The sequence below is a fragment of the Halomonas sp. DQ26W genome, assembly GCF_003339685.1.
GTDB lineage: Bacteria > Pseudomonadota > Gammaproteobacteria > Pseudomonadales > Halomonadaceae > Halomonas.
In genome coordinates this window covers 1-92,241 of record NZ_QPKI01000014.1, presented here as the reverse complement: position 1 = coordinate 92,241, position 92,241 = coordinate 1, and the positions used below count along the sequence as shown (strand labels likewise).

Below are 92,241 nucleotides of genomic sequence, written 5' to 3'. Positions count from 1 at the left end.
TCTCCTACAGGGTGGTAGTCGCCTGTTATGGCAGGAAAAGGCAGCTGTTGGAGCGCTGGTTTCCATCGCGACTGGCGCCGGTAGGCGCCTTGGTGGAGGCCGCCGGCGTTGGCGGTGGTCGTTTGCTGGCGTTATTCCTTTTCCCTTTCCGGTTTTTTCTCCATCACCTTCTCGATTAAAGTAGCCGTCCGGAAGTCTCTCCTGCAGCCGGTTGTCAAAGGCAGGTCTTCACTGCCTGAACTCCCAGAACCTGGCACTAACGGACGAGTTCTGCAGTGCGCCGTGTAGTCGATCCGAACCACATGGGTTTATCGACGACGAACTTCATCGAACGCTTCACCAGACCTCTTCCGGGGAAGAAGCCGAGGTCGAGCCACAACCGGATAACCGCCTGAGCCTCAAGATCGATGGTTTGCTCGATCGGCACCAGGAAGCCTTCATAATCACCAGCCTGGGTCGTGTACCGCTCTCGAGTGATGGGCATGACTCGGTGCTGGTACTCACCCTTGTGTACAACCTCTTGCGTCTCTCTGTTAATGACCGTAGCACTGCCAGAGGCACTCCATGTCCGGTCTGGTACAATTTTGTTGGGTAGCAGTACTACGGGCGGCTCGTACAGCACGGCCTGGCCTTCCGTCAGTACGTCTAAACCGGTGATCAGCACGCTGCCATCTAGATGCTCGGAAAGATGGAGGATGTTGTAGTCTCCAAATCGAACTTCCCAACGGCCTTCACCGTCTGCGGAACTCACTTCCATCACGACTTGCCGTCCCTCTCCGTCTCCGTCCACCACTTCAAACGTGCTTTCACCGGGGGTCAGAGGGAAAAGCTCCCTAGCCTCAACTTCTTGAACCGTAGACGCCGGAGGCGTCGACGTCTCTGCGAGGGTGGCCCCGGCGGTGCAAAAGGCTACGCCGATCAGTATCGCTCGCACGTAAGACAGGTACATTGCATCTCTCCAAGGGTCCGGGGGCAAGGTGCGGTGCAGCACGCTTGCCAATGAAGCGGTGTCAACGAGAAAAAACGGGAGAAACGGAGCCACTGGCTGGAAAATCGTGGAGACCGCCCCCTGTAGTGCTTCCTGGCAAAAATTTGCGACCCGACCTTCTCTACCGGAGTATAGGCAAGTCCCAGCCAGCTGACTTCGCATCGGCAACACCGCCGGGAGTCCTTCGGCTTCCAGTCGTGATCTAAAAATTCTCCTACAACAGTTTGGTTAGCGGTGGTGGAGAGTGTCGCTGTTGGAGCGCTCGGTTCGGCGCTCCGACTTCGCATCGCGACTGGCGCCGGTAGGCGCCTTGGCGGAGGTTGTTAGTATTGTACTCATCGTGGTCGGCCGAAGACTTGCGTCCAGAAGGGGGAGTAGTCCGATCCATCCACTTCGACGACGGCCGCTCCCATCTCGGTGAATTCATCGCTCATCATATTGGCGCAGTGGCCAGGGCTTGAGAGCCAGCCTTCGATGACCGAGTCGACATCGGCTTGGCCAGCGGCGATATTCTCTCCGACCGCCATCCAGTCGTAGCCGGTTTCGTTCACTCGCTCGTTCACGCCCACATCGTCTTCATCGGTATGGGCGAAGAATTCGTTTTCCGCCATGTCTCGCGAATGTGTCTCGGCGGCCTCTGCCAGGCGACAGCTCCAGGCCAGGGGCTCTGCCGCCTCGAGTGTTTCGTCGCCGCATTGGCGTGCTTCGCTACGTATTTCGTTCACGCGGTCCAGCATTGCCTGTTGTTGGTCATTCGGTTTGCAGTCGCCGGCGTGCAGGGGGCCGGTACCGACGAAGCTCAATAGCACTAGTGTGCCCGGGAGTTTGGGGTTATGCATGGTGCCTTCCTCTGGCATTGGTATCGCAGGTGTTATCAGTGGCTGGGTGTCGGCCAGATGCCACGTAGACTGGGAGCCTGTTGGACTTAATGCTGATCTGCTGTGAGATCCGGTCTTTGGGCCAATTTCATTTGATCTGATTCGTTAAATAATAGCGGACTAATCGCCTCGTCAGATCGATAAATGTGTCTCGAAATCCCAATTCTTCGTGAAAATTGGTCAAATTCGACAGACTACTAGGGCATGTCGGTGGTGGCCGTTGGGTGGCGTCGATTGTCGCCTGGTGGGTGGTTGCGGTTTGCCCGATAGCAGGACCAGGCGTGTTGCTGCGGCTGTTGGGTTTCGTGGCTCTCCATGGCACGTAATAGCCAGGCTGCTGCATGCTCGAGAATCCTCTTCATGCTGACCTCCATGTATTTGGCTGGTGTGCGCTTCCCGCTGTTTGCACTCACTTTCTGTATGGATAGTAGTGGCGTTTGGCAGCAGACGCGTGATGCTGAAACTCGCTATCAGCGGGTTCCTGTCAGTAAGGGTAGCCAAGATTGCGCCGTGGGTGCGGTGTCATCATGAAGATGCAGGGCAAGGAAGGGGTTTGTTGTAGGAAATTGCCGTCACCTGGGGTGAGGCAGGACGTGTTCACTGGCCGTGTGTCGTGGGCGAGCCGGTGAGCAGTTCGGGGCTGTGGGTCGCCAGTCGTGCCAGGTCTTCTGGCCGGTCAATATCCCAGACCGTATCCAGGCAGCGTAATCGCAACCCCAGGGCGGCAGCAGCATGGGCGGTCTGGGACATCACTCGATCGGTACCCCAGTCGATGCCTGTGAAAAGCCGGGCTTCGGCGCGGCGCATGGCGATCAGGCCATAGCCGCCATCCTCTGCCGGCAGGCAGACCACGTCAGATTCGCTGAGTGCGGCGTGGCAGCGGTGCAGTAGTTCCGGTGTCAGGACCGGACAGTCGGTGCCGATGACTAGTCCGGGTCCTGTCACGGTGGCCAGGGCGTGGTGCATCCGCTGGCCCAGGTCACCATCCGGCTGGGGCTGCATATCTATCTGATGGTCTTCGCTTAGTGCAAGAAACAGCGGGTGATGATGCTCGAGTGCGGTCCATAGGGTGACTCGCGAGGTGGTGGCAAGGGCAGTGGCCAGGGTATGACGTACCAGCCTGGCATGCAGCTGTGCGGCGCCTTCGGCTCCCAGTGCCGGTATCAAGCGGGTCTTTGCCTTGCCGGGCAGTGGCGCCTTGGCCAGCACCGCGAGCGTAACGTCAGCGCACATCGCGGTAGACCCTGGCCAACTGCTCGGGCGCCTCGCCGCGCCAGTAGCGATAGCGCAGCCACCACATCAGCAGGATGGTTGGCCAGGCGCCGTGGTGCTCCCAGCGCCGCCCCGAGCTGCTTGCCCGCTGGCGCAGGCAGGCTGGGGGTGAAAGTCGCTTGAGACGTTGTGTAAGCGCGATGTCTTCCATCAGGGGTTGGTCGGGAAACCCGCCGACCTCTTCGAAAGCGCTGCGAGTCATGAAGAGCGCCTGGTCGCCGGTGGCGATGCCGGTAAGGCGCGAGCGCCAGTTCATGGCAGTGGCGATCACCGGCAGCATGGGGTGGCGACCTTCAAGGCGGATGTCGAAGCGTCCCCAGTGATGGCGCCCGGCCAGGGCCGCGTCGATCAGGCGGTCGGCCCGCCGCGGCAGCTGGGTGTCGGCATGCAGGAACAGCAGATGGCTGGCAGTGGCGGCGCGGGCTCCCGCATTCATCTGCACGGCGCGCCCCGGTGGGCTCTCTATGACGCGAGTGGCTACGCGGTTGGCCATGACCACCGTTTCATCCTGGCTGCCGCCATCGACAATGATGATTTCGACACCGCACACCCACAGGCCGAGCAGGCGTTCGAGCCGTGCAACAAGCGTCGCGGCTTCGTTGAGGGTTGGGATGATCACGCTCAGAGCGGGCTGGGGCATGGCGTCTCTACTCTAGGTCGTCACTGCGCTGGGTTGCCGTGCCGGAACCGTCGGCGAAGGCCGCGACGAGAGACTGGAATTCCTCGCCCATGCGCCTGACCACCGGTGGAGAGAGGTAGTGTGCCACGCGGTCCTGAACGTGGGCATTGAGCGCTTCACTATTATGCTGTCGCGACCACTCCTGCCCACGGGCTTCGCTCAAGGGTGGCGCCCCGGAGGTCACCTGCCACTTTGCACACCAGGTGACCGACCACAGCCACATGGCGCGGCGCAGCGGCAGGTGCCAGTGGCGCTGGTCGCGGCCCGTGCAGCCCATTTCCCGTTCCCAGGCGGCGTAGGCGGCAACAATGGCATCGCTATCGAGCACGGCGTGGCTGTTGATGTCCCAGGTGGTCGATGTATAGAGGGTGGCATGCGCCAGGTCGAAGCCGGGGTAGCTGTAGCGGGCTTTCTCCAGGTCGACCATCCAGGCCTTACCGTCGACATCGATCAGGAAATTGCCGGGGTGGGCATCGAAGGTGATCAATCGTTTTGCAGGGCGCTGAGGCGTCTCGATGGAGGCGGAAAATTGTGCCAGTTCGTGACGAATCCCCTGTTCGGCTTCGGGCTCCAGGTCGGCATCGGCCAAGTATTGTGCCTGGTCCAGCACCTCTCGATACATCGACACCAGTGGATCGCGGGGGGCCAGGAGGGGGACGCACTCGGCCGAGGCGGGAAGCGGCAGGCGATGGATCGCCGCCAGGCTGCGCATCAGCGCGGGTAGGTCTCCGGGAAGCGATGCGCTACGCCCTTCGATGGCCTTGACCACCAGGGCGCCACGGGGCAGTGCGGGGCAGAGCGGCAGGCTCTCGGCCATTGTGGGCGTCACGCCACTGGGCGCGGCGCGGGCAAAGCAGGTGGACTCATAGGTCAGGTGAGCCTTGGGCTCGAGGCCCATCTGGCTCTGCTTGGGAATGCGCAGCAGCCAGCCACTTTCGCCCAGGCGTAAATGCGCGTGGGCAAGGCCGCTGTCTTCCATGGGTAGCAGCGGCTCGTCGGCCCAGGATGTGTCGGCGAGACTCGCCTGGATGGCTAGGAGGGCGTCAGGCTGGGTCAGGGGCATGTGGAGTCCTTGTGCTCGTTTCGGTGGAGCGACGAGGTGACGCCAGACAGCCCATGCTACTACAGAATCCGCATCCCAACTGGGTCAGAACCTTCGAAGCGGCAGGACGGCACCTGGGTTTTTCGAAGGCGGCGCAAGAGCTGAGCATGGGCCAGCCGCGGTCAATCAGCAGATCAAGTGGCTCGAGCTTCAGCTTTTCACGCGTGTCATGCCGGGATCATGGAACGCACGCAGGCTGGCTTCGACCTTGTGGCGTCGCATGGCGATTTCGATCTCGTAATCGCCCTCCTTGATCCATTCCGGTGTCACGCCGTCTGCGTGCTCGACATAGCCCATGGCAACGTTGCCGCCGACGTAATGGCCATACATGCCCGAAGTGGTACGACCGACAATCACGCCGTCACGATAGATGGGTTCTTCGTGGTAGCTGGTCGCCTCGGGATCCAGGAACCGGAACAGCACCATTCGCTTTTTGACCCCCTCTGCCTGTTGTTGTTGGAGGGCCTCCCTGCCGATGAAGCCTCCGGGCTTGTTGAAGGCCACTGCAAAGGAGAGCCCGGCTTCCAGTGGCGAATCCTCCTCGGCGATGTCGTGTCCGAAGTGGCGATAGCCCTTCTCGATGCGTAACGAGTTGAGGGCGTGATAGCCGCAGAGCTTGAGGTCGAAGGTCTTGCCGGCAGCCACGATACGATCGAAGACATCGGGAGCGAACTCGGTGGGTATGTAGAGCTCCCAGCCCAGTTCCCCGACATAGGTGATGCGGGAGGCGCGCACACGAGCGTAACCCAGCTCGATTTCCTTGGAGGTGCCGAAGGGGAACGCGTGGTTTGTGAGGTCTTCACCGGTGAGTTGCTGGAGCAGGCTGCGTGCCTCGGGGCCCATGACGGCGAGCACGGCCATCGAGGAGGTCACGTCGGCTATGACCATGTTCGCTTCTTCGGGCGTATGGCGCCGCAGCCAGTCCAGGTCACGGGTCTGGGTCGGTGCTCCGGAGACGATGAGGAAGTTGTTCGTTTCGAGACGGGTTACGGTGAGGTCAGCTTCGATACCGCCTCGTTCGTTCAACCACTGGGTATAGACGATTCGTCCCGGCTCGACATCGATGTCATTGCTGCAGATACGGTTCAGCACCGTCATGGCGTCACGCCCCTGCACCATCAGCTTGGTGAAGGAGCTCTGGTCGAAGAGGCCGACGCGTTCGCGAACGGCCATATGTTCCGCCGCCGACCATTCGAACCAGTTCTGCTTGCCCCAGCTGTAGCGGTATTCTGCCTTTTCGCTATTCGGGGCGAAGAAATTTGCCCGCTCCCATCCGGCGACCTCGCCGAAGCAGGCATTGGCTCCCGCTAGGCGCTCATGCAGGATGCTTCTGCGGACGTTGCGCGCCGTCTCGAACTGCCGATAGGGCCAATGCATGGCGTAGAGCAAGCCGAGTCCTTCCCGTGTGCGGTCATAGAGGTACTCGGCATTTCCCTGAAATGGCTGGTTGCGGCGTATATCCACCTCCCACAGGTCCATGGGGGCGTGTCCCCTGGCAATCCATTCGGCGAGCACCTTGCCGGCGCCCCCGGCAGACTGAATGCCCACCGAGTTGAAGCCGGCTGCAACAAAGTAGTTGCGCAGTTCAGGCGCTTCACCGAGATGGTAGCGATCGTCGGGCGTGAAGCTCTCGGGACCATTGAACACAACCTGTAGCCCGAGGTTTGCCAGGGCGGGAACGCGGCGCATGGCCGCTTCCAGGTAAGGTTCCAGGTGGTCGAGGTCCGGCGGAAGCTCATCGAAGCTGAAACTGTCCGGGATCCCCTGGTGCCCCCAGGGCTGGGCATTCGGTTCGAAGGTGCCGATCAACAGCTTGCCGGCTTCGGTCTTGAAGTAGTTGCAGCCATCGAGGTCCCGCAGGGTTGGCAGCTGTGCTGCCAGGTCCGGCATACTTTCGGTAACGACATAGTAGTGTTCAGCGGCGTGGAGCGGCACGTTGACTCCGGCTTTCTTCCCGAACCCACGGGCCCACATACCGGAACAATTGACCACGAATTCGGCGTCGATCTCGCCCGATTCAGTGATCACCCCGGCGGCTTTGCCGTGCGCCGCCTTGATGTCGACGACAGGGGTGTTCTCGAAGATGCGTGCTCCGCCCAGGCGCGCGCCCCTGGCCAGGGCCTGAGTCACGTCGACGGGATTGACGATGCCATCGAGCGGCAGGTGGATGCCACCGACGATGTCGTCGATATCCATCAGGGGCCAGAGCGCCTTTGCCTCATCGGGGCTTACCACCTCGCAGGGAAACCCGCAGAGCTTGGCCATGGAAGCGCCACGCTTGAGTTCGGTGAAGCGCTCCTGGTGGGTCGCGATGCTCAGCGAACCGTTGCGAACGAATCCAGTGGCCTGGCCGGTTTCGGCGCTCAAGCGTTCGTAAAGGTCCGCGCTGTAGCTGGCCAACATGCTCATCCGGTAGGTGGCGCGCAAGGTCGGCACCAGGCCGGCCGCATGCCAGGTAGTGCCGCAGGTGAGCGACTTGCGCTCCAGCAGCACGATATCGCGAATGCCCAGTTTGGTGAGGTGGTAGGCAACGCTGCAGCCAATGACGCCACCCCCCACGATCACTACGCGTGCCGAGCTCGGCAAGCTATTGCTCATGTCGGTTCCCCCGAATGCTTGTTATTGGATACGAGACGTTACCTGATGTTAGGAAGCTAAACGGCTTGATGCTAACCTATTATTGGCTATCGTTTAATAAGCAGTGCTTATTCGGCCGGGGGATTGTGTACCGCAGGCATGGGGGCTGGCGGTCGATAGTGCCGTTGCCGCCGAGTCATCATGTCATGGAGGAGAAAGTCCTTGGTACAACGAAAAACCGCCACTCGGAATGATCCGTAAGTGGCGGTTTTTCTTGTATCTAATGGTCGGAGCGACAGGATTCGAACCTGCGACCTCTGCAACCCCATTGCAGCGCGCTACCAAGCTGCGCCACGCTCCGACTTTGGTTCTACTGGCTCTAGTACTACAGAACCCGGTTTTCAGGTTGCCTGGCTGTGGCCAGCGCCCCGAGAACGAGGCGTATACTAGCGCGTTCCTGTTTAAATGGAAAGCCTCTTTTGTACTTTCCTTTCAGAAGCTTGCCTTTACAAGGGGTTGGTCGGGGCGGGATACGGGGTCGCTCGTGAAGGGTGGCGTTCGTTGCTTTATGATACGCAGCGGCTACGGATCAACATCGCAAAAGGACAAGGCCATGTACCAACAGGCGCAACGCGGCCCTCTCAAGGGCATGAACCCGAGGGTCACCCTGGTAACGTTCGTGGTCGTGGCCGTGTCGATGATCTACGGTGCCTTCTATACCGAGCGGCTGGGACAAGAGTTGGCATTGCTACGCACGGTGCTTGATCCCTTCCTGGAGTGGTATTACGTGCTGCTGGTTGCCTTTTTACTGCTGTTCATGGTGTGGCTGGGCACGGGTCGCTTCAAGAACGTTCGCCTGGGTAGTGATTTCGAACAGCCGGAGTTCACGTTCTTTTCCTGGGTGGCGATGCTGTTCGCCGCAGGTACCGGGGTCGGTATCCTGTTCTGGTCGGTAGCCCAGCCGATACTACAGTTTCAGGGAAATCCCTTCATTGCCGACGGCATGAGCCCGGACGCCGCGCGGGTGGCCATGCGCTTGACCTATTTCCACTGGGGGTTGAACGGCTGGGCGATCTTCTCTTTCGTGGCGCTGGTGCTGGCCTATTTTTCCTATCGCTGGAAGATGCCGCTGACCATCCGTTCCAGCCTCAAGCCGTTGTTCGGCAAGCGTACCGATGGCCTGCTGGGGGATGCCGTCGATGTGTTGGCGGTTTTCGGTACGGTGTTCGGGATCGCTACCACCCTGGGTCTGGGCGTACAGCAGATGAATGCGGGGCTCGACGCGGTTTTCGGCCTGCCATCTTCGTTGGCCCTGCAGTTGATCGTCACTGCCGTTATCATGAGCGTGGCGACATTCTCCGTCGTCTCCGGTGTCAAGCGCGGTGTGCGGCTGCTCTCGGAAGCCAATTTCTGGCTCAGCATCGCGGTGGTGGTGTTCATGCTGCTGTTCGGGCCGACCCAGTATCTGATCGCGATCACCGTTGAGTCGACGGGGGATTACATCCAGAATCTGATGGGCATGTCGTTCCACACCAATGCGACCCGGGACGATGGCTGGCAGGCAGAGTGGACGGTTTTTTTCTGGGGCTGGTGGCTGGCTTGGTCGCCGTTTGTCGGCATGTTCATTGCCAGGGTCTCCCGGGGGCGAACCTTTCGTGAATTCGTCATGGGCGTGCTGCTGGTGCCGACGCTCATCACCGTGGTGTGGATTGGATTGTTCGGCGGCACCGCGCTCTATCATGAGCTGTTCGGCGCGGGCGGCATCGTTGCCGCCGTGGAGGCCGACGTGGCCACGGCACTTTTTGTCACCATCGACGCCATGGGGCTCGGGCTGCTGGGGCAGGGCGTGTCTGCCGTACTGGTACTGCTGATTGCTACCTACCTGATCACCTCCGCCAATGCCGGCACCTTGGTGATCAATACCATCCTGGCCGGAGGCGACCTCGAGCCCCCCACTGCCCATCGCATCTTATGGGGCGGGGTGTTGGGGCTGTTGACCGGAGTACTGCTGATGGCTGGAGGGCTCGAGACGCTGCAGGCGGCCGTGATCATGGCGGCGCTGCCATTCTCGGTAGTGATCATCCTCATGGTCTTCGGCTTGCTCAAGGCACTGCATCGCGAGCGCTATGCCGCACGTACCGGCGAGCGCGCCGAGGCGCCACGGGAGCCTTGGGCGGATCTCGACGATGCGGGCTCTCAGCCGGTGCCGGTTTCCGATGACGAGACGCACAAGGCGCACTGATCCGAACGCTGCATCGATCCATAAGGAGGAGGCGCTTCCATGTCGTTGATCATGGGGATGAGCGTGTTGTTGGCCTGCCAGTTTGCTGGAGAGTTGCTGGCCCGTGGGCTAGGGCTGCCGGTGCCCGGGCCAGTTGTGGGCATGGTAATTCTGCTGGTGGGTCTGGTGTTGCTAGGCCGGGTGCCGCCCAGTCTGCGAATGATGGGGGAGGGCTTGTTGCGTTACCTGACGCTGTTGTTCGTCCCCGCCGGGGTTGGCCTGATGGTCCATGCTCGGCTGATCGGGATGGATTTATTGCCCATCGTGTTGACGCTGGTGGTCTCGACGGCGTTGACGCTGACGGTGACTGCGTGGGTGTTGGATCGCTTGCAGCGTCACTATTGTCGCGGTAAGTCGGAATGAACGTCGTCCCGCTGGATCAGCTATGGGTCTACCTGTCTGGTAATCCGCTGCTGTCGCTGCTGGTGACTCTGCTGGCATTCATGGTATCGGTGCGAATCAATCAGGCTCTGGGCGGTACGCCCCTGGTTCATCCGGTGACCCTGTCGATCGCCATGCTGATCGGCTTCTTGCTGCTGGTGGATATGGAATATGCCACTTACTTCGAGGGGGCGCAGTTCATCCATTTTCTGCTGGGGCCAGCCACAGTGTCGCTGGCTATTCCGTTATATGACCATCGCGAGCGAATTCGCCGCCTGCTTTGGCCACTGTTGCTGGCGTGTTTGGTGGGGATAGTGACCGCGGTGGGTTCGACAATAGCTATCGCCATGGTGTCGGGGGCACAGATCGAAACTATTCTGAGCTTGGCACCTCGCTCGGTGACGTCGCCGATAGCCATGGGAATCGCCGAGCAGGTTGGGGGTATTCCCTCGCTTGCGGCGGGGCTGGTCTTGCTGACCGGCTCGATCGGTTGTGCGCTGGGGCCGCTGCTGTTCCGGGTGATGGGGGTTAGCGACCCCGGCGTACAGGGTTTCACGTTAGGGTTGGCAGCCCATGGCTTCGGTACCGCCCACGCATTTGCCAGGATCGGGGCAGTGGCGGGGGCCTTCTCGGGGCTCGCCATGGCACTGACGGGCTTGTTGACGGCTTTCCTACTGCCACTGCTGGCCAGGGCGTTCGGGCTCGGCTAAGCGCTTCCGACCGTTAGATTTCTTCCCATATCCGAGTGCGGAAGTCTTGCGAGAGCGTGGCGACGTTTTTCATTCGCTCCATGTGATGATCCGCCACTTCCCTGGCCAGCGACTGGTAGCACTCGTTCATCTTCTTCGGGTCGCTCTGATGGGTGTCATAGCACTTGGCGATGCGCTGGCTCGACTCGGCGAGGGCCGAAAGGAAGCGGGCTTCCTGCTGCATGATCTCCGACAGATTTTCCATCCAGACCAGTTGCATGCGAGTCATGGGTGTGGCGCCCTGCATCCACTGCTGGGTCCACCACTCCATGATTGGCCGGCTAACTTCGAGCGGGTTGATGGTGCTGGGACCTGGCTTCTTGCTGCTCATATCGATCTCCTGTAGCGAATGGCTAAGCGTTACGCGTCGATTTACCTCGAAGTGTAGCTTAGGGCGTGGCAATCCGTGGATTATTTGCTGCGTTGCAGTATGCTACTTTGCGATCGATTCAAGGATGTTGTTTTCCGATGTCGGGCCAGTTGTTGCATGCTATGGTCATCTAGAATGGTTGTGAGGGTCAGGCATGTGGGGAGTGATCAAATCGGTGCTGGCAGCTTTTTTGGGAGTACAGAAGGAGGCGCAGCGGCGTGAGGATTTCGAGAAGGGTAATCCAATGGCCTTTATCCTCGTCGGCATCGTCATGGCCCTGCTGTTTGTGGGCCTGATTGCTCTGGTGGCAATCTGGGCGGCAGGTTGAGCCGACCACAGTCATGGCGCGCTGCGTTGACTGGCGCGTTAGTCAGAACGAGCAATGAGAAGCAGTGACTTTCGTTCTGTCACCATATAATCTTTGCAGAAGCGGCTAATGTTCTTGCGTTCGCGTGAGGACCCCCGTCCCTGACCTTCGGGGTTGCCACTGCTACGATAACTACAAACATCGGGAGGCGTCGATGCGCACTCTGCTCGTATGGTTGGCAGGGGGCCTGTCCCTTGTCGGCTCGAGCCAGGCAGCCCTGGCCAGTGGCTGGAATATGCCGGTGGGGGTTACAGACCTCAGTAGAGAAATCTACAATTTGCACATGGCCATATTCTGGATATGCGTGGTCATCGGCGTGGTCGTATTTGGGGTGATGTTCTACTCCCTGATCCGCTATCGCCACTCCAAGGGCGCCAAGGCGGCCAACTTTCACGAGAACACAACCGTGGAATTGATCTGGACGGCGGTCCCTCTGCTGATCCTGGTCGGCATGGCCATTCCCGCCACCGCGACGCTACAGAAGATCTACGACCCCTCTGATGCCGAACTGGATGTCATGGTCACTGGCCAGCAGTGGCGGTGGCGCTATGATTATCTCGGTGAAGACGTCGCCTTCAACTCGAACCTGGCGACGTCGCGCAGTCAGATACGCGGTGACGAGGAGCGCGGCGAAAACTATCTATTGGAAGTTGACGAGCCTCTGGTCCTGCCGATCAACCGCAAGGTTCGCTTCCTGTTTACCTCCGATGACGTCATTCACGCCTGGTGGGTGCCCGACCTGGCCGTCAAGCAGGACACCATTCCCGGCTTCATCAGCGAGAACTGGGTCAGGATCAACGAGCCGGGCATCTATCGCGGGCAGTGTGCCGAGCTGTGTGGCGTGGATCATGCCTTCATGCCCATCGTGGTTCACGCCATGGAAGAGGATGACTTCGAGATATGGCTGGCCGAGCGCAAGGAACTGGCTGCCGAGGAGGCGCTAGGGGTAGACCGTGAGTGGGAGATGGACGAGCTCATGGAGCGAGGCGAAGGCGTCTACGCCACCATCTGCGCCTCCTGCCACCAGCCGGAAGGCCAGGGCACTCCACCAGCGTTCCCGGCTCTTGCAGGCAACGAGCAGATGCTGGCCGATATCGACTGGCACACGGATATCATCATCAATGGCGTTTCCGGCACTGCCATGCCGTCGTTCCGTACTACGCTCAACCCTGTCGAGCTCGCCGCGGTGATCACCTATACCCGCAACGCCTGGGGCAACGACACCGGCGATGCGGTGCAACCTGCAGACATTGCCAAGCGGCTGGAACGCTGATCAAGGCCACGGGCTATCGCCGTGGCTACCCTACGCGCCGACATAACAAGACAATAATTCTGGAGATTTCCGATGGCCCCTAAGGTACCTCCTCAGCCTACCCTCGAGCAGAGCAGCAACGCCGCGGAAGCTGGGCATGGACACGCCCATGAAGCGCCCCCCAAGGGGCTCATGCGCTGGCTGTTGACCACCAACCACAAGGAGATCGGCTCTCTCTACCTGATCTTTTCGCTGGTCATGTTCTTCATCGGGGGTATCTTCGCCCTGGTGGTGCGCCTGGAGCTCTTCCAGCCCGGCCTTCAGTTCGTCAATCCGGAATTTTTCAACCAGATGACGACCATGCATGGCCTGATCATGGTCTTCGCCGCGGTCATGCCGGCCTTTACCGGCCTGGCCAACTGGATGATTCCGCTGCAGATCGGGGCGCCCGACATGGCGCTGCCGCGGCTCAATAACTTCAGCTTCTGGCTGTTGCCGGTTTCCTTCGGACTGCTGCTGTCGACGCTGTTCATGCCGGGAGGCGGGCCCAACTTCGGCTGGACCTTCTATGCACCGCTCTCCACCACCTTTGCACCGCCTTCGACGACGTTCTTCATCCTGGCGCTGCACATTGCCGGAATCAGTTCGATCCTGGGCGCCATCAATATCGTTGCCACCATCCTCAACATGCGTGCGCCGGGCATGCGCATGATGGATATGCCGCTGTTTGTGTGGACCTGGCTGATCACCGGCTTCCTGCTGATCGCGGTGATGCCGGTGCTCGCCGGTGTGATCACCATGATGCTGATGGACATCAATTTCGGTACCAGCTTCTTCAATGCCGCGGGTGGGGGCGACCCGGTGCTGTTCCAGCACCTGTTCTGGTTCTTCGGCCATCCCGAGGTATACATCATGATCCTGCCGGCCTTCGGGATCGTGTCGGCGATCATTCCCGCCTTCGCTCGCAAGCGCCTGTTCGGCTATGCCTCGATGGTCTACGCCACCGCTGCCATCGCCTTGCTTTCGTTCATGGTCTGGGGGCACCACATGTTCGTGGTTGGGATGCCGCTGGTAGGGCAGTTGTTCTTCATGTACGCCACCATGCTTATTGCGGTACCCACCGGGGTTAAGGTGTTCAACTGGATCGCCACCTTGTTCCATGGCTCGATCAGCTTCGAGCCGCCGATGCTATTTGCCCTGGCCTTCGTGGTGCTGTTCACCATCGGTGGCTTCTCGGGGTTGATGCTTGCCATCGCGCCGGCGGACTTCCAGTATCACGACACCTACTTCGTGGTGGCGCATTTCCATTATGTGCTGGTACCCGGGGCGATCTTCGCGATCATGGCGGGGGTCTACTTCTGGCTGCCCAAATGGACAGGCCACTATCCTCACGAGCGCCTGTCCCAGTGGCACTTCTGGCTGTCGGTGATCGGCGTCAACCTGACCTTCTTTCCGATGCATTTCTCGGGGCTTGCCGGCATGCCGCGACGGATACCCGACTATGCCCTGCAGTTCGCCGACTTCAACATGGTGTCGAGTATCGGTGCCTTCATGTTCGGCTTCTCCCAGTTGTTGTTCGTCGCCGTGGTGATCATCTGCGTGCGGGGCGGCAAGAAGGCACCGGCGGCAGCCTGGGGCGATTACGCCGATGACCTTGAGTGGAGCGTACCCAGCCCGGCGCCGCTGCATACCTTCGAGACACCGCCGAACTACCAGCGCCCGGCTCACTGAGCCGAACGCCGGCATGTGACAGGAGGAGCGAAGCATGAGTGACATCAAGACGGACACTCAGGATGCACGGGTAAGACGCACGGTGTGGCGAAGTGTGGCGGCGCTGGTGGGTATGTTCGCTTTTGCCTTTGCCCTGGTGCCCCTGTATGACGTGTTCTGCCGCGTCACCGGTATCAATGGCAAGGTGGATACCAATGCCCAGGCATTGGTCCATGACGACGTGGATGAGTCGCGAATTGTGACCGTGCAATTCATCACCCGCAATGGTTCCGGCTTGCCCTGGCGCATGGACGTGGAGACGCGGCAGGTGCGAATCCACCCGGGCCAGACATCCGAGGTAAACTTCACCTTCAACAATCAAAGCAGTGCCGAAAGCTGGGGGCGTGCTGTGCCCAGCGTCTCTCCATCGACCGCCACGCGGCATGTGCGCAAGGCCAGCTGTTTCTGTTTCGAGGAGCAGCGACTGGAGGCTGGTGAGCGACTCGAACTGCCGTTGGTCTTCCAGTTGGATCGCGATCTACCCCCCGAGGTCAATACCGTCACCCTGGTCTATACGCTCTACCCCATTGAAGGCAAACAAGCGCCGCTTCAGGCCGCTGCAAAGACCATTGAAGGAGATGAGGCATGAGTGGCAGCTATTACGTACCTGCAACCAGCAAGTGGCCAGTGCTTGGCTCCCTGGCTCTTGGCACGATGATGATCGGTACCGGCATGGTGTTGGTCCATGGCCGTGGCACCATTATCATGCTGCTGGGGCTGGCGGGCGTGGTGACCGTCATGGCCCTCTGGTTCCGCGATGTCGTGGTGGAGTCCCGCAGCGGGCTTTATGATGCCCAGATGGACCGCTCCTTCCGTTGGGGCATGGGCTGGTTCATCTTTTCCGAAGTGATGTTCTTCGCGGCCTTCTTTGGCGCGCTGTTCTATGTGCGTATGTTTGCCATACCCTGGCTGGGCGGCGAGGGCACCAAGGGGCCGACAGCGCTATTGTGGCCCGAGTTCACGGCCCATTGGCCACTGCTTAGCCCGCCCGATACGTCGATTTCCGGCCCCCAACAGGTCTTCAGCCCCTGGCACCTGCCATTGGTCAATACGCTGATTCTCATTTCTTCCAGCATTACCCTGACGGTGGCGCACGAGGCGCTCAAGGAAGGGAATCGCAAGATTTGTCGCAACTGGCTGGCCGGCACGGTATTGCTGGGCCTGTGCTTCATCGTGATTCAGGGCGTCGAGTACTATGAGGCCTATGCGCATTACGGCATTACCCTGGAGGCAGGCATCTATGGTGCTACCTTCTTCATCCTGACCGGCTTCCATGGGGTGCACGTCATCGTCGGCACCCTGATTCTCATCGTGATGCTGGTGAGGATAATGCGTCGGCACTTTTCGCCCGAGGAGCACTTCGGCTTCGAGGCGTCCTGCTGGTACTGGCACTTCGTGGATGTTGTCTGGGTGGGGTTGTTCCTGTTTGTCTACGTCTTTTAAGTCTCAAGCGGATCGCAGCGGCGACGGTCTCGGTGGTGCGATATCTCCCGCTCAGCCTTGGGTGGCTGGGCGGGAGTTCAAATTGACGGGCCTGGTGATCAGGCGGCGGCCAGGTTGCCGAAATAGAAGCCGTAGAACAGCAGCACGATTAGTGCCGCGGCCAAGGCCACGCGAATTTTCAGTGACACCAGCAGGCGACGGGACTGGCTGTCATCGCGCAGCAGAAAGCCGACACCGGCTGCCAGGCTGGTCACCATGGCCAGGAATACAACGGCGATCAGGGTCTTCAGCAGCATGAGTTACTCCATCAGAGGTCAGGGGGCAGGGGGGTGAGGGTGTCCACGGCGCGCCTTCCTGGCTGGCGACTGGGCCTTTGGTGCATGCTATGGTCGCTGCTGGTGGCACTTGGCTTGGCTCTTGGACTATGGCAGTGGGAGAGGGCAGACGACAAGCGCGACTATCTCGCCCGGCTCGACGCAGCACCCACGCTGGAAGCGCCTGTAGAGGCTCCCCCGGAGGGAACGCGGTTGACACTGCGCGGCGAATATCTGTCAGACGACACCCTGTTTCTTGATAATCGTACACTCAATGGCCAGCTCGGTGTGGCAGGCTTGACGCCAATGCGTACCGAGGATGGCCGGTTGTGGCTGGTGCAGCGAGGTTTCATGGCCACCGGTCCGATACGTGAGACACCCGAGGTGGCTACGCCCCAGGGCGAGGTGACACTGAAGGGTCGTTGGCAGAAAGCCGGAAAGTCGGGGCCGTTGTATGGCCCCAATCGCGAAGGACAGCGGCTGCAGCAGATCGATCTTGCAGCCTGGAGCTTGTCGCCAGGGTTTGCCCACAACGGCTGGCTGCACCTGGAGGAAGGGGGCGGACTTCTCGAGCCCTGGTGGGAGCCCAGCGTAATGCCGCCCGAGCGTCATATGGGTTACGCAGTGCAGTGGTGGGGGCTGGCACTTGCAGCACTGATCATGATGATCGTAGGTGGACGACGGCTGGCCAGGGATCGTCGCGTCCGCGTCACTCCACATTAGCCTCCAATCGGCACACTTGGGCTCCTGGAGAGCTGTCAGTAAAAGGTAGAGACGTGCAAGAAAAGCCAGGCGAACAACACAATGATGAGCAGGAGCCAGTGAGGGCGCGTCGCCAGCGCTTCAAGCTGCTGGCATTGATCGCTATCTTTGCCATACCGGTGATAACTGCCTGGGTCATGGTGGAGTGGCGTATCGGCATTCCCGATCAACGTACCGCGCATGGTGAGTTGGCACCGCAGGTGCCGCCCCTTGCTCACTGGCCGCTTGCCGAGCCCCGTCAGGCGCTGGAGGCGGGTGACTGGATTCTCGCGTTCGACTGCAGCATCGACTGTGACGTGCATGCCGATCAGTGGTGGCGACTGCATCGCGCCATGGGTCGCGAAGCGCCCAGGATCAGTCGCTTGCGTATCGGCGGCCATGGGCCGGCATTGCCGGGTGAGTCGTTGGCGCAGTGGGCTAAGGTGCCCGAGTGGCAGTCACCGGGCCGTGTATGGTTGCTCGACCCCAGGGGTGACGCTGTGCTGACCTATACCAGTGGAGTGGAACCCCGTGACGTGCTGGATGACGTCAATCATCTGTTACGCATGAATCCTGATACACGTGCGGCACCGGAGTTCGAGGTCAGCAATCGCTGAATGTTCAGCAGCTACCGCTTATCACGCCCGTCGTCAGCATGAGCAAGGGGCAAGCAAGGTCGATGAGGAATTAATCAATGCATGGCGTTTCGCTGCGGGGCCGTGAACAAGTGTCTCGGGTGGGGCTTCTGCTCACCCTGAGCCTGGCAGGTATTCTCCTCACTAGCGCTGTGATTCTAGTGGGGGTCTGGACGCGCCTGGTGGATGCGGGTCTGGGTTGCCCCGATTGGCCTGGCTGTTATGGGCGTCTGGTGGTGCCCGATGCCGAGCGTGCCATGGCCCATTCGCCCGATGCACCGCTTGAAACTTTCAAGGCGTGGGTCGAGATGATTCATCGCTATGTTGCCTCGGCGCTGGGGTTGTTGGTGATCGCCCTGCTGGTAGCGGGCTTTCGCTTGCGTAAATACCAGGGCTATCCCTGGGGTGTCAGCGTTGCTCTGCTGATAGTGATTCTGCTGCAGGGAGCTTTCGGTGCGTTTACCGTCACACTGAAGCTCTGGCCTCAGGTGGTGACGATGCACCTGCTGGGTGGGCTGGCCGTACTCTTGCTGTTTCTATGGCTGCATCTGCGCCTGCGCCGATTTGCGGCTGGTGACATGTCAGAGCGTCCACGCCGCCGGCTCACGCCGCTTTGGAGCCTGGCCATGTTGCTGTTGTTGCTTCAGCTGGCCCTGGGCGGCTGGGTTTCCAGCAACTATGCCGGTATTGCCTGTCAGGGGTTTCCGACTTGCAATGGCCAATGGTGGCCGGAGATGGACTGGAGCGAAGGCTTTCATCTCACTCAGACGGTAGGGCCTAACTATCTACACGGGCAGTTACACGCCGACGCCCGTGTCGCCATTCAACAGGGCCATCGTATTGGCGCGCTGCTGCTTGGCCTAGTCCTGCTCACTTTGACGGTTCGCTATTGGGGTGAAGCGCGCCTCAGGCCGTGGCTGGGCGGCCTGGTAGGGATATATGCTGTACAGCTGGGACTGGGGGTTGCCAATGTGCTTTTGTGGCTGCCGCTCTGGCTGGCCCTTCTGCACACCGCCGGGGCCGTGGCGTTGGTGCTGTGTCTGACGATGGCGGTGTGGTATTGGCGACAGGGCGCAGGGGAAGAACATAAAACACGACAGGACAAGGAGTGGGTGCATGTCTAATGCGGTAATCAAGCGAGCGGGATGGAAGCGCGCTCTGATGGCGCCCTTCAATGCCGAGGGTGCTACCGACTGGACCTGGCAAGATCTGCTCACACTATGCAAGCCGCGTGTGGTGGTCGTCATGCTGGCCTGTACCTTGGTGGGCATGGCGCTGGCGACACCGGCATTACCCCCACTGGCTACGGTAGTATTCGGTCTGTCCGGGATCGGTCTGGCGGCCGGTGGGGCCGCTGCGTTCAATCATGTGGTGGATCGACGGCTGGATGCCATGATGCTGCGGACCTCGCATCGTCCGCTGGCAAGTCAGCGTATGCCCACGACACTAGCGCTGGGCTGGGCTGCGTTACTTTCTGTGGCAGGCATTCTGTTGCTGCTGTGGCAGGTCAATGCCTTGACGGCCTGGCTGACCCTCGGTTCGCTGATCGGCTATGCGCTGATCTATACCGCCTTTCTGAAGCGGGCTACGCCGCAGAATATCGTCATCGGTGGGGTTGCCGGAGCGGCGCCCCCGCTGCTGGGATGGACGGCGGTCACCGGTCAACTCGGCCCGGAGCCGCTATTGCTGATGCTGATCGTGTTTGCCTGGACGCCACCCCATTTCTGGGCCCTGGCCATCCACAAGTGCGATGAGTACGCCCGTGCCGGGGTTCCCATGTTACCGGTCACCCACGGTGAAGCATTCACTCGGTTACAGGTATGGCTTTACGGCTGGCTAACCGTTGCCGTGACGATGTTGCCATTCGTCATCGGCATGAGCGGTGCGGTCTATCTGGTTGGGGTGATGGCGCTGAATATTCGCTTCATGTACTGGAACTGGAAGGTTTGGCGAGGCCACGATGTGCAGGCACCCCTGGCCGCATTCTGGTTTTCTATCCGCTATATCCTCGGCATATTCGGAGTGCTGCTCTTCGACCACTATGCCAGATTCTGGATGATGTAATACGGCACCCCCACTTAGCCTATTATACTTTGGTTGATGACATCGTTTGGCAGGCGAGCGCGAGGGAGGGGGGCATGACTACCGGAAAGACAGTGGTTGATTTGCCGAATCTGGAAGCGCTTCGCGGACTTTGCGAAGCGGCGGGACGCGATATTCTTGCCATACGCAACGCGAGACGGGATGTACAGTTCAAGAACGACGGGAGCCCTGTCACCGAGGCAGATCACGCCGCTCAGCGGCGCCTGTCGGCGGGTTTGCCCCGGCTGATAGATCTGCCATTGCTCTCAGAGGAGCAGGTAGCACCCCCTTGGTCGGATCGCCGCCTGTGGCAGTGCTACTGGCTGGTCGACCCCCTCGATGGCACACGTGAATATGTCGATGGCTACGACGACTTCACCGTCAACGTGGCGCTCGTTCATGATGGTGCAGTGTTACTCGGCATGGTGCACGCACCTGCTGCTGGCGTTACCTGGGCAGGCGGGTCGGCTCTGGGCGCCTGGCGGTGGAGGGAGGGCTCTCGCGAGCCCTTGACGGTTCGCACAGGCAAACCGCTACGTATCTTGACCAGCCGCGCCCATTTACACGACGAAACCCAGCGTATCGTGGCGACATTTCCCGGTGCACGGTTGCAGCGATGCGGCAGTTCAGTGAAGTTCTGTCGGATAGCCGAAGCCAGCGCTGACCTCTACCCGCGGGTTGGCCCGACCTGTGAGTGGGACACCGCTGCGGGTCAGGGTGTTCTGGAGGGGGCAGGTGGCGCTGTATTGAGCCTCGAATCGGGACTGACTCTGCGTTACAACACCGCTGAAAGCCTGATAAACAGACCCTTCGTGGCTTGCAGTGATGTTTCGCTGGTTGCCCATCTCCTGCCCTGAGTGTATCGCTTGGCCCTGCCTGCGGTACAATTCGAGCCGATCCCCAACGACAGCTGGAAGACGCCATGACGACAACGACTGCCCTGGCTCTGCTCGCACTGGGCGCGGCCATCATTGCCGGGTTGGGTGCATATGCCTTCACGCTTTGGCGTGAGCTCAATCGCCGTAAGGCGCGGCAACAAGATGAGTTGCAGCGCGCGCACAACAATTGTCTCGAAAACCTCGAAATAGTCGCCTCGTCACTGCTGCAGGAGCAAGTCGACGTCACCGAGGGTGCCTGGCGGTGCAAGGTGCTGCTGGAGATACTCGATCCCCAGTTGATGGAGCGTCCGGCCTTCCAACCCTTTGGCGAGGTCTATGCACGCACCCAGCACCTGCACACTCACTCGGCACGCAAGGCGCTTGCCCCACGTGACAGGATGCGTGAAGACCGCGAACGCTTGCAGGTGGAGGCGGAGCTGCGCCAGCCGGTGCTGAAGGCAGCGGCTGAGGTGCTGGAGTTTCGTCGTGCCTGGCCAGGTAGTCTTCACTGACGGCGAAAAACTCTTTGGCATGAAGCGTCTATACAATAATTTTACAAAAAATCCCCATTGAAATGAGTTGCTTGTTTCGACAGGCTTTTACGGTCTCCTCGCGCGTTTGATGCCGAGTCTGCCTAATTATTGGACAGTTGAATTAGGTTATGCTTTGAGAGAGGCTGAATTGAGCCTACACTGTGAAGAACCGGGTCCCAGGATTCCCGGATATTTGGGGTCCTCGACAATGGACTGCCGGAAGATGATTCAAGAAGGAGTCTTGTAATGAAAAAATCTACAACTGGCTTGATGTTAGGTTCTGCTCTCGTCATCGGCCTTTCTGGCTGTGCCAACATTCAGGGAGGGGCCACTGCCGGTGCAGCCGCTTCACCGGAACGTCCCTGGTATCAGCAACCTGTGGTCTGTGGTGTTGCCGGCGGCCTGATTGGCGGCAGCATCGGATATGCCGTCAGCGGCAGCTCCGATGAGGATCAGGGTATTGGTGTCGGTGGTGCTACCGGTGCTGCCATCGGTGCGCTGCTGTGCGCGGATCGTACGCCGGCACCGGTTGTTGCTCCTGAACCCGAGCCGATGCCCGCGCCTGCCCCGGCGCCTGCTCCCGAGTTCGAGCCGGTAGTGTTGGATAGCGAAGTGACCTTCGCCTTCGACTCTTCCGAAATTCGCCCGGAGGCACACCGCGAACTCGACCAGGTGGCGAATACCCTGCGCGAGAATCCCAGGATGCGTGTGCGCATCGAAGGTCATACCGACCACATTGGGTCTGCCCAATACAATCAGGGCCTTTCCCAGCGACGTGCCGATTCTGTCAGGGACTTCCTGGTCTCTCGCGGGATTGCTGATAACCGCATGAACACCGTTGGTTATGGTGAAGAGCGTCCGGTCGCGACCAACGAGACTGACGAAGGTCGCGCGCAGAACCGCCGCGTGGAAATCGTCAACTGGGACTGATCTTTCGATCAGGCCCGGGGCCTTGAATCAAGGCTGCGAGCAGAACACAGGGGCACCTTCGGGTGCCCTTGTCGCGTTCTACCTCATGTCTGCCTCTTGTTCGGTCCTGGGCGGGCTGCGAGGCGTGGCGTGAGAAGGGGGGCATCTGGTAGTCTTGTCGGTTGTCGTGACCTGTCATGAATTTTCATGAACTATTTTGAGCTTTTTAGAACTATTTGAACTACGCCACTCACTGCGGCACGTGATCCCTGGTATGGATCACCACTGCGCACAAGGACGCTTCAATGCCCATCGTGACCCTGCCGGATGGCAGCCAGAGAACCTTCGACGAACCCCTTTCCGTGATGCAGTTGGCCGAATCGATCGGGCCGGGCCTGGCCAAGGCCTGTGTTGCCGGCAAGATCGACGGCGAGCTGGTGGATGCTGCCGATATCATCACCCATGATGCCGACGTGGCCATCATTACCGGTCGAGATTCGGAAGGTCTTGAGATCATTCGACACTCCTGCGCCCATCTTATCGGTCACGCGGTCAAGCAGCTCTACCCCGAGGCGAATATGGCGATCGGGCCGGTGATCGACGACGGCTTCTACTACGATATTGACTTTGGGGCTTCCATCACGCCGGACGACCTGGCGGCCATCGAGACGCGCATGAAGGCGCTGATCGACGAGGAGTATGACGTGGTTCGCGAGTATGTGGACCGCGACCGCGCGATGCTGACCTTCCTGCATCGCGAGGAGCCCTACAAGCAGGAGATCATCCGTGATATTCCCGAGGGCGAGACGATTCGGCTCTACCGGCACAAGGAATATATCGACATGTGCCGGGGTCCTCATGTCCCCAATACCCGGCACCTGAAGGCGTTCAAGCTGACCAAGCTGGCTGGCGCTTACTGGCGTGGCGATGCCAGCAAGCCGATGCTGACGCGGATCTACGGTACGGCCTGGGGTGACAAGAAGCAGCTCAAGGCCTATCTCAAGCGCCTGGAGGAGGCCGAGAAGCGCGACCATCGGAAGCTGGCCAAGCGCATGAACCTTTTTCACCTTCAGGAGGAGGCGCCAGGCATGGTGTTCTGGCACCCCAATGGCTGGACCATCTATCAGGCGCTCGAGCAATACATGCGCCGGATTCAGGTCGAGCACGGCTACCAGGAAATTCGCACTCCCCAGGTGGTGGACCTGTCACTGTGGAAGAAATCCGGCCACTGGGGACACTACAGCGACTTGATGTTCACTACCGAGTCCGAGAAGCGCGAATACGCGGTCAAACCGATGAACTGTCCCTGCCACGTTCAGGTGTTCAACCAGGGGCTCAAAAGTTACCGCGATCTTCCCCTGCGGCTGGCGGAATTCGGTAGCTGCCATCGTAACGAGCCGTCAGGTTCGCTGCACGGTCTGATGCGGGTGCGCGGCTTTACCCAAGACGATGCGCATATCTTCTGTACCGAGAAGCAGATTCAGGCTGAAGCGGAAGACTTCATCGCCCTGACGCTCAAGGTCTACAAGGAGCTGGGTTTCGACGCCGTGGAACTCAAGCTGTCGACCCGTCCTGAGGGCTTCATGGGCGAGGCGGGGCTGTGGGACCGGGCCGAGCAAGGGCTGGAGGCGGCACTCGATGCAACGGGGCTTGAGTGGGAGTTGCAGCCGGGTGAAGGTGCGTTCTATGGCCCCAAGATTGAATTTGCCCTGCGCGATTGCCTGAATCGCGTCTGGCAATGCGGTACACTGCAGCTGGATTTCAATTTGCCCGGACGTTTGAGCGCCCAGTTCGTCGACGAAGATGGCGAGCGCAAGACGCCGGTCATGCTGCATCGGGCCATTCTCGGCTCCTTCGAGCGTTTCATCGGTATCCTGATCGAGCACTACGCTGGGGCCATGCCGCTCTGGTTGGCGCCGGAACAGGTGGTGGTGATGACAATTACCGATGCACAGCGCGACTATGCGGTACAATTGGAGCGTCGCTTGCAGAAAATCGGTCTTCGCGTCAAGGCGGACTTGAGGAACGAGAAGATCGGCTTTAAAATCCGCGAGCATACGTTGCAGAAAGTTCCCTATCTCCTTGTGGTAGGGGATAAGGAAGTCGAAGCCGACTCGGTTGCCGTGCGCACCCGCACCGGCGAAAACCTAGGTGTCCAGACCGTCGATGAGTTCATCGAGTGCGTTCGGACCGAAGGTTGGTAACGACACTGTCAATTACCGGAACGGAGACGGAACGATCAAGCGAAGCAGCCAGCGCGGACGTCCTCAGGACAAGCGCCCCCCAATGAACGAGCGTATTACCGAGGATCAGGTGCGCCTGATCGACAGCGACGGCGAGCAGCTGGGCGTCGTGCCCACCAGTGAAGCACTGGAGCGAGCCGAAGCGGCCGGTTTGGACCTCGTCCAGATTTCCAATGCCGATCCCATCGTCTGCAAGATTATGGATTACGGCAAATTCGTCTTTGAGCAAAAGAAGCAGAAGGCCGCTCAGAAGAAGAAGACGAAACAGATACAGGTCAAGGAAGTCAAATTCCGACCTGGCACCGACGAGGGCGATTATCAGGTCAAGCTGAAAAACCTGATTCGTTTCCTCGAAGGTGGCGACAAGGGCAAGGTCACGCTGCGTTTTCGCGGCCGTGAAATGGCGCACCAGGACATCGGCCGCAAGCTGATGGAACGGATCGCCGCGGATCTCGATGAGATCGGGACCGTGGAGGCCTTTCCCAAGATGGAAGGGCGCCAGATGATCATGATCATTGCCCCCAAGAAGAAGTGATCCGACGGCCAGTCAAACGGATGGTCGGCGTCAATGCCGGCCATAGGCCACGGATTTTCTAAAAAACTCGAGCGGAGAATTGACTCATGCCGAAGATCAAGACCAATAGTGGCGCTGCCAAGCGCTTCAAGAAGACTGCCAATGGTTTCAAGCACAAGCAGTCTTACCGTAGCCACATCCTGACCAAGAAGTCGACCAAGCGTAAGCGTCACCTGCGTGGTACGAAGCTTATCCATGACGCCGACAAGGCCCTCGTTCAGCGCATGCTGCCGAACCTGTAAGCCTCTGCTTGTTCTTTTTTAACGTCAGGAGAAAGCTATGACTCGTGTTAAGCGTGGTGTCGTCGCTCGTCGTCGTCACAAGAAAGTATTGAAGCTGGCCAAGGGCTACTATGGCGCCCGCTCGCGCGTTTTTCGCGTGGCCAAGCAGGCCGTCATCAAGGCAGGTCAGTATGCCTACCGTGACCGTCGCAACCGCAAGCGTCAGTTCCGTGCCCTGTGGATCCAGCGTATCAACGCCGGTGCCCGTCAGCACGGCATGTCCTATAGCCGCTTCGTCGGTGGCCTGAAGAAGGCCGGTATCGAGATCGACCGCAAGGTGCTGGCCGATCTGGCTGTTCACGAGAAGGCCGCTTTTGCTGCCATCGTCGAGAAGGCCAAGGCTGCCCAGTAAGCGATTCCGACCGATGGCGTCGGGCCGGCGTTGGCCGGTCTCCTTCAACGCCAGACCGTCGCAGGGGAAGAGCAGCCGCTCTTCCCCTGTTTTTTTGTCGATCGAAACACGACGTTTTTTTTCAGCCAAGATCAACGATTTCGGAGCTCAACGGATGGACCACCTTCCCACACTGGTCACCGAGGCCCGTCAAGCCATCCAGGCCGCCGACAGCATCGCGGCGCTCGATGAGCTGCGCGTGCGCTATCTCGGCAAGAAGGGCGAGATTACCGCTCAGCTAAAGGGGCTGGGCAAGCTGCCGGCCGATGAGCGTCCCGCGGCAGGCGAGCGTATCAACCAGGCCAAGCAGGCACTGGCTCAGGAGCTCGACGAGCGGCGGCAAGCTTTGTCGAAGGCAGCGCTTGAGGCTCAACTGGCTGCAGAGCGTATCGACGTGACACTGCCCGGTCGTGGCCAGCCCAGCGGTGGCCTTCATCCAGTGACGCTCACCCTGGAGCGCATTGAAGGGCTCTTTACCCGGATTGGCTATGACGTTGCTGTTGGGCCGGAAATCGAGGATGACTACCACAACTTCGAAGCGCTCAATATACCCGCTCACCACCCTGCGCGGGGCATGGCCGATACCTTCTATTTCGATGCCACCCGGCTGCTGCGTACGCATACCTCGCCGGTTCAGGTGCGCACCATGAAGGAGCAGGCGCCGCCGATTCGTATCGTCTGCCCGGGGCGGGTCTACCGCAGCGATTCTGACCTGACGCATACGCCCATGTTTCATCAGGTGGAGGGGCTGCTGGTCGATGAGGATGTCAGCTTTGCCGATCTCAAGGGCACCATCGAGGACTTCCTGCACGCCTTCTTTGAGCGGGGCGATCTTTCGGTGCGTTTCCGTCCTTCCTATTTTCCCTTTACCGAGCCCTCGGCCGAGGTCGATATCCAGTGTGTGATGTGCAGCGGTGAAGGCTGTCGCGTCTGCTCCCACAGTGGCTGGCTGGAGGTGATGGGCTGCGGCATGGTGCATCCGGAAGTGTTCCGCCATTCGGGTATCGATTCTGAGCGGTACAAGGGCTTTGCCTTTGGCATGGGGGCCGAGCGCTTGGCCATGCTGCGCTATGGCGTCAATGACCTGCGGCTGTTCTTCGAGAACGATCTGCGCTTTCTGCGCCAGTTCGCCTGAGCGGGCGTGGTTACATGAACTGTTACATGAACTGTTATATGAACTTCGGCAGAACACGGGATTAGTCATGAAATTTTCCGAACAGTGGCTGCGTGAGTGGGTCTCGCCGCAGTTGGGCGTCCAAGCGCTGGCAGACCAGATCACCATGGCCGGGCTTGAGGTGGACGCCATCGAGCCGGTAGCGATGCTCTTCAGCGATGTGGTCATCGCAGAGGTGGTGGGTATGGCGCCGCATCCGGATGCCGACAAGCTGAATGTCTGCCAGGTCGTCGATGGCAGTGGAGAAGCGGTGCAGGTGGTCTGCGGCGCAACCAATGTCGCGGTTGGCCAGAAGGTGCCCTTCGCCCGCGTTGGCGCGGTGCTGCCCGGCGACCTCAAGATCCGGCAGGCCAAGCTTCGCGGCGTGGAGTCCCGCGGCATGATCTGCTCCGCCTCGGAGCTTGGTCTGGAGGAGGAGACCTCGCCGGGCATTCTCGAGCTGCCGTTGGATGCGCCGTCGGGGGAGGATTTACGCGCCTGGATGGGGCTCGATGACAACGCCATCGAGGTCGATCTGACGCCCAATCGCGGTGACTGCCTTAGCCTCAAGGGCTTGGCGCGGGAAGTAGGCGTGCTCAACAGGCTGCCGGTGACCTCGCCGGATGTGACGCCTGTGCCGGCGACACATGCCGAGACGTTTCCGGTTCGTGTCGAAGACGCCGAGTTTTGCCCACGCTATATCGGGCGACTGATCAAGGGTGTCGACGTGACTGCTGCCACTCCGCTGTGGATGGTTGAGCGGCTGCGCCGCAGTGGTGTGCGTACCATCGATCCGGTGGTCGACATCACCAACTACGTGATGCTCGAGTTGGGACAGCCTCTGCATGCCTTCGATCGTGCCAATCTGCATGATGGCGTTGTTGTACGCCTCGCTCGGGAGGGTGAGCGGCTGGTGCTGCTCGATGGGCAGGAGATTACCCTGAATGCCGCAACGCTGGTGATCGCCGATGAGCGCGGTCCGCTGGCCATTGCCGGGGTAATGGGCGGTGAGGACTCAGGCGTCAGCGCAGCAACGCAGGATATCTTCCTTGAATCGGCCTTTTTCTCGCCACTGGCGGTGGCAGGGCAGGCTCGCGCCTATGGCCTGCACACGGATGCATCGCACCGCTTCGAGCGAGGCGTTGATCCGCAATTGACAGTGGATGCCATCGAGCGGGCCACGGCCCTGCTGTTGCAGGTTACCGGTGGCGAGCCGGGTCCGCTGATCGAGGTGACAAGCCATGCACAGCTTCCCGGTGAGCGAGATGTCACGCTGCGGGCCGCACGCCTCGAGCAGGCACTGGTCAAGCAGTTGCCGGCCGAGGAAGTGGCCGATATTCTCCAGCGGCTTGGCATGGTGGTTGATAGCACGGCATCCGGCTGGAAGGCGAGGGTGCCGAGCTGGCGTTTCGATGTTTCCATCGAAGAGGACTTGATCGAGGAAATCGCCAGGATTCATGGCTACAACCAACTGCCGGTACGTCGTCCTTCCGCGCGGCTAGCGCTGCGCCCGGACCATGAAGCGCGCACCCCGCTGGGGCGGCTGCGGCGGCAGATGGTGGCGCGCGGCTATCAGGAAGCGGTGACCTACAGCTTTGTCCCACCCGACCTTCAGCTGGCGATGCTTCCCGACGCAGTATCGCCAAAGCTGGCCAATCCCATCTCCAGTGATCTCTCGGTCATGCGGGCAAGCCTCTTCCCGGGGCTGGTCCGCGCCCTGGAGCACAACCTGAATCGCCAGCAGAACCGTGTGCGTTTGTTCGAGGCAGGCATGGTCTTTCGTGGCGATCTGGACGATCTTCAGCAGACGCCGATGCTTGGGGCGCTGGCCTGTGGCTCCCGCGACCCGGAGGGCTGGGCCGGTAGTCGTGACAAAGCAGATTTTTTCGACATCAAGGGTGACCTGGAAAGCCTGATTGCCATGGGTGGGGAGGCGGATGCCTGGCGATTCGAGCCTGGTGAACACCCGTCGCTGCATCCAGGTCAGAGTGCGCGCATTCTCTATCGCGATGACCCGGTTGGCTGGATCGGCACCTTGCATCCCGGTGTCAAGGCTGAGTTGGGCCTCAAAGCCGATGTGCTACTTTTCGAGGTCAGGCAGGATGCGCTTACTCGTGGCGTTCTGCCGACGTTTGTGCCGCTTTCCCGCTATCCGGAAGTGCGGCGTGACCTGGCTTTCCTGGTCGGGGTGAATCAACCGGTCCAGGCGTTACTCGATTGTGTGCGGAAAAAGGCTGGCCAGTGGCTCGAGGAACTGCGACTTTTCGATGTCTACCAGGGTAAGGGCGTTACAGAAGGGTGCAAGAGCGTTGCCTTGGGCTTGACCTGGCAGCATCCTTCGCGCACGCTGAATGACGAGGAAATCAATCAGTTGGTCGATGCCATTGTCGCCGAATCGCATCAGCACCTGGGCGCCGAACTGCGCGGATGATATTTCCGATCCTTTTCGGAAGGAAATATTCGCACTTTGTATTGGGCACAGGCGGTGGGATAAGACCGGCGGCGGGCTGGACCGCCACTCTGAAGGAGTAGACATGGGAGCGTTGACCAAGGCGGAACTGGCCGAACACCTGCATGCCGAGTTGGGGCTGACCAAGCGGGAAGCCAAGTCGATGGTGGAAGCCTTCTTCGAGGAGATCCGGGCCTGCCTGCGTGAGAACGAGCAGGTAAAGCTGTCCGGTTTCGGTAATTTCGACCTGCGAGACAAGCGGGAGCGTCCGGGACGTAACCCCAAGACCGGCGAGGAGATTCCCATCTCGGCTCGTCGTGTGGTGACCTTCCGTCCCGGTCAAAAGTTGAAAAGCCAGGTCGAGTGTTTCGAGGGACCGCTGCCCAGCTGAGTCGTCATGATGATGCCACCCGTTGGTGGGGTGGCATCGTCGGCGTGCGCCTGCTCAGACTCCGCCGCCTCTTTCGATCAGCCAGGTGATGACGACTTTCAATAGATAGCCGAGGATCCCGGCGCCGAGCACCAGGAATAGCATGATGGTGCCGAAGCGCCCGGCCTGAGATTTCTTGGCCAGGTCCCAGATGATAAAGCTCATGAAAAGGACCAGTCCACCGATCATGATCGGTGTGATCCAGGCTTCGAAGGTCTGCAGCATGTCGCCTCCTTGACATAAAGTCCGAGTATTATACTCGGACATCCCTCGGGCTGCATGCGGTCTACCGCCGTGTTAATATCCTACTAAAATACTTAGGTATATCCTCGACATGCCAATGCTGAAGATCCTTGTTGGAACCATGTATGGTGGCGCGCTCGATGTCGCCGAACAGGTCAAGCCGCTATTCGAGTCTGCCGGCTACGAGGTGGAAATCCTCGAACAGCCGACCGTGTCCGACTTGGTTGATTCCCCCACCGATCTTGCGCTCTTCTGTGTGTCCACCACCGGTAGCGGCGACTTCCCCGGTAATTTCGTTCCTTTCGCTCGTGGCCTGACTGAGCGGAGCCCCATGCTTTCGGGCCTGCGTTACGGTGTGATTGCACTGGGTGATAGCTCCTACGGCGAAACCTTCTGCGGCGCCGGCCGCCATTTGGACGATATGCTCCAGGGGCTTGACGCCATTCGTCTCGGAGAACGGCTGGAGGTCGATGCCATGGAAACCTTTATGGCCGATGATGCGGCGATTCCTTGGGTAGAAGAGTGGATCGATGCCCAGCAGTTGAAGGTGGCCTGATGAATGCCACACCGACAGCGGAGCGGTTGAGCATCATGCTGGGCCTGCTGGTGCTGATGCTCTCCACGGTGCCGCGCTACCTGGCGGGCGGGCACGACAACCGCCTGACAATGATCACCCTCGCCCTGGTCGCCGTTGCGGCCGTCGCGGTGGTGCACTGGCGCATGCTGACATCGAGCGAGCGTTACCGCCTGCCGATGCTGCTCAAGCGCTTCGGTGCGTCCCTGCTCGCTGGCCTGGGGTTGATGGGTGCCTGGCACGCGGTGATGACCGATTGGATCAGCTGGCAACTGTTCATCGCCCACGCCACCACCGCTGGGCTGCTGCTGCATGTGCTATGGCTCTGGTGGCGTCCGGCGGAGTCCAGGTAGGCGACGTCGACAGTAATGACTCCGCCGAGGCGCCTGCCGGCGCCAGTCGCGATGCGGAGCAGCGCTCCAACAGCTGCCTTTTCCTGCCATAACAAGCGACTACCACCCTGTAGGAGAATCTTTAGATCACGACTGGAGGCTGAAAGCCTCCCGGCGGTGTTGGTTAGGTTGCGGTTATCGCCGTTGCGGCGGCCTCCGCCAGGGCGCCTGCCGGCGCCAGTCGCGATGCGGAGCAGCGCTCCAACAGAACCGCACCATATGAATAAACATTGTTGGAGTAGCTTCAGCTCACGACTGGAGGCCGAAGGACTCCCGGCGGTGTTGGTTACGTTGCGATTATCGCTGTTGCGTCGGCCTCCGCCAGGGCGCCTGCCGGCGCCAGTCGCGATGGAAACCAGCGCTCCAACAGCTGTTTTCTCCACCGACGGTGCCACGTAGTTGTTGGAGTATCTTCAGATCACGACTGGAGGCTGAAAGCCTCCCGGCGGTGTTGCCGATGGTAGCGACCACCGCCAACGCCGGCAGCCTCCGCCGAGGCGCCTGCCGGCGCCAGTCGCGATGCGGAGCAGCGCTCCAACAGCTGCCTTTTCCTGCCATAACAAGCGACTACCACCCTGTAGGAGAATCTTTAGATCACGACTGGAGGCTGAAAGCCTCCCGGCGGTGTTGCCAGTGTTGGCGACCTCGCCTACGCCGTGGCCTCCGCCGAGGCGCCTGGCGGCGCCAGTCGCGATGGAAACCAGCGCTCCAACAGAACCGCACCATATGAATAAACATTGTTGGAGTAGCTTCAGCTCACGACTGGAGGCCGCAGGCCTCCCGGCGGTGTTGGTTAGGTTGCGATTATCGCCGTTGCGGCGGCCTCCGCCGAGGCGCCTGGCGGCGCCAGTCGCGATGGAAACCAGCGCTCCAACAGCGATCCTCTCCACCGACGCTGCCACGCCGTTGTTGGAGTAGCTTCAGCTCACGACTGGAGGCCGCAGGCCTCCCGGCGGTGTTGGTTACGTTGCGGTTATCGCCGTTGCGGCGGCCTCCGCCGAGGCGCCTGCCGGCGCCAGTCGCGATGCGGAGCAGCGCTCCAACAGAACCGCACCATATGAATAAACATTGTTGGAGTAGCTTCAGCTCACGACTGGAGGCCGAAGGCCTCCCGGCGGTGTTGGTTACGTTGCGATTATCGCCGTTGCGGCGGCCTCCACCAAGGCGCCTACCGGCGCCAGTCGCGATGGAAACCTGCGCTCCAACAGCTGTTTTCTCCACCGACGGTGCCAAGCCGCTGTTGGAGTATCTTCAGATCACGACTGGAGGCCGAAGGACTCCCGGCGGTGTTGCCGATGGTGGCGATAACAGCTGCCGTTGCGGCCTCCGCCGAGGCGCCTACCGGCGCCAGTCGCGATGCGGAGCAGCGCTCCAACAGCTGTTTTCTCCACCGACGTTGCCACGTAGTTGTTGGAGTAGCTTCAGATCACGACTGGAGGCCGCAGGCCTCCCGGCGGTGTTGGTTACGTTGCGGTTATCGCCGTTGCGGCGGCCTCCGCCGAGGCGCCTGGCGGCGCCAGTCGCGATGGGGACCAGCGCTCCAACAGCGATCCTCTCCACCGACGCTGCCACGCCGTTGTTGGAGTAGCTTCAGCTCACGACTGGAGGCCGCAGGCCTCCCGGCGGTGTTGGTTACGTTGCGGTTATCGCCGTTGCGGCGGCCTCCGCCGAGGCGCCTGCCGGCGCCAGTCGCGATGCGGAGCAGCGCTCCAACAGCTGCCTTTTCCTGCCATAACAAGCGACTACCACCCTGTAGGAGAATCTTTAGATCACGACTGGAGGCTGAAAGCCTCCCGGCGGTGTTGGTTACGTTGCGATTATCGCCGTTGCGGCGGCCTCCGCCGAGGCGCCTGCCGGCGCCAGTCGCGATGCGGAGCAGCGCTCCAACAGCTGCCTTTTCCTGCCATAACAAGCGACTACCACCCTGTAGGAGAATCTTTAGATCACGACTGGAGGCCGCAGGCCTCCCGGCGGTGTTGCCGATGCGTTTCCTTCCAGTCGCTACACCAGCCGATAGCAGGGTTTGTACTCTTGTCCTGGCAGCTTCATGCGGCCCTGGGCGACGAAGGAACCCAGCAATGCATCCAGCCGTCGCATCAGCTCCGGTTCGGCGTGCAGTTGGAATGGCCCATGGGCCTCAATGGCACGCAGGCCATGCTCCTTGACGTTACCGGCCACAATGCCGGAAAACGCGCGGCGCAGGTTGGCGGCCAGTTCGTGGACCGGCTGGTTCCTGTGTAGAGCCAGGCTGCCCATGGCTTCGTGTGTCGGCTCGAAGGTCTCCTGGAAGTCCCGGGCAATGGTCAGGCGCCAGTTGTAGTGGAAGGCGTCCTGATGTTCGCGGCGGAAGTCGGTGACCGCGTCGATTCCCTTGCGCATGGTTCGGGCCACTTCGATGGGGTCGTCGACGATGATTCGATACTTGGCGCGGGCCTGGTCACCCAGGGTATAGACGAGAAATTCGTCGATTCTCACGAAGTAGTCCTTGGCACTGGCTGGCCCGGTGAAGATGACTGGCATCTTCATGTCGCTATTGTCGGGATGGAGCAGGATGCCCAGGAGGTAGAGGATTTCCTCGGCGGTACCCACACCGCCGGGGAAGACGACAATGCCATGGCCAATGCGAATGAAGGCTTCCAGACGTTTCTCGATATCGGGCATGACCACCAGTTCGTTGACCAGCGGGTTGGGTGCCTCGGCGGCGATGATGCCGGGTTCGGAAATGCCCAGATAGCGCCCGTCATGGATCCGCTGCTTGGCGTGGGCGAGGTTGGCGCCCTTCATGGGTCCTTTCATGGCGCCCGGGCCGCAGCCGGTGCAGATGTCGAGTTCGCGCAGGCCCAGGTGGTATCCCACGTCCTTTGTGTACTCGTATTCTTCACGGGCGATGGAGTGCCCGCCCCAGCACACCACGATGCTGGGATCCCTTCCGGGCTTCATGGTGCCGGCCTTGCGCAGAATGTGGAATACAGCGTTGGTGGTGCCCTCGGCCGTGGTGAGGTCGAAGCGCGAATGATGCTGGATCTCGTTGTAGACATAGACGATGTCACGCAGTACCGAGGAGAGATGTTCGCGGATCCCGCGAATCATCTTGCCGTCGACGAAGGCTTGGGCTGGGGCATTGGTGACCTTGAGCCGGATGCCGCGGTCCTGCTGAATCACTTCGATATCGAAATCGTGATAGGTCTCCATCAGCTCCAGACTGTCGTCCGTCATGCTGCCGGAACTAAGTACCGCCAGGGCGCAGCGGCGCAGCAGGTCATGCAGGCCGGCCTTGGATGTGTCGCGCAGCCGGTTTACTTCATGCTGAGAAAGCACTTCCAGGCTGCCCAGGGGAGAAACGGTACTGGAAATGGTGTCGGGCATGGAACGGTCCTTGTCAGGTCGGATGGCCTGCTGCCCGGAGGGCAGGGCGCCAAAATAATATCTGGTTAGGGCGAGAAGTCTGTTCTTGTTTCACTGTGAACACTCGCCGAGTCATGACGAGAATGCTACCACGCGCTTGGCGGAGGCGCAGCGCTGCGCGGGTTCGTCGGTGCTGTTAGAATAGCAACATCAGGTTACGGCCGAATCGCAAGCGATATACCATGTTCAACGCTCTGTATTTCCGCACCTTCGTCACGCTGGTCGAGACCGGCAGCTTCACGCGCACCGCCCAGCGTCTGGAGATGACCCAGCCCGGCGTCAGCCAACACGTGCGCAAGCTGGAGCGTTACCTCGACAAACCGTTGTTGGAGCGTCATGGGCGTCGTTTCGCGCTTACCGAGGCGGGCCGGCGCGCCTATGACTATGGACTACGCCTGTTCACCGAGCACGAGCAGTTCCGCCACTCCCTGGACGATGAGGCCCTGGATACGGGGGAGTGTCGCATCGGTTCGCCGGGTAGTGTGGGGCTGATGCTGTATCCCTATATACTGGGCCAGCAGCAGATGTATCCGGGCCTGACGGTCAGCTACAGCTTTGCCTTCAGTCACGATATTGTCACCGATGTGCTGGCTGGGCGACACGACCTGGGTATCATCACCGAGCCGGTTCGTCACCCCGAGTTAGACTGTTCGCTGTGGCATCAGGAACCGTTATGCCTAGTGGTGCCCGCGGATTTCGCAGGGACCACGCTTGCCGAGCTGATGGGTATCGGCTTCATCAACTACTCTGATGGCGTCAATCATGCCGGTGTGCTGTTACGTAGCAATTTTCCCGATGAGTTTCGCTCGATGAATCAGTTCCGGCGACAGGGCTTCACCAATGAGGTGGCCATGGTGCTGGATGCGGTGGCGCGTGGGCTTGGCTTCACGGTGGTTTCGCGTCTGGTGCTCGAAACCTCCCCCTGGCAGCGCCAGGTCAAGGAGCTCGACCTGCCGGTGGTGGAGTACGAGGCGCTGCATCTAATCACTCGTACCAGTAGCCGGGTTCCGCGTCGCTATGAGCGCCTGCTCGAAGGATTCCGTGAGCAGCGGCTGCGCGAACGATTCGGTTTCGCTGAGGGGGCGCCGGCTATTTGAAAATCGGCAACGCCTACCCTTGAGTGCAATCGACCCGCCGTTGGCGGGTCGATTGCGTGAGGGCATGTCATATGCCTCTCAGTCGCGGTATTCGTCGATGCTCGGACAGGAGCAGATCAGCTGTCGATCGCCGAAGACGTTGTCGACGCGATTGACCGCCGGCCACACCTTGGCGGCCTTGACTGCACCGGAGGGGAAGGCGCCGAGTTCCCTGCCATAGGGGCGGTCCCAGGCGTCGTCCATCAGGTCGACCATGGTGTGGGGGGCGTGGACCAGCGGATTGTCGTCCGCCGGCCAGTCGCCGCGCTCCACTGCCGCGATCTCCTTGCGAATGCTGATCATGGCATCGCAGAAGCGGTCGATTTCGAAGCGCGACTCCGACTCAGTGGGTTCGACCATCAGGGTGCCGGGCACCGGGAAGGACATGGTCGGGGCGTGGAAGCCGTAGTCCATGAGGCGCTTGGCGATATCCTCTTCGCTGATGCCCGAGGCCGCCTTGAGCGAGCGGATATCGATGATGCATTCATGGGCTACGGTGCCGTTGACGCCACGGTAAAGCACCGGATAGTGCGCCTCGAGCCGCCGGGCCACATAGTTGGCATTGAGGATGGCGAGCTCGGTGGCCTGGCGCAGGCCGCGTGCGCCCATCATCTTGATGTAGGCCCAGGAGATCGGCAGGATCGAGGCGCTGCCGAAGGCTGCCGCCGAGACGGCGCCGCAGTCGGCATTGACCCCGTCAATCGGGGTGACCACATGGTTGGAGACGTAAGGCGCCAAATGCGCCTTGACCCCGATGGGGCCCATGCCCGGGCCGCCGCCGCCGTGGGGAATGCAGAAGGTCTTGTGCAGGTTCAGGTGGGAGACGTCGCCACCGAAGTCGCCGGGGCGGGACAGGCCGACCTGGGCGTTCATGTTGGCGCCGTCGATGTACACCTGGCCGCCGTACTGATGAACGATGGCGCAGGCCTCCCGCACGCCTTCCTCGAATACCCCGTGCGTGGAGGGGTAGGTGAGCATGATCGCCGAGAGGGTGTCGCCATGCTGTTCAGCCTTGGCCCGCAGGTCGTCGAGGTCGATGTTGCCATCGCTGTCGCACTCGACCACGACCACCTTCATGTGGGCCATGGCCGCGGATGCGGGATTGGTGCCGTGGGCGGAGCTCGGTATCAGGCAGATGTTCCGATGTCCCTGGCCCTCGGCCTGCTGGTAGCGGCGGATGGCCACCAAGCCGGCATACTCGCCCTGGGCACCGGAATTGGGCTGCATCGAGATGTGCTCGTAGCCGGTGATTTCCACCAGGAACGCGGCCAGCTCGTCGATCATCTGCTGGTAGCCGGCCACCTGGTTGCGCGGGGCGAACGGATGAATCTGCCCGAACTCCGGCCAGGTGATGGGGACCATCTCGCTGGTGGCGTTGAGCTTCATGGTGCAGGAGCCAAGCGGGATCATGGCGTGGGTCAGCGACAGGTCCTTGTTCTCGAGCCGCTTGAGGTAGCGCAGCATCTCGGTCTCGCTGCGGTAACGCTGGAAGGTCGGGTGGGCGAGGAAGCCCGACTCGCGCCGGCAGGCGGCCGGGATGCCGCTCTTGCCCGCATTGACTACGGCTTCATCCAGGGCGGCCACGGATAGCCCGTGTTCTTCATCGAGCAGCACGTCGAACAAGGTGTCGAGATCGTGCGTCGTGGTGGTCTCGTCGAGACTGACGCCGATATCGCCATTGTCGTAATAGCGCAGGTTGATCTCGTGGGTCATTGCCCGGCCATGGATCTTGCCGGCATCGACGCCGGTCAGGCGCAGGGTGTCGAACCAGCTGTCGTGGGCAAGCGTCACTCCCTTGCTGGCCACACCCAAAGCGAGAATGGTGGTCAGGCGGTGTATTCGCGTGGCGATGGTGGTGAGCCCCTTGGCGCCGTGATAGACGGCATAGAAGCCTGCCATGTTGGCCAACAGCGCCTGGGCGGTACAGATGTTGGAAGTGGCCTTCTCGCGACGAATATGCTGCTCGCGGGTCTGCATCGCCATGCGCAGAGCGGTATTGCCACGCGAGTCCTTGGATACGCCGATGATGCGTCCCGGAATCGAGCGCTTGAGCTTGTCGGTAGTGGCAAAGAAGGCGGCGTGGGGGCCGCCAAAGCCCATGGGTACGCCGAAACGCTGGCTGTTACCCATCACGATATCGGCGCCCAGGGCGCCGGGCTCCTTGAGCAGTACCAAACTCATGATGTCGGCGGCCACGCAGGTCATCACGCCGTTCTCGCGCGCCGTGGCAAGCAGCGGCGCCAGGTCGCGGATCTCACCGCTCTGCCCCGGATACTGGAGCAGGGCGCCGAAGACGTCGTGTTCGGCAAGGCTATCGGCGGCGCCGACGATCAACTCGAAGCCGAAGTAGTGGGCGCGGGTGCGAACCACATCGAGGGTCTGGGGCAGCACGTCGTCGGCAACGAAGAAAGCCAGGCTCCTGGACTTTTTGTTGGCACGCTGGCATAGCGCCATGGCTTCGGCCGCCGCAGTGGCTTCATCCAGCAACGAAGCGTTGGCCAGTTCCATGCCGGTGAGGTCCATGACCATCTGCTGGAAGTTAAGTAACCCTTCGAGCCGGCCCTGGGCAATTTCCGGCTGATAGGGGGTATAGGCGGTATACCAGCCCGGGTTTTCCAACACGTTGCGCTGAATCACGGCCGGCACATGGGTGTTGTAGTAGCCTTGGCCGATGTAAGTCTTGAAGACTTTGTTTTGTCGAGCCAGCCGTTTCAGGTAGTCAAGTGCCTCGGCTTCGCTACGTGGTGGGTCGAGATCGAGTTCCCGTCCCAGGCGTATGTCAGCCGGCACCGTGCGCTCGATCAGGGCGTCGAGGCTTTCCAATTCAAGAGTCGCCAGCATGGCGGCGACGTCATCGGCACCGGGCCCGTTGTGGCGTCGGATGAAGGCGTCATGATCGGCCAGTTCGGCCAGGCGGCGATTGTCGAAAGCCATGGAGCACCCTGTCGATAGGAATTAAATATCCCGGTCACTGTGACCGGGGAGAGCAGTCGAAGAATCACTCCTCGGCGGTAGCGGCCTGGTAGGCGTCGGCGTCGAGCAGGTCGTCGAGGCTGGCAGCGCCCTCGATGCGCACTTTCATGATCCAGCCGCCGTCGTAGGGTGCCTCGTTGACCGTTTCAGGGGCGTCTTCGAGCGCCTCGTTGACTTCGATGACCTCACCGGCCACCGGGGCGTAGAGGTCGGAGGCGGCTTTCACCGACTCGACCACGCCGAACTCATCGCCCTTTGCCAAGGTGCGCCCGACATCGGGCAGCTCTACGAAAACCACGTCGCCCAGGGCTCCCTGAGCATGATCGGTAATGCCGATAGTGACAGTGCCATCACCATTGTCCTGTACCCATTCATGGCTGTCGTTGTAGCGCAGGTTTGCAGGAATCGTGCTCATGATAGTTTTCCTATACGAAAAAGGTTTCTGAACGGGTGAATGCTAACGCCATTGACGCCGTTTGGCGAGTCCCGGGGTTTGTCGAGCCTTGGGCGCTGCATGCCTACCTCTGCAGATTGACGCGGCAAGCGACTCGCGTCCAGCGGTAGCTGCGTTGGGTAGACAGGGCGATTGACTCGATTTCATCTATTAGGCAGTGCCGACTACACTCACTAGTCTATAACCAAGCATGCACCACTCGGCTCTTGCCAAGACTCGTCCACTCTGCCGGCGGTAGAAGGAATCCTCCGGCACCGGAAGAGCGGAGTTATTGTTTCCGATACGAAACACGCGTTACGCTTGCACTCCAGTATCCCCCTATACAACGAATACAGAAGATGACATTGCGCTAGGGTGGCGGAAACATGGTTTATTCCGCTATGGTACACCGGTTTGAGCTGCCGATAATTTTGCAGTTGGCAGCCTTGGGCATGACTTGTGCTTGTGAGGCGAGAGCGTCGGCAAGCCCAACAATAAATCCATATAACAGAGGGATACGTGCGTGGAAATCTTGACAACGATATTCACGACCATCAACAGCGTGGTCTGGGGTCCGTTGATGCTCATTTTGCTGCTGGGCGTTGGCCTCTATCTGCAGCTCGGCCTGAAATTGATGCCCCTTCGCAAGCTGGGTGTTGGCTTCAAGTTGATGTGGCAGGGACGCGATGCCAAGCCGAAACCGGGGGAAAAGAAGCGAGTGGAAGAGGAGGGGGAGATTTCGCCCTTCAACGCCTTGATGACGGCGCTCTCTGCCACTATCGGTACGGGTAATATTGCCGGGGTGGCGACAGCCATCGCCCTGGGTGGGCCAGGGGCGATATTCTGGATGTGGATCACTGCCCTGGTGGGTATGGCGACCAAGTTCGCCGAAGCCGTGCTGGCCGTTCGCTTTCGCGAGACCGATAGTACCGGTTACCACGTCGGTGGGCCGATGTTCTACATCAAGAATGGGCTGGGCAGGAAGTGGCTGTGGCTGGGTGGTGCTTTCGCCTTCTTCGGCGCCATCGCTGCCTTCGGGATCGGCAATACGGTGCAGTCCAATTCCGTCGCCGACGCGTTGGATTCCACGTTCAACATCCCGCACTGGCTGACAGGCGTAGTAATCATGGTGCTGGCCGGGGCAGTTATCCTTGGCGGCATCAAGCGTATAGCCAAGGTGGCGGGCAAGTTGGTGCCGGTCATGGGCATCCTCTATATCATTGCGGGATTGCTTGTGCTGATCGTCAATGCGGGTCAGATCGGCGAGGCCTTCGGTCTGATTTTCTACTATGCCTTCAACCCGCATGCAGCGGCGGGCGGCTTCGCCGGCGCAGCCGTTATGGCGGCCATCCGCTTTGGCGTGGCGCGAGGCATCTTCTCCAACGAAGCTGGCCTGGGTAGTGCGCCCATCGCCCATGCGGCGGCAAAGACCAAGAATCCGGTGCGCCAGGGCCTCATCGCCATGCTGGGCACCTTCATCGATACGATCATCGTTTGCACCATCACGGCGCTGGTGATCCTGACATCCACGGTGTGGATCGAGGGCGAGCAGGGCGCTTCGCTGACGGCGCTCTCTTTCGATGCGGCGCTACCCGGCTTCGGCAATCAGATCGTGTCGGTGGCATTGGCGGTATTTGCCTTCACTACCATACTGGGGTGGTCCTTCTACGGTGAGAAGTGCTTCCAGTTCCTGTTCGGCACACGCTCGATCATGCTCTATCGAACGCTGTTCGTATTGGCCATCCCTCTGGGGGCGATAGCGCAGCTCGGTTTCATCTGGCTGATGGCTGACACCTTCAATGCCATGATGGCGATTCCCAACCTGATTGCGCTGGCACTGCTCTCACCGGTGGTGTTCAAGGTGACCAAGGATTATTTCGACGGCAAGGAGGTCTTGCCGGGGGAAGACCTTGACCATGGACAGCGTTGAATTGGCTTTCAGACAGAGCCCAACACTATCGAGGATGACCGCATGAGCGAACTCAAGCATACGCCACTACATGGCCTGCACCTGGAGCTGGGGGGCAAGATGGTGCCTTTTGCCGGCTATGATATGCCGGTGCAGTATCCACTTGGCGTCAAGAAGGAGCACGAGCATGCCCGGGCGGCCTGTGGCCTTTTTGACGTTTCGCACATGGGGCAGGTGCTGCTGCACGGTCCCAGGCCGGCGGAGTCGCTGGAAACCCTCGTCTGCGCGGATATCGTTGGACTGCCCGAAGGCTTGCAGCGCTATGCGCTGTTCACCGGGCAGGAGGGGGGCGTTGTTGACGACCTGATGGTGGCCAACGTTGGTGACCACCTCTATCTCGTGGTCAATGCAGCCTGCAAGGATCAGGATGTTGCCCTGCTCGAGACCGGTGTGGATGCCGAGCATGAAATCGAGGTGCTCGACCGCGGCCTGCTGGCCCTTCAAGGTCCGCACGCGGCAAGCGTGATGCAGAGGTTGTGCCCAGCTGCCTGCGAGATGGTCTTCATGCAGCAGGGTCGTTTCGAGATCGACGGCATTCCTGTCTGGGTCAGTCGCAGTGGCTATACCGGTGAGGATGGTTTCGAGATATCGGTGCCGGCGGACCAAGCCGAGGCCTTGGCGCGCCGCCTGCTGGCCGAAGATGAGGTGAAAGCGATAGGTCTCGGTGCTCGGGACTCACTGCGCCTGGAGGCGGGACTCTGCCTGTACGGTCACGATATCGACACCGAGACCACCCCGGTGGAAGCTGGGCTGATCTGGGCGATCGGCAAACCACGTCGGCGTGGCGGTGAGCGTCAGGGCGGCTTCCCCGGTGCGGACCTGATCCTCCATCAGGTAGAGAAAAAGGATCACCAGCGCAAGCGAGTAGGGCTGCTGGGCGAAGGGCGTGCGCCGGTGCGTGAGGGTGCCGAATTGTACGACAGCGACGACAAGGCAATCGGTGTGGTCACCTCCGGTGGCTTCGGCCCAAGCGTCGGTAAGCCAGTGGCGATGGGGTACGTCACCATCGAGAATGCCGAGATCGGCACGATCGTTTACGCTGAGGTGCGCGGCAAGCGGCTGCCGATGACGGTGACCAGAATGCCGTTTGTGCCGCCGAGGTACTATCGCGGTTGAGGAGATATACCACAGGTCTGCTCCTTATGATCAAGAATGAACATTGCCGACCGATGTCCCTGATGCTATCGCGACGTCCAAGAGATCAATGCCATGGCCCCCTTGCGGCCATGGCATTGCTGTTTGCTGCTGTCGCCTACCTGATCCTGCCCTGGCCTCTATTGGTTGCGGTGCCGGTACTGTTGATCCTGGCCGCCCTGGCGGCAGGCAAGGGTCAGCTGGATGGATTTCCCCATCGCCAGGACAAGGTGCTGATAGCAGTGCTTCTGCTCTATGGTGTGAGCTGGGTGGTAATGGAATTCGCACACGGCATGCGATTCAAGGGACTGCGCGATGCCTGGCCGGTTTGGCTTGCCATGGTGACACTGATCGCCATGGCCAGGCTCAAGCCTTCCGCTACCTGGCTGTGGGCCGGGCTTGCCCTTGGCAGCATCACCGCTGGTAGCTGGGCGTTCTTGCAGCGCATCTTCCAGGGTGTACCTCGTGCCATTGGGCAGGAGCCCCTGCATGCCATCCTGTTTGGCAACCTGGGGCTGATGACAGGGCTGCTGTGCTTTGCCGGCCTTGGTTGGGCAATCACGCGTAATGATCGCTGGCGCTGGACGTTGCTGATGACGCTTGGGGGGCTTGCGGGGCTGACTACCTCGGCGCTTTCCGGTTCGCGGGGCGGTTGGATCGGCCTGCCGCTGGCCGTCTGGGTGCTCTATCGCGGCCATCACAAGCGCCTGACGCTACGCTGGCGGTTACTGCTTGTGACCTGCGTGCTGGTACTGATTGGCAGTCTCTATATGACCCCGCAGACCGGTGTGGCCAAGCGCGTGCATAACGCGGTGAGCGGTGTGCAGCAGTATGTGGACGGGGATGACGATATGACCTCGGTCAGTGCACGACTCGAAATGTGGAAGGGCGCGGGCCAGCTGATTGCCGAGCGACCGATCGTCGGCTGGGGAACCCGGGAATACCGTGCCGCCATGCGTGAGCGTGGCGCAAAAGGAGTTCAGGACCCATCACTTGGCCGCTTCTGGCATGCCCATAATGACGTGCTCGACGCCTGGGTGAAGCGTGGGTTGCCAGGTTTGATCACCCTTTTGGCGCTGTATGTGATGCCACTCTGGCTCTTCGCCAGAGGTATCGGCAGTGCCTCCGGGGAGAGGCAGTCGCTGGCCGTGGCGGGGACACTGCTGTCGGTTGCTTTCATCGACTTTGGCTTGACCTATAGTTTCCTGGCCTACCCCATGGGCGGGATGATCTATTCACTGCTGCTGGTTATTCTGTGGGGGCTGTATCGACGTTTGCCGCCTGAGACGCAACATAACGAAATGTGAGGCTGATCCTGAGCCCGGGTATCTGTCGGGGCAACAGTGCGTGATGAAGTTGCCGCTGTACCCCGTGGCCCATCAGCAAGAGGCTGTCATGGGGCAGCCAAACATTGAAAGCCTCGCGTGAACCCTTCCGCCAGCGCATGCGTAACGGGCGCTCTGCTCCCAGGCTGACGGCAGCTATTAGCGGGTCTGGGCCAAGTTCGGTCTCGTTATCGCTGTGCCAGCCCATTCGCTCCTCTCCATTTTCATAGCGGTTCAGCAGTGCGCTGTTGAACGTGGCAGTGATTCCGGCAGCGGCCAGGCGTGCAATGGTGGCATCTCGGATCTTTGCGACATCAGTATGCCAAAGTGCGGGCTGGAAATCGTGACCCGAGTAGCGGTAATGCGCCTCGCTGTCCCCCATCCACACCTGGCGGCGTGGAATCGGATGTTCGCGGCCGTAGAGACGCAGGCGGGGCTGCTGCCAGTCCAATTCGCCATCCAGTCGCTCCAGAATGGTGCTCGCAGTTGACTCGCCGAGCAGGGTAGTGAAACGCTGCAGCAGCGGCGAGCGCAGCAAGATATCACACGGCAAAGGGCTTGGACGCATCATAGCCTTAGCGTAGCACTCGCCGTGGGTCGATCGGCTTGCCGCCCAGGCGTACGTCGAAGAGCAGGTCGTGTCGCTCGGTAGTATTGCTGTAACCGACTTCGCACAACGGTGTGCCGCGGGTGACCCTGGCACCATCGTCGACCAGGATCGAATCGCAAAGGGCGTAGACACTCTGCAGGTTGTCGGCATGATGCACGATGACCACTCGGCCGAGCTGGCGCATGCTGCCGGCGAAACGCACATCGCCATCGGCGACGGCTCTGGCGTTGGCGCCGCGACCGGTGGCAAGCAACATCGGCTGCAGCGTGCCACGACTGTCGCTGCCGAAGGCGCGAACGACACGGTAGTCGTCCAATGGCCAGGGCCAGTTGCGGGCGGAGCCGGGTAGTGAGCTGGTGTCGGGCGCAGGCGGTGTGGCACGTGCCGCTCGATTGCTTCCACTCGCGCTGGCACGGGCTGTGCTGGCTCTCGCTGCTTGCAACGGCACCTGGATCACCTGGCCTACCCTCAGCCGCGTTGGCTCGATACCGGGGTTGGCCGACTGGATACGAGCCGGCGTGGTCGTAAACCGTCGGGCGATGCCGGAATAGGTATCGCCGGGACGTATCTGGTAACGATAGGGGCCGCCGGACGGCGCGCGTTCCTGTTGAGTCGGTACCAGCAGGCGCTGGCCAACCGCCAGCCGATTAGGATTGGCGTCTGGATTGAAGCGCTGCAATCTAGCCAACGGCACATTCGCCTGTGCCGCGATGCTACCCAGGGTATCGCCACGCTGCACGGTGACCCAGCTACCGTCGATGCCGGGGGCTCCACCGCGTTGCACATTCCCGCCACCGCTGGCACAGCCGGCCAGTAGCAGCAGGATGACGATCATCAGCGCGAGTCGAGCGCCTCGTCTTTTTCCTGCCACAGGGCGTTGAGCCATGAGTGGAAGCGCTCCTTGTAGTGCGGGTCATTGTAATAGCTGCCTTCCAGCATCCAGGCGGGCACGTCAAGACGGCGTGCTTCAACCGATATCGGCCCTTCACGGCCGCACAGGAACCCCCAGAAGGTCGGGTTGGGATTCTCATAGCGCAGGGTGAAGTCAAGGATGCCGCTGAGGTGATCGCCGAGCAGGTTGAGGACCTGGGCGATACCGCCGGCCTTGGGTTTCAGCAGGTGCCGGAAGGGACTGTTCTGCAGGTTTCGCTTGGCTGGCGTAAAACGCGTGCCTTCCACGAAGTTGAAGATAGCGATTGGCATTTCGCGGGCGCGCTCGCACATTCTCTCCGTCGCTTCGCGATCGATGCGGGCGAGCTGGGGTTTGCGTGCCAGCTGCTGTTTCGTATAGCGGCGCATGAATGGGTACTCAAGCGCCCACCAGGCCATTCCCACGATGGGAACCCAGATCAGTTGCTGCTTGAGGAAGAAGCGGGGCATAGGGATGCGGCGATGGAGGCCCATCAGCAGCATGAAGATGTCGGTCCAGCTACGGTGATTTGACAACACCAGCCACCACTGGTCGCGGGCGAGACCCTCTGGCAGGCTCATGCATACCCGGGGCTTCAGCCAGTGGCGCATCCACCACAGATTGAAGCCGATCCAATTGAGCGCAACGCCATTGAGGCCGCGCAGGATGAATCGGCTTAGCCGACGCCCGGGCGTGATCAGCTTGAGGGCGGTCAGCAGCACGAGGGGAACTCCCCAGAACAGAGTGCTGATAATAAGCAGCAGCACGCTGACGATCCCCTTCAGGGTCGACATGCCTTACTCCTTGCGTCTATTGCATGACAGCCGCTCATGCTAATGGATGAAGGATGGGCTGCCCAGCGATACGTGCTGTTACCGGTCGGTTTGTTGCAGGGTGATGCAAAGTACGTCGTAGAGCGCGCGGGCTGCGGTGGAGAGCTCCTGGCCCGCACCAATGACCACGCCGACCGTGCGCCGTATCTGAGGATCGTGCAGGGGGACGCAGCGTGCACCCAGTTCATGCATCTGTTGCCGGCAGAGAGTAGGCACGGCGCTGACTCCCAGCCCACTGGCAACCATTCGGCCCACCGTCGCCAGCTGATGGCTTTCAAAGGTGACGGGGAGATCGGTACCGCGCAGTGCCAGGGCTTGTTCCATCAGGATGCGTACCATAGAGGGGCGTTGCAGGGTGATGAAGTCGTGGTCGAGCAGGGCGTTCCAGTCGATCGCAACGGCATTGGCCAATGGGGAGTCGGGGGGCACGACGGCGACGAAGGTATCGTCGAAGAGCGGCAGGAAGTCAATCCCTTCGCTTGTTTCGGGCTCGAAGGCAATACCGAGTTCGACCTGCTGCTGGCGTACCATATCGATGACCTGTTCATTGATCACATCGTGTACCGTCACGTTGACCCGCGGAAATTGCTCGCGGAAGACACGCAGCGCGCGCGGCAGTCGATTGCAGGCGATCGAAGGCATGGCGGCAACGGCGACGCGACCCAGCTGCAGCGTGAAACGCTGGCGAAGCAGCTCCTCGGCGTTGTCCCAGTCGGCAAGCAGCCGTTTGGCCATGGGCAGCAGCGTCTCTCCTTCCGGTGTCAGGCGAACGCTGCGGGTGCTGCGGATCAGAAGGGCTCCCCCCAGAGTCTCCTCCAGCCCCTTGATGGCCAGGCTCAGCGCCGGCTGCGAGAGATGAAGGCGTTCGCAAGCCTGGGTAAAGCTGAGAGCCTGGGCGACCGCCTGGAAGGCCCGTAGTTGCTTGATGGTCATGGCCATGATCGACTAATTTATAATTCCGATTAATTGATAAGAAAAACAAACTTAACAAATATATTCGCCGGGTCAACACTGATCAGGTACCGTCACTCTTTCATCTCACAACAAGACGAGGCTTCGCGATGGCCGGATTCGACAAACGCGTATATTCCTACGAAGAGGCAATGCAAGGCATCGAAAGCGGTATGACCGTGATTGCCGGTGGTTTCGGCCTGTGCGGCATTCCGGAAAACCTGATTGCCGAGATCAAGCGTCGGGGCGTCAAGGACCTGACCGTGTTCTCCAATAATTGCGGTGTCGATGGGTTCGGCCTCGGCCTGCTGCTGGAAGATCGCCAGATCAGCAAGATATATGCCTCCTACGTTGGTGAGAATGCCCTGTTCGAGCAGCAGATGCTCAACGACGAGATCGAGGTCGTGCTGACGCCCCAGGGTACCCTGGCCGAGCGCATGCGAGCCGGCGGTGCAGGAATTCCGGCCTTCTATACCGCGACCGGCTACGGTACGCCGATCGGTGAGGGCAAAGAGGTGCGCGAGTTCAATGGGCGCCACTACATCCTGGAAGAAGGCATTGTCGGCGACTTCGCCATCATCAAGGGATGGAAGGCCGATCGCTACGGCAATGTGGTCTATCGGCACACGGCGCAGAACTTCAATCCCATGGCTGCCACCGCCGGCAAGATCACTGTGGTCGAAGTGGAAGAGATCGTCGAGCCGGGTGAACTGGAGCCCAGTCAGATCCATACGCCCGGGATCTATGTCGACCGGATCATCCAGGGCTCTTTCGAGAAGCGCATCGAAAAGCGCACCGTTCGCGACTGAGCCGCGACTTTCCATGGATTCGATTCGAGCATTCCGGCCGGACCGGCATGGCTCACAACGACAAGAGGCAAGAAGATGGCACTGACTCGCGAACAGATGGCACAGCGCGTGGCACGCGAACTCCAGGACGGTTTTTACGTCAATCTGGGTATCGGCATCCCCACCCTGGTTGCCAATTATATTCCCGATGGAATCGATGTCATGCTGCAGTCCGAGAATGGACTGCTGGGCATGGGGCGCTTCCCTACCGAGGAAGAAGTCGATTCGGACATGATCAATGCCGGCAAGCAGACGGTGACGGCGCGCCCGGGAGCCGCGATCTTCTCCTCGGCGGAGTCCTTTGCGATGATCCGTGGCGGTCATGTTGACCTGACCGTTCTCGGAGCATTCGAGGTGGACCAGGAAGGCAATATCGCCTCCTGGATGGTCCCCGGAAAGCTGATCAAGGGCATGGGCGGTGCCATGGACCTGGTGGCTGGTGCCGAGAACATCATCTGCACCATGACCCATGCTTCCAAGCACGGTGAGTCGAAACTGCTCGAGAAGTGCAGCCTTCCCTTGACAGGTGCGGGCTGTATCAGTCGTGTGCTGACGGACCTGGCCTACATGGAGATCGAGAACGGTGCATTCATTCTCAAGGAGCGGGCGCCGGGTGTCAGCGTAGAGGAGATCGTCGAGAAAACGGCGGGCAAGCTGGTGGTACCCGAGCATGTGCCTGAAATGACGTTTGACGACTGAACCTCGATAGCCCAGATCGCGAAGACTCAAACCTCAACAAAGCCCGGGCCAATCAGCCCGGGCTTTGTTGTTTACGTGCCGTGTTCATGGGCGTTTCGAGCGCTTGTCGAGGTGCGATGATTTTGTGACCAGTTCATTGCAACGGCGATGGTCTAAGGCCCCCGCGGGGTTACACCATCGCCTTGCACAGCGTTATCCACAGATTCTGTGGATAAGCTAAGCGGAAAACGAGGGGGGTCAGGTGATCTCACAGCGGGTATGGTGGGGCAGCAGCAGTTCGACGGTCCGTTCATGATCATTGCTGAGGCGCTTCTGCAGCAGGGCCAAACCTCCTTGGGGAATGCGATGTTCATCGCCATCGGCAAAGGCGATGCGGCGCGAGCAGGTGGGGTAGAAGCGGTAATCCAGCATGGGTGAGACCGGTAAGAGGCCATATTGGCGATCCTCGCTCCCCTTGAAGCCGCACTGCTCAAGCGCTTCGTCCAGGCTAGCGATGCCGCTTCCTATGCGTTCGCAGTCGAAGCCGGCATGGTGCATGCCAGGCCCCATGACCGACAGCCAGCCGGCCAGCGGATGGGCCTCGCAGAGTGTTCGATAGGTGTCCCAGTCTGGCATTGCCCAAGGGCGACCGCGAGTCAACAGGTTCTTTCCTCGGGCATCCTGCGGGTGCGTGTTGCCAACGAGTTTGGCAAGACGGGCCCTGGGCTCTCGTGAGAGGGTACCCATCTGCAACTCGGCCAGTATCAGCCAGGGGCCATCATCGGGCGGGGCCAGCAGGGTCACCAGCAAGCCGCGGTCTGCCATGGCATAGCGCTGAGCGGGACGAAAACCAAGGTGGCCAAGCGTCGGCAACAGGTCGGTAGCTGCGAAGGGTGATTGATTCAGTGTCAGTAGCGCTAGGTACTCGGCCGGGGTGTCGGTGGGCCACAGGCGAAGGGCACCCAAATCCGTGTGCTGGTGGATGTAGTCGAGCCAAAGTTGTTGCAAGAACTCTTCCCGCTGCATCGTTGCCGTTCCTTTTCTCCTGATGCGCCTTGTCGCAGGGCGCCTGGCGACAGTATAGGTTCTGATGGCAATTGGCTTTCAACGGGAGAAGGACGCTGAGCGAGAGTAAGACGCCGGGCGGGGGAGCACGGGCAGTTGTCCCCCGAGGAGGCGGCGATCAGGTGGCGCTGGCCCGTGAAAGCAGGTCGTGGTCGCGCACGTACTGGTCGAACTCGGTGAAGCCACCTACGTGGGACTGGTCGACGAATATCTGCGGCACGGTGGTCACTGGCTTACCTATGGTTTTCTCCATGTCGGCTTTGCTGATGCCCTCTGCCAGGATGTCGACGTAGCGATGGCCCTCGATGGCGCCGGCCGCTTCCAACCGCTCGGCAAGTGCCTGGGCACGCACGCAGAAGGAACAGCCGGGGCGACCGAAAATCACGACGAACATAGGAGTACTCCTGAATAATGTTGGCGCTATTGTGACCGATGACCCCTTTGGGCGCCAATAGCGACCCGCTAGCCAAGGAATTGCCCAGGACTATCGCTGTTGCCTATCCTTGGCGATGTTCTCCACCGACGTCGCGGCCTCCGCCGGGGCGCCTGACGGCGCCAGTCGCGATGGGGACCAGCGCTCCTACAGCGATCCTTTCACCGACGGTGCCACGCCGCTGTAGGAGGAAGCTTCAGCTCACGACTGGAGGCCGCAGGCCTCCCGGTGGTGTTGCCGATGTCTGCGATAACCACCGACGTCGCGGTCTCCACCAGGCGCCTGCTGAGTCTTATTCGTAGTCAGGTAGCCTTTTGCCAATGGTGTTGCTGGGCGTCGGACAGCCTCAGTATTGCATCAGCTCATTGTCATCGGCAGCGCGTAGCAGATCGGCGAGCTCGGCATGGATTTCCGGTGTGCTGACCAGCAGGTTTTCCCCGTAGAGGTCTTCGGGAATACCCGTGGGGCAAGGGTAGAGATGGCCTGCCCGGGCGCCGGCTTCCCGCGCGATCAGCATGCCGGCAGCGAAGTCCCAGGGTGAGACGCTCTCGTAGTAGGCATCAAGCCGGCCACAGGCTACATCGCAGAGGTCCAGGGCCGCCGAACCGTTGCGACGCACATCCTGGCAGTGCTGAAGTATTGCCATAAGGCGTCGCATCAGGGGGGGGCGACTATCGCGCCGATAGGGGAAGCCGGTGCCGACCAGGCAGTGCTCCAGGTTGGAGCGACGGCTGGCATGAATGGGCTTGTCATTGCACCAGGCGCCTTGGCCATATAGCGCGGTAAAGGTTTCATCGAAGAACGGGGCGTGAACCACCCCGACGCGAGTCCTGCCCTCGCTGACCCAGGCGATGGAGACACCGACGTGGTGGAGACCGTGGGCAAAATTGACCGTTCCATCGATGGGGTCCACGACCCACAGGGCTTCGGTCGTGGTCATCACCGCATGATCCGGGGCAAGCTCTTCGCTGAGCCGAGACTCGCCCGGAAATGCGGCCTCCAGCCGCTCACTGATCAGCGTATCGACCTCAACATCTACATTAGTGACCAGCTCATTTCCCTGCTTGTAGCGCTGGTTGAAAGCCTGGCCCTGGCGAGCAGCGACGATGTGTTCACCGGCCTGGGTTGCGATCGACACGGCCAGCTTCAGGCGGTCTTGGGGAAGCATGGGCATTCCTCGTCGCAGATGGAACTGCCAGAATAGCAGCCGTGGCGGATCTCTGCTGCTGCGAACTGCCATACCCACTTGCCGAGAAGGAGTGCCGATGCAGGCCCTGACCCCAGACCAATACGAGCGCCTTCGCGATCTGGCTGCAGCCTGGCAGCGACAACAGGGCCGCAGCCTAAAGGCATCACCCCATTACAATCCGCGGCTGAGCGTGGATGCGCTGTGCTTTCAAGCGCTGCCAAAGGAGCTGCCGGATGACGGAGAAGTGTCCTACCTGGTGGGTGCCCTGGTCACTCCGGTGTCGCTTTCGCTGGCACTGGTGCCGGCTGAAGCAAACGTACCATCGGCTGAATCGGGTACCCATCTTCATTTCGCCTTGCCGTCGGGGCGTTATCCTTTCGTGGCGGAGCCACTCGGACCCTCGCTTTGGTTGTGGCGCTGCGAGCTCATGGATGACCTCTCCGACCTCGACTCCCTGCAGGAGGCGAGTCGCCTGGCCCAGCAGATGATGGATAAGGTCATGACTCCCGTCGGCGAGGGGTGAGGCTGGTTTCAAAGAGGCAGGGCGCCTATGCTGGAAGCGTCGTACCGCTACTCATCCCCCTTGCGATTTCACTGCAGCCCATGAGGATTTGTTCATGATTAACGCAACGACCCCGGCCCCACGAGTCGCCCTGGTGACAGGCACCGCCAGTGGAATTGGAGAGGCCGTGGTGCACCAGTTTCGCGAACTGGGTTATCAGGTGCTGGCGGTTGACTTCAATGAGCAGGCCAAGGAGACGGCCGATGCCGAGGGTGCGGCCTTCTTCAAGGCCGACCTCACCGATGGTGAAGCCTGCAAGGCGGCCGTGGCAGAGGCGATCAAGCGTTTCGGTCGAGTGGACATACTGGTCAATAACGCGGGTATACAGCATGTCTCGCCCATCGAGGACTTTCCGGAAGCCAAGTGGCGGCAGATCATCGACCTGATGCTGACCGCCCCTTTCCTGCTCACCCAGGCCGTCTGGCCGTCGATGCGCCATAACGGCTGGGGACGCATCATAAATATCGCGTCGGTGCACGCCCAGGTGGCCTCGCCGGGTAAGTCGGCCTATATCAGCGCCAAGCACGGCATGATCGGCCTGACCAAGACCGCGGCGCTGGAGGGAGGCTCACAGGGTATTACCGCCAATGCCATCTGCCCGGCCTACGTGAAGACGCCGCTGGTGGAAAACCAGATCGCCGATCAGGCGAAGCTGCACGGCATGGAGGAGCAGGAGGTGATCGAGCAGATCATGCTCAAGAATGCGGCCGTAAAGCGGCTGATCGACCCCACGGAGGTCTCCAGTCTCGTCGCCTATCTGGCGTCGGATGCGGCGGGTGCCGTGACGGGATCAAGCTGGAATATCGACCTGGGCTGGACGGCTCAATAGATTAGGCTCAAGCCTTAGCACGCTATGTTTTCGCCTCGCCGGCTAGCGGTTGCCGGGGGTAGTCCGTAGAGGATGTCCGGCGCCATGGATGGCGCCGGTAGCGTCCAGGGCAGGATTTACAGCGCGTCCTCGCAGGACTATTCCCGGCAAAAACCGCGGATCAAGGCATTAATTTCTGGCTATCGCCGCACCGGCCGTTTCTGTAGCTTGCGCTGCAAGGTGCGGCGATGCATGCCCAGCGCCCTGGCCGTGGCAGAGATATTGCCGTCATTCTCCTGCAGCACTTTCTGGATATGTTCCCAGGCGATGCGGTTGATCGAAGGTGGGTTGTCGGACACTTCGGCATCCGGGTCGCCCTGCTCGCGGCCCAGCGCAATGAGGATCTCTTCCGCATCGGCCGGCTTGCAAAGATAGTTGACGGCACCGAGCTTGATTGCCTCGACCGCGGTGGCGATGCTGGAGTAGCCGGTCAGCACCACGACGCGACACGCGGGTACGACCTCGAGCAACTCCGGGAGCAGTTTCAGGCCGGAGCTGTGTTCCAGCTTGAGGTCGAGGGTGGCGAACTGGGGGCGATGTCGCCGGGCCAGGCTCATGGCCTGGTCGGCATCGTGCGCCACGTTGACCTCGAACCCGCGCCGGGTCATGGCGCGCGACAGCACATGACAGAACATTTCGTCGTCGTCGATGATCAGCAGGCGTGTATCGGCGTCTTGCATGGCAACCTCGTCGCGTCATTCTGAAGGGACGCCGCCCGGCTCAGGGATCACTGGGCGGCAGGGTCACTTCGGTCAGCGTTCCCCCGTCGGGGTGATTATACAGGCTAACGCCCCCGCCGAAGCGGTTGATGGTGGCATGGGTGAGAAAGAGCCCGATTCCCAAGCCCTTGCTCTTGGTCGACACGAAGGTCTCGCCGAGTTGATCGGCTATCTCCAGGGCGACGCCGGGGCCATGGTCGCGGATGTCGATCACCACCTCTTCCGCCGTCCAGTCTAACCGGATGCTGATGTCGTCGGGATTGGCATCCGCCGCATTGTTGAGCAGGTTGGTGATAGCCTGGTCGAGAGTAGCATCCACCATGAGCCACGGCGTGCCCCGTTGGCTGCCGGTATCCAGGCGATGACTGACGTCGGGGCGTAATACCAGCCAGCGCTGTACCACGTTTGCCAGCCACTCCCGTGCATCGCGCACCTCCGGTTTCGCCATACGGCCACGATCCGCACTCTGCACCAGGTGGCGTAACCGCGATTTGCAGACTTCAACCTGCTGACGCAGCAACTCGACGTCCTTTTCCAGTGCGTCATCACCACGCACATCCTCGCGCATCTCGCTCAACAGTACCGCCATGGTCGACAGGGGTGTCCCCAGCTCATGAGCGGTCCCCGCGGCCTGGGTTGCTACCGCGACGACCTGCTCATTGCGCAGGGCCGCCTCTCGAGTCCGTGATAGCGCCTGTTCTCGGCTGCGCAGGGCGTGGGCCATCTTGTAGATGAAGAAGGTGACGAGACCGGCCGACAGGGCGAAATTGAGCCACATGCCCAGTACATGGAGGTCGATGGCCTCGTCATCGTAATGGAGGGTCAGTTGTGGTACGGGGTGATAGTCGAACATCAGCATCGTGTAGGAGACCATGGCCGACGAGGCGATGATCCAGGCATAGCGCCAAGGCAGCGTGGCGGCAGCGATGGTCACCGGGATGAGGTAGTAATTGATGAAGGGGTTGGTGGAGCCGCCGGTGAGGTAGAACAGCAGAGTCAGGCCCAGCACATCGGCCAGCAGGTGGAGCACGTACTCGGTATGGCTGACGGCCCATTGACGGCTCAGTCGCCACCAGGTGAACAGGTTGATCAGCCCCATGGCGACGATCACCCCGATGACGGCGACCACCTGCAGCTCGAAGTGAAGCAGCTCCACGCCGATGATCACTGCGGCCAGGAAGCCGGTCCAGGTGATGCCACGAACGATGGTCAGACGGATCAGATTGCGGCTGGGCGTAGAAAGCGGCAGGGGCGGTGCGGAGGGCATGAGAGCTCCGTTGCAGTACGTTGCTCCTATCATAACTCCTATCGTAACCCCTATCGTAACCCCTATCGTAACCCCTATCGTAACCCCTATCCTCACCCCGATTGCGTCACTCAATGGGAATGGTGCGTCGATAGAGAAAAATACGATAAGCGGCCTGTCTCTGGATTGGATAGTGTGTAGGGACATGCCGATATACGACAGGATGTCGCGTTCGGACCAGTATTGTGAAGAGAAAACGGACCTCGGTGTGAAGAGGCCGGTCGCACCACCGCCGCCCGGGAGATAGATCATGACGAATACATCACGTAAGAATCCTGGCGGATTCAGCAGCCCGCAGCCCAAAGGCGAAGGGATCAAGACTCAGACGATCGGTTTTCTGCTGCTGGATAATTTCACCCTGATCTCGCTGGCTTCGGCCATCGAGCCCTTGCGCATGGCCAATCAGCTTGCCGGCCATGAACTCTATCGCTGGTACACCTTGACCGCCGATGGTGATCCGGTCAGCGCCAGCGACGGGCTCAAGGTTAACCCGGATGTATCCCTGCGCACGCCGCTGATGCTCGATATGGTGGTGGTATGTGGTGGTGTCGGGCCGCATCGCAGCGTGCAGCGCGAACACCTAAGCTGGCTGCAGGGACAGGCGAGGCTCTCCCGGCGACTGGGGGCGATCTGCACCGGAAGCTGGGCCTTGGCCAAGGCCGGCCTGCTCGACGGCTATGATGTCAGTACCCATTGGGAATGCATGGCGGCGATGCGAGAGGCCTTTCCACGGGTGGAGCTGACCACACGGTTGTTCTGTATCGACCGAGACCGTGCCACCTCATCCGGAGGCACCGCTCCGCTGGACATGATGCTCAACTTGATCGCTAAGGATCACGGGCGTGAATTGGCCGCCGGCATTTCCGAGATGTTCATCTGCGAACGTGTGCGCAATGAGCAGGACCAGCAGCGTATTCCCCTGCGCCACGTGCTGGGTACCACGCAGCCCAAGCTGCTCGAGATCGTGGCGCTGATGGAGGCCAACCTGGAAGAGCCCATCGGCCTCGACGAACTGGCCTGCTATGTCGGCCTCTCCCGGCGGCAGCTCGAACGGCTGTTCCAGAAGAACCTCGATTGCTCTCCGTCCCGTTACTACCTCAAGCTGCGCCTGACCCGTGCGCGACAGCTACTCAAGCAGACGTCGATGTCGATCATCGAAGTGGCTTCGGCCTGTGGCTTCGTCTCGACCCCTCATTTTTCGAAGTGCTACCGCGAGTTCTTCGGTTTTCCTCCCAGGGATGAGCGCATCGGCAACCTCCAGCCAATGGCGCGACTGAAGGGCAAGCAGGTGGACACTCTTTTCAAGGGTGCTGCCTTCGAACCGGTTTCCGGTGAACCGGTTTCCAGTGCCATGGTCGCTCTTGACCAGGCTCGTGGGGAGCCGACCTACGCCAGTGTGGTGGTCGACAAATAGCAGGGGAGGTGTCGCTTTCACGACAGGCGTGACGCAATTGGAATTCTCCCCGTCGTTTCCAGCCTTCGTGTAGGGAGCCTGCCGGCGCTATGCTGCCGGCAGGTAACGACAACACGGAGATTTGGTCATGCCCCCCAGCGAACTGCACCAGGACGCCATCGTCATTGATGGTCTCATCATCGCCAAGTGGAACCGTGAGCTGTTCGAGGACATGCGCCGCGGTGGCCTGACGGCGGCCAACTGCACCGTCTCGGTGTGGGAGGGCTTCCAGGCCACCGTCGACAACATCGTCAAATCTAACCGGCTGATGGCCGAGTGCAGCGATCTGGTGCGCCCGGTACGCACCACCGCCGACATCACCCGGGCCAAGGAGGAGGGCAAGACCGGCATCCTGTTCGGCTTCCAGAACGCCCACGCCTTCGAGGACCAGATCGGCTACGTGGAGATATTCAAGCAGCTCGGCGTGGGCATCGTGCAGATGTGCTACAACACCCAGAACCTGGTGGGCACCGGGTGCTACGAGCGTGATGGCGGGCTCTCCGGCTTCGGGCGCGAAATCGTCGCCGAGATGAATCGCGTGGGCATCATGTGCGACCTCTCACACGTCGGCTCGAAGACCTCGGAGGAGGTGATCCTCGAGTCGCAGAAGCCGGTCTGCTACTCCCACTGCCTGCCCTCGGGCCTCAAGGAGCACCCTCGCAACAAGTCCGACGAGGAGCTGCGCTTCATCGCCGACCATGGCGGCTTCGTCGGCGTGACCATGTTTACCCCCTTCCTGCGTGCCGGCGTCGACGCCACCATCGACGACTACGTCGAGGCCATCGAGTACGTCATGAATATCGTCGGCGAGGATGCCATCGGCATTGGCACCGACTTCACCCAGGGCCACGGCCAGGACTTCTTCGAGTGGCTGACCCACGACAAGGGCTACGCCCGTCGTCTTACCCGCTTCGGCAAGATCGTCAACCCCGAAGGCATTCGGACCATCGGTGAATTCCCCAATCTCACCGAAGCGCTGCTGCGCCGCGGCTTCAGCGAGTCGCAGACGCGCAAGATCATGGGCGAAAACTGGGTGCGTGTACTGAAGGATGTGTGGGGCGGCTGAGATAGCCCTGTAGCGAGGAGCGCCGGCCCGAAGACGCGGCTTAACCGGCGATAGGTCTATGAGGGGGCGCTGTAAACCCTTCCCTGGACGCTACTTTTGCCATCCATGGCAAAAGACCCCCTCTACGACCTATCCCCGGCGCCGCTCACCTTGCAAAACAACGATTTCGAGGAATAAGACCGTGACCAAGATGGCCCCCGAACTGCCCATCGAAGTGGATAGCGAGACCGGCGTCTGGACCAGCGATGCCCTGCCCATGCTCTACGTGCCGCGCCACTTCTTCATCAACAACCACGTGGCGGTGGAGAAGGCGCTGGGCGCCGAGACGTACGCCGAGATTCTCTACCATGCCGGCTACAAGAGTGCCTGGCACTGGTGCGAGCAGGAGGCCGAATTGCACGGTCTCCAGGGAGAAGCGGTTTTCGAACACTATATGACGCGCCTCTCCCAGCGCGGTTGGGGCAGGTTCATTACCGAGGCGATCGACCTGGAGTCCGGCACCGCCAGAGTGCGTCTGGAGCACAGCGCCTTCGTCTATCAGCTGGGTAAGGTCGACCGCAAGGTGGAGTACATGTTCACCGGCTGGTTCGCCGGTGCCATGGACCAGATCCTGGCCGCCCGGGACAGCACGCTTCGCACCGTTGCCGAACAGACCCAGAGCGGGGCTGAACAAGGCTTCGACGTGGGCTATTTCGTGGTCAAGCCCCTGGCGACGCAGGGTTAAAGGGAGTATCACCATGGCATTCGACGCATTGTTCGAGCCGATCCAGATCGGCAAGCTGACCATCCGTAACCGGGTGGTCAGCACCGCCCACGCCGAGGTCCACGCCACCGATGGCGGCATGACCACCGAGCGCTACGTTCGGTACTACGAGGAAAAGGCCAAGGGGGGCTGTGGTCTCGCCATCTGTGGCGGCTCCTCGGTGGTCTCCATCGATAGCCCCCAGGGCTGGTGGAGCTCGGTGAACCTCTCTACCGACCGCATCATCCCTCACTTCCAGAATCTCGCCGATGCCGTGCACCAGCACGGCGGCAAGATCATGATTCAGATCACCCACATGGGGCGCCGTTCGCGCTGGGACGGCTTCGACTGGCCGACCCTGCTGTCGCCCTCGGGCATCCGCGAGCCGGTGCACCGCTCGACCTGCAAGACCATCGAGGAGGAGGATATCTGGCGTATCGTCGCCGACTTCGCCCAGGCGGCGCGCCGGGCCAAGGCGGGCGGGCTGGACGGCGTCGAACTCTCCGCCGTACACCAGCACTTGATCGACCAGTTCTGGAGCCCGCGGGTCAACAAGCGTACCGACCAGTGGGGCGGCAGCTTCGAGAACCGCATGCGCTTCGGCATGCAGGTGCTCAAGGCGGTGCGCGCTGAGGTGGGCGACGACTTCGTGGTGGGCATGCGCATCTGCGGCGACGAGTTCCACCCGGATGGCCTCACCCACGACGACATGAAGCAGATCGCCGCCTACTATGACGCCACCGGGCAGGTGGACTTCTTCGGCGTGATCGGCTCCGGCTGCGATACCCATAACTCGCTGGCCAACGTCATTCCCAACATGTCCTACCCGCCGGAGCCCTTCTTGCACCTGGCGGCGGGCATCAAGGAAGTGGTCGGTGTGCCGGTGATCCATGCCCAGAACATCAAGGACCCCAATCAGGCGCAGCGCATCCTCGAAGGGGGCTATGTGGACCTGGTGGGCATGACGCGGGCGCATATCGCCGACCCCCACCTGATCGCCAAGATCAAGCTGGGCCAGGTGGATCAGATCAAGCAGTGCGTGGGTGCCAACTACTGCATCGACCGCCAGTACCAGGGGCTCGACGTGCTCTGCATCCAGAATGCGGCGACCTCGCGGGAATACATGGGCCTGCCGCATATCATCGAGAAGTCCGAGGGGCCTAAGCGCAAGGTGGTGGTGGTAGGCGGTGGTCCTGGCGGCATGGAGGCGGGCAAGGTGGCCGCCGAGCGTGGCCACGACGTCACCCTGTTCGAGGCCGCCCCTCAGCTCGGTGGCCAGATCACCATCGCCGCCCAGGCCCCGCAGCGCGACCAGATCGCCGGTATCACCCGCTGGTACCAGTTGGAGCTTTCGCGGCTCAAGGTCGACCTGCGCCTGGGCACCCGTGCCGACGAGGCCACCATTCAGGACCTTCGCCCGGACATCGTGGTGCTGGCCACCGGCGGCCAGCCATTCATGGACCAGTATCCCGAGTGGGGCTACGCGGACAACCCCGAGGAGAGCCTGGTGGTCAGCAGCTGGGACATCCTCTCGGGCAAGGTGGCCCCGGGCAAAAACGTGCTGGTGTATGACGCGATCTGTGAGTTCTCGGGCGTTTCGGTGGCGGATTTTCTTGCCGACAAGGGCGCCAAGGTGGAGATCGTCACCGACGACATCAAGCCGGGCGCGGCGGTGGGCGGCACCACCTTCCCGACCTACTACCGCAGCCTCTACGAGAAGGAGGTGATCATGACCTCCGACCTGATGCTGCACAAGGTCTACCGTGAGGGCGACGGCCTGGTGGCGGTACTCGAGAACGAGTATACCGGGGCCCTGGAGGAACGGGTGGTCGACCAGGTGGTGGTGGAGAACGGCGTGCGTCCCGACGAGGCGCTGTACTACGCCCTCAAGGACCAGTCCCGCAACAAGGGCCAGGTGGACCTGGAGGCGCTGTATGCCATCCAGCCCCAGCCCTGTCTGAGCGAGGCGGGGGACGGCTTCCTGCTGTTCCGCCTGGGGGACTGCACGGCGCCGCGGAATACCCATGCGGCCATATACGACGCCCTGCGGATCTGCAAGGACTTTTAACTCGAGCGCGAAGCCGGAGCAGCCCCGTCGCTCAAGCTAGTCGTTCCAGACATGAGGTGAGTACCATGCTCGAGACCCTCCTGCCGATTCTGATCTTCGCCGCCCTGGCGCTGGCGGCGATCGGCGCCTGGCGGCGTATCCGCCTGTGGCGTCAGGGGCGACCCGCCGAGGTCGACCTGCTCCGCGGGCTTGCTGCCATGCCGCGCCGCTACCTGGTGGATCTGCACCATGTGGTAGGGCGCGACAAGGTGATGTCCAATACCCACGTGACCACCGCCGGTGGCTTCGTGGCCGCCGCCGTGTTGATGATCCTGGTGCATGGCCTGGGGCTCGCCAACCCCGTGCTGGGCGGGCTGCTGCTGGCGGCCAGCGCGACCATGTTCGTGGGCAGCCTGTTCGTGGCCAAGCGGCGCCGCAATCCACCGGCGCGCCTGTCCAGGGGCGCCTGGATGCGGTTGCCGAAGAGCCTGATGGCTTTCTCGCTGAGCGTGTTCTTGATCACTCTGCCGACGGTCGGCGTGCTTCCGCAAGACGCTGGCAGCTGGGTGCTGGCCCTGATACTGAGCGCGGTGTTGGTCTGGGGCCTGGGCGAAATGGTCTTCGGCATGACCTGGGGCGGGCCCATGAAGCACGCCTTCGCCGGCGCCCTGCACCTGGCCTTCCATCGCCGCCCGGAGCGCTTCTCCAGCATGTCGGGAGGCAAATCGAGAGGAGAGGCGGGCTCCACCGGCCTCAAGGCGCTGCACCTGGGCGATCCCGGCGCCAAGCTGGGGGTCGAGACGCCCAGCGACTTTACCTGGAATCAGCTGCTCGGCTTCGACGCCTGCGTGCAGTGCGGGCGCTGCGAAGCAGTCTGCCCGGCCTTCGCCGCCGGTCAGCCGCTCAACCCCAAGAAGCTGATCCAGGATATGGTCGTCGGCCTGGCCGGAGGTAGCGATGCGGCCTATAGCGGCTCTCCCCACCCTTCACAAGGGCTTGGGGGCAAGTCAGTGGGCGAGCCTTCCCTCGTACGGTATGGCACCCCCCATGGGACCATCGTGGCGCCTGACCCGATGAGCGGCGGAACGGCGCTGGTGGATGCCGAGACCCTGTGGTCCTGCACCACCTGCCGCGCCTGCGTCGAGGAGTGCCCGATGATGATCGAGCATGTCGATGCCATCGTCGACATGCGTCGCTTCCTGACCCTGGAGCACGGCAATACGCCCAACAAGGGTGCCGAGGTGCTCGACAACCTGATCGCCACCGACAACCCCGGCGGCTTCGATCCCGGCTCGCGGCTGCACTGGGCGGCGGATCTCAACCTGCCGCTGATGGCCGACGTCAAGCAGGCAGAGGTGCTGCTGTGGCTGGGCGACGGTGCCTTCGATATGCGCAACCAGCGCACCCTGAGAGCCCTGGTCAAGGTACTGCGGGCCGCCGAGGTGGACTTCGCCGTGCTAGGTAACGAGGAGCGCGACAGCGGCGACGTGGCGCGGCGCCTGGGCGACGAGGCGACCTTCCAGTCCCTGGCCAGGCGCAATATCGCTACCCTCGCGAAATACCGCTTCCAGCGCATCGTCACCTGTGATCCCCACAGTTTCCATGTGCTGGGTAACGAGTACGGCGAGCTGGGCGGCCCCGATTTCAATGCCAACTACGAGGTGCGCCACCACAGCACCTATATCGCCGAGCTGTACGACATGGGGCGCTTGGCGTTCAAGCCCTGGAAGGGCGGGACTGTCACCTACCACGATCCCTGCTACCTGGGACGCTACAACGGTGAGTATGAGGCCCCGCGCCGTGTGCTGGAGGCGCTTGGTATACAGGTATCCGAGATGGCGCGTTCCGGCTTCCGCTCGCGCTGTTGCGGCGGTGGCGGCGGCGCACCGATCACCGATATCCCCGGCAAGCAGCGGATTCCCGACATGCGCATGAACGACGTCGAGGAGAGCGGAGCCGAACTGGTGGCGGTGGGTTGTCCCCAGTGCACCGCCATGCTCGAAGGTGTCGTGGACGGCCCGGCCGAGGTGCGCGATATCGCCGAGCTGGTGGCCGACGCCCTGGTGGCGCGTCCTGCAGGCGGGGCCACTACTGCGACCCACCGGCCCTTGGCCGAGGAGGTGATCTGATGAGCGAGATTCGTCGCCGCGATCCACGTCGCGAGTGGATCGTTCGCAACCGCCTGCATGCGGAGCACGCCCGCGCGCTCGCCGAGCAGGGTGGCGGGGCCGCCAGCGAGTGGCTGGGCCCCAGCGGGCTGATCCGCAAATACCCTCATGCCATTGGCTTTATCGGCCCCAACGGCATCAAGCGCATTGATCGCAGCGGCGCCCAGCAGTGTGGCCAGGCCGTGGGCGGTGCTCGCCAGGCGGCCCAGGACAGGCGCCGCAACGTCACCATCGAGGCCCCGGCCTTCCTGGTGGCGGTGGTGCCGGACATGCCCGGCGGGCGGCTCTCCAACCACGATCGCGACCTGCTGGGCCTGGCCCGGCGCCTCGCCGATGCCGACCCCGAGCGGCCTGGAGCCGTGCTGGCCGTGGTATTCGGCGAGCTGAAAGAGCAGGGGTTCGGCGAGGCGGGCATCGATCGGCTGCTGCACCTCGGTGACGACACCTACGTCGGCTTCGCCCCCGAAGCGCGCCTGGCGGTACTGACCGCCGTGGAGCGGGAGCTGGCGCCGCGTCACTGGCTGCTCCCCGACTCTCCCCTGGGCGGCGCCGATCTTGGTCGACGCCTGGCGCTGCGGCTGGACGAGCGGCCCGCCACCGGGGTCTGGCAGATCGAGGCCGATGCCGAGTCGCCGATGGGTTGGCGCTGTACCGGCCGCGGTGGGGCGGAGAGCCTGGATATCCAGCGCCCCCTGCCACGGGTTGCCCTTGCCCTGGCCGAGTGTGCCGAGCCGGTGGACGAGACCCGTCACGCCGCCGAGGCCCTGAGCCTGGCGGAGGCGATCTTGAGTGCTTTGTCGCGTATCGAGGATCTGGGGCACGTCGCGGTGGACCCCGCCGGGGTGGCCCTGGCCGAGGCGGAGTTCATCCTTTCCGCCGGAAATGGCGTCAAGGACTGGGAGGGCTTCCATCACGCCGCCCGGGTGCTGGGGGCCACCGAAGGGGCCTCCCGGGTCGCCGTGGACGACGGCTTTATGGCCCGCCACCGGCAGGTGGGCGCCACCGGCACCTGGGTCACCGCCCGGGTCTATCTGGCGGTGGGTATCAGCGGTGCCATCCAGCACCTGCAGGGCATCCAGGGCTGCGACAAGGTGGTGGCCATCAACCTCGACCCGGGATGCGACATGATCAAGCGCGCCGATCTGGCGGTGATCGGCGATAGCGCCGAGATCCTCGCCGCCCTGGTGGCCAAGGTGGAACAGCAGCGAGGAGGGCAGCGCGATGCGGCCTGAGCAGCAGGGAGTCGAGGTAACGGTGCTGGTCTCGGTGGGGCGTCACCCCGTCACCGGACGCGCCCGCCGCGCCGATCAAGATGCCCGGGGCCTGGAGCTGGCCCTGGGCCTGGAGCGTCAATTAGCCGGCAGCCGGGTAAGCCTGCTCCACGCTGGCGCCCGTGGCGAGGAGAGTGAGGCGGCGCTGCGCGGCTACTTAGGTATGGCTGCGGGCGCCGGCATGGGTTTGGCGAGCCTGACCCTGTTGGAGCAGGCCGAGGGCAGCGATGCCATCCCGGCCCTGGCCGAGTACCTGGCCGGGGCGCCGCCGCAGTTGGTGGTGACAGGTAGCCGGGCGGAGCGGAACGAGGGCTCGGGGTTGCTACCCTATGCCCTGGCCGAGCGCCTGGGTTGGCCCCTGGTCAATGGCCTGGCCGCGGTGGAGATGATCGAGAACGGCGTGGCGACCCTGCTCCAGGCCCTGCCGCGGGGCCAGCGGCGGCGCCTCAAGGTGCGGTTACCGGCCATCGTCAGCGTGGATGGGGCGGCACCGGCGGCGCGCCAGAGCGCCTTCGGTCCGGCCCGCCGGGCCGAGCTCGAGGCGACCTCGGTGGATGCCGAACCCGACTATGAGCTGGCTGAGTGGCAGCTGGCGCCGGCCCGCAAGCGCCCCAAGCGATTGAAGATCGTCAAGGCCGCCTCAGCCCGGGACCGCTTCAAGGCAGCCGCTGCCAAGGCCGAGGGTCGCGGCGGACAGCTGCTCACTGACGTGACGCCGCAACAGGGCGCCGAGGCGATCGTAAAGCTGCTCAAGGCGGAAGGGGTGCTGCGATAGGTCTTGTCAGCCACTTGTCTCGCACAGGCATGTCGATGCCTCTGTGAGGCAAGTGGCGAGCCCGGGAAGGCATAGGCTGGAGCAGCACGATCGGAAAGGTCGTCTTTTCATCCCCTCATAACAATGACAGGAGCCAGCCATGAGCCAAGCCAACCGTGGGGTCGTCTACATGGGCCCCGGCAAGGTCGAGGTGCAGTCGATTGCCTTCCCCGAACTGGCGCTGGGCAAGCGCAAGTGCGAGCACGGCGTGATCCTCAAGGTCATCACCACCAATATCTGCGGCAGCGACCAGCACATGGTGCGCGGACGCACCACGGCACCCGAGGGGCTGGTGCTGGGCCATGAGATCACCGGCGAAGTGATCGAATGCGGCCGCGACGTGGAGTTCATCAAGGCTGGCGACATCGTCTCGGTGCCCTTCAATATCGCCTGCGGACGCTGCCGCAACTGCAAGGAGGGTCGTACCGGCATATGCTTGAATGTCAATCCCGCACGCCCAGGGGCGGCTTACGGCTATGTCGATATGGGTGGCTGGGTCGGTGGCCAGACTGAATACGTCATGGTGCCCTACGCGGACTTCAACCTGCTCAAGTTTCCCGACCGTGATCTCGCCATGGAGAAGATCGGCGACCTGACGCTGCTGTCGGATATCTTCCCCACCGGCTTTCATGGCTGTGTCACTGCCGGGGTCGAGCCGGGGAGTACGGTCTATATCGCCGGTGCCGGTCCTGTCGGGCTGGCGGCGGCGGTCTCGGCTCAGCTGCTGGGGGCGGCCTGCGTCATCGTCGGCGACATGAATGGCGATCGCCTCGATCAGGCCAAGGGCTTCGGCTGCGAAACCCTGGACCTGCGCCAGGACACGCCAATGGCGGACATGCTCGAGTCGATCCTCGGCGAGCGGGAGGTGGACTGCGCGGTGGATGCGGTAGGCTTCGAGGCGCGCTGTCACGGTCACGACCATGCCCACGAGCAGCCGGCGGCGGTGCTCAACGCTTGCATGGATATCACCCGTGCTGGTGGTCAGATCGGCATCCCCGGCCTCTACGTCACAGAGGATCCGGGTGCCGAGAGCGACGAGGCCAAGCACGGCAATCTGTCGATGCGGCTCGGGCTTGGCTGGGCCAAGTCCCACTCCTTCCATACCGGGCAGTGCCCGGTGATGAAATACCATCGCCAGCTGATGCAGGCGATTCTCTTCGACAGGGTGCAGATTGCCAGGGCGGTCAATGTCCAGGTGATTTCCCTGGATGAGGCGCCTCGAGGCTATGCCGACTTCGATGGGGGCGTCGCCAAGAAATTCGTCATCGACCCCCACGGCAGCGTGGCTGCTGCCTGATACTGGCAATTACGCCAGGTATGGCGCAACGATACACGATGAGCCTCGATTTGGTTCGAGGCTCATCCGATCATGCCCCACCAAGGACAGTGTATTGCCTGGTGCGCCAGACATTGTCCTGGTACAGGGGGAGTGACACCATGAATCCGCCACTACCGACAAGACCGAACAACGAGCTCCCATGACCGTCCAGACCGTGAACCCCAAGCGCCGCTTTCGTGGCAAGCCCCGTGGCCGCGAACTCGACACCGATGAGCTTGCGGCGCTGCGCCAGCTGATTGGCGATGAGCGTGACCGCCCCGAGTTACGTCGCCGCGACCTGTTGATCGAGCACCTCCATGCGATTCAGGATACTCGCGGGCATCTGCCCCTGGCGGCGCTTCGCGCCCTGGCCAGCTACATGAATCTTCCCATGGCCGCGGTCTACGAGACGGCGACCTTTTATGCCCATTTCGACGTGATCCACGATGATCAGCTGGCGCCGCCCGCGATCACGCTGCGGGTCTGTGATTCGCTCTCCTGCCAACTGGCCGGTGCCGCGGCGCTCAAGGCCCGGCTAGAGGAGGGTATCGACCCCGCCGAGGTGCGTGTGCTGTGGGCGCCCTGCATGGGGCGCTGCGAAACCGCGCCGGTGGTGGAGGTAGGGCATCGCCACCTGGGGCATGCCACTTCCGCGAGCGTTGCGGCGGCCCTGGAGTCGGGGGCGCTGCATCCCGAGCCCATCGACTGGCCGAGCCTGGCCGACTACCGGGCTGTTGGCGGCTACACGCTTCTGGCAGACTGCCGTGAAGGACGCGTGACAGTCGAAATCTTGATGCAGGCGATGGAAGTGGCGGGCCTGCGCGGCCTGGGCGGCGCAGGCTTTCCCACCTTCCGCAAATGGCACTTCGTACGTGCCGAACCGGGGCCGCGATACTGCGTCATCAACGCCGACGAGGGCGAGCCCGGCACCTTCAAGGATCGCTATTACCTGGAGCGTGAACCGCACTGCTTCCTGGAAGGCGCCCTGGTGAGCGCCTGGGCCGTGGAGGCCGAGGCGCTCTTTATCTACCTGCGCGATGAGTACCCGGGCCTTCATCGGGTACTACGCGAGGCGATCGATGAGCTGGAGCAGGCTGGGCTGGCCGACCCCGGCTACGTGGTGCTGCGTCGCGGTGCCGGGGCCTACATCTGCGGCGAGGAGTCGGCGTTGATCGAGTCGCTGGAGGGCAAGCCGGGCAAGCCGCGTCATCGTCCACCCTTCGTGGCCCAGAAGGGCCTGTTCGACCGGCCGACCCTGGTCAACAACGTGGAAACGGCCTACTGGATCCCGCTGATTCACCGGCGTGGTGCCGAGTGGTTCGCCAGCCAGGGGCGGCACGGGCGCAAGGGGCTTCGCAGCTTCTCAGTCTCCGGTCGAGTTCGTTATCCCGGCGTGCATCTGGCGCCGGCCGGCATCACCCTGCGCGAACTGGTCGATGAGTACTGCGGTGGCATGGCAGAAGGACACCGTCTGCTGGGGTATCTGCCGGGCGGTGCCTCCGGCGGCATCCTGCCGGCGAGCAAGGCAGACGTGCCACTGGACTTCGACACCCTGCAGGAGCACGGCTGCTTCATCGGTTCCGCCGCTATCATCGTGCTCTGTGACCAGGATGACCTGCGCGGGGTGGCCACCAATCTGCTGGCCTTCTTCGCCGATGAATCCTGCGGCCAGTGCACGCCGTGCCGGGTCGGCAGCGAAAAGATGCTGACCCTGCTGGAGCGCCCGGAGTGGGATGCAGTGGCGCTGGATCGCCTGTCGCAGGTGATGATGGACGCCTCGATCTGCGGGCTGGGCCAGGCGGCGCCGAATCCGGTACTCGGACTGCTCAAGGATTTTCGTACCGAATTGGCCGATCAGAACGTGATTGTCAGGGGATGAAACCATGAATCAGGAAACCTTTACCCTGACCCTGGATGGGCATGAAATCATCGCCACGCCGGGGGAAACCCTGTGGCAAGTCGCCAAGCGTGCCGGCGAGACCATTCCCCATCTCTGCTTCAAGGATGCGCCGGGCTATCGCAGTGACGGCAACTGCCGTGCCTGCATGGTGGAGATCGAAGGCGAGCGCATACTGGCGGCGAGCTGTCTGCGCCAGGCCGCCCCCGGCATGGTGGTCAAGAGCGCGAACTCCGACCGTGCCCGGGTGGCACGTGAGGGCGTCATGGAGCTGCTTGCCGTCGACCAGCCCTCTCGCGAGAAGAGCCCCGATCGCTCCAGCCACTTCTGGTCCATGGCCGAGGCGCTCGCCGTCGATGCCGATGCGGTGCGCCAGTGGCTGCCGGAGCAAGGCGAGCGTAGCCAGCCGACGGTGCATCATGTCGCGGACCGAGAGTCGGCGCTGATGCAGGACCGCACCCACACGGCGATGGCCGTCGACCTCGATGCCTGCATCGAGTGCAACCTCTGCGTTCGCGCCTGCCGCGAAGTCCAGGTCAATGACGTCATCGGCATGGCTCATCGGGGCGCGGCGTCGAAGATCGTCTTCGACTTCGACGATCCCCTGGGTGATAGCACCTGTGTGGCCTGCGGCGAGTGCGTGCAGGCGTGTCCTACCGGAGCGCTGATGCCGGCCACCCTGGTTGATGCGGCCGGCCATGGCGACTCCCGCGCGGCAGATCGCAAGGTCGACTCGGTCTGCCCCTATTGTGGCGTAGGTTGCCAGTTGACCTATCACGTCAAGGATGACCGGATCCTCTTCGTCGAAGGACGCGACGGCCCGTCGAACCAGAATCGTCTTTGCGTGAAGGGCCGCTTCGGTTTCGATTACCCCAATCATCCCGCACGAATCAGCCGGCCCTTGATCCGCAAGGCCGGGGTGCCCAAGGGGCTTGATCCTGCCTTTGACCCTGCTGCGCCGTTGACCCATTTCCGTGAGGCGAGCTGGGACGAGGCGCTGGATATGGCCGCCGATGGTCTGAAGCGGCTCAAGGTCGAACATGGCCCCGCCGCGCTGGCCGGCTTCGGCAGCGCCAAGTGCACCAACGAGGAGGCCTGGCTGTTCCAGAAGCTGGTGCGAACCGGTTTCGGCACCAACAACGTCGATCACTGTACTCGGCTGTGCCATGCCAGCTCGGTGGCGGCGCTGATGGAGTGCATCGGTTCGGGGGCGGTCACGGCCTCGTTCATGCAGGCGGCCAAGGCCGACGTGGTTATCCTCACCGGCTGCAATCCGGCGATCAACCACCCGGTGGCGGCGACCTTCTTCAAGCAGGCAGCCAAGCGCGGCACCAAGTTCATCATCATCGATCCTCGTGGCCAGACGCTGGATACCTATGCGCACCTCAGCGTGCGCTTCACGCCAGGGTCCGACGTGTCGCTGTTCAATGCCCTGCTCAATGTGATCGTCACCGAGGGTCTCTACGACGAGGTCTATATCGCCCAACACACCGAGGGGTTCGAAGCGCTCAAGGCCCATGTGGCGCCCATGACCCCCGAAGCGATGACCGCCGCTTGCGGCGTCGACCCGGCCACCATCCGTGACGTGGCCCGCCTCTATGCCACGGCGGACAGGGCGATGATCTTCTGGGGCATGGGTATTTCCCAGCACACCCACGGCACGGATAACGCCCGTTGCCTCATCTCGCTTGCGCTGGCCTGTGGCCAGACCGGTCGTCCGGGCACGGGTCTGCATCCGCTGCGTGGACAGAACAACGTCCAGGGCGCTTCCGATGCGGGCCTGATCCCCATGGTGCTGCCCGATTACCAGCCCGTGGCGGATGCCCAGGTTCGTGCCGCTTTCGAAGAGCTATGGAGCACGCCGCTGGACGACCAGCCGGGGCTGACCGTGGTGGAGATCATCCACGCCATTCATGACGGCACGATCAAGGGCATGTATATCCAGGGCGAGAATCCCGCCATGTCCGATCCGGACCTGGATCATGCCCGCGCAGCCCTGGCGAAGCTGGAACACCTGGTGGTGCAGGATCTGTTCGTAACCGAGACCGCTCAGTTCGCCGATGTGATACTGCCGGCCTCCGCATGGCCGGAGAAGGATGGCACCGTCACCAATACCAACCGACAGGTGCAGCTTGGCCGGGCCGCCGTGCCCATGCCCGGGGAGGCGCGTACGGACTGGTGGATCATCCAGGAGATCGCCCGGCGCTTCGGCCTCGACTGGCGCTATGATCACCCACGCGACGTCTTCGCGGAAATGAAGCAGGGCATGCCTTCTCTGGATCACATCAGTTGGGAGCGCCTGGAGCGGGAGGCGTCGGTGACCTATCCCTGCCCGGCCGACGACGAGCCCGGGGCCGATGTGGTGTTCAGCGATGCCTTCCATACCACGAGCGGACGCGCATCCTTCTCTCCGACGCTGCCGCTGCCACCGGATGAGCCGATCGACGCCGACTACCCGGTCGTGCTCACTACGGGGCGCCAGTTGGAGCACTGGCATACCGGCTCCATGACCCGGCGAACCAAGGTGCTCGACGAGCTGGAGCCGGAGGCGGTGGCGACCCTGGCCCCGGCGGAGATGCGCCGGTTGGGGGTAGAGCCCGGCTCCGTCATTACCGTCACCACGCGCAGGGGGAGCATTACTCTGTCGGTGCGTACCGACCCGGGCATGCCCGAGGGCATGGTGTTCGTGCCGTTCTGCTACGCCGAGGCCGCCGCCAATATCCTGACCAACCCGGCGCTGGACCCCTTCGGCAAGATACCCGAGTTCAAGTATGCCGCCTGTCGCTTGAACCGAGGGGAGGCGGCGCTGGCAGCGGGCCGCTGAGGAGTCGGTCAACCGCCCGTCGCGGGAGAGCTGCGGGCTTGGTGTACACGCTCATCGCCAGGAGCAGTCCGCTGCAAATGACTGGTTATGCCTGGAAGGCATCGACGGATACGAAAGAGTGTGGAACGACGGGACCCGCGCAGAGGCGGGTCCCGTCGGGTTTGGCGTTCAGATCAGCCACGTACTATCTGAAGGCTCGGTGCGGCCTGGCCGAGATGTTCCTGAAGTCGCTCGCAGTACCAGTCGATGAAGTCGATGACGCCGAACTCGTAGGTGGGCGAGTAGGGCCCGGGTGAGTAGGCCTTCGAGTTGATGCCGCGCTGGTTCTCTTCGGCTAGTCTCCGGTCCTGGTCGTTGGTGGCATCCCACACGCGACGCAGTGCCGTGGGGTCGTAGTCCACACCCTCCACCGCGTCCTTGTGCACCAGCCACTTGGTCGTCACCACGGTCTGCTGTGGTCCCAGAGGCATGACGCGGAAGACTACCGCGTGATCGCCCATGACGTGGTTCCAGGAGTTGGGCAGGTGCAGGATGCGCAGCGAGCCCATGTCGGGTTCGTTCAGCTCGCCGAGCAGCCGCTTGCAGCCCTGTTTGCCGTCCATGGTCATGGAGACGCGCCCTTCGAGCAGGGGGGTGCGGGTCAAGCGATTCTGGCGGCCGTAGCGCTGCAGCTCCCAGGGTGTATCCAGCGCATCCCAATCGTCCTGTTTCCTGGCGACCAGAGCCTTGTAGGCGTCGGTTGCACGGGGGTCGTCGGTATCGTCGAACTCCTGCAGCGAGTTGAGCAGCTCCGGGTGGGCGCCGTTACAGTGATAGCACTCGCGATTGTTCTCGATCACGAGTTTCCAGTTCGCCTGCTCGACGATGGTGGACTCCACTGCGACCTTGGCATTATCCAGGCCATGGGGCGCCACATAGCGCGACAGACTCGCCAGGAAATCGTCGATGGGGGGAGGGGCGTCGGCAAGGCAGATGAAGAGGAAGCCGCCGGCGCTCTCTGCGGCGATGGGGCGCAGCCCATACTCGGCGAGGTCGAAGTCGTCCCCCATGTCGCTACCGGCGAACAGTAACCGGCCGTCGAGCTCATAGGTCCACTGATGGTAGGGGCAGACCAGTTTGGCCACCTTGCCGCGCGCCTGGGTGCAGAGCCTCGAGCCGCGATGGCGACAGACATTGTGAAACGCGTGAATGGCACCCTCGGCACCGCGGATGATGATGACGGGGTTGTTGCCCACGTCGAGGGTAAGGTAATTCCCCTTGGCCGGTATCTCGCAGCTCATGCCGGCAAACAGCCACTCCTTCTCGAAGATCGTCTCCATGTCGAGGGCGAAGATTCCACCATCGTTGTAGAACGGCTGTGCCAGCGAGAAGCCGGGCTGGCGGTTGTCAAGACGAAAGGCCACATCGTGACGAATGGCAGATAGCGGGTCGTCGAGCGGCGAGGGAGTGGCAGTGGACATCAAGGGCATCCTTTTTGACGGGCTGGAACGAGGTTCGCGTCATCCGAGACCTTGCGGAACCATCGGAGGCAAGCAGAGTGTGGTCTAGCGTCGAGACGGGTCCATGCCTTGCAGCGACGTCGACAGGCGTGGTTACGACCTTGGCCTGGCCAATGGCTTGCTCGTCTGACCCCTTCAGGCAAGTCGATGTCGCTGGCAGAACAATGGGGGGCGTCACCCAGCCCTCAAAATGCCCTCAAACAACGCTCTAGCCATTCAACGGCTGGCCCTGACCTCCTTGCTTACCCTTGGCGAGACGAAATATGACAATGAACTTTCTCAATCCTGTCACTACCCAGACATGGACCAACGGCCGTCACCTGGTGCGCTGCGTCAAGGTGATTCAGGAGACCTGGGATGTGCGTACCTTCTGCTTCATGGCAGAGCAGCCGGTGCTGTTCTTCTTCAAGCCGGGACAGTTCGTGACGCTGGAGCTGGAGATCGATGGTGAATCGATCATGCGCTCCTACACCATTTCCAGTTCGCCATCGGTGCCCTACAGCTTCTCGATCACCGTGAAGCGGATTCCCGGCGGCAAGGTCTCCAATTGGCTGCACGATAATCTTTCGATCAATGATGAGCTTGCCGTACATGGGCCGGTGGGAAACTTCAATGCCATCGACCACCCGGCAGATAAGGTCCTGATGCTTTCCGGCGGTGTGGGCATCACGCCGCTGATGTCCATGGCCCGCTGGTTCTTTGATACCAACGCCATGGTCAACCTGGAATTCGTGCACAGCGCACGCACTCCCGGTGACATCATCTATCATCGAGAACTCGAACATATCTTCTCGCGTATCCCCGAGTTCAAGCTGCATCTCGTCTGTGAGCGCAGTGATGAGCTGGGGTTGCCCTGGGCGGGGTTTCGCGGCTTTCTCACCCCCGCCATGTTGGCGCTGATGGTGCCGGACTTCCTCGAGCGGGAAATATTCTGCTGCGGCCCCACGCCTTATATGAAGGCGATTAAACAACTGCTGCGCGACAACGACTTCGACATGAGCCGTTATCACGAGGAGTCCTTCGGTGCCACGCCACTGGATGTGCGGGAAGAGGTGATGGAACTGGCGGAGCAAGCTGAGCATGCCGCCGACGCGATCGAAGCGGCTGACAAGGTCCTCGTCGAGTTCCGTGCCACCGGCAAGAGCGTACGGATTCCGCCCGGAGAAACAGTGCACTCGGCAGCGGCCAGGCTGGGACTGCACATACCTAAAGCCTGCGGCATGGGCATCTGTGGCACCTGCCGGGTGCCGCTGGCTTCCGGCGAGGTGGCAATGGAGCACAACGGCGGTATTACCGATGAGGATGTCGCCGAAGGCTATATTCTTTCATGCTGCAGTACGCCCAAGGGCAATGTGGTCGTCGATTTCTAATTCGGATCCCGGTAGTCACCGCCGGCGGTGATGGTATCGATCAGGTCGGCGGGGCCCTTGTCATCACCAAGGGGGTAGGGTCTCCAGCCTTTAGGTCGGCCGACTTGGTGGGACCGGTCGGCGTCGTGGGTAATCAGATGTTGGAATCGGCAAAGCCGGCCTTACGCGTGGCCATGTAGTCCAGTAGGGCATCATCGATCACCGGGTCCAGAGCTGGCGCTTCGTATTCGGCGAGTTGTTTTTTCCAGCGCACGTTGGCTCGCTGGGCCATGTCCAGCCGGCCATCCGCGTCCCACTGCTCGAAGCTGTTGTTGTCACTGATCGGCGAGAGGTAGAAGGCATCCTTGAAGTTGGCCTGGGTGTGCGTGCAGCCCAGGAAGTGCTTGCCGGGGCCGACCTCGCGAATTGCGTCCATGGCCTGGCCGTTGTCCGACAGGTCGACGCCCTTGAGCAGGGTTTGCATCATGCCGGTCTGGTCGGCGTCCATGATGAACTTCTCGTAGCCCATGGCCAGCCCGCCCTCGAGCCAGCCGGCCGAATGCAGGGCGAAGTTGACCCCTCCCAGAGTGGTAGGCAGCAAGGTGTTGGCACTTTCGCTAGCGGCCTGGGCGTCGGGGAGCTTAGAGGCGGTCAGCGAGCCGCCGGAGCGGAAGGGCACGCCGAGCCGGCGAGCCAGATTGGCCATTACGTAGAGCACCAGCGCTGGCTCCGGCGTACCGAAGGTGGGCGCGCCGGACTGCATCGACATGGAGCTGGCAAAGCTGCCCATCACCACCGGTGCGCCCTGACTGACCAGTTGGATGAAGGCCATTCCGGCCATGGCTTCGGCCAGGGTCTGAGCGGCGGTGCCGGCCACGGTCACCGGCGACATGGCGCCGGCCAGGATGAAGGGGGTGATAATGCACGCCTGGTTGGCACGGGCGTAGACCTTGGCGGCACCCAGCATGGTGTCATCGAAGGTCATCGGCGAGTTGGCATTGATCAGGCTGATCACGCAGGTGCGCGGCTTTCCGGTCTCGGGATCCATCCAGCGATCGCCGAACAGTATCTTGGCCATTTCCACCGTGTCCCGGGCGCGGTCTGGGTGTGTCACCGAGCCCATGAAGCATTTGTCAGAGTACTTCATGTGGCTGTAGATCATATCGAAGTGGCGCTTGTTGACCGGTAAGTCGACTGGCTCACAGATGGTGCCGCCCGAGTGGTGTAGGCTCGGCGACAGAAAGGCCAGCTTGACGAAATTCTGAAAGTCCTCGAGCGTGCCGTAGCGACGACCCTGATCGATGTCGTACACGAAGGGACAGCCGTAAGCGGGTACGTAGACAGTGTGCGGGCCGCCTATCTCGACGTTGCGTGCCGGGTTGCGTGCCTGCTGGGTGAACTGGCGCGGGGCGTTGTCTTGGATCAGCCGGCGGCACAGGCCGCGGGGGATGCGCACTCGTTCGCCCTGTACATCAGCCCCGGCATCGCGCCAGATCTGCAGGACCTCTTCGTCGTCTCGAAAGTCGATTCCCACCTCCTCGAGGATGGTGTCGGCATTGTGCTCGATGATTGCCAGCCCCTCTTCTTCGAGTACCTCGTAGTGGGGGATCTGTCGGGTGGCATAGGGCGGTGCCGCGGCCTGGGTGCCGCCTTGGCTCCTTCGGCGGCCGCTTGCGCGGGTGCGGCGGCGATTAGTGGGAACGGTCATGTTGGTCTCCTTATCCTTCCGTCAACGGAATACGACGGTTTTGTTGCCGTTGGTGAAGACGCGATGTTCCAGGTGGTACCGCACGGCGCGTGACAAGGCCATGTTTTCGGCGTCGCGTCCCACGGCGGCCAGTTGCGCCGGGCTGTAGGTGTGATCCACACGCTCGACGACCTGCTCGATAATCGGGCCTTCATCCAGGTCGGTGGTGACGTAGTGGGCCGTAGCGCCGATCAGCTTGACGCCCCGCTCGAAGGCCTGGTGATACGGCTTGGCGCCCTTGAAGCCGGGCAGGAAGGAGTGGTGAATATTGATGGCTCGTCCCGTCAGCTCCTCGCAAAAATTCGAAGAAAGAATCTGCATATAGCGGGCCAGAACGACCAGGTTGGCCCCGGTTTTCTCGATGATTTCCAGCAGTTTTCTTTCTTGATCGTGCTTGGACTCCGGGCTGACGGGCAGATGATAGAAGGGAATCTCATACCAGTCGGCCAATCGCTGGAGATCGGGATGATTGGAGATAATGGCAGGAATCTCCATCTTGATTTCCCCCGTGCGCTGGCGGTACAGAAGATCGTCCAGGCAGTGGTCGAATTTCGACACCATGATCAGCACCTTTTTCGGGGTGAGGGTGTCGTGCATTTCCCACTTCATGGCGTCACGTTCGGCGACGCCATGACCAAACTCATCCTTGAGTTCTTCCAGCGGCGGCGTGGTACCCGGCGTTGTGGAAAAGACGCATCGGACATAGAAGTTGCCCGTGTCGATCTCATCGAACTGCGCCAGTTCCATGATGTAGCATTGGCGCTGGGCCAGGTAGGTGCTGAGGCGAGATACGGTACCGATGGCGCCTCGGCAGCTTGCCTTGAGAACGTAGATGTTCTTCCCTTCGCTCATTGCGGGCATGGCTACCCTCACTGACTTGGTTGTTGTTGTGTTCTGCCAGGCAATGTACTCCGACCGTGCTTTGGTGCATGTCTGGAGACGACGCAAAGCGTCGTTGCTGCGACCGGGAAGGGAGGAGTCGATGGTTGTAAAATATGATTTAAATCAATGTTCTTTAAAGGCCCTTTTAAGGATCTTTCCGAATATTCGGCATGACGTTTCTCGGCATGGATGCGTCGCTTGCATGGATGTGGCTTTCACGCAGTGCGCCTACTCTGCTCTCGTAACCATCACTCTTGCCGGGTAGGGGTGACATATCGGGAGCGGAGCGCCATGACAGAACCGTACAATGAAGACGAAGACTTCGATCTCAACGACCTGCCGGATGATGAGCTGGTCGAGCAGATGCACGACGATCTTTACAATGGTCTACGCGAGGAGGTGGTAGAAGGCACTGATATCCTCTTGGCGCGTGGCTGGAGTGCCAGCCGGGTACTCGATGAGGCGCTGGTCGGTGGAATGGCTATCGTCGGCGTCGATTTCCGCGATGGCATCCTCTTTGTTCCAGAGGTGTTGATGGCGGCCAATGCGATGAAAGGGGGCATGGAAGTGCTGCGTCCTCTGTTGGTAGCATCTGGCTCCCAGACCATCGGCAAGATCGTGATCGGTACCGTCAAGGGCGACATTCACGACATCGGCAAGAACCTGGTGTCGATGATGATGGAGGGGGCTGGTTTCGAGGTGATCGATATCGGTATCAATATTCCGGTGGAGACCTACCTCGAAGCATTGGAGGAGCACAAGCCGGATATTCTCGGCATGTCGGCGCTGCTGACCACCACCATGCCTTACATGAAAGTCGTCATCGATACCCTGGTCGAAAAGGGGCTGCGTGATGACGTTATCGTCATGGTCGGTGGCGCCCCGCTCAATGAGGAGTTCGGCAAGGCGATCGGAGCGGATGCCTACTGTCGCGATGCCGGGGTGGCGGTCGACATGGCCAAGGAACTCATTTCCCAGCGTCGCGCCGCCTGACGCCTGGAGGCCTGCCCATGTCATCCGTGCTGATCATCGCCTGCGGGGCCCTGGGCAGGGAGATCCAGGCCTTGATCGCTGCCAATGGCTGGCGCGACGTGCGTCTGGAGTGTCTGCCGGCGGACCTTCATAACCGTCCGGAACGCATCCCTGTGGCGGTGAGCAACAAGTTGGCAAAGGTGCCGGATGATACGCGCATTCTTGTTGCCTATGGCGACTGCGGGACCGGCGGGCGGCTGGATGCTGTGCTGACGGCCCATGGTGCCGAACGGCTGCCGGGGGCGCACTGCTATGACATCTATGCCGGGGAAGCGGTGATGGCAGCGCTGGGCGACCAGGAGCCGGGCACCTTTTATCTGACTGACTTCCTGGTGCGCCACTTCGATCGGCTGGTGATTCAGGAACTGGGCATCGAGCGCCATCCCCAACTGGCCAGCCAATATTTTGCCCACTATCGCCGGCTGGTCTATCTGTCGCAGCGTTGCGACCCCGCCCTCGAGGCCAAGGCGCGCCGGGCGGCGCAACGGCTGGGGCTGCCCTTTGAGGGGCGGCACACCGGCTATGGCGGACTGGAAACTGCGTTGGTGCGTCTGGTGGAGTCGGACGACGAGACGAGTGTACCGATCAGCGAGGACGTCACATGGCCGCATTGACCATCGTCAGTTGGCGGGGCATCCCCGCTCAGGTGATCGTCAAGCAGGGGCGCAAGAGCGCCAAGGTGCTGCTGTCGCCGCGCTTCCAGCACGCCATCGATCGTGCGGCCATGCGTGCCGGCAAGGGCGGTTCGGAGGCGTACATGGCGGACTGGCAGCGCGGCGCGCCGCGCGAGTGCGGCGACGACTTGCAGGCAGAGGCGGAAGCCGAAGCGGCGCGCATCGAGGCCCGCTTCGACGATGAGGCTCTCAAGCGGCTGGTGCGACAGAAGGGGCTGGCTTGTCCCGCCTGAGTGAGCGCAGCGACAGCGGCCGCACGACAACAACAATGAGCATGACCGCTGCCATGCGCGAGTCACGGCGGGCAAGGAGGGTAAAAATGTACAAGGTGAGGCGCTGGGTGGTACGCCACGCCCGGCTATTCGAGAATGCGTACCGCGGCTTCGAACCGCCCATGGTGAGGCTCCACCCCTTGTGGCGTCGGATTGGCTATGCGCGGGCCGAAGTGCTGGTCAAAGCCATCGAGAAACACGTCAAAGGGTTTCTATTCGATTGTCAGATGTGCGGTAAGTGCACGCTCTCCGCCACCGGTATGTCGTGCCCCATGAACTGCCCGAAGAACCTGCGCAATGGACCCTGCGGCGGCGTGCACGTCAACGGGCACTGCGAAGTCAAGCCGCACATGCGCTGTGTCTGGGTCGAGGCGTGGGAAGGCAGTCGTCGGATGAAGTATGGCGATCGCATCCAGGTGGTGCAGCAGCCAGTGGATTTTCGCCTTAAAAACACCTCCTCCTGGCTGCGCGTGGTGCGTGAGTTGGCCGCTCATCCAAATCACGTCTGTCGTGATGGCAACGATAGACGGCAACAACAAGACACCACTATTGAGAAAGACACCACTATTGAGGAAGTCCCATGACAGACACCGTCATCAGCTCACACAAGAAGGAGGTCGTGCTCGGCTTCGAACGGCCCTTCGTGGTCATCGGCGAGCGCATCAATCCCACCGGGCGCAAGCAACTGGCCGCGGAAATGGCCGCTGGCGACTTCTCCCGCGTGGTAAAGGACGTGGAGGACCAGTTGGCACATGGCGCGCACATGCTGGATGTCAACGCCGGCATTCCGCTTGCCGACGAGCCGGCCATCCTGGCCCAGACCATCGAGCTGGTGCAGTCGCTGACCGACGTGCCGTTGTGCATTGACTCATCGATCATCAAGGCGCTGGCGTCGGGCCTTTCCGTCTACAAGGGCAAGGCGCTGGTGAATTCTGTCACTGGCGAGGACGATAGCCTCGAGGCGGTGTTGCCGCTGGTCAAGAAGCATGGTGCGGCGGTGGTGGCGATCAGCAACGACGAGACGGGCATCTCCCAGGACCCGGACGTGCGCTTCTCTATTGCCAAGAAGATCGTCGAGCGCGCCGCCGACCACGGCATTCCCACCTGTGACGTGGTGGTTGACCCGCTGGTGATGCCGATCGGTGCCGTGGGCTCGGCGGGCCGTCAGGTGTTTGCTCTGTGCCACCGGCTGCAGAAGGAGCTCAAGGTCAACACCACCTGCGGGGCCTCCAACGTCAGCTTTGGCCTGCCTAACCGAAACGGCATCAATGGCGCGTTCATGAGCATGGCCATCGCCTCGGGGATGACCTCGGCGATCACCAACCCGCTGCACAGCGAGATCATTACCGCGATCATGGGTGCCGACGTGATGATGGGTCACGACCCCGACTGCATGCGCTGGATTCAGAAGTTCCGCGAGCCCCCGGCGTTGGGCGCGGACGGTACCGAGGGGCGGGGGCGGCGCCAGACCCGCCGTCGTCGGGCCATCAACTGAGGCTGGATTGTCGCATGACCAATGACAACGAATGACCGAAGCGCCTCGCACGAGGCGCTTCGCCCCTGAATGAACCTCTAACGGACGGTGGCCCACATGCCGGATGCTGACGATGCGCTCGTAGTCTTTACGCCTTCCGGTCGCCGTGGGCACTTTCCGGTGGGCACGCCGGTGCTGGAAGCCGCCCGCGCATTGGGGGTCGACATCGATTCGGTGTGCGGCGGTCGCGGTCTGTGCGGCCGCTGCCAGGTAGACCTCTGCGAGGGCCGCTTCTCCAAGCACGGGGTCGAGTCGTGGCTGGATCACCTCACCGCCAAGAGCGACACCGAGCAGGCATGGGAGACGCGTCGTGGACCGCTGTGTGATGGTCGCCGGCTGAGCTGCTCGACCCGGCTGCTCGGCGACGCCGTAATCGACGTGCCCGTCTCGAGCCAGGTGCACCGGCAGATCGTGCGTAAACGCGCCGAGGCGCTCGATATCGAGCTCGACCCCATCGTGCGTCTCTACTACGTGGAGGTGCAGGCACCGGACCTGCATGCCCCCGCGTCCGACCTGCGTCGCCTCAAGGACGCCCTGGCCCATGAATGGCAGCTGAGTGAACTTGAAAACGACATCCGCGTCGTTCAGCAACTGCAGGCGGCCCTGCGACAGGGTGGCTGGGGCGTGACCGTTGCAGTCTACGACGATCGGCGCATTATCGGTGTGTGGCCGGGTTTCCAGGAGCAGGTCTATGGCATAGCGGTGGACGTTGGCTCCACGACCATCGCCGCCCACCTGTGCAACCTGCAGACCGGCGCAGTGGTCGCCTCCTCGGGGCGCATGAACCCGCAGATCCGCTACGGCGAGGACCTGATGAGCCGGGTCTCCTATATCATGATGAACCCTGGCGGGGAGCTGACCATGACGCGCTCGGTGCGCGACGCCCTGAACGCGCTCATCGTGGAGATGGCCACCGAGGCGGACGTACGCGTGGATGCCATTCTCGAGGCCACCTTCGTCGGCAATCCGATCATGCAGAGCCTGGTGTTCGGGATCAATCCGGTGGAGCTTGGTGGGGCGCCCTTTGCCCTGGCCACCGACGAAGCTATCGATGGGCTGTGGGCCACTGAGTTGGACCTTGTCATCCACCCCAACGCACGGGTCTATGGCCTGCCGTGCATCGCCGGGCACGTGGGGGCAGACACCGCAGGCATGATCCTCTCCGAGACGCCCTACCTGGGCGAGGAGTTGATGCTGCTGGTGGACGTGGGCACCAACGCGGAGATCGTGCTGGGCAACCGCCATCGCCTGCTGGCCTGCTCCAGTCCCACCGGTCCGGCCTTCGAGGGTGCTCAGATCAGCGGCGGGCAGCGAGCGGCCGCCGGCGCCATCGAACGGGTGCGCATCAACCCGCTGACGCTCGAGCCGCGCTACAAGGTGATCGGCGGCGAGCTGTGGTCCGACGAGCCGGGGTTCGACGAGGGCGTGGCGCCCTACGGGGTCACCGGCATCTGCGGCTCGGGCATCATCGAGGTCATCGCCGAGATGTACCTGGCCGGCATTATCAACCAGGACGGTGTCGTGCAGGGCAGCCTGGCCGAGCGCAGCGAGCGGGTCGTGGCCGACGGACGCACCTTCTCCTACATCCTGCACCGCGACGACAACCGCACCCTGGCCATCACCCAGAACGATATCCGTGCTGTCCAGTTGGCCAAGGCCGCGCTCTACGCCGGCATCCGCCTGTTGATGGAGCAATTCGGCACCCAGCACGTTGAGTGCATTCGTCTCGCCGGAGCCTTCGGTGCTCACATTGACGTCAAGTACGCCATGATCCTGGGCCTGATCCCCGACTGTGATCTTGAGCACGTCAACTCGGCTGGTAATGCCGCCGGCACGGGGGCGCGCATCGCGCTGCTCAGCCGCAGGGCGCGCCGCGAAATCGAGGAAGTGGTGCGCCGCGTGCAAAAAGTCGAGACCGCCACCGAACCACGCTTCCAGGAGCACTTCGTGGCCGCCATGGCGATTCCCCATCGACACGACCTCTTCCCGCACTTGAGCGCCCATGTGACACTGCCGTCGGTAATGGAGCAGAGCGGGGGGGGATCCAGCGCCGGCCGTCGCCGTGGCCGTGGCCGTGGCCGGCGAGCCTAACCCTACAACTGCCGCCCGCAAAGGCTTAGAATGGCGTCATCTCTCCATTCACTTCGGGTGTCGGCCACGGCCGGCATCGCACAAACGGCGATACGCAACTTCATGGCGGACTCCTCCACTCTGGCCCGGGAAGTCGGGCTGCGCAGAACTTTCGCAATCATCTCGCACCCCGATGCGGGTAAGACCACCATCACCGAGAAGATGCTGTTGTTCGGCAATGCCATCCAGCTCGCCGGTTCGGTGAAGAGCAAGCGCAACGACCGGCATGCCACTTCTGACTGGATGAAGATGGAGCAGGAGCGGGGCATATCGGTGACCACCTCGGTCATGCAGTTCCCCTACGGGGGGCGTATCGTCAACCTGCTCGATACTCCGGGCCATGAGGACTTCTCCGAAGACACCTACCGTACCCTCACGGCGGTGGACTCCGCGCTGATGGTGATTGACGGGGCCAAGGGCGTCGAGGCCCGTACCATCAAGCTGATGGAGGTGTGTCGCCTTCGCACCACGCCGATTCTTACCTTTGTCAACAAGATGGACCGCGAGACTCGAGACCCCGTGGAGGTCATGGACGAGGTCGAGAAGGTGCTCGATATCCAGTGTGCGCCCATGACCTGGCCAATCGGCATGGGGCGCAACTTCAAGGGGGTCTACCACCTTTACAACGATGTGGTCCATCTCTACACCCAGGGTCAGGGGAGCCGGATCCCAGAGGACAGGCGAATCGAGGGGCTCGATAATCCCGAGGTTGATACGGTACTCGGCGAGGATCTGGCCGAGGAGCTGCGCATGGAGGTGGAGCTGGTGCGTGGAGCGTCACACGCGTTCGATCACGCTGCCTATCTGCGCGGTGAGCTGACCCCGGTCTACTTCGGTACCGCCATGGGCAATTTTGGCGTGCGGGAGATGATGGATGGCTTCGTCGAGCATGCGCCGCCACCCCAGCCACGGGAGACCGATACCCGCAGCGTGGAGGCGGCTGACACTAGATTCACCGGCTTCGTGTTCAAGATCCAGGCCAACATGGATCCCAATCATCGTGACCGTATTGCCTTCCTGAGGGTCTGTTCCGGCAAGTACGAAAAGAACATGAAGATGCGCCATGTACGTATCAAGAAGGACGTCAAGATTGCCGATGCGCTGACCTTTATGGCCTCCGATCGTACCCAGGTCGAAGAGGCCTGGCCTGGCGACATCATCGGCCTGCACAATCATGGCACCATCCAGATTGGCGACACCTTCACCGTCGGTGAGGACATGCGCTTTACCGGCATTCCGCACTTTGCCCCGGAGCTTTTCAAGCGCGTACAGCTCAAGGATCCGCTCAAGCTAAAGGCCCTGCAGAAGGGCTTGCAGCAGCTGTCGGAGGAGGGCGCCACCCAGTTGTTCCAGCCGCTGGACAACAATGACCTCATCCTTGGCGCCGTGGGTACCCTGCAGTTCGACGTGGTGGCTCATCGCCTCAAGGAGGAGTACAAGGTCGACTGCGTCTACCAGCCGGTCAACGTGCAGACCGCACGCTGGGTTTATTGCGAAGATGCCAAGATGCTTGAGGAATTCAAGCGCAAGGCGAGTGCCAACCTGGCGATAGATGGCGGCGGCTATCTGACCTACATTGCTCCTACACGTGTCAATCTGCAGATGACCCAGGAGCGCTGGCCGGAGGTCCGCTTCGCCGCGACTCGGGAGCACTAGTCGCAACCGTGCCCAGGCGCTGGCTGGCGAGTGCGCCAACGAATCAGGAATGAGGCACGTGCCAACGTCGAGTGAACAAGGAGAGCTGGGATGCTGATCGACGCTCACTGCCATCTCGATTTTCCCGACTTCGACGACGACCGTGAGGCGATGTTCGAACGGGCCCTACAAGCCGGGGTCGGCCACTTCATGGTGCCGGGAACCACCCGCGAGCGCTGGCCCGCCGTTTTGGCGCTGGGCAAGCGAGACGATGTCAGCATCAGTCTGGGCCTGCACCCCTATTTCATGAACCAGCATAGGGTAGAGGATGTCGAGGCGTTGGCGCAGGCCCTGGATGAGCACCCCGAGGTGAGGGTGCTAGGAGAGTGCGGGATCGATGCCCGCTTCGAGGAGATCCTGGACGACCAGTGGACGCTGTTCAACGCCCAGCTTCACCTGGCCAAGTCGCGCCATTTGCCGGTGGTGACCCACTGCGTTCATGCCAACGACAAGCTCTCTCAGCGGTTGCGACAGCTCGATCTGCCTGCCGGCGGCCTGATTCATGCGTTTGCCGGCTCGCCAGACCAAGCCTGGAAATTCCTCGATCTCGGTTTCGTGGTGGGGCTGGGTGGTGCCGTCACCTATGAACGCGCGCAGCGCCTGTGGCGAGCGGTCAGGAGCCTGCCCGAGGATGGCTTCGTGCTGGAGACCGATAGTCCGGACATGCCGTTGTGCGGCCATCAGGGGCAGCGTAACGAACCGGCACGGATCGGCCAGGTCTGCGAGATGGTAGCGAAACTGCGCGGCGTGGCGCCGGAGGCTGTCGCCGTGCAGAGCACGGCGACAGCCAGGCGGGTGTTTGGTCTTTCCTGAGGGCTTGTTCTAGTTGCTTGTTCTAGTTGCTTGTTCTAGTTGCTTGTTCTAGTTGCTGTCCTGGACGCTTGCCAAGGCCAGGCTTTCGGGGTCGAGCCGCTCGATCGGGTAGGGCAGCTTCATCAGCTTGACTGGCTGACCATCGACGCTCAGTGGTCCGATATCCTCTCTGGTGCTGGTCACGGCCAGTATCTCGGGCTGGCCGTAGGCATCCATTTCAGCGGCCAGTACCTCGCCCTGGGACTTACCGTTCCCGTCGAGCAGCGGCGTGCCGAGCACCGGCAACTTGTCTCCCTCCAGTTGGGCCCGTGCCAGCCGCTTCTTGACCTGGCCGCGAAAATGGGCGCGCGCTACCACCTCCTGTCCGGTATAGCACCCCTTCTTGAAGCTGATGCCACCTAGTGCTTCCCAGTTGATCATCTGTGGCAGCAGGGCGTCCTGGTGGGCGGGCGTCAGCCAGGCGAGCCCGGCTTGAATATCATGGAGACACCAGACGGCATTGCCGACAAGGCTCGCCTGTGGGGTCAGGCGAGAGACGGTCTCCCCAACTGCCTCGATGGGAACACACGCCAGCAGTCGGGGCTGCGGACCGGGGTGTCCCAGGAGCTGACGTTCGACATCGCCTGCCTGGCGCCAGAGCGCTGGGGGCAGCAGGTCGAAATTTACCTCGGCCAGGGGCGCTGCCTCCTTGCCGATCAGTCCGAGCAGGGCGAGGTCGTTGCGTACCTTGAGCTCGGACTTGTAGAAGGGGGCGAATTTAGTGAGATGTGAGCGTAGCGGTTCGACCAGGCCACGATGCAGTATCAGACGATAGTGATCGGCGGCGATTCGCAACAGCTGGGCATTGGCCAGCATCCGTCCCTTAGCGGTACAGAAGCAGGTCAAAGGAGCGAAGTCGCCATTGGCCAGGTCAACCTGGGCACTGGTCTGGCCCTGGAGGAACTTGCCTGCGCCTGGGCCAATGACGTCGAGCACGCCCAGATGGACGAGCGGGGTGATGACGGTGGCATCCAGTGCCAGTCGGGCCGGGTCTGGAGTGTCGAAGTCGACCCGGTCCTCACTCTTGCGCTGCCACTCCAGGGCGGTAATCCAGTCACTCATTGCCTGTGGCTCCAGCTGCGTCATGTCGGGAAGAGGATGGTTGTGATACCTAGGGTATGCGGGCAAAGGCAGGAAATTGCAACCGGCTGTCGGTCGGTAGGTAGCATGCTAAACTCGTCTATCCAATGTCTGCCATCTCACCCGCCGAGTCAGGAGTCCTATATGGCACAGCAATCGCTGAGCTTTCGCGGCGTGGAGAACGCCGATCAGGTCAACCGTATCACCACGGTACTGATGATGCTGGATGGCGTCGAGTCGGCCGAGGTCGGCCGCCATGGGGCTGACGTGCAGGGGCGCGTCTCCCGGGAGGCCCTGATCAAGGCCGTGCTAACGCTCAAGCTTCCCATCGAAGTCGAGTAACCCAGTCGAGGCCGGTTCATGAAAAAGACCATTGAAATCATCAGTGAGCGCAACAGCACCTTTCGTCAGCGGGCCGAAATGGAAGGCTTCGAGGATGTCTTTGTCGACGTCCCCAAGGCCTTCGGCGGTGAGGGCGGCGCTCCGGACCCCCATGACTATTTCGACCTGTCGCTCGGCGCCTGCAAGGCGATAACCGCCCAGATGTACGCTAAGCGCAAGAAGTGGCCGTTGGAGGGTGTCAGCGTCACGGTCAATCGGGATGACAGCGAGGAACCGAAGGGGACCTACCGACTCGAAGTGGTGATGACGTTCCACGGTATCGACGATCCAGAGCAGCGCGCGCGGCTCGAGGAAATCAGCCACAAGTGCCCCATCCATCGCCTGATCACCCGTTCAACGGTGGAAGTTACCACTCGCACTGCCGATATTGCCGAGTCGTGAGTGATCGGCAGTCCGATATTGTCACACCCTGGCGCCAGCTCGGCGCCCGGCGTATTCCGGAGCCGGCATGAGCAAGCCCTTTCGCCTTCAGTCTAACTTCCAGCCGGCCGGTGACCAGCCGGCGGCCATCGAGAGCCTGATCAGCGGGCTGGAGTCGGGGCTGGCGCACCAGACGCTGCTGGGAGTCACCGGCTCGGGCAAGACTTTCACCATGGCCAATGTGGTAGAGCGGTTGCAGCGCCCGACCATCGTCATGGCACCTAACAAGACCCTGGCGGCCCAGCTCTACGGTGAATTCAAGTCGTTTTTCCCCGACAACGCCATCGAGTACTTCGTCTCCTATTACGATTACTATCAGCCCGAGGCCTATGTGCCATCGTCGGATACCTTCATCGAGAAGGATGCCTCGATCAACGAGCACATTGAGCAGATGCGGCTGTCCGCTACCAAAGCCTTGCTGGAACGACGCGATGCGCTGATCGTGGTCTCGGTATCGGCGATCTACGGCCTGGGCGATCCTGACCAGTACCTCAAGATGCGACTGCATTTCACACGTGGCGAGCTGATCGATCAGCGTTCCTTCCTGCGCCGACTGGCAGAGCTTCAGTACACCCGTAACGACATGGACTTCAAGCGCGGCACCTACCGTGTGCGCGGCGATGTCATCGATATCTATCCGGCCGATTCCGACGAGGAGGCGGTGCGTGTGGAACTGTTTGACGACGAGATCGACTCGATCCGTCTTTTCGACCCGCTGACCGGCGAGGTGCGCGGCAAGGTGCCGCGTATGACCATCTACCCCAAGAGCCACTACGTGACACCGCGGGAGACCATCGTCGCGGCGGCGGACCGGATCAAGATCGAACTGGTCGAGCGCCTCGAGTGGTTGCGCAAGCACGATAGGCTGGTGGAAGCGCAGCGGCTGGAGCAGCGCACCCTCTACGACCTGGAAATGATGCATGAGCTGGGTTATTGCAATGGCATCGAGAACTACTCGCGCTACCTGTCCGGACGGGCACCGGGCGAACCGCCCCCAACCTTCTTCGACTATCTGCCGGCGGACGCGCTGTTGTTCATCGACGAGTCCCACGTCAGCGTTCCCCAGGTTGGCGGCATGTACAAGGGCGACCGGTCACGCAAGGAGACGCTGGTGGAGTACGGCTTCCGCCTGCCTTCAGCGCTGGACAATCGACCGATGAAATTCGAAGAGTGGGAGCGAATCTCACCCCAAACCATCTTCGTTTCGGCGACACCCGGGCCCTACGAGGCGGCACACGCCGGCCAGCTCGTCGAGCAGGTCGTGCGCCCAACCGGACTGCTCGACCCGGAGCTCGAGGTTCGCCCGGCGACGACGCAGGTGGATGACCTGCTTTCCGAGATAAGGTTGCGCACCGATGTTGGCGAGCGGGTGCTGGTCACCACCCTGACCAAACGCATGTCGGAAGACCTCACGGAGTACCTCGACGAGCACGGCGTGCGCGTGCGCTACCTGCATTCCGATATAGACACCGTTGAGCGTGTCGAGATCATTCGCGACCTGCGCCTGGGCAAGTTCGACGTGCTGGTGGGCATCAACCTGTTGCGCGAGGGCCTCGACATCCCCGAAGTTTCTCTGGTGGCGATCCTCGACGCCGACAAAGAAGGTTTCCTGCGCAACGAACGCTCGTTGATTCAGACCATCGGGCGGGCGGCGCGTAACGCCCATGGCAAGGCGATTCTCTACGGGGATCGGCTGACCGATTCGATGCGTCGTGCCATGGAAGAAACCGAGCGGCGCAGGGCCAAGCAGATCGAGCACAATGCGACCCACGGCATTACCCCCACCACGATAACGCGCTCGGTGGCCGACATCATGGAAACCGCCCGGACGCCGGGCAAGAAGGGCGGCCGCAAGCGCGGTGATCGTCAGGTAGCCGAAGGTGCTGCGATCTATGATCTCAACGCCCTGTCACCGGGAGAGTTGTTCAAGGAAGTCTCCCGCACGGAGGACGCCATGTTCGAAGCGGCTCAGAACCTGGAATTCGAGGAAGCGGCACGGTTACGAGACCGGCTGCATGAACTCAAGGAGCGTCAGCTGGCGCTGGGTTAGTCCAGCGCAGATAGTCTGCTGCGCTCGTGACGCCAATCCACGGGTAGCCTTGTTGCCTTATCGTGAAATCGCCTTTGATGATGGAAGCCACGCCGTCTGAGATAGCCTTCCACATCCCCTGGCCGATAGCCATGCAGATAAGCATAAGCCCACGTATTATACCGTTATCTTTCATGGGTCTAATGCGCCCTTAGACCTTGGCGGCAGAACACTGTAGAGGAGGGCAGGATACGCTATAATCCGTCACCACTTCAGTCTGTCATGGCCATCGATAGGTAGTGCCATGCCTGCCCGACAATGCCGAGGAGTGCCTAGTTCATGACCGTGATCCGCCAGGATGACTTGATCCAGAGCGTCGCCGATGCCCTGCAATACATCTCCTACTATCATCCCAAGGACTTCATCGACGCCATGGCGGCGGCCTATGAACGGGAAGAGAATCCCGCGGCCAAGGATGCCATCGCCCAGATCCTGATCAATTCACGGATGTGTGCCACCGGCCACCGGCCTATCTGCCAGGATACCGGGATCGTGACGGTCTTCGTCCATGTCGGTATGAACGTACGCTGGGAAGCTGACATGAGCCTCGATGACATGATCAACGAAGGCGTGCGCCGTGCCTACCAGCTCCCCGACAACGTGCTGCGTGCCTCTGTGCTCGCCGACCCGGACGGGGCGCGCAAGAATACCGGTGACAATACACCGGCCATCATCCACCACAAGATCGTGTCTGGCGACAGCGTCGACGTGTATGTCGCAGCCAAGGGAGGCGGCAGCGAGGCGAAGTCCAAGTTTGCCATGCTCAACCCCTCCGACAGCGTGGTTGACTGGGTCATGGAGCAGCTTCCTAAGATGGGGGCCGGCTGGTGCCCGCCCGGCATGCTGGGCATCGGCATCGGCGGTACCGCCGAGAAGGCCATGGAGATTGCCAAGGAGGCGCTGCTGGATCCCATTGATATCCAGGAGTTGCAGGCTCGTGGTGCTTCCAACCGTGCCGAAGAGCTGCGCCTCGAGTTGTTCGACAAGGTCAACAAGAGCGGTATTGGGGCGCAGGGTCTCGGTGGACTGACCACCGTGCTCGATATCAAGGTGAAGGATTACCCGACTCATGCCGCCAACAAGCCGGTAGCGATCATTCCCAACTGCGCCGCGACTCGGCATGCACACTTCACGCTCAACGGCTCTGGTCCCGCGGCACTGCCGGTGCCGAAACTCGAGGATTGGCCGGAAATCACCCGCGAGGCCGGCGACAACGTCAAGCGTGTCGACCTCGACACCGTGACCCCGAATGACGTGCTGACCTGGCAACCCGGTGACACCTTGTTGCTCAATGGCAAGCTGCTTACCGGCCGTGACGCCGCTCATAAGCGCATGGTCGAGATGCTGGCGAAGGGCGAAAGCCTGCCGGTCGACCTGAAAGGACGCTTCATCTACTACGTGGGACCGGTGGATCCGGTGCGTGACGAGGTCGTTGGTCCGGCCGGGCCGACCACGGCAACACGCATGGATAAGTTCACTCGTACCATGCTGGAAGAGACGGGGCTGCTTGGCATGGTCGGCAAGGCCGAGCGTGGGCCAGCAGCCATCGAAGCCATCCGCGACAACAAGGCGGTCTACCTGATGGCCGTGGGTGGCTCAGCCTACCTGGTGGCACAGGCCATCAAGAAGTCCCGTGTGGTGGGCTTCCAGGATCTGGGCATGGAGGCGATCTACGAATTCGAAGTGGAGGACATGCCGGTTACCGTTGCGGTCGACAGCCAGGGTTCCTCGGTGCATCAGACCGGCCCTGCCAAGTGGAAGGCGATCATCGCCGAGCGAGCGTAAACGAAGCTAAAGAAGCTCGTGCTTAGCCGGGTGAAGTCCTGCGAGGAGGCGATGTAAACCCATCCTTGGGCGCTACATTTGCCATCCAAATGACCTCCTCTTCGGCCTGCCCCCGGCGCTCCTCGCTATTCAAATGGTTCTGCTCAGCGGCCCCGCCAACTGGCGGGGCCGCTGTCGTCTGAGGTATGCTGTAGGGCGCTGTTTTTTCAGGGAGAGGATATGACATCCTGGTTTTTCGGCCTGGCAATATTTCTGGTGCACCTGCTGGGGTTTTTCTCGGCAGTCCTGGCCCTGCTGTCCAGTCGAACCTCCCAGGGGGCCGTTGCCTGGATCATCTCTCTGGTGACAATTCCCTACCTTGCGGTCCCAGCCTACTGGATCTTCGGCCGTCCCCGCTTCTACGGTTATGTGTCGGCTCGAGGCGAGCGTGACACCGTGCTTCGCAGGGTCCTGGCCAACTATCGTGAGCGGCTCGAACCCTTCCTGGCGGACGCCCGCAACCCCGACGTTCGTGCTGTGGAGAAGTTGGCGTTGATGCCGCTCACCAGCGGTAATCAAGCTGAACTGCTGATCGACGGGGACGCCACCTTCGCCAGTCTATTTGCGGGCATCGATGCGGCGGAGGAGTACCTCCTGGTTCAGTTTTTCATCGTTCGCAATGATGCCTTGGGTCTCAAGCTCAAAGATCGCCTGCAGCAGGCGGCCGAACGCGGGGTACGTGTCTATTTCCTGTTCGATGAAGTAGGCAGCCGAAATCTCTCCGAGGGCTATCTTCGCGACCTGAGCGATGCCGGTGTCGAGGTCAGTGCCTTTCGATCCTCGCGCGGCTTCAAACATCGCTTTCAACTTAATTTTCGCAATCATCGCAAGGTACTGGTGGTGGATGGGTGCGAGGGCTGGTTGGGGGGCTTCAATGTTGGTGTCGAATACCTTGGCGAACATCCCCGGCACGGACCCTGGCGCGATACGCATCTCAAGCTAACCGGACCCAGCGTGTTAGGGCTGCAGGAGGCCTTCTGGGAAGACTGGCACTGGGCCACTGGCACGGTCATCAATTTGACATGGGAGCCCCGCGTCACCTGCGAGGAGTGCCAGAATGTCGTCATCGTGCCTTCCGGGCCGGCGGATCGTCAGGAAACCGCCAGCCTGTTGGTACAGCATGCCATCCATAGTGCTAACGAACGTCTTTGGGTGACCAGTCCCTATTTCGTCCCCGACCAGGGGGTGCAGGATGCCTTGCGCCTGGCCGCTATGCGCGGAGTCGACGTCCGCATCATGATTCCCGAACGTCCAGACCACCTGCTGATCTACTTGTCGGCGTTTTCGTTCCTGCCCGACATGGTGCGAGCCGGGGTCAAGGTCTATCGTTACCAGCCTGGTTTCCTGCATCAGAAGGTGATCCTGATCGATGACAGTGCCGCGGCCGTGGGGACTGTCAACCTGGACAATCGTTCGTTTCGCCTCAATTTCGAGATCACAGCGTTCATCCCCGATCGCCGCTTCGCGGGCGAGGTTCGCCTTATGCTTGAAAGGGATTTTGCCGATTGCCGTCGAATCAGCCATGACGAATTACAGCGCCGGCCACTCTGGCAAAAGCTTATCTCGCGAGCCGCCTACCTGACCGCGCCAATACAGTAACAACTTGCTCCATGTCGCCTTGGGTTAGGCTTGTGACTGGGTTACATTAGGGCCTGCCTGAAACGCCCACATGGCTTGCCTGCACTCCGCCATCGGTGGTTTTCATCAATGTCTATTGTCAATGTCGTCATCGGGAGTTGCGGTGAACCTCGAGACCAAATGGCTGGAAGATTTCGTTGCCCTGGCCAGCACCCGTAGTTTTTCCGCCTCCGCTCGCCAGCGGCATGTCACCCAACCAGCGTTCAGTCGCCGAATCCGTTCATTGGAACAGGCGGTCGGAGTCACCTTGGTTGATCGCTCCACCACGCCAATCAACCTGACCCCGGAAGGGCAGTTGTTTCTGGTGACAGCGCGCAACCTCGTCGAACAGCTCAATGAATGCCTGGGCCACCTGCGCGGTGTTTCCATGGCACGCGAAGCCCTGGATATCGTTGCCGCCCATTCCCTGGCCCTGAGCTTCTATCCCGAGTGGATATCCCGCCTGCAGGAAGGCCTGGGTGAGTTACCGACGCGGCTGGTGGCCATGAACGTGGGGGAGGCGATTCATGTACTGCGTGAAGGCAACTGCGACCTGATGCTCGCCTATCACGACCAGTATGCGACCATGCAACTCGATGCCGGAGTCTTCCCTTCTTTCTCTATCGGCCAGGTCAATATGCTGCCAGTGAGCCTGCCGGATAAACGGGGCAAGCCACGCTTCAGCCTCGACAGCCAGGACCCGATTCCGTATCTCTCCTATACCCAGGGTGCGTTCCTCGGCCGCAGCGTGCGTATGTTGCTGAAGAACGACCCCTTGCGCCTGCGTCTGCGTACCATCTATGAAACGGCCATGGCCGAGGGGCTCAAGGGCATGGTGTTGCAGGGCGTCGGCCTGGCCTGGATACCCGATTTCTGTATTCGCGATGAACTCAAGAACGGCCGCCTGGTTCGGGCCGGTGACGACAAGTGGGATGTGCCGTTGGAGATACGCCTCTACCGCTGCTCGCTGGTCCATAAGCCGGGGGTCGAGAAGCTGTGGCGGCAGATGATGAAGCTTCCCCGTGACTTCCTGCAGGCGTAAGGAGCGCTGGAAAACGTTTCCTGATTACTCACATTGATCAGCCATCGGGCCAATTTTGAGCCACACTGAAAGAGCTTGGATGGTCAAGAAGTTATAACTCGCCCTCCCTTAGCGACTTTCTCCACCAACGTTGCCACACCATCTTGTAGGAGGAAGCTTTAGCTCACGACTGGAGGCCGAAGGACTCCCGGCGGTGTTGCCCGGCGTTGGCGATAACCGGTAA

The 92,241-nt window shown here is 61.6% G+C and carries 83 protein-coding genes and 1 tRNA gene; 57 read left to right on the top strand and 27 right to left on the bottom strand.

The features are described 5' to 3' along the window. Positions 1–256 precede the first annotated feature (256 nt). From DU490_RS09430 to DU490_RS09400, 8 genes are all read right to left on the bottom strand, one after another. Positions 257–949, bottom strand: coding sequence for a hypothetical protein (locus DU490_RS09430; RefSeq protein ID WP_114574049.1), 693 nt, complete (start codon positions 947–949; stop codon positions 257–259). Positions 950–1,323: 374 nt separating this feature from the next. Continuing rightward, on the bottom strand, positions 1,324–1,827 hold the full coding sequence (locus DU490_RS09425) for a CAP domain-containing protein (RefSeq protein WP_114574048.1): 504 nt from the start codon (positions 1,825–1,827) through the stop codon (positions 1,324–1,326). Positions 1,828–2,063: 236 nt separating this feature from the next. Next, entirely contained in the window at positions 2,064–2,228 is a 165-nt protein-coding gene (locus DU490_RS17170) for a hypothetical protein (RefSeq protein ID WP_181870002.1), read from the bottom strand. A 235-nt stretch (positions 2,229–2,463) separates the two neighbouring features. Further along, positions 2,464–3,099, bottom strand: coding sequence for a TIGR04282 family arsenosugar biosynthesis glycosyltransferase (locus DU490_RS09420; RefSeq protein WP_114574047.1), 636 nt, complete (start codon positions 3,097–3,099; stop codon positions 2,464–2,466). Next, positions 3,089–3,778 (bottom strand): TIGR04283 family arsenosugar biosynthesis glycosyltransferase, encoded by a 690-nt coding sequence (locus DU490_RS09415; protein WP_114574046.1) that lies wholly within the window; start codon positions 3,776–3,778, stop codon positions 3,089–3,091. Before DU490_RS09415 ends, DU490_RS09420 begins: the two co-directional genes overlap by 11 nt. 7 nt (positions 3,779–3,785) lie before the next feature. Then, a complete protein-coding gene (locus DU490_RS09410; protein ID WP_114574045.1) occupies positions 3,786–4,880 on the bottom strand; it encodes an aminoglycoside phosphotransferase family protein in 1,095 nt (364 codons plus the stop codon). A 189-nt stretch (positions 4,881–5,069) separates the two neighbouring features. Beyond that, positions 5,070–7,517, bottom strand: a complete 2,448-nt coding sequence (locus DU490_RS09405; RefSeq protein WP_114574044.1) for an FAD-dependent oxidoreductase — start codon at positions 7,515–7,517, stop codon at positions 5,070–5,072. A gap of 263 nt (positions 7,518–7,780) precedes the next feature. Continuing rightward, positions 7,781–7,857 (bottom strand) — tRNA-Pro (locus tag DU490_RS09400). A 252-nt stretch (positions 7,858–8,109) separates the two neighbouring features. Between DU490_RS09400 and DU490_RS09395 the strand changes: the two genes are divergently transcribed. Genes DU490_RS09395 through DU490_RS09385 form a run of 3 tightly spaced genes read left to right on the top strand, consistent with a single transcriptional unit; the run spans position 8,110 to position 10,868 of the window. Then, positions 8,110–9,738: a BCCT family transporter gene (locus DU490_RS09395; RefSeq protein WP_114574043.1), complete on the top strand. Its 1,629-nt coding sequence runs from the start codon at positions 8,110–8,112 to the stop codon at positions 9,736–9,738. Positions 9,739–9,777: 39 nt separating this feature from the next. Beyond that, a complete protein-coding gene (locus DU490_RS09390; protein ID WP_114574042.1) occupies positions 9,778–10,140 on the top strand; it encodes a CidA/LrgA family protein in 363 nt (120 codons plus the stop codon). Beyond that, positions 10,137–10,868: an LrgB family protein gene (locus DU490_RS09385; RefSeq protein ID WP_114574041.1), complete on the top strand. Its 732-nt coding sequence runs from the start codon at positions 10,137–10,139 to the stop codon at positions 10,866–10,868. Before DU490_RS09390 ends, DU490_RS09385 begins: the two co-directional genes overlap by 4 nt. A 13-nt stretch (positions 10,869–10,881) precedes the next feature. Here DU490_RS09385 and DU490_RS09380 read toward each other — a convergent pair whose 3' ends face one another. Further along, positions 10,882–11,238, bottom strand: coding sequence for a hypothetical protein (locus DU490_RS09380; protein WP_114574040.1), 357 nt, complete (start codon positions 11,236–11,238; stop codon positions 10,882–10,884). 193 nt (positions 11,239–11,431) lie between these two features. Here DU490_RS09380 and DU490_RS09375 point away from each other — a divergent pair, with 193 nt between their 5' ends. The 5 genes from DU490_RS09375 to DU490_RS09355 all read left to right on the top strand — a co-directional run bounded on the left by DU490_RS09375 (position 11,432) and on the right by DU490_RS09355 (position 16,109). Next, positions 11,432–11,605: a DUF2970 domain-containing protein gene (locus DU490_RS09375; RefSeq protein ID WP_114574039.1), complete on the top strand. Its 174-nt coding sequence runs from the start codon at positions 11,432–11,434 to the stop codon at positions 11,603–11,605. A 193-nt stretch (positions 11,606–11,798) separates the two neighbouring features. Beyond that, entirely contained in the window at positions 11,799–12,917 is a 1,119-nt protein-coding gene (gene coxB, locus DU490_RS09370; protein WP_114574038.1) for a cytochrome c oxidase subunit II, read from the top strand. A gap of 72 nt (positions 12,918–12,989) precedes the next feature. Continuing rightward, entirely contained in the window at positions 12,990–14,627 is a 1,638-nt protein-coding gene (ctaD, locus tag DU490_RS09365) for a cytochrome c oxidase subunit I (RefSeq protein WP_114574037.1), read from the top strand. A 34-nt stretch (positions 14,628–14,661) separates the two neighbouring features. Beyond that, positions 14,662–15,255, top strand: a complete 594-nt coding sequence (locus tag DU490_RS09360) for a cytochrome c oxidase assembly protein (protein ID WP_114574036.1) — start codon at positions 14,662–14,664, stop codon at positions 15,253–15,255. After that, positions 15,252–16,109, top strand: a complete 858-nt coding sequence (locus DU490_RS09355) for a cytochrome c oxidase subunit 3 (RefSeq protein ID WP_114574035.1) — start codon at positions 15,252–15,254, stop codon at positions 16,107–16,109. The genes DU490_RS09360 and DU490_RS09355 overlap by 4 nt, the downstream gene beginning before the upstream one ends. Positions 16,110–16,207: 98 nt before the next feature. Here DU490_RS09355 and DU490_RS09350 read toward each other — a convergent pair whose 3' ends face one another. Further along, positions 16,208–16,405, bottom strand: coding sequence for a DUF2909 family protein (locus DU490_RS09350; protein WP_114574034.1), 198 nt, complete (start codon positions 16,403–16,405; stop codon positions 16,208–16,210). A gap of 39 nt (positions 16,406–16,444) precedes the next feature. Between DU490_RS09350 and DU490_RS09345 the strand changes: the two genes are divergently transcribed. From DU490_RS09345 to ihfA, 14 genes are all read left to right on the top strand, one after another. Further along, positions 16,445–17,146: an SURF1 family protein gene (locus tag DU490_RS09345; RefSeq protein ID WP_309485736.1), complete on the top strand. Its 702-nt coding sequence runs from the start codon at positions 16,445–16,447 to the stop codon at positions 17,144–17,146. Positions 17,147–17,199: 53 nt separating this feature from the next. Then, the gene (locus DU490_RS09340) at positions 17,200–17,781 is read left to right on the top strand and encodes a hypothetical protein (protein WP_258801553.1); all 582 of its coding nucleotides are present in this window, start codon (positions 17,200–17,202) and stop codon (positions 17,779–17,781) included. A gap of 77 nt (positions 17,782–17,858) precedes the next feature. Next, positions 17,859–18,923, top strand: coding sequence for a heme A synthase (locus DU490_RS09335; protein ID WP_114574032.1), 1,065 nt, complete (start codon positions 17,859–17,861; stop codon positions 18,921–18,923). 37 nt (positions 18,924–18,960) lie between these two features. Beyond that, positions 18,961–19,863 (top strand): heme o synthase, encoded by a 903-nt coding sequence (cyoE, locus tag DU490_RS09330; protein ID WP_258801556.1) that lies wholly within the window; start codon positions 18,961–18,963, stop codon positions 19,861–19,863. 74 nt (positions 19,864–19,937) lie between these two features. Next, the gene (gene cysQ / locus DU490_RS09325) at positions 19,938–20,738 is read left to right on the top strand and encodes a 3'(2'),5'-bisphosphate nucleotidase CysQ (RefSeq protein WP_114574030.1); all 801 of its coding nucleotides are present in this window, start codon (positions 19,938–19,940) and stop codon (positions 20,736–20,738) included. Positions 20,739–20,803: 65 nt separating this feature from the next. After that, positions 20,804–21,271 carry a DUF2489 domain-containing protein gene (locus tag DU490_RS09320; RefSeq protein ID WP_114574029.1) on the top strand — a complete coding sequence of 156 codons (468 nt, stop codon included), beginning with the start codon at positions 20,804–20,806 and terminating at the stop codon, positions 21,269–21,271. Between the two features lie 267 nt (positions 21,272–21,538). Then, positions 21,539–22,222: an OmpA family protein gene (locus tag DU490_RS09315; protein ID WP_114574028.1), complete on the top strand. Its 684-nt coding sequence runs from the start codon at positions 21,539–21,541 to the stop codon at positions 22,220–22,222. Positions 22,223–22,506: 284 nt separating this feature from the next. Further along, complete coding sequence (gene thrS, locus DU490_RS09310; RefSeq protein WP_114574027.1) at positions 22,507–24,405, top strand: threonine--tRNA ligase; 1,899 nt, start codon at positions 22,507–22,509, stop codon at positions 24,403–24,405. Then, positions 24,368–24,979 (top strand): translation initiation factor IF-3, encoded by a 612-nt coding sequence (gene infC / locus DU490_RS09305; RefSeq protein ID WP_258801551.1) that lies wholly within the window; start codon positions 24,368–24,370, stop codon positions 24,977–24,979. The genes thrS and infC overlap by 38 nt, the downstream gene beginning before the upstream one ends. Before the next feature lie 86 nt (positions 24,980–25,065). Further along, positions 25,066–25,260: a 50S ribosomal protein L35 gene (rpmI, locus tag DU490_RS09300; RefSeq protein ID WP_043517630.1), complete on the top strand. Its 195-nt coding sequence runs from the start codon at positions 25,066–25,068 to the stop codon at positions 25,258–25,260. Positions 25,261–25,297: 37 nt separating this feature from the next. Further along, on the top strand, positions 25,298–25,651 hold the full coding sequence (gene rplT, locus DU490_RS09295) for a 50S ribosomal protein L20 (protein ID WP_043517631.1): 354 nt from the start codon (positions 25,298–25,300) through the stop codon (positions 25,649–25,651). 154 nt (positions 25,652–25,805) lie between these two features. Further along, complete coding sequence (gene pheS / locus DU490_RS09290) at positions 25,806–26,825, top strand: phenylalanine--tRNA ligase subunit alpha (RefSeq protein WP_114574026.1); 1,020 nt, start codon at positions 25,806–25,808, stop codon at positions 26,823–26,825. Between the two features lie 67 nt (positions 26,826–26,892). Beyond that, positions 26,893–29,274, top strand: a complete 2,382-nt coding sequence (gene pheT, locus DU490_RS09285) for a phenylalanine--tRNA ligase subunit beta (RefSeq protein ID WP_114574025.1) — start codon at positions 26,893–26,895, stop codon at positions 29,272–29,274. 103 nt (positions 29,275–29,377) lie between these two features. Beyond that, a complete protein-coding gene (gene ihfA, locus DU490_RS09280) occupies positions 29,378–29,683 on the top strand; it encodes an integration host factor subunit alpha (protein WP_114480743.1) in 306 nt (101 codons plus the stop codon). A 54-nt stretch (positions 29,684–29,737) separates the two neighbouring features. Here the strand turns inward: ihfA and DU490_RS09275 are convergent, their stop codons facing one another. Then, positions 29,738–29,947 (bottom strand): DUF2788 domain-containing protein, encoded by a 210-nt coding sequence (locus tag DU490_RS09275; protein ID WP_114574024.1) that lies wholly within the window; start codon positions 29,945–29,947, stop codon positions 29,738–29,740. Between the two features lie 109 nt (positions 29,948–30,056). Between DU490_RS09275 and DU490_RS09270 the strand changes: the two genes are divergently transcribed. Together DU490_RS09270 and DU490_RS09265 are read left to right on the top strand one after the other, a co-directional pair. Then, complete coding sequence (locus DU490_RS09270; RefSeq protein ID WP_114574023.1) at positions 30,057–30,521, top strand: flavodoxin domain-containing protein; 465 nt, start codon at positions 30,057–30,059, stop codon at positions 30,519–30,521. Next, positions 30,521–30,892: a hypothetical protein gene (locus DU490_RS09265; protein WP_114574022.1), complete on the top strand. Its 372-nt coding sequence runs from the start codon at positions 30,521–30,523 to the stop codon at positions 30,890–30,892. Before DU490_RS09270 ends, DU490_RS09265 begins: the two co-directional genes overlap by 1 nt. 2,040 nt (positions 30,893–32,932) lie before the next feature. Here DU490_RS09265 and ppnN read toward each other — a convergent pair. After that, complete coding sequence (gene ppnN / locus DU490_RS09260) at positions 32,933–34,297, bottom strand: nucleotide 5'-monophosphate nucleosidase PpnN (protein ID WP_114574021.1); 1,365 nt, start codon at positions 34,295–34,297, stop codon at positions 32,933–32,935. 221 nt (positions 34,298–34,518) lie between these two features. Here ppnN and DU490_RS09255 point away from each other — a divergent pair, with 221 nt between their 5' ends. After that, positions 34,519–35,433, top strand: coding sequence for a LysR family transcriptional regulator (locus DU490_RS09255; RefSeq protein ID WP_114574020.1), 915 nt, complete (start codon positions 34,519–34,521; stop codon positions 35,431–35,433). A 78-nt stretch (positions 35,434–35,511) separates the two neighbouring features. Here DU490_RS09255 and gcvP read toward each other — a convergent pair whose 3' ends face one another. Next, positions 35,512–38,406, bottom strand: coding sequence for an aminomethyl-transferring glycine dehydrogenase (gene gcvP / locus DU490_RS09250; protein ID WP_114574019.1), 2,895 nt, complete (start codon positions 38,404–38,406; stop codon positions 35,512–35,514). 64 nt (positions 38,407–38,470) lie between these two features. Beyond that, positions 38,471–38,860, bottom strand: a complete 390-nt coding sequence (gcvH, locus tag DU490_RS09245; protein ID WP_114574018.1) for a glycine cleavage system protein GcvH — start codon at positions 38,858–38,860, stop codon at positions 38,471–38,473. Between the two features lie 598 nt (positions 38,861–39,458). Here gcvH and DU490_RS09240 point away from each other — a divergent pair. The 3 genes from DU490_RS09240 to DU490_RS09230 are packed head-to-tail and all read left to right on the top strand — an operon-like array spanning position 39,459 to position 43,288. Next, positions 39,459–40,808 carry an alanine/glycine:cation symporter family protein gene (locus tag DU490_RS09240; RefSeq protein WP_404872842.1) on the top strand — a complete coding sequence of 450 codons (1,350 nt, stop codon included), beginning with the start codon at positions 39,459–39,461 and terminating at the stop codon, positions 40,806–40,808. A 42-nt stretch (positions 40,809–40,850) separates the two neighbouring features. Continuing rightward, positions 40,851–41,963, top strand: coding sequence for a glycine cleavage system aminomethyltransferase GcvT (gene gcvT / locus DU490_RS09235; protein ID WP_114574016.1), 1,113 nt, complete (start codon positions 40,851–40,853; stop codon positions 41,961–41,963). Between the two features lie 26 nt (positions 41,964–41,989). Beyond that, entirely contained in the window at positions 41,990–43,288 is a 1,299-nt protein-coding gene (locus tag DU490_RS09230; RefSeq protein ID WP_114574015.1) for an O-antigen ligase, read from the top strand. On the opposite strand, the gene DU490_RS09225 is transcribed toward DU490_RS09230, so the two are convergent. From DU490_RS09225 to DU490_RS09210, 4 genes are all read right to left on the bottom strand, one after another. Further along, a complete protein-coding gene (locus tag DU490_RS09225) occupies positions 43,230–43,877 on the bottom strand; it encodes an alpha-ketoglutarate-dependent dioxygenase AlkB (RefSeq protein ID WP_114574014.1) in 648 nt (215 codons plus the stop codon). The two genes, DU490_RS09230 and DU490_RS09225, sit on opposite strands and share 59 nt — an antisense overlap. 4 nt (positions 43,878–43,881) lie before the next feature. Continuing rightward, the gene (locus tag DU490_RS09220; RefSeq protein ID WP_258801550.1) at positions 43,882–44,802 is read right to left on the bottom strand and encodes a M23 family metallopeptidase; all 921 of its coding nucleotides are present in this window, start codon (positions 44,800–44,802) and stop codon (positions 43,882–43,884) included. Continuing rightward, on the bottom strand, positions 44,751–45,620 hold the full coding sequence (locus tag DU490_RS09215; protein WP_114574012.1) for an acyltransferase: 870 nt from the start codon (positions 45,618–45,620) through the stop codon (positions 44,751–44,753). The genes DU490_RS09220 and DU490_RS09215 overlap by 52 nt, the downstream gene beginning before the upstream one ends. A gap of 78 nt (positions 45,621–45,698) precedes the next feature. Continuing rightward, the gene (locus DU490_RS09210) at positions 45,699–46,592 is read right to left on the bottom strand and encodes a LysR family transcriptional regulator (protein ID WP_114574051.1); all 894 of its coding nucleotides are present in this window, start codon (positions 46,590–46,592) and stop codon (positions 45,699–45,701) included. A gap of 128 nt (positions 46,593–46,720) precedes the next feature. Here DU490_RS09210 and DU490_RS09205 point away from each other — a divergent pair, with 128 nt between their 5' ends. Both DU490_RS09205 and DU490_RS09200 read left to right on the top strand, forming a co-directional pair. Next, positions 46,721–47,419 (top strand): CoA transferase subunit A, encoded by a 699-nt coding sequence (locus DU490_RS09205; protein ID WP_114574011.1) that lies wholly within the window; start codon positions 46,721–46,723, stop codon positions 47,417–47,419. 75 nt (positions 47,420–47,494) lie between these two features. Beyond that, a complete protein-coding gene (locus DU490_RS09200) occupies positions 47,495–48,157 on the top strand; it encodes a CoA transferase subunit B (protein WP_114574010.1) in 663 nt (220 codons plus the stop codon). A gap of 237 nt (positions 48,158–48,394) precedes the next feature. On the opposite strand, the gene DU490_RS09195 is transcribed toward DU490_RS09200, so the two are convergent. From DU490_RS09195 to DU490_RS09185, 3 genes are all read right to left on the bottom strand, one after another. After that, on the bottom strand, positions 48,395–49,162 hold the full coding sequence (locus DU490_RS09195) for a DUF1338 domain-containing protein (RefSeq protein ID WP_114574009.1): 768 nt from the start codon (positions 49,160–49,162) through the stop codon (positions 48,395–48,397). A 157-nt stretch (positions 49,163–49,319) separates the two neighbouring features. After that, positions 49,320–49,595: a GrxA family glutaredoxin gene (locus DU490_RS09190; RefSeq protein ID WP_114574008.1), complete on the bottom strand. Its 276-nt coding sequence runs from the start codon at positions 49,593–49,595 to the stop codon at positions 49,320–49,322. A gap of 385 nt (positions 49,596–49,980) precedes the next feature. Beyond that, complete coding sequence (locus DU490_RS09185) at positions 49,981–50,802, bottom strand: inositol monophosphatase family protein (RefSeq protein WP_114574007.1); 822 nt, start codon at positions 50,800–50,802, stop codon at positions 49,981–49,983. Positions 50,803–50,899: 97 nt separating this feature from the next. Here DU490_RS09185 and hybE point away from each other — a divergent pair, with 97 nt between their 5' ends. Both hybE and DU490_RS09175 read left to right on the top strand, forming a co-directional pair. Continuing rightward, positions 50,900–51,346: a [NiFe]-hydrogenase assembly chaperone HybE gene (gene hybE / locus DU490_RS09180; protein WP_181870001.1), complete on the top strand. Its 447-nt coding sequence runs from the start codon at positions 50,900–50,902 to the stop codon at positions 51,344–51,346. A 94-nt stretch (positions 51,347–51,440) separates the two neighbouring features. Beyond that, positions 51,441–52,214: a 3-hydroxybutyrate dehydrogenase gene (locus DU490_RS09175; protein ID WP_114574006.1), complete on the top strand. Its 774-nt coding sequence runs from the start codon at positions 51,441–51,443 to the stop codon at positions 52,212–52,214. Positions 52,215–52,393: 179 nt separating this feature from the next. Here DU490_RS09175 and DU490_RS09170 read toward each other — a convergent pair whose 3' ends face one another. Next, positions 52,394–52,933 (bottom strand): response regulator transcription factor, encoded by a 540-nt coding sequence (locus tag DU490_RS09170; protein WP_114574005.1) that lies wholly within the window; start codon positions 52,931–52,933, stop codon positions 52,394–52,396. 40 nt (positions 52,934–52,973) lie between these two features. Beyond that, a complete protein-coding gene (locus DU490_RS09165) occupies positions 52,974–54,239 on the bottom strand; it encodes an ATP-binding protein (protein WP_114574004.1) in 1,266 nt (421 codons plus the stop codon). Between the two features lie 289 nt (positions 54,240–54,528). Here DU490_RS09165 and DU490_RS09160 point away from each other — a divergent pair, with 289 nt between their 5' ends. The 10 genes from DU490_RS09160 (at position 54,529) to fdhF (ending at position 69,878) form a co-directional block, all read left to right on the top strand. Beyond that, positions 54,529–55,692: a GlxA family transcriptional regulator gene (locus tag DU490_RS09160; RefSeq protein WP_114574003.1), complete on the top strand. Its 1,164-nt coding sequence runs from the start codon at positions 54,529–54,531 to the stop codon at positions 55,690–55,692. Positions 55,693–55,819: 127 nt separating this feature from the next. Further along, positions 55,820–56,797, top strand: coding sequence for a dipeptidase (locus DU490_RS09155; RefSeq protein ID WP_114574002.1), 978 nt, complete (start codon positions 55,820–55,822; stop codon positions 56,795–56,797). Positions 56,798–56,978: 181 nt separating this feature from the next. Continuing rightward, on the top strand, positions 56,979–57,521 hold the full coding sequence (locus tag DU490_RS09150) for a 4-vinyl reductase (protein WP_114574001.1): 543 nt from the start codon (positions 56,979–56,981) through the stop codon (positions 57,519–57,521). A 13-nt stretch (positions 57,522–57,534) separates the two neighbouring features. Beyond that, positions 57,535–59,607, top strand: coding sequence for a dimethylglycine demethylation protein DgcA (dgcA, locus tag DU490_RS09145; RefSeq protein ID WP_114574000.1), 2,073 nt, complete (start codon positions 57,535–57,537; stop codon positions 59,605–59,607). 65 nt (positions 59,608–59,672) lie between these two features. Continuing rightward, the gene (locus DU490_RS09140) at positions 59,673–61,715 is read left to right on the top strand and encodes a (Fe-S)-binding protein (RefSeq protein ID WP_114573999.1); all 2,043 of its coding nucleotides are present in this window, start codon (positions 59,673–59,675) and stop codon (positions 61,713–61,715) included. Then, positions 61,715–62,986, top strand: coding sequence for an electron transfer flavoprotein subunit alpha/FixB family protein (locus tag DU490_RS09135; protein ID WP_114573998.1), 1,272 nt, complete (start codon positions 61,715–61,717; stop codon positions 62,984–62,986). The genes DU490_RS09140 and DU490_RS09135 overlap by 1 nt, the downstream gene beginning before the upstream one ends. Continuing rightward, positions 62,976–63,800, top strand: a complete 825-nt coding sequence (locus tag DU490_RS09130) for an electron transfer flavoprotein subunit beta (protein ID WP_114573997.1) — start codon at positions 62,976–62,978, stop codon at positions 63,798–63,800. The genes DU490_RS09135 and DU490_RS09130 overlap by 11 nt, the downstream gene beginning before the upstream one ends. 139 nt (positions 63,801–63,939) lie before the next feature. Beyond that, complete coding sequence (gene fdhA / locus DU490_RS09125) at positions 63,940–65,136, top strand: formaldehyde dehydrogenase, glutathione-independent (protein WP_114573996.1); 1,197 nt, start codon at positions 63,940–63,942, stop codon at positions 65,134–65,136. A 181-nt stretch (positions 65,137–65,317) separates the two neighbouring features. Next, complete coding sequence (locus DU490_RS09120) at positions 65,318–67,036, top strand: NADH-ubiquinone oxidoreductase-F iron-sulfur binding region domain-containing protein (RefSeq protein ID WP_114573995.1); 1,719 nt, start codon at positions 65,318–65,320, stop codon at positions 67,034–67,036. A 4-nt stretch (positions 67,037–67,040) separates the two neighbouring features. Further along, complete coding sequence (gene fdhF, locus DU490_RS09115) at positions 67,041–69,878, top strand: formate dehydrogenase subunit alpha (RefSeq protein WP_114573994.1); 2,838 nt, start codon at positions 67,041–67,043, stop codon at positions 69,876–69,878. 173 nt (positions 69,879–70,051) lie between these two features. On the opposite strand, the gene DU490_RS09110 is transcribed toward fdhF, so the two are convergent. Further along, positions 70,052–71,338, bottom strand: a complete 1,287-nt coding sequence (locus DU490_RS09110) for an SRPBCC family protein (protein ID WP_114573993.1) — start codon at positions 71,336–71,338, stop codon at positions 70,052–70,054. A 302-nt stretch (positions 71,339–71,640) separates the two neighbouring features. Between DU490_RS09110 and DU490_RS09105 the strand changes: the two genes are divergently transcribed. After that, a complete protein-coding gene (locus tag DU490_RS09105; protein WP_114573992.1) occupies positions 71,641–72,747 on the top strand; it encodes a hybrid-cluster NAD(P)-dependent oxidoreductase in 1,107 nt (368 codons plus the stop codon). Between the two features lie 133 nt (positions 72,748–72,880). On the opposite strand, the gene DU490_RS09100 is transcribed toward DU490_RS09105, so the two are convergent. Together DU490_RS09100 and purU are read right to left on the bottom strand one after the other, a co-directional pair. Further along, on the bottom strand, positions 72,881–74,434 hold the full coding sequence (locus DU490_RS09100) for a trimethylamine methyltransferase family protein (RefSeq protein ID WP_114573991.1): 1,554 nt from the start codon (positions 74,432–74,434) through the stop codon (positions 72,881–72,883). A 21-nt stretch (positions 74,435–74,455) separates the two neighbouring features. Then, entirely contained in the window at positions 74,456–75,334 is an 879-nt protein-coding gene (gene purU / locus DU490_RS09095; protein WP_114573990.1) for a formyltetrahydrofolate deformylase, read from the bottom strand. A 312-nt stretch (positions 75,335–75,646) separates the two neighbouring features. Between purU and DU490_RS09090 the strand changes: the two genes are divergently transcribed. The 8 genes from DU490_RS09090 to DU490_RS09055 all read left to right on the top strand — a co-directional run bounded on the left by DU490_RS09090 (position 75,647) and on the right by DU490_RS09055 (position 83,505). Beyond that, positions 75,647–76,348, top strand: a complete 702-nt coding sequence (locus DU490_RS09090) for a corrinoid protein (protein ID WP_114573989.1) — start codon at positions 75,647–75,649, stop codon at positions 76,346–76,348. A 17-nt stretch (positions 76,349–76,365) separates the two neighbouring features. Continuing rightward, positions 76,366–77,001 carry a DUF1638 domain-containing protein gene (locus tag DU490_RS09085; RefSeq protein WP_114573988.1) on the top strand — a complete coding sequence of 212 codons (636 nt, stop codon included), beginning with the start codon at positions 76,366–76,368 and terminating at the stop codon, positions 76,999–77,001. Then, positions 76,989–77,294 carry a virulence factor gene (locus tag DU490_RS09080; RefSeq protein WP_114573987.1) on the top strand — a complete coding sequence of 102 codons (306 nt, stop codon included), beginning with the start codon at positions 76,989–76,991 and terminating at the stop codon, positions 77,292–77,294. Before DU490_RS09085 ends, DU490_RS09080 begins: the two co-directional genes overlap by 13 nt. An 86-nt stretch (positions 77,295–77,380) precedes the next feature. Continuing rightward, positions 77,381–77,917 (top strand): methylenetetrahydrofolate reductase C-terminal domain-containing protein, encoded by a 537-nt coding sequence (locus DU490_RS09075; protein WP_114573986.1) that lies wholly within the window; start codon positions 77,381–77,383, stop codon positions 77,915–77,917. Beyond that, complete coding sequence (locus DU490_RS09070; RefSeq protein WP_114573985.1) at positions 77,914–78,828, top strand: dihydropteroate synthase; 915 nt, start codon at positions 77,914–77,916, stop codon at positions 78,826–78,828. Before DU490_RS09075 ends, DU490_RS09070 begins: the two co-directional genes overlap by 4 nt. Positions 78,829–78,924: 96 nt before the next feature. Next, positions 78,925–80,958: an ASKHA domain-containing protein gene (locus tag DU490_RS09065; RefSeq protein WP_114573984.1), complete on the top strand. Its 2,034-nt coding sequence runs from the start codon at positions 78,925–78,927 to the stop codon at positions 80,956–80,958. Between the two features lie 102 nt (positions 80,959–81,060). Continuing rightward, positions 81,061–82,653 (top strand): peptide chain release factor 3, encoded by a 1,593-nt coding sequence (locus DU490_RS09060; protein WP_114573983.1) that lies wholly within the window; start codon positions 81,061–81,063, stop codon positions 82,651–82,653. 90 nt (positions 82,654–82,743) lie between these two features. Continuing rightward, positions 82,744–83,505 (top strand): TatD family hydrolase, encoded by a 762-nt coding sequence (locus DU490_RS09055; RefSeq protein ID WP_114573982.1) that lies wholly within the window; start codon positions 82,744–82,746, stop codon positions 83,503–83,505. Between the two features lie 48 nt (positions 83,506–83,553). On the opposite strand, the gene DU490_RS09050 is transcribed toward DU490_RS09055, so the two are convergent. Further along, positions 83,554–84,606: a folate-binding protein YgfZ gene (locus DU490_RS09050; RefSeq protein ID WP_114573981.1), complete on the bottom strand. Its 1,053-nt coding sequence runs from the start codon at positions 84,604–84,606 to the stop codon at positions 83,554–83,556. A gap of 162 nt (positions 84,607–84,768) precedes the next feature. Here DU490_RS09050 and DU490_RS09045 point away from each other — a divergent pair, with 162 nt between their 5' ends. The 6 genes from DU490_RS09045 to DU490_RS09020 all read left to right on the top strand — a co-directional run bounded on the left by DU490_RS09045 (position 84,769) and on the right by DU490_RS09020 (position 92,018). Next, positions 84,769–84,966, top strand: a complete 198-nt coding sequence (locus tag DU490_RS09045) for a hypothetical protein (protein ID WP_114573980.1) — start codon at positions 84,769–84,771, stop codon at positions 84,964–84,966. Between the two features lie 18 nt (positions 84,967–84,984). After that, entirely contained in the window at positions 84,985–85,407 is a 423-nt protein-coding gene (locus tag DU490_RS09040) for an OsmC family protein (RefSeq protein WP_114573979.1), read from the top strand. A gap of 67 nt (positions 85,408–85,474) precedes the next feature. Continuing rightward, the gene (uvrB, locus tag DU490_RS09035) at positions 85,475–87,496 is read left to right on the top strand and encodes an excinuclease ABC subunit UvrB (protein WP_114573978.1); all 2,022 of its coding nucleotides are present in this window, start codon (positions 85,475–85,477) and stop codon (positions 87,494–87,496) included. 318 nt (positions 87,497–87,814) lie between these two features. Beyond that, the gene (locus tag DU490_RS09030; RefSeq protein ID WP_114573977.1) at positions 87,815–89,320 is read left to right on the top strand and encodes a fumarate hydratase; all 1,506 of its coding nucleotides are present in this window, start codon (positions 87,815–87,817) and stop codon (positions 89,318–89,320) included. Positions 89,321–89,539: 219 nt separating this feature from the next. Then, positions 89,540–90,958 (top strand): cardiolipin synthase, encoded by a 1,419-nt coding sequence (gene cls, locus DU490_RS09025; protein ID WP_114573976.1) that lies wholly within the window; start codon positions 89,540–89,542, stop codon positions 90,956–90,958. Between the two features lie 142 nt (positions 90,959–91,100). Next, entirely contained in the window at positions 91,101–92,018 is a 918-nt protein-coding gene (locus DU490_RS09020) for a LysR family transcriptional regulator (protein WP_114573975.1), read from the top strand. Positions 92,019–92,241: the final 223 nt, after the last annotated feature.

Bases quoted from the DNA above. Each gene is read 5' to 3' on its own strand.
- DU490_RS09430 (WP_114574049.1), bottom strand. From the start codon at position 949: ATGTACCTGTCTTACGTGCGAGCGATACTGATCGGCGTAGCCTTTTGC.
- DU490_RS09425 (WP_114574048.1), bottom strand. From the start codon at position 1,827: ATGCATAACCCCAAACTCCCGGGCACACTAGTGCTATTGAGCTTCGTC.
- DU490_RS17170 (WP_181870002.1), bottom strand. From the start codon at position 2,228: ATGAAGAGGATTCTCGAGCATGCAGCAGCCTGGCTATTACGTGCCATG.
- DU490_RS09420 (WP_114574047.1), bottom strand. From the start codon at position 3,099: ATGTGCGCTGACGTTACGCTCGCGGTGCTGGCCAAGGCGCCACTGCCC.
- DU490_RS09415 (WP_114574046.1), bottom strand. From the start codon at position 3,778: ATGCCCCAGCCCGCTCTGAGCGTGATCATCCCAACCCTCAACGAAGCC.
- DU490_RS09410 (WP_114574045.1), bottom strand. From the start codon at position 4,880: ATGCCCCTGACCCAGCCTGACGCCCTCCTAGCCATCCAGGCGAGTCTC.
- DU490_RS09405 (WP_114574044.1), bottom strand. From the start codon at position 7,517: ATGAGCAATAGCTTGCCGAGCTCGGCACGCGTAGTGATCGTGGGGGGT.
- DU490_RS09395 (WP_114574043.1), top strand. From the start codon at position 8,110: ATGTACCAACAGGCGCAACGCGGCCCTCTCAAGGGCATGAACCCGAGG.
- DU490_RS09390 (WP_114574042.1), top strand. From the start codon at position 9,778: ATGTCGTTGATCATGGGGATGAGCGTGTTGTTGGCCTGCCAGTTTGCT.
- DU490_RS09385 (WP_114574041.1), top strand. From the start codon at position 10,137: ATGAACGTCGTCCCGCTGGATCAGCTATGGGTCTACCTGTCTGGTAAT.
- DU490_RS09380 (WP_114574040.1), bottom strand. From the start codon at position 11,238: ATGAGCAGCAAGAAGCCAGGTCCCAGCACCATCAACCCGCTCGAAGTT.
- DU490_RS09375 (WP_114574039.1), top strand. From the start codon at position 11,432: ATGTGGGGAGTGATCAAATCGGTGCTGGCAGCTTTTTTGGGAGTACAG.
- coxB (WP_114574038.1), top strand. From the start codon at position 11,799: ATGCGCACTCTGCTCGTATGGTTGGCAGGGGGCCTGTCCCTTGTCGGC.
- ctaD (WP_114574037.1), top strand. From the start codon at position 12,990: ATGGCCCCTAAGGTACCTCCTCAGCCTACCCTCGAGCAGAGCAGCAAC.
- DU490_RS09360 (WP_114574036.1), top strand. From the start codon at position 14,662: ATGAGTGACATCAAGACGGACACTCAGGATGCACGGGTAAGACGCACG.
- DU490_RS09355 (WP_114574035.1), top strand. From the start codon at position 15,252: ATGAGTGGCAGCTATTACGTACCTGCAACCAGCAAGTGGCCAGTGCTT.
- DU490_RS09350 (WP_114574034.1), bottom strand. From the start codon at position 16,405: ATGCTGCTGAAGACCCTGATCGCCGTTGTATTCCTGGCCATGGTGACC.
- DU490_RS09335 (WP_114574032.1), top strand. From the start codon at position 17,859: ATGCATGGCGTTTCGCTGCGGGGCCGTGAACAAGTGTCTCGGGTGGGG.
- cyoE (WP_258801556.1), top strand. From the start codon at position 18,961: ATGGCGCCCTTCAATGCCGAGGGTGCTACCGACTGGACCTGGCAAGAT.
- cysQ (WP_114574030.1), top strand. From the start codon at position 19,938: ATGACTACCGGAAAGACAGTGGTTGATTTGCCGAATCTGGAAGCGCTT.
- DU490_RS09320 (WP_114574029.1), top strand. From the start codon at position 20,804: ATGACGACAACGACTGCCCTGGCTCTGCTCGCACTGGGCGCGGCCATC.
- DU490_RS09315 (WP_114574028.1), top strand. From the start codon at position 21,539: ATGAAAAAATCTACAACTGGCTTGATGTTAGGTTCTGCTCTCGTCATC.
- thrS (WP_114574027.1), top strand. From the start codon at position 22,507: ATGCCCATCGTGACCCTGCCGGATGGCAGCCAGAGAACCTTCGACGAA.
- infC (WP_258801551.1), top strand. From the start codon at position 24,368: ATGAGTTCATCGAGTGCGTTCGGACCGAAGGTTGGTAACGACACTGTC.
- rpmI (WP_043517630.1), top strand. From the start codon at position 25,066: ATGCCGAAGATCAAGACCAATAGTGGCGCTGCCAAGCGCTTCAAGAAG.
- rplT (WP_043517631.1), top strand. From the start codon at position 25,298: ATGACTCGTGTTAAGCGTGGTGTCGTCGCTCGTCGTCGTCACAAGAAA.
- pheS (WP_114574026.1), top strand. From the start codon at position 25,806: ATGGACCACCTTCCCACACTGGTCACCGAGGCCCGTCAAGCCATCCAG.
- pheT (WP_114574025.1), top strand. From the start codon at position 26,893: ATGAAATTTTCCGAACAGTGGCTGCGTGAGTGGGTCTCGCCGCAGTTG.
- ihfA (WP_114480743.1), top strand. From the start codon at position 29,378: ATGGGAGCGTTGACCAAGGCGGAACTGGCCGAACACCTGCATGCCGAG.
- DU490_RS09275 (WP_114574024.1), bottom strand. From the start codon at position 29,947: ATGCTGCAGACCTTCGAAGCCTGGATCACACCGATCATGATCGGTGGA.
- DU490_RS09270 (WP_114574023.1), top strand. From the start codon at position 30,057: ATGCCAATGCTGAAGATCCTTGTTGGAACCATGTATGGTGGCGCGCTC.
- DU490_RS09265 (WP_114574022.1), top strand. From the start codon at position 30,521: ATGAATGCCACACCGACAGCGGAGCGGTTGAGCATCATGCTGGGCCTG.
- ppnN (WP_114574021.1), bottom strand. From the start codon at position 34,297: ATGCCCGACACCATTTCCAGTACCGTTTCTCCCCTGGGCAGCCTGGAA.
- DU490_RS09255 (WP_114574020.1), top strand. From the start codon at position 34,519: ATGTTCAACGCTCTGTATTTCCGCACCTTCGTCACGCTGGTCGAGACC.
- gcvP (WP_114574019.1), bottom strand. From the start codon at position 38,406: ATGGCTTTCGACAATCGCCGCCTGGCCGAACTGGCCGATCATGACGCC.
- gcvH (WP_114574018.1), bottom strand. From the start codon at position 38,860: ATGAGCACGATTCCTGCAAACCTGCGCTACAACGACAGCCATGAATGG.
- DU490_RS09240 (WP_404872842.1), top strand. From the start codon at position 39,459: ATGCTCATTTTGCTGCTGGGCGTTGGCCTCTATCTGCAGCTCGGCCTG.
- gcvT (WP_114574016.1), top strand. From the start codon at position 40,851: ATGAGCGAACTCAAGCATACGCCACTACATGGCCTGCACCTGGAGCTG.
- DU490_RS09230 (WP_114574015.1), top strand. From the start codon at position 41,990: ATGATCAAGAATGAACATTGCCGACCGATGTCCCTGATGCTATCGCGA.
- DU490_RS09225 (WP_114574014.1), bottom strand. From the start codon at position 43,877: ATGATGCGTCCAAGCCCTTTGCCGTGTGATATCTTGCTGCGCTCGCCG.
- DU490_RS09220 (WP_258801550.1), bottom strand. From the start codon at position 44,802: ATGGCTCAACGCCCTGTGGCAGGAAAAAGACGAGGCGCTCGACTCGCG.
- DU490_RS09215 (WP_114574012.1), bottom strand. From the start codon at position 45,620: ATGTCGACCCTGAAGGGGATCGTCAGCGTGCTGCTGCTTATTATCAGC.
- DU490_RS09210 (WP_114574051.1), bottom strand. From the start codon at position 46,592: ATGACCATCAAGCAACTACGGGCCTTCCAGGCGGTCGCCCAGGCTCTC.
- DU490_RS09205 (WP_114574011.1), top strand. From the start codon at position 46,721: ATGGCCGGATTCGACAAACGCGTATATTCCTACGAAGAGGCAATGCAA.
- DU490_RS09200 (WP_114574010.1), top strand. From the start codon at position 47,495: ATGGCACTGACTCGCGAACAGATGGCACAGCGCGTGGCACGCGAACTC.
- DU490_RS09195 (WP_114574009.1), bottom strand. From the start codon at position 49,162: ATGCAGCGGGAAGAGTTCTTGCAACAACTTTGGCTCGACTACATCCAC.
- DU490_RS09190 (WP_114574008.1), bottom strand. From the start codon at position 49,595: ATGTTCGTCGTGATTTTCGGTCGCCCCGGCTGTTCCTTCTGCGTGCGT.
- DU490_RS09185 (WP_114574007.1), bottom strand. From the start codon at position 50,802: ATGCTTCCCCAAGACCGCCTGAAGCTGGCCGTGTCGATCGCAACCCAG.
- hybE (WP_181870001.1), top strand. From the start codon at position 50,900: ATGCAGGCCCTGACCCCAGACCAATACGAGCGCCTTCGCGATCTGGCT.
- DU490_RS09175 (WP_114574006.1), top strand. From the start codon at position 51,441: ATGATTAACGCAACGACCCCGGCCCCACGAGTCGCCCTGGTGACAGGC.
- DU490_RS09170 (WP_114574005.1), bottom strand. From the start codon at position 52,933: ATGCAAGACGCCGATACACGCCTGCTGATCATCGACGACGACGAAATG.
- DU490_RS09165 (WP_114574004.1), bottom strand. From the start codon at position 54,239: ATGCCCTCCGCACCGCCCCTGCCGCTTTCTACGCCCAGCCGCAATCTG.
- DU490_RS09160 (WP_114574003.1), top strand. From the start codon at position 54,529: ATGACGAATACATCACGTAAGAATCCTGGCGGATTCAGCAGCCCGCAG.
- DU490_RS09155 (WP_114574002.1), top strand. From the start codon at position 55,820: ATGCCCCCCAGCGAACTGCACCAGGACGCCATCGTCATTGATGGTCTC.
- dgcA (WP_114574000.1), top strand. From the start codon at position 57,535: ATGGCATTCGACGCATTGTTCGAGCCGATCCAGATCGGCAAGCTGACC.
- DU490_RS09140 (WP_114573999.1), top strand. From the start codon at position 59,673: ATGCTCGAGACCCTCCTGCCGATTCTGATCTTCGCCGCCCTGGCGCTG.
- DU490_RS09135 (WP_114573998.1), top strand. From the start codon at position 61,715: ATGAGCGAGATTCGTCGCCGCGATCCACGTCGCGAGTGGATCGTTCGC.
- DU490_RS09130 (WP_114573997.1), top strand. From the start codon at position 62,976: ATGCGGCCTGAGCAGCAGGGAGTCGAGGTAACGGTGCTGGTCTCGGTG.
- fdhA (WP_114573996.1), top strand. From the start codon at position 63,940: ATGAGCCAAGCCAACCGTGGGGTCGTCTACATGGGCCCCGGCAAGGTC.
- DU490_RS09120 (WP_114573995.1), top strand. From the start codon at position 65,318: ATGACCGTCCAGACCGTGAACCCCAAGCGCCGCTTTCGTGGCAAGCCC.
- fdhF (WP_114573994.1), top strand. From the start codon at position 67,041: ATGAATCAGGAAACCTTTACCCTGACCCTGGATGGGCATGAAATCATC.
- DU490_RS09110 (WP_114573993.1), bottom strand. From the start codon at position 71,338: ATGTCCACTGCCACTCCCTCGCCGCTCGACGACCCGCTATCTGCCATT.
- DU490_RS09105 (WP_114573992.1), top strand. From the start codon at position 71,641: ATGACAATGAACTTTCTCAATCCTGTCACTACCCAGACATGGACCAAC.
- DU490_RS09100 (WP_114573991.1), bottom strand. From the start codon at position 74,434: ATGACCGTTCCCACTAATCGCCGCCGCACCCGCGCAAGCGGCCGCCGA.
- purU (WP_114573990.1), bottom strand. From the start codon at position 75,334: ATGCCCGCAATGAGCGAAGGGAAGAACATCTACGTTCTCAAGGCAAGC.
- DU490_RS09090 (WP_114573989.1), top strand. From the start codon at position 75,647: ATGACAGAACCGTACAATGAAGACGAAGACTTCGATCTCAACGACCTG.
- DU490_RS09085 (WP_114573988.1), top strand. From the start codon at position 76,366: ATGTCATCCGTGCTGATCATCGCCTGCGGGGCCCTGGGCAGGGAGATC.
- DU490_RS09080 (WP_114573987.1), top strand. From the start codon at position 76,989: ATGGCCGCATTGACCATCGTCAGTTGGCGGGGCATCCCCGCTCAGGTG.
- DU490_RS09075 (WP_114573986.1), top strand. From the start codon at position 77,381: ATGTACAAGGTGAGGCGCTGGGTGGTACGCCACGCCCGGCTATTCGAG.
- DU490_RS09070 (WP_114573985.1), top strand. From the start codon at position 77,914: ATGACAGACACCGTCATCAGCTCACACAAGAAGGAGGTCGTGCTCGGC.
- DU490_RS09065 (WP_114573984.1), top strand. From the start codon at position 78,925: ATGCCGGATGCTGACGATGCGCTCGTAGTCTTTACGCCTTCCGGTCGC.
- DU490_RS09060 (WP_114573983.1), top strand. From the start codon at position 81,061: ATGGCGGACTCCTCCACTCTGGCCCGGGAAGTCGGGCTGCGCAGAACT.
- DU490_RS09055 (WP_114573982.1), top strand. From the start codon at position 82,744: ATGCTGATCGACGCTCACTGCCATCTCGATTTTCCCGACTTCGACGAC.
- DU490_RS09050 (WP_114573981.1), bottom strand. From the start codon at position 84,606: ATGAGTGACTGGATTACCGCCCTGGAGTGGCAGCGCAAGAGTGAGGAC.
- DU490_RS09045 (WP_114573980.1), top strand. From the start codon at position 84,769: ATGGCACAGCAATCGCTGAGCTTTCGCGGCGTGGAGAACGCCGATCAG.
- DU490_RS09040 (WP_114573979.1), top strand. From the start codon at position 84,985: ATGAAAAAGACCATTGAAATCATCAGTGAGCGCAACAGCACCTTTCGT.
- uvrB (WP_114573978.1), top strand. From the start codon at position 85,475: ATGAGCAAGCCCTTTCGCCTTCAGTCTAACTTCCAGCCGGCCGGTGAC.
- DU490_RS09030 (WP_114573977.1), top strand. From the start codon at position 87,815: ATGACCGTGATCCGCCAGGATGACTTGATCCAGAGCGTCGCCGATGCC.
- cls (WP_114573976.1), top strand. From the start codon at position 89,540: ATGACATCCTGGTTTTTCGGCCTGGCAATATTTCTGGTGCACCTGCTG.